At 45.0% G+C, this 113,405-nt stretch carries 118 protein-coding genes, 12 pseudogenes and 2 riboswitches (2 of these 132 cut by a window edge); of the genes and pseudogenes, 47 read left to right on the forward strand and 83 right to left on the reverse strand.

Going from position 1 to position 113,405, the window contains the following annotated elements:
* Positions 1-1,192, reverse strand: partial view of a M16 family metallopeptidase gene (locus DXE33_RS07105; protein ID WP_114639274.1) — the 5' portion only. The gene continues 146 nt to the left of window position 1, outside the view; the window shows 1,192 of its 1,338 coding nt (coding positions 1-1,192); its start codon is at positions 1,190-1,192; the stop codon falls past the left edge of the window.
* Positions 1,189-2,556, reverse strand: coding sequence for a M16 family metallopeptidase (locus tag DXE33_RS07110; RefSeq protein ID WP_114639275.1), 1,368 nt, complete (start codon positions 2,554-2,556; stop codon positions 1,189-1,191). Before DXE33_RS07110 ends, DXE33_RS07105 begins: the two co-directional genes overlap by 4 nt.
* Positions 2,557-2,619: 63 nt before the next feature.
* Between DXE33_RS07110 and ftsY the strand changes: the two genes are divergently transcribed.
* Together ftsY and rpoH are read left to right on the forward strand one after the other, a co-directional pair.
* Positions 2,620-3,510 carry a signal recognition particle-docking protein FtsY gene (gene ftsY / locus DXE33_RS07115; RefSeq protein WP_114639276.1) on the forward strand — a complete coding sequence of 297 codons (891 nt, stop codon included), beginning with the start codon at positions 2,620-2,622 and terminating at the stop codon, positions 3,508-3,510.
* Positions 3,511-3,603: 93 nt separating this feature from the next.
* Complete coding sequence (gene rpoH, locus DXE33_RS07120; protein WP_114639277.1) at positions 3,604-4,527, forward strand: RNA polymerase sigma factor RpoH; 924 nt, start codon at positions 3,604-3,606, stop codon at positions 4,525-4,527.
* Between the two features lie 10 nt (positions 4,528-4,537).
* Here the strand turns inward: rpoH and DXE33_RS07125 are convergent, their stop codons facing one another.
* From DXE33_RS07125 to DXE33_RS07145, 5 genes and pseudogenes are all read right to left on the reverse strand, one after another.
* Positions 4,538-5,128, reverse strand: a complete 591-nt coding sequence (locus tag DXE33_RS07125; RefSeq protein WP_114639278.1) for an SCO family protein — start codon at positions 5,126-5,128, stop codon at positions 4,538-4,540.
* A gap of 1 nt (position 5,129) precedes the next feature.
* A pseudogene (cyoE, locus tag DXE33_RS07130) lies at positions 5,130-6,027 on the reverse strand (heme o synthase).
* Positions 6,024-7,154, reverse strand: coding sequence for a COX15/CtaA family protein (locus DXE33_RS07135; protein ID WP_114639279.1), 1,131 nt, complete (start codon positions 7,152-7,154; stop codon positions 6,024-6,026). The pseudogene cyoE and the gene DXE33_RS07135 overlap by 4 nt, the downstream one beginning before the upstream one ends.
* The gene (locus DXE33_RS07140; RefSeq protein WP_114639280.1) at positions 7,154-7,810 is read right to left on the reverse strand and encodes a hypothetical protein; all 657 of its coding nucleotides are present in this window, start codon (positions 7,808-7,810) and stop codon (positions 7,154-7,156) included. Before DXE33_RS07140 ends, DXE33_RS07135 begins: the two co-directional genes overlap by 1 nt.
* On the reverse strand, positions 7,807-8,607 hold the full coding sequence (locus DXE33_RS07145; RefSeq protein ID WP_231970429.1) for an SURF1 family protein: 801 nt from the start codon (positions 8,605-8,607) through the stop codon (positions 7,807-7,809). Before DXE33_RS07145 ends, DXE33_RS07140 begins: the two co-directional genes overlap by 4 nt.
* Before the next feature lie 14 nt (positions 8,608-8,621).
* On the opposite strand from DXE33_RS07145, the gene DXE33_RS07150 reads away from it, so the two are divergent.
* The gene (locus DXE33_RS07150; RefSeq protein WP_114639281.1) at positions 8,622-8,834 is read left to right on the forward strand and encodes a twin transmembrane helix small protein; all 213 of its coding nucleotides are present in this window, start codon (positions 8,622-8,624) and stop codon (positions 8,832-8,834) included.
* Positions 8,835-8,898: 64 nt separating this feature from the next.
* On the opposite strand, the gene DXE33_RS07155 is transcribed toward DXE33_RS07150, so the two are convergent.
* The 7 genes and pseudogenes from DXE33_RS07155 to DXE33_RS07180 all read right to left on the reverse strand — a co-directional run bounded on the left by DXE33_RS07155 (position 8,899) and on the right by DXE33_RS07180 (position 14,419).
* The gene (locus DXE33_RS07155; protein WP_114639282.1) at positions 8,899-9,732 is read right to left on the reverse strand and encodes a cytochrome c oxidase subunit 3; all 834 of its coding nucleotides are present in this window, start codon (positions 9,730-9,732) and stop codon (positions 8,899-8,901) included.
* A gap of 29 nt (positions 9,733-9,761) precedes the next feature.
* Positions 9,762-9,896 carry a DUF2970 domain-containing protein gene (locus DXE33_RS07160; protein WP_331851817.1) on the reverse strand — a complete coding sequence of 45 codons (135 nt, stop codon included), beginning with the start codon at positions 9,894-9,896 and terminating at the stop codon, positions 9,762-9,764.
* A 64-nt stretch (positions 9,897-9,960) separates the two neighbouring features.
* Positions 9,961-10,452, reverse strand: a pseudogene (locus DXE33_RS07165) (cytochrome c oxidase assembly protein); the annotation flags it as partial.
* A 48-nt stretch (positions 10,453-10,500) separates the two neighbouring features.
* The gene (locus DXE33_RS10235; protein ID WP_231970430.1) at positions 10,501-10,632 is read right to left on the reverse strand and encodes a cytochrome oxidase small assembly protein; all 132 of its coding nucleotides are present in this window, start codon (positions 10,630-10,632) and stop codon (positions 10,501-10,503) included.
* Positions 10,616-12,239: pseudogene (gene ctaD, locus DXE33_RS07170) on the reverse strand (cytochrome c oxidase subunit I). Before ctaD ends, DXE33_RS10235 begins: the two are co-directional and overlap by 17 nt.
* Positions 12,240-12,279: 40 nt before the next feature.
* Positions 12,280-13,439, reverse strand: a pseudogene (coxB, locus tag DXE33_RS07175) (cytochrome c oxidase subunit II).
* Positions 13,440-13,618: 179 nt separating this feature from the next.
* The gene (locus DXE33_RS07180) at positions 13,619-14,419 is read right to left on the reverse strand and encodes a methyltransferase domain-containing protein (RefSeq protein WP_114639284.1); all 801 of its coding nucleotides are present in this window, start codon (positions 14,417-14,419) and stop codon (positions 13,619-13,621) included.
* Positions 14,420-14,610: 191 nt separating this feature from the next.
* Here DXE33_RS07180 and DXE33_RS09850 point away from each other — a divergent pair, with 191 nt between their 5' ends.
* The 3 genes from DXE33_RS09850 to trmL are packed head-to-tail and all read left to right on the forward strand — an operon-like array spanning position 14,611 to position 15,674.
* Entirely contained in the window at positions 14,611-14,988 is a 378-nt protein-coding gene (locus tag DXE33_RS09850; RefSeq protein ID WP_197712056.1) for a hypothetical protein, read from the forward strand.
* A 23-nt stretch (positions 14,989-15,011) separates the two neighbouring features.
* Positions 15,012-15,200, forward strand: a complete 189-nt coding sequence (locus tag DXE33_RS10715; RefSeq protein WP_408634203.1) for a ComF family protein — start codon at positions 15,012-15,014, stop codon at positions 15,198-15,200.
* A gap of 3 nt (positions 15,201-15,203) precedes the next feature.
* Positions 15,204-15,674 carry a tRNA (uridine(34)/cytosine(34)/5-carboxymethylaminomethyluridine(34)-2'-O)-methyltransferase TrmL gene (trmL, locus tag DXE33_RS07190; RefSeq protein WP_114639285.1) on the forward strand — a complete coding sequence of 157 codons (471 nt, stop codon included), beginning with the start codon at positions 15,204-15,206 and terminating at the stop codon, positions 15,672-15,674.
* A 23-nt stretch (positions 15,675-15,697) separates the two neighbouring features.
* Here the strand turns inward: trmL and DXE33_RS07195 are convergent, their stop codons facing one another.
* The 4 genes and pseudogenes from DXE33_RS07195 to DXE33_RS07210 form a co-directional block, all read right to left on the reverse strand.
* Positions 15,698-16,720, reverse strand: coding sequence for an NAD(P)H-dependent glycerol-3-phosphate dehydrogenase (locus DXE33_RS07195; RefSeq protein WP_114639286.1), 1,023 nt, complete (start codon positions 16,718-16,720; stop codon positions 15,698-15,700).
* A 24-nt stretch (positions 16,721-16,744) separates the two neighbouring features.
* Positions 16,745-17,239, reverse strand: coding sequence for a protein-export chaperone SecB (gene secB / locus DXE33_RS07200; protein ID WP_114639761.1), 495 nt, complete (start codon positions 17,237-17,239; stop codon positions 16,745-16,747).
* A gap of 57 nt (positions 17,240-17,296) precedes the next feature.
* A pseudogene (gene grxC / locus DXE33_RS07205) lies at positions 17,297-17,550 on the reverse strand (glutaredoxin 3).
* 10 nt (positions 17,551-17,560) lie between these two features.
* Positions 17,561-17,974: a rhodanese-like domain-containing protein gene (locus tag DXE33_RS07210; protein ID WP_114639287.1), complete on the reverse strand. Its 414-nt coding sequence runs from the start codon at positions 17,972-17,974 to the stop codon at positions 17,561-17,563.
* A gap of 22 nt (positions 17,975-17,996) precedes the next feature.
* Here DXE33_RS07210 and gpmA point away from each other — a divergent pair, with 22 nt between their 5' ends.
* The 3 genes from gpmA to DXE33_RS07225 are packed head-to-tail and all read left to right on the forward strand — an operon-like array spanning position 17,997 to position 20,916.
* Positions 17,997-18,686: a 2,3-diphosphoglycerate-dependent phosphoglycerate mutase gene (gene gpmA / locus DXE33_RS07215; RefSeq protein WP_114639288.1), complete on the forward strand. Its 690-nt coding sequence runs from the start codon at positions 17,997-17,999 to the stop codon at positions 18,684-18,686.
* Positions 18,687-18,697: 11 nt separating this feature from the next.
* Positions 18,698-20,131, forward strand: coding sequence for a S41 family peptidase (locus DXE33_RS07220; protein WP_114639289.1), 1,434 nt, complete (start codon positions 18,698-18,700; stop codon positions 20,129-20,131).
* A 26-nt stretch (positions 20,132-20,157) separates the two neighbouring features.
* Complete coding sequence (locus DXE33_RS07225) at positions 20,158-20,916, forward strand: HesA/MoeB/ThiF family protein (protein ID WP_114639290.1); 759 nt, start codon at positions 20,158-20,160, stop codon at positions 20,914-20,916.
* Here DXE33_RS07225 and ptsP read toward each other — a convergent pair.
* The 8 genes and pseudogenes from ptsP to DXE33_RS07265 all read right to left on the reverse strand — a co-directional run bounded on the left by ptsP (position 20,913) and on the right by DXE33_RS07265 (position 28,489).
* Positions 20,913-22,667 carry a phosphoenolpyruvate--protein phosphotransferase gene (gene ptsP, locus DXE33_RS07230; RefSeq protein WP_114639291.1) on the reverse strand — a complete coding sequence of 585 codons (1,755 nt, stop codon included), beginning with the start codon at positions 22,665-22,667 and terminating at the stop codon, positions 20,913-20,915. The two genes, DXE33_RS07225 and ptsP, sit on opposite strands and share 4 nt — an antisense overlap.
* 1 nt (position 22,668) lies before the next feature.
* Positions 22,669-22,938 carry an HPr family phosphocarrier protein gene (locus DXE33_RS07235; RefSeq protein WP_114639292.1) on the reverse strand — a complete coding sequence of 90 codons (270 nt, stop codon included), beginning with the start codon at positions 22,936-22,938 and terminating at the stop codon, positions 22,669-22,671.
* Between the two features lie 20 nt (positions 22,939-22,958).
* Positions 22,959-23,381 carry a PTS sugar transporter subunit IIA gene (locus DXE33_RS07240; RefSeq protein WP_114639293.1) on the reverse strand — a complete coding sequence of 141 codons (423 nt, stop codon included), beginning with the start codon at positions 23,379-23,381 and terminating at the stop codon, positions 22,959-22,961.
* A gap of 1 nt (position 23,382) precedes the next feature.
* On the reverse strand, positions 23,383-24,324 hold the full coding sequence (gene gshB / locus DXE33_RS07245) for a glutathione synthase (protein WP_114639294.1): 942 nt from the start codon (positions 24,322-24,324) through the stop codon (positions 23,383-23,385).
* Positions 24,325-24,354: 30 nt separating this feature from the next.
* A pseudogene (gshA, locus tag DXE33_RS07250) lies at positions 24,355-25,649 on the reverse strand (glutamate--cysteine ligase).
* 105 nt (positions 25,650-25,754) lie between these two features.
* The gene (locus DXE33_RS07255; protein WP_114639295.1) at positions 25,755-27,239 is read right to left on the reverse strand and encodes an ammonium transporter; all 1,485 of its coding nucleotides are present in this window, start codon (positions 27,237-27,239) and stop codon (positions 25,755-25,757) included.
* Between the two features lie 13 nt (positions 27,240-27,252).
* A complete protein-coding gene (locus tag DXE33_RS07260) occupies positions 27,253-27,591 on the reverse strand; it encodes a P-II family nitrogen regulator (protein WP_114639296.1) in 339 nt (112 codons plus the stop codon).
* 25 nt (positions 27,592-27,616) lie between these two features.
* A complete protein-coding gene (locus DXE33_RS07265) occupies positions 27,617-28,489 on the reverse strand; it encodes a TorF family putative porin (protein ID WP_114639297.1) in 873 nt (290 codons plus the stop codon).
* A 262-nt stretch (positions 28,490-28,751) separates the two neighbouring features.
* Between DXE33_RS07265 and DXE33_RS07270 the strand changes: the two genes are divergently transcribed.
* Positions 28,752-29,009 carry an accessory factor UbiK family protein gene (locus DXE33_RS07270; protein ID WP_114639762.1) on the forward strand — a complete coding sequence of 86 codons (258 nt, stop codon included), beginning with the start codon at positions 28,752-28,754 and terminating at the stop codon, positions 29,007-29,009.
* A 12-nt stretch (positions 29,010-29,021) separates the two neighbouring features.
* Here the strand turns inward: DXE33_RS07270 and DXE33_RS07275 are convergent, their stop codons facing one another.
* Genes DXE33_RS07275 through DXE33_RS07305 form a run of 7 tightly spaced genes read right to left on the reverse strand, consistent with a single transcriptional unit; the run spans position 29,022 to position 33,710 of the window.
* Complete coding sequence (locus DXE33_RS07275; protein WP_231970493.1) at positions 29,022-29,597, reverse strand: hypothetical protein; 576 nt, start codon at positions 29,595-29,597, stop codon at positions 29,022-29,024.
* Between the two features lies 1 nt (position 29,598).
* Entirely contained in the window at positions 29,599-30,609 is a 1,011-nt protein-coding gene (gene lipA / locus DXE33_RS07280; protein ID WP_114639299.1) for a lipoyl synthase, read from the reverse strand.
* Complete coding sequence (lipB, locus tag DXE33_RS07285; protein ID WP_114639300.1) at positions 30,606-31,250, reverse strand: lipoyl(octanoyl) transferase LipB; 645 nt, start codon at positions 31,248-31,250, stop codon at positions 30,606-30,608. Before lipB ends, lipA begins: the two co-directional genes overlap by 4 nt.
* A 9-nt stretch (positions 31,251-31,259) precedes the next feature.
* Complete coding sequence (locus DXE33_RS07290) at positions 31,260-31,526, reverse strand: YbeD family protein (protein ID WP_114639301.1); 267 nt, start codon at positions 31,524-31,526, stop codon at positions 31,260-31,262.
* 17 nt (positions 31,527-31,543) lie between these two features.
* Complete coding sequence (locus DXE33_RS07295) at positions 31,544-32,260, reverse strand: alpha/beta hydrolase (RefSeq protein WP_114639302.1); 717 nt, start codon at positions 32,258-32,260, stop codon at positions 31,544-31,546.
* 30 nt (positions 32,261-32,290) lie between these two features.
* The gene (locus DXE33_RS07300) at positions 32,291-32,599 is read right to left on the reverse strand and encodes a (2Fe-2S) ferredoxin domain-containing protein (protein WP_114639303.1); all 309 of its coding nucleotides are present in this window, start codon (positions 32,597-32,599) and stop codon (positions 32,291-32,293) included.
* Positions 32,600-32,627: 28 nt separating this feature from the next.
* Positions 32,628-33,710, reverse strand: a complete 1,083-nt coding sequence (locus DXE33_RS07305) for a VanZ family protein (protein WP_114639304.1) — start codon at positions 33,708-33,710, stop codon at positions 32,628-32,630.
* A gap of 37 nt (positions 33,711-33,747) precedes the next feature.
* Between DXE33_RS07305 and DXE33_RS07310 the strand changes: the two genes are divergently transcribed.
* A complete protein-coding gene (locus tag DXE33_RS07310) occupies positions 33,748-34,545 on the forward strand; it encodes a biotin--[acetyl-CoA-carboxylase] ligase (protein WP_114639305.1) in 798 nt (265 codons plus the stop codon).
* On the forward strand, positions 34,542-35,351 hold the full coding sequence (locus DXE33_RS07315) for a type III pantothenate kinase (RefSeq protein ID WP_114639306.1): 810 nt from the start codon (positions 34,542-34,544) through the stop codon (positions 35,349-35,351). The genes DXE33_RS07310 and DXE33_RS07315 overlap by 4 nt, the downstream gene beginning before the upstream one ends.
* Before the next feature lie 11 nt (positions 35,352-35,362).
* Here DXE33_RS07315 and rfaE2 read toward each other — a convergent pair whose 3' ends face one another.
* Positions 35,363-35,851 (reverse strand): D-glycero-beta-D-manno-heptose 1-phosphate adenylyltransferase, encoded by a 489-nt coding sequence (gene rfaE2, locus DXE33_RS07320; RefSeq protein ID WP_114639307.1) that lies wholly within the window; start codon positions 35,849-35,851, stop codon positions 35,363-35,365.
* An 89-nt stretch (positions 35,852-35,940) separates the two neighbouring features.
* Between rfaE2 and DXE33_RS07325 the strand changes: the two genes are divergently transcribed.
* The 6 genes from DXE33_RS07325 to DXE33_RS07345 all read left to right on the forward strand — a co-directional run bounded on the left by DXE33_RS07325 (position 35,941) and on the right by DXE33_RS07345 (position 40,755).
* The gene (locus tag DXE33_RS07325) at positions 35,941-36,522 is read left to right on the forward strand and encodes a glutathione peroxidase (protein WP_174222300.1); all 582 of its coding nucleotides are present in this window, start codon (positions 35,941-35,943) and stop codon (positions 36,520-36,522) included.
* On the forward strand, positions 36,519-37,907 hold the full coding sequence (locus DXE33_RS07330) for an NAD(P)/FAD-dependent oxidoreductase (RefSeq protein WP_114639309.1): 1,389 nt from the start codon (positions 36,519-36,521) through the stop codon (positions 37,905-37,907). The genes DXE33_RS07325 and DXE33_RS07330 overlap by 4 nt, the downstream gene beginning before the upstream one ends.
* Entirely contained in the window at positions 37,908-38,693 is a 786-nt protein-coding gene (locus DXE33_RS07335; RefSeq protein WP_114639310.1) for a DUF1365 domain-containing protein, read from the forward strand.
* An 86-nt stretch (positions 38,694-38,779) separates the two neighbouring features.
* Positions 38,780-39,175 (forward strand): hypothetical protein, encoded by a 396-nt coding sequence (locus DXE33_RS10585; RefSeq protein WP_331851807.1) that lies wholly within the window; start codon positions 38,780-38,782, stop codon positions 39,173-39,175.
* A 12-nt stretch (positions 39,176-39,187) separates the two neighbouring features.
* Positions 39,188-39,982: a cyclopropane-fatty-acyl-phospholipid synthase family protein gene (locus DXE33_RS10590; protein WP_331851808.1), complete on the forward strand. Its 795-nt coding sequence runs from the start codon at positions 39,188-39,190 to the stop codon at positions 39,980-39,982.
* Positions 39,979-40,755 (forward strand): SDR family NAD(P)-dependent oxidoreductase, encoded by a 777-nt coding sequence (locus tag DXE33_RS07345; RefSeq protein ID WP_114639311.1) that lies wholly within the window; start codon positions 39,979-39,981, stop codon positions 40,753-40,755. The genes DXE33_RS10590 and DXE33_RS07345 overlap by 4 nt, the downstream gene beginning before the upstream one ends.
* Positions 40,756-40,782: 27 nt before the next feature.
* Here DXE33_RS07345 and DXE33_RS07350 read toward each other — a convergent pair whose 3' ends face one another.
* The 3 genes from DXE33_RS07350 to argS are packed head-to-tail and all read right to left on the reverse strand — an operon-like array spanning position 40,783 to position 43,783.
* Complete coding sequence (locus DXE33_RS07350; RefSeq protein WP_114639312.1) at positions 40,783-41,427, reverse strand: thiol:disulfide interchange protein DsbA/DsbL; 645 nt, start codon at positions 41,425-41,427, stop codon at positions 40,783-40,785.
* Between the two features lie 5 nt (positions 41,428-41,432).
* On the reverse strand, positions 41,433-42,053 hold the full coding sequence (locus tag DXE33_RS07355) for an SPOR domain-containing protein (protein WP_231970431.1): 621 nt from the start codon (positions 42,051-42,053) through the stop codon (positions 41,433-41,435).
* Positions 42,054-42,088: 35 nt separating this feature from the next.
* A complete protein-coding gene (gene argS / locus DXE33_RS07360; RefSeq protein ID WP_408634204.1) occupies positions 42,089-43,783 on the reverse strand; it encodes an arginine--tRNA ligase in 1,695 nt (564 codons plus the stop codon).
* A 68-nt stretch (positions 43,784-43,851) separates the two neighbouring features.
* Here argS and DXE33_RS07365 point away from each other — a divergent pair, with 68 nt between their 5' ends.
* Positions 43,852-44,169 (forward strand): DUF1840 domain-containing protein, encoded by a 318-nt coding sequence (locus tag DXE33_RS07365; RefSeq protein WP_114639314.1) that lies wholly within the window; start codon positions 43,852-43,854, stop codon positions 44,167-44,169.
* Here DXE33_RS07365 and metH read toward each other — a convergent pair.
* Positions 44,166-46,916, reverse strand: coding sequence for a methionine synthase (gene metH, locus DXE33_RS07370; RefSeq protein ID WP_114639315.1), 2,751 nt, complete (start codon positions 46,914-46,916; stop codon positions 44,166-44,168). The genes DXE33_RS07365 and metH overlap by 4 nt on opposite strands.
* Positions 46,913-47,977 (reverse strand): homocysteine S-methyltransferase family protein, encoded by a 1,065-nt coding sequence (locus DXE33_RS07375; RefSeq protein WP_114639316.1) that lies wholly within the window; start codon positions 47,975-47,977, stop codon positions 46,913-46,915. The genes metH and DXE33_RS07375 overlap by 4 nt, the downstream gene beginning before the upstream one ends.
* Before the next feature lie 70 nt (positions 47,978-48,047).
* Between DXE33_RS07375 and DXE33_RS07380 the strand changes: the two genes are divergently transcribed.
* Positions 48,048-48,503: a PhaM family polyhydroxyalkanoate granule multifunctional regulatory protein gene (locus DXE33_RS07380; protein WP_114639317.1), complete on the forward strand. Its 456-nt coding sequence runs from the start codon at positions 48,048-48,050 to the stop codon at positions 48,501-48,503.
* Here the strand turns inward: DXE33_RS07380 and DXE33_RS07385 are convergent.
* Positions 48,409-49,495, reverse strand: a pseudogene (locus tag DXE33_RS07385) (MBL fold metallo-hydrolase). The gene DXE33_RS07380 and the pseudogene DXE33_RS07385 overlap by 95 nt on opposite strands.
* Positions 49,496-49,573: 78 nt before the next feature.
* On the opposite strand from DXE33_RS07385, the gene DXE33_RS10480 reads away from it, so the two are divergent.
* Positions 49,574-49,717 (forward strand): DUF1289 domain-containing protein, encoded by a 144-nt coding sequence (locus DXE33_RS10480; protein ID WP_269460043.1) that lies wholly within the window; start codon positions 49,574-49,576, stop codon positions 49,715-49,717.
* A gap of 27 nt (positions 49,718-49,744) precedes the next feature.
* Here the strand turns inward: DXE33_RS10480 and acuI are convergent, their stop codons facing one another.
* On the reverse strand, positions 49,745-50,728 hold the full coding sequence (gene acuI, locus DXE33_RS07395) for an acrylyl-CoA reductase (NADPH) (RefSeq protein WP_114639318.1): 984 nt from the start codon (positions 50,726-50,728) through the stop codon (positions 49,745-49,747).
* Between the two features lie 94 nt (positions 50,729-50,822).
* Between acuI and DXE33_RS07400 the strand changes: the two genes are divergently transcribed.
* From DXE33_RS07400 to DXE33_RS07410, 3 genes are read left to right on the forward strand one after another with little or no spacing between them, the layout of a single operon-like run.
* Positions 50,823-51,119: a hypothetical protein gene (locus DXE33_RS07400; RefSeq protein WP_114639319.1), complete on the forward strand. Its 297-nt coding sequence runs from the start codon at positions 50,823-50,825 to the stop codon at positions 51,117-51,119.
* A gap of 7 nt (positions 51,120-51,126) precedes the next feature.
* Entirely contained in the window at positions 51,127-51,627 is a 501-nt protein-coding gene (locus tag DXE33_RS07405) for a flavin reductase family protein (protein ID WP_114639320.1), read from the forward strand.
* A gap of 19 nt (positions 51,628-51,646) precedes the next feature.
* On the forward strand, positions 51,647-52,309 hold the full coding sequence (locus DXE33_RS07410; protein ID WP_114639321.1) for a glutathione S-transferase family protein: 663 nt from the start codon (positions 51,647-51,649) through the stop codon (positions 52,307-52,309).
* 14 nt (positions 52,310-52,323) lie between these two features.
* Here DXE33_RS07410 and DXE33_RS07415 read toward each other — a convergent pair whose 3' ends face one another.
* The 8 genes from DXE33_RS07415 to DXE33_RS07450 form a co-directional block, all read right to left on the reverse strand.
* Positions 52,324-55,359, reverse strand: a complete 3,036-nt coding sequence (locus DXE33_RS07415) for an efflux RND transporter permease subunit (protein WP_114639322.1) — start codon at positions 55,357-55,359, stop codon at positions 52,324-52,326.
* Positions 55,360-55,366: 7 nt separating this feature from the next.
* Entirely contained in the window at positions 55,367-56,506 is a 1,140-nt protein-coding gene (locus DXE33_RS07420; RefSeq protein ID WP_231970495.1) for an efflux RND transporter periplasmic adaptor subunit, read from the reverse strand.
* Between the two features lie 169 nt (positions 56,507-56,675).
* Positions 56,676-58,217: an efflux transporter outer membrane subunit gene (locus DXE33_RS07425; protein ID WP_114639323.1), complete on the reverse strand. Its 1,542-nt coding sequence runs from the start codon at positions 58,215-58,217 to the stop codon at positions 56,676-56,678.
* Positions 58,218-58,345: 128 nt separating this feature from the next.
* A complete protein-coding gene (glmS, locus tag DXE33_RS07430) occupies positions 58,346-60,178 on the reverse strand; it encodes a glutamine--fructose-6-phosphate transaminase (isomerizing) (RefSeq protein ID WP_114639324.1) in 1,833 nt (610 codons plus the stop codon).
* On the reverse strand, positions 60,178-61,692 hold the full coding sequence (glmU, locus tag DXE33_RS07435; protein WP_114639325.1) for a bifunctional UDP-N-acetylglucosamine diphosphorylase/glucosamine-1-phosphate N-acetyltransferase GlmU: 1,515 nt from the start codon (positions 61,690-61,692) through the stop codon (positions 60,178-60,180). The genes glmS and glmU overlap by 1 nt, the downstream gene beginning before the upstream one ends.
* A complete protein-coding gene (gene ttcA, locus DXE33_RS07440) occupies positions 61,689-62,597 on the reverse strand; it encodes a tRNA 2-thiocytidine(32) synthetase TtcA (protein WP_114639326.1) in 909 nt (302 codons plus the stop codon). The genes glmU and ttcA overlap by 4 nt, the downstream gene beginning before the upstream one ends.
* Positions 62,598-62,632: 35 nt before the next feature.
* Positions 62,633-63,028, reverse strand: a complete 396-nt coding sequence (locus tag DXE33_RS07445; RefSeq protein WP_114639327.1) for a dihydroneopterin aldolase — start codon at positions 63,026-63,028, stop codon at positions 62,633-62,635.
* A 21-nt stretch (positions 63,029-63,049) separates the two neighbouring features.
* Positions 63,050-63,871 carry an SDR family oxidoreductase gene (locus DXE33_RS07450; RefSeq protein WP_114639328.1) on the reverse strand — a complete coding sequence of 274 codons (822 nt, stop codon included), beginning with the start codon at positions 63,869-63,871 and terminating at the stop codon, positions 63,050-63,052.
* A 25-nt stretch (positions 63,872-63,896) separates the two neighbouring features.
* Here DXE33_RS07450 and DXE33_RS07455 point away from each other — a divergent pair, with 25 nt between their 5' ends.
* Entirely contained in the window at positions 63,897-65,084 is a 1,188-nt protein-coding gene (locus tag DXE33_RS07455) for a class I SAM-dependent methyltransferase (protein ID WP_114639329.1), read from the forward strand.
* A gap of 2 nt (positions 65,085-65,086) precedes the next feature.
* Here the strand turns inward: DXE33_RS07455 and DXE33_RS07460 are convergent, their stop codons facing one another.
* From DXE33_RS07460 to DXE33_RS07470, 3 genes are read right to left on the reverse strand one after another with little or no spacing between them, the layout of a single operon-like run.
* Positions 65,087-66,214, reverse strand: a complete 1,128-nt coding sequence (locus tag DXE33_RS07460) for a polynucleotide adenylyltransferase (RefSeq protein WP_114639330.1) — start codon at positions 66,212-66,214, stop codon at positions 65,087-65,089.
* Positions 66,214-67,122: a complex I NDUFA9 subunit family protein gene (locus DXE33_RS07465; protein ID WP_114639331.1), complete on the reverse strand. Its 909-nt coding sequence runs from the start codon at positions 67,120-67,122 to the stop codon at positions 66,214-66,216. The genes DXE33_RS07460 and DXE33_RS07465 overlap by 1 nt, the downstream gene beginning before the upstream one ends.
* A gap of 28 nt (positions 67,123-67,150) precedes the next feature.
* A complete protein-coding gene (locus DXE33_RS07470; protein WP_231970432.1) occupies positions 67,151-69,115 on the reverse strand; it encodes a lytic transglycosylase domain-containing protein in 1,965 nt (654 codons plus the stop codon).
* 76 nt (positions 69,116-69,191) lie between these two features.
* Between DXE33_RS07470 and DXE33_RS07475 the strand changes: the two genes are divergently transcribed.
* Positions 69,192-69,809: a 5-formyltetrahydrofolate cyclo-ligase gene (locus DXE33_RS07475; RefSeq protein ID WP_231970433.1), complete on the forward strand. Its 618-nt coding sequence runs from the start codon at positions 69,192-69,194 to the stop codon at positions 69,807-69,809.
* 12 nt (positions 69,810-69,821) lie between these two features.
* Here the strand turns inward: DXE33_RS07475 and metF are convergent, their stop codons facing one another.
* The 3 genes from metF to metK all read right to left on the reverse strand — a co-directional run bounded on the left by metF (position 69,822) and on the right by metK (position 73,539).
* Positions 69,822-70,652 carry a methylenetetrahydrofolate reductase [NAD(P)H] gene (metF, locus tag DXE33_RS07480; RefSeq protein ID WP_114639333.1) on the reverse strand — a complete coding sequence of 277 codons (831 nt, stop codon included), beginning with the start codon at positions 70,650-70,652 and terminating at the stop codon, positions 69,822-69,824.
* A 34-nt stretch (positions 70,653-70,686) separates the two neighbouring features.
* Positions 70,687-72,132, reverse strand: a complete 1,446-nt coding sequence (gene ahcY, locus DXE33_RS07485; protein ID WP_114639334.1) for an adenosylhomocysteinase — start codon at positions 72,130-72,132, stop codon at positions 70,687-70,689.
* Between the two features lie 61 nt (positions 72,133-72,193).
* A riboswitch (S-adenosyl-L-homocysteine riboswitch) is annotated at positions 72,194-72,306 on the reverse strand.
* A gap of 66 nt (positions 72,307-72,372) precedes the next feature.
* Entirely contained in the window at positions 72,373-73,539 is a 1,167-nt protein-coding gene (gene metK, locus DXE33_RS07490; RefSeq protein WP_114639335.1) for a methionine adenosyltransferase, read from the reverse strand.
* A 221-nt stretch (positions 73,540-73,760) separates the two neighbouring features.
* Between metK and DXE33_RS10485 the strand changes: the two genes are divergently transcribed.
* From DXE33_RS10485 to dapF, 3 genes are read left to right on the forward strand one after another with little or no spacing between them, the layout of a single operon-like run.
* Entirely contained in the window at positions 73,761-74,579 is an 819-nt protein-coding gene (locus tag DXE33_RS10485; RefSeq protein ID WP_269460032.1) for an LpxL/LpxP family acyltransferase, read from the forward strand.
* A 35-nt stretch (positions 74,580-74,614) separates the two neighbouring features.
* Positions 74,615-75,136: an LpxL/LpxP family acyltransferase gene (locus DXE33_RS10490; RefSeq protein WP_162785375.1), complete on the forward strand. Its 522-nt coding sequence runs from the start codon at positions 74,615-74,617 to the stop codon at positions 75,134-75,136.
* A 10-nt stretch (positions 75,137-75,146) separates the two neighbouring features.
* Complete coding sequence (dapF, locus tag DXE33_RS07500) at positions 75,147-76,052, forward strand: diaminopimelate epimerase (protein WP_269460033.1); 906 nt, start codon at positions 75,147-75,149, stop codon at positions 76,050-76,052.
* A 10-nt stretch (positions 76,053-76,062) separates the two neighbouring features.
* Here the strand turns inward: dapF and pyrE are convergent, their stop codons facing one another.
* Entirely contained in the window at positions 76,063-76,731 is a 669-nt protein-coding gene (gene pyrE / locus DXE33_RS07505; protein ID WP_114639337.1) for an orotate phosphoribosyltransferase, read from the reverse strand.
* An 8-nt stretch (positions 76,732-76,739) separates the two neighbouring features.
* On the opposite strand from pyrE, the gene DXE33_RS07510 reads away from it, so the two are divergent.
* On the forward strand, positions 76,740-77,525 hold the full coding sequence (locus tag DXE33_RS07510; RefSeq protein WP_114639338.1) for an exodeoxyribonuclease III: 786 nt from the start codon (positions 76,740-76,742) through the stop codon (positions 77,523-77,525).
* Positions 77,526-77,550: 25 nt separating this feature from the next.
* Here DXE33_RS07510 and DXE33_RS07515 read toward each other — a convergent pair.
* From DXE33_RS07515 to gatC, 12 genes and pseudogenes are all read right to left on the reverse strand, one after another.
* Positions 77,551-78,626 (reverse strand): annotated as a pseudogene (locus tag DXE33_RS07515) (AmpG family muropeptide MFS transporter).
* A 4-nt stretch (positions 78,627-78,630) separates the two neighbouring features.
* Positions 78,631-79,224, reverse strand: a complete 594-nt coding sequence (gene metW, locus DXE33_RS07520; protein WP_114639339.1) for a methionine biosynthesis protein MetW — start codon at positions 79,222-79,224, stop codon at positions 78,631-78,633.
* Positions 79,221-80,360, reverse strand: a pseudogene (gene metX, locus DXE33_RS07525) (homoserine O-succinyltransferase MetX). The gene metW and the pseudogene metX overlap by 4 nt, the downstream one beginning before the upstream one ends.
* A complete protein-coding gene (slmA, locus tag DXE33_RS07530) occupies positions 80,357-81,007 on the reverse strand; it encodes a nucleoid occlusion factor SlmA (protein WP_114639340.1) in 651 nt (216 codons plus the stop codon). Before slmA ends, metX begins: the two are co-directional and overlap by 4 nt.
* Positions 81,008-81,017: 10 nt before the next feature.
* On the reverse strand, positions 81,018-81,920 hold the full coding sequence (gene argB, locus DXE33_RS07535; protein ID WP_114639341.1) for an acetylglutamate kinase: 903 nt from the start codon (positions 81,918-81,920) through the stop codon (positions 81,018-81,020).
* A gap of 12 nt (positions 81,921-81,932) precedes the next feature.
* Positions 81,933-82,310, reverse strand: coding sequence for an RNA polymerase-binding protein DksA (dksA, locus tag DXE33_RS07540; protein ID WP_114639766.1), 378 nt, complete (start codon positions 82,308-82,310; stop codon positions 81,933-81,935).
* 216 nt (positions 82,311-82,526) lie between these two features.
* Positions 82,527-83,571: pseudogene (locus DXE33_RS07545) on the reverse strand (CobW family GTP-binding protein).
* A gap of 111 nt (positions 83,572-83,682) precedes the next feature.
* Entirely contained in the window at positions 83,683-84,684 is a 1,002-nt protein-coding gene (locus DXE33_RS07550) for a tyrosine recombinase XerC (protein WP_114639342.1), read from the reverse strand.
* Positions 84,665-85,339, reverse strand: coding sequence for a DUF484 family protein (locus DXE33_RS07555; protein ID WP_114639343.1), 675 nt, complete (start codon positions 85,337-85,339; stop codon positions 84,665-84,667). The genes DXE33_RS07550 and DXE33_RS07555 overlap by 20 nt, the downstream gene beginning before the upstream one ends.
* A gap of 34 nt (positions 85,340-85,373) precedes the next feature.
* Entirely contained in the window at positions 85,374-86,843 is a 1,470-nt protein-coding gene (gene gatB / locus DXE33_RS07560) for an Asp-tRNA(Asn)/Glu-tRNA(Gln) amidotransferase subunit GatB (RefSeq protein WP_114639344.1), read from the reverse strand.
* Positions 86,843-88,360, reverse strand: coding sequence for an Asp-tRNA(Asn)/Glu-tRNA(Gln) amidotransferase subunit GatA (gene gatA / locus DXE33_RS07565; RefSeq protein ID WP_114639345.1), 1,518 nt, complete (start codon positions 88,358-88,360; stop codon positions 86,843-86,845). Before gatA ends, gatB begins: the two co-directional genes overlap by 1 nt.
* Entirely contained in the window at positions 88,357-88,650 is a 294-nt protein-coding gene (gene gatC, locus DXE33_RS07570) for an Asp-tRNA(Asn)/Glu-tRNA(Gln) amidotransferase subunit GatC (protein WP_114639346.1), read from the reverse strand. The genes gatA and gatC overlap by 4 nt, the downstream gene beginning before the upstream one ends.
* 52 nt (positions 88,651-88,702) lie before the next feature.
* On the opposite strand from gatC, the gene DXE33_RS07575 reads away from it, so the two are divergent.
* Genes DXE33_RS07575 through rodA form a run of 5 tightly spaced genes read left to right on the forward strand, consistent with a single transcriptional unit; the run spans position 88,703 to position 94,273 of the window.
* The gene (locus DXE33_RS07575) at positions 88,703-89,746 is read left to right on the forward strand and encodes a rod shape-determining protein (RefSeq protein ID WP_114639347.1); all 1,044 of its coding nucleotides are present in this window, start codon (positions 88,703-88,705) and stop codon (positions 89,744-89,746) included.
* Between the two features lie 24 nt (positions 89,747-89,770).
* Positions 89,771-90,703: a rod shape-determining protein MreC gene (gene mreC / locus DXE33_RS07580; protein WP_114639348.1), complete on the forward strand. Its 933-nt coding sequence runs from the start codon at positions 89,771-89,773 to the stop codon at positions 90,701-90,703.
* A complete protein-coding gene (mreD, locus tag DXE33_RS07585) occupies positions 90,700-91,224 on the forward strand; it encodes a rod shape-determining protein MreD (RefSeq protein WP_114639349.1) in 525 nt (174 codons plus the stop codon). Before mreC ends, mreD begins: the two co-directional genes overlap by 4 nt.
* 8 nt (positions 91,225-91,232) lie before the next feature.
* Positions 91,233-93,140, forward strand: coding sequence for a penicillin-binding protein 2 (gene mrdA, locus DXE33_RS07590; protein ID WP_114639350.1), 1,908 nt, complete (start codon positions 91,233-91,235; stop codon positions 93,138-93,140).
* Positions 93,122-94,273, forward strand: coding sequence for a rod shape-determining protein RodA (rodA, locus tag DXE33_RS07595; RefSeq protein WP_114639351.1), 1,152 nt, complete (start codon positions 93,122-93,124; stop codon positions 94,271-94,273). Before mrdA ends, rodA begins: the two co-directional genes overlap by 19 nt.
* 96 nt (positions 94,274-94,369) lie before the next feature.
* On the opposite strand, the gene DXE33_RS07600 is transcribed toward rodA, so the two are convergent.
* A complete protein-coding gene (locus DXE33_RS07600) occupies positions 94,370-94,654 on the reverse strand; it encodes an HU family DNA-binding protein (RefSeq protein WP_114639352.1) in 285 nt (94 codons plus the stop codon).
* Between the two features lie 188 nt (positions 94,655-94,842).
* Positions 94,843-95,133, reverse strand: coding sequence for a hypothetical protein (locus DXE33_RS07605; RefSeq protein WP_231970434.1), 291 nt, complete (start codon positions 95,131-95,133; stop codon positions 94,843-94,845).
* A 162-nt stretch (positions 95,134-95,295) separates the two neighbouring features.
* Here DXE33_RS07605 and DXE33_RS07610 point away from each other — a divergent pair, with 162 nt between their 5' ends.
* A complete protein-coding gene (locus DXE33_RS07610; RefSeq protein ID WP_197712050.1) occupies positions 95,296-96,192 on the forward strand; it encodes an aspartyl/asparaginyl beta-hydroxylase domain-containing protein in 897 nt (298 codons plus the stop codon).
* A gap of 10 nt (positions 96,193-96,202) precedes the next feature.
* Here DXE33_RS07610 and DXE33_RS07615 read toward each other — a convergent pair whose 3' ends face one another.
* Positions 96,203-96,499: a DUF167 domain-containing protein gene (locus tag DXE33_RS07615; protein ID WP_114639354.1), complete on the reverse strand. Its 297-nt coding sequence runs from the start codon at positions 96,497-96,499 to the stop codon at positions 96,203-96,205.
* A 22-nt stretch (positions 96,500-96,521) separates the two neighbouring features.
* On the opposite strand from DXE33_RS07615, the gene can reads away from it, so the two are divergent.
* From can to DXE33_RS07635, 4 genes are read left to right on the forward strand one after another with little or no spacing between them, the layout of a single operon-like run.
* Positions 96,522-97,187 (forward strand): carbonate dehydratase, encoded by a 666-nt coding sequence (gene can / locus DXE33_RS07620; protein WP_114639355.1) that lies wholly within the window; start codon positions 96,522-96,524, stop codon positions 97,185-97,187.
* Positions 97,144-98,094: an LpxL/LpxP family acyltransferase gene (locus DXE33_RS07625; RefSeq protein WP_231970435.1), complete on the forward strand. Its 951-nt coding sequence runs from the start codon at positions 97,144-97,146 to the stop codon at positions 98,092-98,094. The genes can and DXE33_RS07625 overlap by 44 nt, the downstream gene beginning before the upstream one ends.
* Before the next feature lie 7 nt (positions 98,095-98,101).
* Positions 98,102-98,872 carry a metallophosphoesterase family protein gene (locus DXE33_RS07630; protein ID WP_114639357.1) on the forward strand — a complete coding sequence of 257 codons (771 nt, stop codon included), beginning with the start codon at positions 98,102-98,104 and terminating at the stop codon, positions 98,870-98,872.
* A 7-nt stretch (positions 98,873-98,879) separates the two neighbouring features.
* A complete protein-coding gene (locus DXE33_RS07635; RefSeq protein ID WP_114639358.1) occupies positions 98,880-100,298 on the forward strand; it encodes a serine/threonine-protein kinase in 1,419 nt (472 codons plus the stop codon).
* A 3-nt stretch (positions 100,299-100,301) separates the two neighbouring features.
* Here DXE33_RS07635 and DXE33_RS07640 read toward each other — a convergent pair whose 3' ends face one another.
* The 3 genes from DXE33_RS07640 to DXE33_RS07645 are packed head-to-tail and all read right to left on the reverse strand — an operon-like array spanning position 100,302 to position 102,272.
* Positions 100,302-100,727, reverse strand: a complete 426-nt coding sequence (locus DXE33_RS07640) for a carboxymuconolactone decarboxylase family protein (RefSeq protein WP_231970436.1) — start codon at positions 100,725-100,727, stop codon at positions 100,302-100,304.
* A 10-nt stretch (positions 100,728-100,737) separates the two neighbouring features.
* Positions 100,738-100,923, reverse strand: a complete 186-nt coding sequence (locus DXE33_RS10245; protein WP_231970437.1) for a hypothetical protein — start codon at positions 100,921-100,923, stop codon at positions 100,738-100,740.
* A gap of 20 nt (positions 100,924-100,943) precedes the next feature.
* Positions 100,944-102,272: a dicarboxylate/amino acid:cation symporter gene (locus DXE33_RS07645; RefSeq protein ID WP_114639359.1), complete on the reverse strand. Its 1,329-nt coding sequence runs from the start codon at positions 102,270-102,272 to the stop codon at positions 100,944-100,946.
* Between the two features lie 104 nt (positions 102,273-102,376).
* Here DXE33_RS07645 and DXE33_RS07650 point away from each other — a divergent pair, with 104 nt between their 5' ends.
* Complete coding sequence (locus DXE33_RS07650) at positions 102,377-103,114, forward strand: pseudouridine synthase (RefSeq protein WP_114639360.1); 738 nt, start codon at positions 102,377-102,379, stop codon at positions 103,112-103,114.
* Between the two features lie 56 nt (positions 103,115-103,170).
* Positions 103,171-104,800: pseudogene (locus tag DXE33_RS07655) on the forward strand (peptide chain release factor 3).
* Between the two features lie 286 nt (positions 104,801-105,086).
* On the opposite strand, the gene DXE33_RS07660 reads toward DXE33_RS07655, so the two are convergent.
* On the reverse strand, positions 105,087-105,320 hold the full coding sequence (locus DXE33_RS07660) for a DUF2798 domain-containing protein (RefSeq protein ID WP_114639361.1): 234 nt from the start codon (positions 105,318-105,320) through the stop codon (positions 105,087-105,089).
* A 56-nt stretch (positions 105,321-105,376) separates the two neighbouring features.
* On the opposite strand from DXE33_RS07660, the gene DXE33_RS07665 reads away from it, so the two are divergent.
* Genes DXE33_RS07665 through DXE33_RS07675 form a run of 3 tightly spaced genes read left to right on the forward strand, consistent with a single transcriptional unit; the run spans position 105,377 to position 107,243 of the window.
* Complete coding sequence (locus DXE33_RS07665) at positions 105,377-105,772, forward strand: GNAT family N-acetyltransferase (protein ID WP_114639362.1); 396 nt, start codon at positions 105,377-105,379, stop codon at positions 105,770-105,772.
* Positions 105,773-105,793: 21 nt separating this feature from the next.
* Entirely contained in the window at positions 105,794-106,438 is a 645-nt protein-coding gene (locus DXE33_RS07670) for a histidine phosphatase family protein (protein WP_114639363.1), read from the forward strand.
* Positions 106,439-106,469: 31 nt separating this feature from the next.
* Complete coding sequence (locus tag DXE33_RS07675) at positions 106,470-107,243, forward strand: MipA/OmpV family protein (RefSeq protein WP_114639364.1); 774 nt, start codon at positions 106,470-106,472, stop codon at positions 107,241-107,243.
* 43 nt (positions 107,244-107,286) lie between these two features.
* Here the strand turns inward: DXE33_RS07675 and DXE33_RS07680 are convergent, their stop codons facing one another.
* The 4 genes from DXE33_RS07680 to DXE33_RS07695 all read right to left on the reverse strand — a co-directional run bounded on the left by DXE33_RS07680 (position 107,287) and on the right by DXE33_RS07695 (position 109,756).
* Complete coding sequence (locus tag DXE33_RS07680) at positions 107,287-107,478, reverse strand: hypothetical protein (protein ID WP_114639365.1); 192 nt, start codon at positions 107,476-107,478, stop codon at positions 107,287-107,289.
* A gap of 136 nt (positions 107,479-107,614) precedes the next feature.
* Positions 107,615-107,718, reverse strand: a riboswitch (glycine riboswitch).
* 173 nt (positions 107,719-107,891) lie between these two features.
* On the reverse strand, positions 107,892-108,686 hold the full coding sequence (locus DXE33_RS07685) for a substrate-binding domain-containing protein (protein ID WP_114639366.1): 795 nt from the start codon (positions 108,684-108,686) through the stop codon (positions 107,892-107,894).
* Between the two features lie 11 nt (positions 108,687-108,697).
* A complete protein-coding gene (locus tag DXE33_RS07690) occupies positions 108,698-109,381 on the reverse strand; it encodes a haloacid dehalogenase type II (RefSeq protein ID WP_114639367.1) in 684 nt (227 codons plus the stop codon).
* A gap of 21 nt (positions 109,382-109,402) precedes the next feature.
* Positions 109,403-109,756, reverse strand: coding sequence for a MarR family transcriptional regulator (locus DXE33_RS07695; protein ID WP_114639368.1), 354 nt, complete (start codon positions 109,754-109,756; stop codon positions 109,403-109,405).
* Positions 109,757-109,836: 80 nt separating this feature from the next.
* On the opposite strand from DXE33_RS07695, the gene DXE33_RS07700 reads away from it, so the two are divergent.
* Complete coding sequence (locus DXE33_RS07700; RefSeq protein ID WP_231970438.1) at positions 109,837-110,409, forward strand: hypothetical protein; 573 nt, start codon at positions 109,837-109,839, stop codon at positions 110,407-110,409.
* Between the two features lie 118 nt (positions 110,410-110,527).
* Positions 110,528-110,986 carry a cytochrome c gene (locus DXE33_RS07705; protein WP_162785432.1) on the forward strand — a complete coding sequence of 153 codons (459 nt, stop codon included), beginning with the start codon at positions 110,528-110,530 and terminating at the stop codon, positions 110,984-110,986.
* A gap of 55 nt (positions 110,987-111,041) precedes the next feature.
* Here DXE33_RS07705 and DXE33_RS07710 read toward each other — a convergent pair whose 3' ends face one another.
* The 4 genes and pseudogenes from DXE33_RS07710 to DXE33_RS07725 all read right to left on the reverse strand — a co-directional run.
* A complete protein-coding gene (locus DXE33_RS07710) occupies positions 111,042-111,431 on the reverse strand; it encodes a tautomerase family protein (RefSeq protein WP_114639370.1) in 390 nt (129 codons plus the stop codon).
* Between the two features lie 36 nt (positions 111,432-111,467).
* The gene (locus DXE33_RS07715; protein ID WP_114639371.1) at positions 111,468-112,424 is read right to left on the reverse strand and encodes a sodium-dependent bicarbonate transport family permease; all 957 of its coding nucleotides are present in this window, start codon (positions 112,422-112,424) and stop codon (positions 111,468-111,470) included.
* Between the two features lie 111 nt (positions 112,425-112,535).
* The gene (locus DXE33_RS07720) at positions 112,536-112,937 is read right to left on the reverse strand and encodes an MAPEG family protein (protein ID WP_114639372.1); all 402 of its coding nucleotides are present in this window, start codon (positions 112,935-112,937) and stop codon (positions 112,536-112,538) included.
* A 34-nt stretch (positions 112,938-112,971) separates the two neighbouring features.
* A pseudogene (locus DXE33_RS07725) lies at positions 112,972-113,405 on the reverse strand (DUF2461 domain-containing protein); it runs 250 nt beyond the window's last position.

Here is a 113,405-nt window from a genome sequence, read left to right on the forward strand (position 1 = left end):
CAATTGAAGAGACGTTATCTAATAATTTACGATTGTTATCTATTCTCAATGCATAGCCGTTAATCAAGTTCGCTTTTGCTGCAAGTAATTCAGAATCTGTAGGTCCATCAGCAATAAATTTTGCGATACTGTTATTCATCACCTCAAGAGCCAGCGCAGCCTGATCATTCTTAGTCTGTAGGCCTGCCTGAAAAATTCCAACATCTTTGCCTGGTGAGAAATAACTAAATACACTATAGGCTAAGCCGCGCTTCTCACGAACCTCAGCCATCAAGCGTGAAACAAATCCGCCGCCGCCAAGAACATAGTTACCCACCATCAGCGAAAAGTAATCAGGATTATTTCGAGCTACTGCTGTCATACCGGTTGCAATATGAGCTTGCTGAGAGTCAAAAGGAATTTGCACCTCACGCTGTGCTAGCGGCTCAATGGGTGAACGCTGCAAGCTTGGCAATACTGGAACGACCGAACCGGTTGATGGGATTTTTTTGAGTAATGTCTGAACTATCTCATTAGCACTAGCCACATCTACGTCACCGACAATACTCACAATCATGCGGTCACCGCGATAGAACTGTTTATGAAACTGGTTTAAGTCAGATACTTGAATAGCGCCAATGGATTTCACCGAAGGACTATCAGCAAGTGGATAGTTGCCATAAACCATTTTCTTAAAACGACGATCTAAAACATACTCTGGCTTCGTTTCTGCCTCAAGCAAACTTGTAATAGTTCTCTGTTTTTCGCGCGCAAGAACATTGGCATCGTAAGTAGGCTCACCGATCATCATTGCTGCTAGTTGTACCGCCCTATCTCGCAAATCTTTTCTACTTAGCGTTCTGATGCGCAAAATAGCGCGTTCACCACTTGCTGAAAGACTAATATTAGCGCCCAAGTCTGCAATTTCATCAGCAATTTGAGCCTCGTTTAACATGCCACGATCACCCCGAACGCCAAACATCATCAAGCCTACAGTCATATCAGCTAAACCGCTTTTTCCAGCGGGATCATAACGATCACCAGCATCAATACTCACCTCAATATCCACCATCGGCAGCGCTTTAGTTTGAACTAGATAGGCCTTTGCACCCTTATGGGGTTCTAATTTTTCAATGGGAAGAATCGCTTGCGCACTTGTAAAGAGGCCCAAGGTCAGCAAACAAATGACAACACTCCGTTGAAGCAATCTCATTGCTTGCCCTCCTTAGCAGTTACCTTTCTTGCCTGAGGATCTAAAACAGCAATTGTCAAACCTTCATCCGTCAGATACTTATTTGCCACTGCTTGGACTTGTTGCGGAGTAATGGTTTGCATTTTCTCGAGCATATAGTCGATATCCCTCCAAGAAAATCCTGCCATTTCGGTGCTACCGATTTCCATTGCTTGCCCAAAGATGGAATCACGCTTGTAGATTTGCTCAGAAAGAATTCGAACCTGGATTCGCTTTAACTCAGACTCTAAGATTCCTTTCTGCTTGAGCTCATCTAAGGCTTTGCGAATACTCGCCTGTGCTTGTGCAACCGTTTTTCCCTTGGCCATGCTTGCGCTAATTAAAAATAACTCAGGACCTCTCGAAACCATGTCGTAACTAACGCCAACCTCATTAACCACTTTTTCTTGCTTAACTAATACGCGGTTCAAGCGTGCATTGTCATAGCCATTCAAGACAGAGGCTAAGAGCTCTAAAGCGTAAGGCTCAGGATCATCAAGCTTGCCAGGCTCTAGGCGCGGTACTTTCCAGGCCATCGATAATTGCGCACTATCTGCTGGTGCCTTCACCTGAACTTGTTTTATACCCTTTTGCGGTGGTTCAATTTGGGGCTTACGAACTGGTAATTCTCGGGTAGTTACGGCGCCATAATATTTTTTTACGCTTGCTAAAACTTGCTTGGCATCAACATCACCGGCAATCACAACGGTTGCATTGTTGGGGGTATACCAGCTGCGATACCAATCCCTGGCATCGCTAGCTTTCATATTTTGCAAATCATTCATCCACCCAACAACTGGATGACGATAAGGGGAACTCATATAAGCAGTAGCCATTAGGGATTCATTTAACAGACTGCTGGGGTTATCTTCTGTACGAAGGCGACGCTCTTCCATTACCACCTGAATTTCTTTCAAGAACTCTGCATCATCAAAGTTCAAATTAGACATTCGGTCTGCTTCAAGCTTGATGACTTCATCTAACCTTGACTTTTCTACCTGCTGGAAATACGCGGTGTAATCACGCGATGTAAATGCATTCTCACGCCCACCGACAGCAGCAACTAAACGTGAGAACTCTCCAGCCTTCACCTTATCAGTACCCTTAAACATCATGTGCTCCAACACATGAGCCACGCCCGTCTTACCATTTACCTCATCCATTGAGCCCGCACGATACCAAACCATGTGCGCTACCGTAGGTGCGCGATGATCCTCGCGCACTATCAGCTTTAAGCCATTACTCAGAAAAAATTCATGGGTATTAGCCTGATCAGCGCCTGCAGCCCATAATGACTGAATCAGCACCCAAAAGAGAATAAAAATTCGAAGTAAATTGGAAGGCATCTGCTAAATCACCATATTCAGAGAATTAAATTGATAAGATGCAAGGATTAAATTGTATCGATTATGTTTGGCCTACGTAAAACCCTCGGATCCCTATTCAAATCTAGTAAGACAGATGAAGCTTGGTTTGATAGCTTAGAAGAATCGCTGATTCAAAGCGATGTGGGCTTACCCACAACTGAACAATTGATTACGAAGTTGCGTAAAGCAGCCAAATCAGAAAAAGCCTCAAGCCCCGAAGAATTACAAAATCTGCTGATTCAAGAAGTAGCCAGCCTACTTCAAACGCTTGAACCTACTCCAAACCCCTTGTTTACCAGCCTTAAAGAGGCTATACCAGAGGTTTGGCTTGTGGTTGGAGTCAATGGTGCTGGCAAAACGACCACGATTGGCAAGCTTTGTAGGCTTTTTCAGTCGCAGGGAAAGTCAGTATTACTGGCTGCAGGAGATACCTTTAGAGCAGCAGCACGTAATCAACTTCAAGAGTGGGGTGGGCGCAATCAAGTCGACGTTATTACCCAAGAAGGTGGGGATGCCGCAGCCGTTGCCCATGATGCTATTCATGCTGCCGTATCTCGCAAAAGCGATATTTTGATCATTGATACTGCCGGTAGACTTGCTACCCAAGATCATTTGATGGAAGAGCTCAAGAAAGTAAAACGCGTTATTGGCAAGGCATTACCCGGGGCTCCACACCATACCTTGCTGGTGCTAGATGGTAATACTGGCCAAAATGGTTTGAGCCAAGTCAAAGCCTTTCATACAGCACTAGGGCTTACTGGAATCATCGTCACCAAGCTGGATGGGACTGCCAAAGGCGGCGTGATCTGCGCCCTCGCTCACACCCTCAAAGATGGTCCAAAACCAGCAATTTTTGCCCTAGGCAAAGGCGAAGGAATTGAGGATTTAGTCCCATTCACATCAGGGCAATATTCTGCAGAATTATTTAATTAAATCAATGACTTATATATTTAATAAAGCATTAGCACTCTCTTGACAAGAGTGCTAAAATAGAAGCCTATTTACACCTCATACTGATAATAAAAAATGGTTCAAAAGAAATCTGACACACCGAATATGCAAAGGCTGCCCGTAGCGCAGGCTGCAACGGCGTCTGCATTTCCAATGCTGCCTGCCCTTGGGGTTGGCACACTCGATTCCTACATTGCGTACGTTAATCGCGTACCTATGCTCAGCGCTGCGGAAGAGTTACATCTTGCGCAGGAGTTTCGTCGCACCGAAAATGTGGATGCTGCAAAGACCTTGGTTCTCTCGCATCTGCGCTTAGCAGTTTCTATCGCACGCCAATATCTTGGCTATGGCATCCCTCATGCGGACTTAATTCAAGAAGGCAATATTGGGTTAATAAAAGCAGTCAAACGCTATGACCCTAGTAATGGCGCACGTTTAGTGTCCTATGCAATCCATTGGATTAAAGCGGAAATTCATGAGTACATTCTCAAGAATTGGCGCTTAGTCAAAACAGCGACCACTAAGGCGCAGCGCAAACTATTCTTTAACTTACGCAGCAACAAACCTAGCCTTAGCGCCCTCACCCCAGGTGAAGTAGATGCCTTGGCAAAAGCATTGGACGTAAAAGGCTCCGATGTAAAAGAGATGGAAATGCGCCTGGCAGGTGGAGATATTGCACTCGAGGGCGATGACAGTAACGATGATTCTGCTTATGCGCCAATTCAATGGCTTGCTGATAGCTCTCAAGAGCCTACAGAACGGATTGCCAGCGCAGAAGCTGACGCACTCCAGGGTCCTAAGCTAGATCAAGCTCTGGTGGCCTTAGATGAGCGTAGCCGCAATATTGTTCAGTCACGCTGGTTAGCAATGGATGCTGATGGCAACGGCACAAAAACATTGCATGATCTTGCTGATGAATATGGCATTTCTGCTGAACGTGTACGTCAAATTGAAACTGCAGCCCTCAAAAAAATGCGCAGCCTATTGCAAGTACACTAAACAAACCGATTTACTTTAGAAGCTCTTTCAAGTCATGTGCCAAGGTCTCCGGACCTTGCGCATGCTTGATATACAGGCGTAAACGACCCTCTGGGTCAAACGCATAACTGCCAGCAGTATGGTCTATCGTATAAGTTCCAGGCTTTGATCCAGGAACTTGTTTGTAATAAATCTTGAAGTCTTTTGTGACCTTTTCTAAGGCAGCCTCATCGGCGGGACGCAAACCCAAGAAACGCGAATCAAAAGAGGGCACATATTGCTTCAGGATTTGAGCAGTATCGCGCTGCGGATCTACCGTCACAAAAAGCACCTGCACCTTATCAGCCTGTGGCCCCATCAAACTCATTACTTGCTGCATTTCAGTCAGAGTAGTTGGGCAAATATCAGGGCACTGCGTATAACCAAAGAACATCACTACGACTTTACCTTTAAAGTCTGCAAGCGTTTTGACATGCCCATCGGGATCGAGCAAACTAAAGTCCTTGCCAAAGGAAGTGCTGCCAGTAATGTCGATGTTTTTAAACTCAGGTTTAGGACTGCATGCTGCTAGCAATACCAAAAAGACAGCAAGGCAGATACTACGCAAGAAAGTAATTTTCATTTCAGAGGAAATAATGATCTATCAGCAATGCTGCAAACAGTAAAGACAAATAGGTAATTGAAAAACGGAAAGTCTTCTTAGCCAAAGCATCGCTGTAAGAGATAAATAGGGCGATTACATAGGCTAAGAACATTAAACCCAAAATCACTGCAGACACCAAATACACCATACCGCTCATTCCATAAATGTAAGGCAATAAGGTAGCGGCAATCAAAATCAAGGTGTACAGCAAAATATTGAGTAAGGTAAAGCGTTCACCATGCGTTACTGGCAGCATCGGCAATCCTGATTGAACATAATCATCCCGACGATACAAGGCTAAGGCCCAAAAATGAGGTGGCGTCCAAACAAATATAATCAATACCAACAGCCATGCTTCGGCAGAGAGTGTGTTGGTCACTGCTGCCCAACCCAACCAAGGCAGGAGGCATTGCACCTGACAAACCACCGATCACAATATTCTGGGGAGTAGCAGGCTTTAATAGCCACGTATAGATCACTGCATAACCCACAAAAGTAGCTAGGGTGAGCCACATCGTTAAAGGATTACAAAAGTTCCAAAGAATAATCATCCCTAAAGAGCCAAGGATGATAGAGAAAATAATGATATGAAATGGAGTTACTTCACCCGTGGCAGATGGGCGCCACGCAGTGCGCTTCATCTTGGCATCTACTGCCTGCTCTATTAAACAGTTAACAGCAAACGCTGCTCCAGCTAACAACCAGATACCAACAATTCCACCAAACAAAACAGTGTAGGGAACCATTCCAGGTGTAGCCAAGAACATACCAATGACGGCACAGAAAACCGCAAGCTGTGTCACCCTGGGCTTTGTTAGCACCCAGTACTGGCGCCAACGCGGCATCGTCTCTGACGCAGTTGATTTGGGTGTATTCATAAAGGTTTTACTGTCTTTAAACGCATTGGAGACTTCCAGGAAGCCCAGTAACTCATTCTGACCAAACAGAATACTAATGCAGCTGAACCTGCAGTGTGCAATAAGGCTACTGCTAAAGGCCACTGAAAAACCACATTCGATATTCCTGTTACCACCTGAAGCGCTAGCAAACCTAATAATAGTTTTGCAAACTTTCCTAAGCTAGCTATTGCTGGAGTACTGACTTGCAGCGCTCTCCAAGCTAAGGCACCCAAAACAACAATCAAGACAATCGCAAACAATCGATGTGCCCAGTGAATCGTTTGCAATGCTACTGGAGAAATATACTCACCTTGAGCATTCAGACCTAATTGGCGCCAGAGGGTATAGCCTTCGGACCAATTTGTTTGAGGCCAAACCTCGCCCAAGCAGGTTGGAAAATCTGGGCAAGCTAGCACTGCGTAATTGGTGCTGACCCAGGCGCCTAAAAAGACTTGGGTAAACAAGACCAGGGCCGCAATCAATAACAAGGGCGCTGGCAAAGGCTTGATGCGAATGGTGCGTACTGTAGATGTTTTTTCTTGCCAAGATTGCTGAGCATAAGCAGTTAGACAAGCTAACAATCCTAGGGCCAACATCAAGTGGATCATCACGATAATGGGTTGCAGCTTTAAAGTCACGGTCCATGCTCCAAATGCACCTTGAAGAAAGACCAATAAAAACAAGGCAATACTCCCAAATAATGGCTCTCTTCCAAGAGACTTCACTTTGCTGGCTGCCAAAGACAACTGAACCACAATTAAGGCCCCTACTGTCATCGCTAAATAGCGATGAATCATTTCGATCCATGCCTTCATCACAGTTACTGGGCCTGATGGCAGAGTATTTTCAGCCTGCACAATTACATTGATCGCATGCAGAGGATTGGAGGCGCCATAACAACCAGGCCAATCAGGGCAACCCAGACCGGAATCAGTAAGGCGCGTAAATGCCCCAAACACAATTAAGTCAAAAGTCATAAAGACCAACACCCAATTGAGTTTCTGGAAAAAACTATAACCAGGTTTTTTCCAAAGGTACCCCAAAGGTAACCCCGCAAATACGATAGCAATGAGCCCCAGCTCTAAAATTAAACCAATGCTTGGCATTACAAATTCTCACCCTTGTGATTGAGGCGTAAGAGTTTTTCTAAATCCTTTTTGATGGAAGCAAATTCTTTAGGTGAATTCGTGACGGGGATATACATCATTTTTGCAGGACTAGGATCGATTAACTGGATTTGCTCTCCAGCCCCTTCTTTATTTAGCCACTCCAAAAACTCTGTGCGCTGCTTAGAATCGGTTGGCAAAGAGACCACCTTAAAGCCTGCAACCTTCTCGTCGTAAGCCTTAGCGACCTCTAGATCAACTGGCTTACCGTCCATATTCACCCATAAAAGTTGTACGCGGCTACTTTCTCTTCCCACTGCAACCTTAACTTGGCGCATTAAAAATAAAGCCTCAATACACTTTTCATCTTTAATTTGGCACTCAGCTGCTGGGCGTGCAATTAACAACGTCCACTTTCCTTGCAAGGGGACACCAAACCACGCGGGATTCGCAGATTGAACTGGATGTACCAAGGTACCAAAATTTGTTTTTCCGCCCTCAGGCTTAATCACGTAATAAGCAAAGTAAGAGGCGATCACAGGCGCAGCACAAGCGAGCAGCAACAACAGCATTTGTAAGCGACCACGACGAGTCTGTGCATTGATTGCTGAGGAATCCGTCTGCGATGCTGGAATTAATAATTCTTTATCACTCACCCTAAATCCTTATTTACTGAACTTTGTCGCCAATATTGGCGCAATCCGCTAATGAGCCAAAATAGGAAGCCCGCAAAGGCTAAGGCAAACCACTGGAATGCATAAGCATAATGGCGATCGACCCCGGTTGTCAGAGGCGCCCACTCTCGCAGTAGGCCATCAGAAATGCCAGACTCCTCTAAACGCAAAATAAATGGGTCTTGCTTCCAATGATGTAAGGCCGCCTCTCGTTCCAAATCAAAATTCTGGGCGATTCGGGGCTTATTGGGATCAACAACTACATCCTCAGACCCTAGGGCGTAAACCTTGCCAGGACTAGCAAATACCAAACCTTCAATATTGACTATGCCGACAGGAGTCTCTATCGGGGGCAAAGATTCGCGTTGCTCATTATTTCTGGGAACCCATCCCCGATTGATCCAGAGCACCTCGTCCCTGCCCTCAAGTCTAAAAGGCATCATCAAATAGAAACCCGCTTGAGCCGTATTACCCGCTCCACCTGCAGGAATGGGCCTTGGGCGGTTATCAAGCCAGATGGCAGCCTCAGGGATATAGTGGCCACGCGCAATCATACGACGCTCAGCAGCCTCTTCTAAAGTCCACGGCCCAGCGTTTGCACTCAAGATTGGCATTTGTTGGCGAGCTAATAAATTTGCCGCGAGAGCAATTTTGGTTTGAGCCCTCCCAAGCTGCCAAATACCGGCTGTGGAGCCGATCACAATTACTAGCAAGGCTGATACAGTAGCAACTATGCGCTTTGCTACTAGGGCGTCAAAAAGACTATTTATACGTTTCAAAATAAGGGTTTGAGATGAAGTGGATTATTCCGGTTGTACTGCTGATGATTGTTGCCAGTCTAGGGTCTGCTCTCTTCTACATGATGAGAGGTCGTGGCAACAGCTCTAAGATGGTTCATTCCTTAATGCTACGTATTGGTCTATCTTTAGTGTTGTTTTTGGGCATTCTTGCCGCACATTACTTTGGATTAATTGAAGCTAGCGGAATCAAGGTTGGATCAAACTAAAAAGCAGTTATTGACCTTGCAATACAAAACAAATCGGGGCTTGACGCCCCGATTTTTATCTTGCTTACATCCAGTAAACAGCGATGTACAAACCGAGCCAGACAACGTCAACAAAGTGCCAATACCAAGCGGCACCCTCAAAAGCGAAGTGATGCTCTGCAGTAAAGTCACCGCGAATCATACGGCGCAAAACAATCGCTAACATCGTACCACCCAAGAATACGTGGAAACCATGGAAGCCAGTCAACATGAAGAAAGTGGATCCGTAAATGCCAGATGTCAGCTTCAAGTTCAACTCATGGTAAACATGGTAGTACTCATACCCTTGGAAGCATAAGAACACAAAGCCCAATGCAACTGTGGCCGCCAGGCCAACAATCGCTTTTTTCATGTGATTTTCCACTAAAGCATGGTGAGCATAAGTAATGGTCACACCAGAGCTAAGCAGCAAGAAAGTGTTGAGTGTTGGAATTGGCCATGGACCCATAGTGGTAAATTTCTCAACCAAACCAGCGGGACCATCATTAGGCCAAAGCAATTTGCTCTCAACATCACCCATCCAAGGCATTGCAATATTACGCGCATAGAACAAGGCCGCAAAGAATGCACCGAAGAACATAATCTCAGAAAAGATGAACCATGCCATTGACCAGCGGTAGGAGATATCAACGTTTACGCCATTTTTGCCTGAATTAGACTCAGCAATCGTGTCACCAAACCAGTTGTAGAGCACAAAAAGAATCCAAGCCACACCTATCAAGGCAAGAGTTCCACCCCAGGATGTGTGGTTAACCCAACCAGTCATGCCATAACCAAAGGCAATTAAGCCAGCGGCAGCCATGGCTGGATGTCTAGATAGTCCAGGGACGAAATAGTAAGGGGTTGAATTGGATGACATCTTATTCTCTCTATTCAATCAAAAAATAATCAATGGGATACAACTGCTTTCACTACCAAGAGTAGGATTGCCATAAAAATCAAGGCACCAACAACACCCGCAATGATAATGTGCACAAAACTTAATGTTGCTATATCTTCCTGCAAACCTGACTTTTTACGCACCCCCAAAAAAAACCCCACAACACGGCTTTCATAGACTGCATAAAAGTACTTTTTTTCTTTTCCATCACACGCCCTTGGATTTAGGGGTGGTTGACCCAGCAGGCGGGACGCCAACACCTAACTCAAAAAAGGTATATGACAACGTGATTGTTTTTACATCCTCAGGCAAACCCGCATCAATGACAAAAACAACCGGCATCTTCTTTACCTCATGAGCAGATAAAGTTTGCTGCTGAAAACAAAAACACTCTAATTTAGTAAAAAACTCGGTAGCACTTTTTGGGGCATAACTAGGTATAGCCTGCGCTTCTACTGAGCGACCTAAATTATTAGTAACTTCATACACAATCTCAGTCATCTCACCAGGATGAACTTCTAAAAAATTCTTCACTGGCTTAAAGCTAAATGGTCCACGACTATTGGAGTCAAACTCAATCGTTACCTTACGAGAGTAATCAACCTGAGTATTACCAACCTTATTGGGACTAAAAGCCCTAATGCCGTAATCATTCTTACTGGTAACCACGTTAATACCCGTTACCTTACACAAAGCTTGAGCATGATTTGACGATTGGTGGAATGCATTGCTGTCATATTCAAATACTTAGCCGAGTAAGCTCCACTTCATCACAATGCCAATAAAAAATACAACAGCAATGCTCAGAAGAATCCATCCAAGGCGGCGGTTATTAGCCACCTGGATTTCTTTAGAGGGCGTATTAAATTCCTGCTTCACGCAACTGCTCTGCATCTGGAGGAGTCTCAAAAGTATAGTGTGGGGCTGGAGATGGAACAGTCCACTCTAAACCTTTAGCGCCATCCCATGGCTTGGCTGGAGCTTTTTCGCCACTACCGCGATAAGCAGGCAATGCTACGCAGAACAAGAAGTAAACCTGAGCCAAACCAAAACCGAGTGCTCCAATAGAAGCAATCATGTTGAAGTCAGCAAATTGGGTTGGATAGTCAGCATAGCGACGTGGCATGCCTGCAAGACCCAAGAAGTGCATTGGGAAGAAGGTGATGTTAAAGAAAATCATGGAAGCCCAGAAGTGGATCTTGCCGCGAGTTTCACTAGCCATACGACCAGTCCACTTTGGACACCAGTAATAAAAGCCAGCAAACATAGCAAACAGCGAGCCAGCCACCAACACATAGTGGAAGTGAGCTACAACGTAGTAAGTATCTTGAACGCCAATATCAATTGGAGCCATAGCCAAGATCAAGCCAGTGAAGCCACTCATCGTAAATACGAAGATGAAACCAACAGCCCACAACATTGGGGTTTCAAAGGTCATAGAACCTTTCCACATTGTTGCAACCCAGTTGAAAATTTTCACGCCAGTTGGAACAGCAATCAACATCGTTGCATACATGAAGAATAACTGACCAGTTACTGGCATACCAGTTGCAAACATGTGGTGAGCCCAAACGATAAATGACAAGATCGCGATTGACGATGTTGCATAAACCATAGAGCTGTAACCAAACAAAGTCTTTCTGGAGAAAGATGGAACGATTTCACTGATGATTCCGAATGCTGGAAGAATCATAATGTAAACCTCTGGATGACCAAAGAACCAGAAAATATGCTGGAACATGATTGGGTCGCCACCGCCAACAGCAGAGAAGAATGATGTGCCAAAGTGACGATCAGTCAACACCATAGTGATTGCACCTGCCAATACAGGCATCACAGCAATCAACAAGTAAGCGGTGATCAACCAAGTCCAACAGAACATTGGCATCTTCATCAATGTCATGCCAGGAGCACGCATATTCAAGATGGTCACGATGATATTGATCGAACCCATAATTGAAGAGGCGCCCAACAAGTGGAGGGCAAAAATACCCATATCTAAACCAGGACCCATTTGCGAAGTCAATGGAGCATAGATAGTCCAACCGCCTGATGGAGCACCGCCAGGAGCCAAGAAAGAGCTTAAGAGCAAGGTAGCAGCAACTGGAAGAATCCAGAAGCTGAAGTTATTCATACGAGCAAAGGCCATACCAGATGCGCCAATTTGCAAAGGAACCATCCAGTTCGCAAAACCAACGAATGCCGGCATGATCGCACCGAACACCATTACCAAACCATGCATAGTGGTGAGCTGGTTAAAGAATTCTGGGCGGAAGAATTGCAAGCCAGCCAGGCTGGAACAATTCCAAACGAATTCCCAAGGCCATAATGCCACCAGCCAACAAGCTGACAAACGAGAAGATCAAATACATCGTACCGATGTCTTTGTGGTTAGTTGCGAACAACCAACGACGCCAACCATGTGGCGTGTGATCATCATGCGCGTGATCGTGTGCGTGATCTTGGGTAGTAGAGACTGTGCTCATGAATTACTCCGGTTTCGTTTATCTATTATTCGTTAATAGGTTACTGGCCGCCACGTGCAGTAATAATTTCTTGGGTCTGAATGACTTCACCCGTCTTATTACCCCATGAGTTACGGGTGTAGGTAATCACTGCGGCAATATCGCCATCGGAAAGTACACCAGCCCATTTCGGCATTGCGTTTTTACCGTTCAGCAAAATATTGAATTGACCTGCTTTAGGACCATTCACTACTTTGCTGCCATCCAATGCTGGAAAAGCGCCTGCGCCTTTGCCGTTTGGTTGATGGCAAGCAGCACAGTTTGCTGCATACACTTTTGCACCACGCTCTTTTTGCTCTTCCAAGGTGTAAACCTTAGAAGGGTCATCAGAAGATGCAGACATCTCTTTTTTCTTCTGAGCAACCCAGGCGCTGTAATCGTCTTGTGACACTACTTTCACCACGATTGGCATAAAAGCATGTTCTGCACCGCACAACTCTGAACACTGACCACGGAATGTGCCGATAGTGTCAGCTTTAAACCAAGTATCACGAACAAATCCTGGGATCGCATCTTGCTTCACACCAAATGCCGGGATAGTCCAAGTGTGAATCACGTCATTGGCGGTAGTGATCAAGCGAATCTTTTTGCCAACGGGAACAACTAGTTCGTTATCCACTTCCATCAAATAGGTGTTTGATTTTGGTGCCAAGTTATTAATTGCTTCACGCGATGTAGTCAGAGTGGACAAGAAGCTAATGCCTTCGCCTTCACCCTTGATGTAGTCATAACCCCACTTCCACTGATAGCCAGTGGTCTTAATAGTAATGTCAGAGTTAGTTGTGTCTTTCATTGCAACAACAGTCTTAGTTGCTGGCAATGCCATGCCGATCACGATCAGCAATGGAATTACAGTCCAAATAATTTCAACCAAAGTGCTCTCATGGAATGAGGCTGACTTATGGCCCAGTGACTTGCGGTGTTTCAAAATGGAGTAGAACATCACTCCAAAAACACCGATAAAAATCAATGAACAGATACCGAGCATCATCCAATGCAACCAATGGATTTCTTGCATGATTTTGGTCGCGGGAGCGGCAAAATTCAACTGATTAACAGAGCTGGACCGCCAGGCATATTTTCGCTTGCGTGTGCAAAAGCGGTGCCAAAAGCTGCTACTAAATAGAGCGAAGCCCTAGTGACTTTTCCAAATAAATTCATCTTATTCTCTGTTCATTGTCGCGAGCAAAGCAGCTAAAAAGCCACAAAATGCCCAAAATGCGGTCTCAAGCCAATACATCCAGCGGTGATTATAGGGTTAATTAGGCGCAACAACAAACAGGGATAACCCACGCACATCCAATCTTAGTCTAGCTTAAAATGATAGTAAACGCTTACACTTAAGCAGAATCTGGCCTAGTCTTGCGTCCAATTTGATTTATATCAATATAAGCAACTTGGTCCTTAGCTTTTGCAAGGTGTTTTCCAATAGCCCAAGCATGGCCATACACCACTTCTAAAGTTAGTTTTTGAGGTAAATCTGCCATTTCAGATGTTTCTGAGGGGGTTGAATGCGCCAGCTTCAAACCATTGATATCGGCCATCAAAAGTGCTGGCTTCTCATATTCAATGGTCAAATATTCCATATCCATCACAGGGTCAGAAAAACGCTCCCCCACAAGCGCATCCCCCATATCGTGCATGTCCCAAGGGCTTAATAGAGTTTTTAAGCGAAGATTTTCAATCTCTAATGGGCGCAATTCTTTTCCGGTGTCTGGCCCAAGATAGCTAAAAGAGATTAAGCCACCCTCTTTTAAAACCCGCCAACATTCCTGTAAAAAATGTTTCGGGTCAGCAAGATCTTGTAACAAGAGATCGCTCAATATCAAATCAACAGAATTGTCAGGGAGATTAAATTTGCCAGTTTTAAGGTAAGCGCCAATATGAAAAACCTTCCCAGGAAAAATCAGCGCCCTCCAATGCGACTTAATCCTGGCAATCAATAGATCAAGACCCGACATTCCCCCTTCAATAATGCTGTGTATACGAGCGTTTGGGAAACGTCTTGTTAAGAGAGATCTATGCTTTCCAGAAAAATCTGGAATGAGCAGAATATCTTTTGCATCGAGTTTGACGATATCGAGTTTTTGCAACATGCGAACTGCAATTTCATCGTGTAACCATCTAATTGGCTGGGTCATTAGCTCAGTATACTCAGCGCCCCATGCAAATTCTAGAGAATATTGTTCAGGTTATTTGTGCAAAAATTTTGCCTACTCCCTGTATCGTTTGCAATCAGATTCAGTCAAACCCCCTCTGCCATAGATGCTTGTCAGCCCTCCATGATGAAAGCCTGATCCACTACGAATGCTGCAAGCAGTGTGCGCTACCTTTGACAGCAAAAGAAGTGCTCGTAAAACGCTGCATACAATGCACAAATCACTCTCCATATTTTGATAAAACTGTTTGCCTTCATCGCTACGATGGAATGCTACAAGAAGCATTACACCAACTGAAGTATCAAAAACGAATTGCCTTTGCATATGGACTTGCTAGAGCCTGGAACCATGTGATGTCGGTTTACCCGAGAGAGCAAGACGCGTTCTGTCTTTTACCAGTGCCTCTGAGTATTAAAAATTACATACACGCGGCTTTAATCAAAGCTGGGAATTGGCTCGCCGAATTGAATGTGCCAGATCAATTCAAAAACTGCCTTTTGCCCTCAAGCGACATCATCATCCAGAGCACCAAGCAGGAAATTCTGTCCTAGCCCGACAGAATGCAATTAGGGAGATGTTTTATATTGATAATGTTTACCGAAAATTGCTCAGAAATAAAACTGTTATTGTGTTTGACGACGTCATGACAAGTGGAGCCACCTTAAATGAAATTGCACGCGTACTAAAAAACAATGGCGTCGAACGCGTAATCAATTGGGTATTACTTAGAACAACAAGAGTCAGTTCAGTACTGAAAGAATGATGCATGTTTAATATTGTTTTATTTGAACCAGAAATCCCACCCAATACCGGAAACATCATTCGCTTGTGTGCCAACACCGGCACCAGTCTCCATCTCATTGAACCCCTGGGATTTCCGATGGAAGACGCTAAGCTAAGAAGGGCTGGCCTTGACTATCACGAATTTGCCAGCGTCAAAGTCCATGCGAATTGGGTGCAATTTCTTCAAAATGAAAAACCCCATCCCAGACATCTGTTTGCCTTGACTGCCAAAGGTGGTACTAGCTTTCATGCTGGGAAATATGAACCAAATGACTACTTTGTATTTGGTTCAGAAACTAAAGGTATCACCGATGAAGTGCGAAACTCAATTCCGCGTGAAAATCAAATGCGACTAGCAATGCAAAATAACAGTCGCAGCCTCAATCTTTCTAACACCGTTGCGATAGTAACTTATGAAGCCTGGCGCCAAAATGGATTGATCGGGGGCAAGTAAAGTCGATCTTGAATCTTGAAGATTCAAGATTCAATTTTAGGATCGCGGCCCATCAATTTTTTGAGCGCTTCTTTTGGCGTAAGCTTGCCAGAAAGCACTTCGCCCATCATGGTTGTGATCGGCATATCGACACCCAAACGCTTAGCCAAATCACTAACGGCAGCAGCACATAAAACGCCTTCGGCAACATGTCCAAGGCTTGCCAGGATCTCCGGCAAGGATTTACCTGCGGCTAATTCAAGGCCTACACGGCGGTTGCGTGACAGGTCGCCAGTAGCCGTCAAAATGAGATCACCTACTCCAGTTAAGCCCATGCAGGTTTCCGATTTGCCGCCTGCTGCTTTGACTAAGCGCATCATTTCAGCTAAGCCGCGCGTTAATACGGCCGCACGTGCATTCAAACCCAAACTTAAGCCATCGCCAATACCAGCTGCAATGGCAAGAACATTTTTGACTGCGCCACCCAACTCAACACCAATAAGATCATCGTTTGAGTAAATACGCATATTCCCATGATGAAATGCCGCCTGAACAATTTCACACAAAGTTGTTGAAGAACTTGCTATCGTTAAGGCGCACGGCATGCCTGCACCGACTTCGTGCGCAAAACTAGGGCCCGATAAAGCGCCATAAGTATGTTTTAAGCCACGTCCATGCAAGCGATGCTCACGTTCAACCACCTGATGAGGCAAAAGCGCGGTAGCTGGCTCCAAACCTTTGCATAGCCAAATAATATTAAGGGAATGCTCTGCAGCTTGAAGAACTCGGGCTATCGTTTCAGATAACCCAGACATGGGTGTTGCTATCACTAAAAGATCATCCGAAGATAGCCTTTTAACTGCGGCTGAAAAATCTGTTGCAAGATGTAAATTTTTTGGAAGAGTAATACCCGGCAGGTACTCCGCATTCTCACCAGTTTGAGTAATTGCTTGAATCTGCCCTAGGCTGCGAGACCATAAACAAACATCTTCCTCACGCAACTGACGTGCTGCTTGGGAGGCCATCGCAGTCCCCCAAGCGCCCGCACCCAATAATGTCACTTTCATATTCCGTGACCTCAGCGCTAGCGTTTAATTAGGAAGAATAATTTTGCTCTCATCTACATTACTGCCAGCTTTGGTTGCAGCAGCTTGTTGCGCCTGCATCATTCTGTGCTTGTACATTCCATGGAAGTTAATTTCATTTAAATGAATTGGCTGGAAGCCAGCACGCCCGATGATGTCGGCCATATTAGAGCGCAAATAGGGGTACAAAATAGTCGGGCAAGAAATACCTAACATCATATCTACTTGCTCTGGGGGAATGTTCGAAAATTCAAAGATACCAGCTTGGCCGGCCTCTACCAGAAAAAGTACCTTGCCCTCAACACGGGCCGTCATGGTTGAAATCAAGGCAACCTCAAAAATTCCCTCACTCAAGGGCTTGACGGCAGTATCAACTTCCACTTGCACTTGTGGCTCAGCAATAACTAGAAAAATTTCTGGGGCATTGGGTTGCTCCAAAGATAAATCTTTGAGATAAATACGCTGAATCCGAAATCCAGGTTCGTTGGGTTCATTCGCCATCTCTTGTGGTATGGAAGACTGTTCTGTCATTACAAACTCTCTTTATAGGAATCGCTATCAAACCAGCAATGGATCAAGCTTTCCAGCGCGATCCAAGGCAACTAAATCATCATACCCACCAACATGGTCTCACCAATATATATTTGCGGGACCGTGCGTCTACCAGTGCGAGTCATCATTGCTTCACGCTGAGCAGGATCGCGATCAATTAATATCTTTTCCAAATTGCTAACGCCCTTCTTGAGCAAGAGCTTTTCAGCCATCACACAGTATGGGCAGACTTGAGTACTGTACATCGTTACTTGAGGCATATTAATTACCCTATTTAACTAGTGGCAGAGCAGCGGCCTTCCAGGCCTGTACGCCGCCATCCAAAACACCAACCTCTGCAAACCCAAGCTTTTGAATCTCGCCCAGCGCCTTACGCGACTGCGCGCCGGTTTCGCATACCAAGACCAATGGGCGCTTGCGATCTAATTTAAGCGACTCGATCGTTGCAGTCAGACTGACCGCAGACGCCAACTTTGCGCCTGGCAAATGGCCTGCTTTGAACGCTTCTTCAGAGCGCAGATCTAATATGTGGGACTTGCGGCGGTTAATCCAAATCGTCGCCTCGGTCGGGGATAAGCCCTTTCCGCTAATAAGCGTAGATAATGTGGGTAGGAAAAGCGCTAGACCTGAAACTACTAGTAGGGCGATAAGCGCTAAATTATCAATTTGCGTGAGAAAGTTCATCACCGGATTATAGAATGGCTCTATGAAACAACTTGTCCTTATTCGTCACGGCGAATCCGCCTGGAACCTTGAAAACCGCTTCACTGGCTGGGCTGACGTCGACTTAACACCCAAAGGGACCAAACAAGCCCTGGCAGCAGGCGAAAATCTGCGAAAAGCAGGATACGAATTTGATGTCGCCTATACCTCTGTCCTGAGGCGCGCTATTCGCACTCTTTGGCATGTTCAAGACACCATGGATCTGATGTGGATCCCTGTAGTGCATAGCTGGCGCTTAAATGAGCGTCACTATGGCGCATTAACTGGCTTGAACAAAGCAGAAACTGCCGCTAAGTATGGTGATGAGCAAGTTCACATCTGGCGTCGCTCTTATGATGTTCGTCCGCCACTTTTAGAAATGGGCGATGAAAGAAATCCAAAAAACGACAGCCGCTATGCCAAATTAAATCCTGCTGATATTCCTCTTGGTGAATGCTTGAAGGATAATGTCGAACGCGTTCTACCGCTATGGAACGAATCTATCGCTCCAGCACTTAAGGCGAATAAACGTGTTTTGCTAGTAGCTCATGGAAACAGCATTCGCTCCCTCATTAAGTTCCTTGATCAAATGTCTGATGAAGCCATCATGGAAGTAAACGTACCCAATGGCGTCCCTTTGGTGTATGAGCTAGATGACAACCTCAAGCCAATTCAACATTTTTACTTGGATTAAGACAAAACAACATGCGTCAATTTCTTAAGAATTTTGCTCTCATCACAATTGGCTTAGTTGCAGGCGTTGCTGCCACGATTCAGTTTTCAGCCACAGCACAGCAAGGCTCACAACTTCCACTTGATGAGCTACGCACACTATCAAATGTTTTTGCGCAAATTAAACGCGAGTATGTAGAGCCTGTTGAAGACAAGCAACTTTTAACTGATGCTGTTAAGGGAATGGTGAGCGGTCTTGATCCTCACTCTACCTTCTTGGATAAAAGAGATTTTTCTGAAATGCAAGAGCAAACATCGGGGAAATTTGCCGGCCTTGGAATAGAAATTACCCCCGAGGATGGTGTTGTTAAGATTCTCAACCCCATTGAAGATAGTCCTGCTGCTCGAGCCGGTTTACAAGCTGAGGATTTAATTACACGCTTAGATGACAAGCCCGTACGTGGCATGTCGCTCGATAAAGCAGTACGTACAATGCGCGGTACTCCAGACACCAAAATTACATTAACCATCTTCCGCAAAAGCGAAGAACGCAGCTTTCCTGTAACGATTACTCGCGCAGAAATCAAAGTGCAATCTGTTAAAGCAAAAATTCTCGATAACGATATCGCTTGGGTTCGCATTACGAGCTTTCAAGAGCGCACTGTTCCAGATCTGGCCAAGAAGCTTACCGAACTCGCCAATCAAGATCCTAAGCTCAAAGGGGTTATTCTGGATTTAAGAAATAATGGAGGTGGCTTGTTGCAAGGTGCGGTTGGTGTTGCAGCAGCATTTCTTCCAACAGATGCGGTCATCGTGTCAACCAAAGGTCAGGCACCCGATTCAAAACAAGTGTTTAATGCTTCTCCGGCAATGTATCGCCTGAGCGAACCTGGAGACCCATTAGCTGGCGTTCCCGAGATCTACAAAAAACTCCCGATGGTTGTGCTGGTGAATGCCTATTCAGCCTCAGCCTCAGAAATTGTGGCCGGCACTCTACAAGATTACAAACGAGCAACCATCATTGGAAAAACCACTTTTGGCAAGGGATCTGTTCAGACAGTACGCCCCCTAACCAATGACTCAGCACTGAAAATTACTACTGCCTACTACTACACGCCAAGTGGAAAATCAATCCAGGCATTTGGCATCAAGCCCGACATTCCCGTGGATCAAAATAAAGATGGTGACCCCGATGATGTCTTGGTCACACGCGAAGTTGACAGTGAAAAACATTTGCGCAACAAGCAGTCTGCAGAAGATAAATTAATTAAGGATCGCGAACAACGTCGTCTAGAAGAGTTACAGCGTATTAAAGAAAAGAACGCTAAAAAAACTCCCGAGGAAAAAGAGAAGGATAAAAACAAGAAGCCTGTGGAACTTGGTAGCGCTGATGACTTTATGCTTTCTCAGGCAGTAGCCTTTATTAATGGTCAACCAGTAAAACGTTCATCATCCAAGCTTGAGTAATTTGCTGATATTGATATGTTGCCCAAATGAATGATGAGCAGTTACTTCGCTACTCACGACACCTCCTTCTTGAGGACATTGATGTTGAAGGCCAAGAGACACTTCTTAATTCACATGTCTTAGTCATTGGGGCTGGTGGCTTAGGTTCATCAGCCGCCCCATACCTTGCAGCTTCAGGCGTTGGCTATATTACCCTTGTAGATCATGATGATGTAGAGCTAACCAATCTTCAGCGTCAGATCATGCATACTCAAGCTCAAATTGGATCAAGCAAAGTTTCTTCAGGAAAACAGTTTTTGCAACGACTCAACCCCAGCATCAAAATTGAAACGATTAAAGCCAAGGCAACAGCTGTACTTTTAGATGAAATGCTGCCAGGAATAGATATCGTTCTTGACTGCACGGATAATTTCTCAACACGACATTTGATTAATGCTAGCTGCGTAAAACACCAAGTGCCTTTAGTTTCTGGAACAGCACTACGCTTTGATGGGCAAGTCTCGGTGTTTGATCCTCGCAACACAGAGTCGCCTTGCTATGCCTGTATTTTTTCTCCAAATGAAGAATTTGAGGAGGTTAGCTGTTCAACAATGGGCGTCTTTTCACCACTAGTTGGAATAATAGGGTCAATTCAAGCGGCACAGGCGTTGCAAGTTTTAATTGGGTTTGGAGATCCTTTAGTGGGCCGGATGTTACTCTGGAATGCACGAAAAACTCAAGTCGAGCAAATTCATATTAGCCGCAATCCAGATTGCCTAGTGTGTGGCAAAGCCAATCAAGCTTAAGAAAACAAGCGCTCTAGCGCTTTAGCTTGAGCCTGCGGCTCATATGCCTTGAGTACTCTTGGGAACCGTGCTTTTAGCAATCCAACGTTTGCTTGGAGAATCTCTCGCTTAACCAGCAGTAACTGACTGAAGTGCATCGAGAAATCCGTTAAGCCCATTGCGAGCAATAACTTGGTCAAAGCAGGGTCTCCAGCCATCTCACCACACACCGCAACTGGTACATTGGCACGCTTTGCTTGGTCAATAATGCTTGCAATTAAATACAGAACTGCAGGATGTAAAGGGTCATACAGATGAGCAACTGCATGATCTGCCCGATCAATAGCCAAGGTGTACTGAATTAAATCATTTGTACCGATCGATAAGAAATCGAATCGATTAATAAGTAAAGGTAGCACCAAAGCAGCCGCAGGAATTTCAATCATCGCACCCACTTGAATATTAGGATTGAAAGATAGCCCACGCTGCAGTAACTGCTGTTTGGCTTTCTCAATCAAACGAAATGTTTCATCTATTTCCTTGGCATGCGCCAACATAGGAATCATGATGCGGGCTTGACCATGCGCTGAAGCACGCAAAATAGCGCGCAACTGAGTCAGGAAAATTTCTGGCTCTGTCAGGGACCAACGAATAGCGCGCAAACCCAAAGGCGAAGTACCGGTTTGAGATACATCTGTGCCTCCTGCGCCCAATGCCTTATCGGCACCAACATCAATGGTGCGGATGTTCACAGGTAAGCCATGCATCAAATCGACGACACGACGATATTCTTGGTATTGTTGCTCTTCATCAGGCAATGCCTGCTGTCGATCCATGAATAAAAATTCAGATCGAAATAAGCCAACACCAACAGCGCCAAGCTTCACTGCTTGAATTGCGTCTTCAGGTAATTCAATATTGGCAAACAGTTCAATATCAACACGATCGAGTGTTTCTGTTTTTGCATGTTTTATCTGTTGAAGCTTGCGTGCCTCTTTTAAAGCTTGGGTCTGTAACTTCCGATACTCGGCTAGTAAATTTTCTTCGGGAGCAACCACCACCACACCTTGCTCGCCATCCAAAATTAACCAGTCGCCATGGCGAATCATTTCACTGGCATGACGAACGCCAACAACCGCTGGAATCTCCATGCTACGAGCCACAATAGCGGTATGCGATGTTTTACCACCTAGGTCTGTTACAAAACCAGTAAATGAATGCTCCTTAAAACGCAACATGTCATGCGGCGCAATATCGTGAGCAACAATGATCGAGTCGATTCCTACATCACCGGGTGATAACAAATCAGAGTCATTAAACGCATCTTTCTTTTGCGCATTTAGAGCTTTAATAACGCGCTCAGCTACCTGGCGAATATCGTTTGCACGCTCCTTAAGATAAGGATCCTCTATCTCAGCAAACTGCTCCAGCAGATCGTTTAACTCTGTAGTTAGAGCCCATGCTGCATTCATGCGCTGGGAGCGGATGAGTTTGATTGGCTTCTCAGCTAAAGCTGGGTCAGCCAAAATCATTCCGTGCACATCCAAGAATGCCGCCATCTCTTGGGGAGCATCTTTTGGCAAGCCTTGACGCAACTGGTCTAACTCTAAACGAACCTGATCAAAAGCATCTAATAATCTTTGAGCCTCAGCCTCTTCTTTGCCAGGCTCAATTAAATAGTGACTAACCTCTAGGGCTGCACGAGAAATCAGTACCGCCTTGCCAATGGCAATGCCTTTGGATACTGGAATTCCGTGAAGCGCAAAAGTCATGCTATTCGCCTTCTCCAAAACGATCATTAATTAATGCTGTAATGGCTTGCATAGCCTCGTCAGCCCTCTCGCCAACCGTCTCTAAGGTAACAGTGCTACCGATACCCGCAGCAAGCATCATCACACCCATAATGCTCTTGGCGTTGATTTGACGCCCATTGCGTGACAACAATATTTCACAAGGAAACTGGGCGGCAAGTTGAGATAACTTAGCCGATGCTCTGGCATGAAGACCTAACTTATTAATAATTTCAATTTCAGCGATTGGCATTGCGAACCTTGCTCCTATTTTTAAGCTTGATCTACTTTTGCACCTAAGCGCAGAATTCCATTTTGCCCGCCTGCGAGCGCTTTCTTTGCCAACTCTTCTAAGCCCTCACCCCGGTGAGAGATACAGCGCATCAACATGGGTAAATTGAGTCCAGCTAGAACAATGACGGGGGCATTTAATCCCGAAAGGGGGCCCAAGCTTTCCAGCTTGCTTGCCACATTGGCCGGTGTTGCGCCCATAACATCAGTGAGAATGAGCACACCATTACCAGTATTAACACCATAGGCAGCTTTCAAAACGCGATCGAAGCTAGCTTTGATATCTTCATGTGGTGGTATATCAACCGCTCTGACGCGCTCTGGCAAAGAACCAAAGGTGTGTTCAACAAATCCCAACATTACACTTGCAACTGGGGTGTGAGCAACAATTACTATTCCAGCCATATTATGACAATGCCTTTTCAAGCGCCTTCAACCAAAATTGCGGAACATCAAATCCACTTTGATCGGTAATTTCAACAAAACACGTTGGGCTAGTGACATTAATTTCAGTCAAGTGGCCTCCAATTAAATCGAGCCCAACTAGGAATAAACCGCGCTGATACAAAATTGGCGCAAACAACCTAGCAATCTTATTTTCTGCATCAGTTAATGGCATGGCAACCCCCTTGCCGCCAGCGGCTAAGTTGCCGCGAATTTCGTTACCCTGCGGGATGCGAGCCAAGGCAAACGGGACTACTTCACCTCCAATTAATAAGACACGCTTATCGCCCTGAGTGATTTCTGGCAAGAAACGCTGAACCATAAGCGTTCTAGCTCCATTCTCACCCAAAGTTTCAACAATGCTGGCAAGGTTAAGTCCGTCTGCACCAACCCGAAATACACCCATGCCGCCCATGCCATCGAGGGGCTTAATCACGATATCGCGATGGATCTGGTGAAATGACTCCACCGCACTGAGCTCACGTGTCACCAAGGTTGGTGGAATGAGCTCTGGAAATTCAGTGATAGACAACTTTTCAGAGTGATCTCGAACTGCAGCAGGATCATTTAATACTTTGGCGCCCTGCTTTACCGCAGCAGACAGCAGCCAAGTAGTATTGAGATACTCAATATCGAATGGGGGGTCTGTTCTCATCAATATCGCCGAGAAAGATTTAAGTGACCGCAACTCTAGCCCGCCTAATTCAAACCAAGATGATGAACTTGGCTTAATGGCTAAGATTTGGCAGTCAGCAACAACTAAATCATCTTTCCACAAGACATTGCGGCTCTGACAAAACCATAGATGATGACCGGCTTCTTGAGCAACGCGCATCATCGCTAAAGTGGAATCTTTTTTTATCTTGAATGATTCAAGTGGGTCAGCAATAAATAAAAGATCCATATTCTTTTAGCAGATTAAATACGTCTGAACTTATGCCACTTCCATATCTGGGTCAGTTCGCTCAAGCTCTAGCGAAGAAGCTAACAGAGCCAAACGCGCAACCACACCATACAAATAAAAACGATTAGGGGCTGCACTTCCTGGCTTCGCCCCAAAATCTGGCATTGAGTTTTGCTCAAACGCCAAAGGTACAAAATGCATACCAGGGGCATTTAGGTTTTCATCTGGCCCACGGTCTGTATGAACGCGATAGAAACCCCCAATGACGTAACGATCAATCATGTAGACCACTGGCTCTGCAACTGCTTCATTGACTTTTTCAAAGGTATAAACACCCTCTTGAATCAGCACATCGCTAACCTCAAGACCTTCTTTAACAACACTCATTTTGTTGCGGTCTTTGCGGTTCAATCCCTTTAGCTGCAAGGGATCGTTCACTACCATGACACCCATGCCATAAGTACCAGCATCTGCTTTCACAACCACATATGGCTTTTCTTTGATGCCGTATTCACGATATTTTTTGGCAGTCTTTTTAAGAACTTGCTCTACAGCAGTTTGCAATTCATCCTCGCCTTTGCGCTCATGGAAATTAATACTTGAGCAGCTAGCAAAATAAGGATTAATCATCCAAGAATCAATATCGACAACCTTAGCAAACTTCTTGGCAACCTCTTCATAGGCAGCGAAGTGGTTTGATTTACGACGCACATGCCAGCCAGCATGCAGGCCGGGCAGCAAATATTGCTCATGTATGTTTTCTAAGATCGGCGGAATGCCAGCTGAAAGATCATTATTGAGCAAGATGGAGCAGGGATCAAAATCCTTAAGACCCAAACGCTGCTTTTTTAAACCCAAGCGAGATAGAGGCTCCATCAGCAAACGATTGCCATCGGGCAGCTCAATCCACGTGGGCTTTTTAATTTCTTCAGAAAAGGTTCCTAAGCGAACATTGAGTCCAGCTTGACGAAGTATCGAAGAAAGTCTTACAATGTTTTGCAAATAAAAAGGCGTGTGTGACGCTCAGGGATCAGCAATAAATTTTTTGCCTCTGGGCAAATTTTTTCGATTGCAGCCATTGCGGCCTGAACAGCCAACGGCAACATTTGGGGAGAAAGATTATTAAACCCGCCTGGAAATAGATTGGTGTCGACAGGTGCGAGCTTAAATCCAGAGTTACGCAAATCTACTGAGCAATAAAACGGCGGAGTATGCTCCTGCCATTCAAGCCTAAACCAGCGCTCAATAGTTGGGGTAGCTTCAAGAACCTTGGACTCTAATTCGAGCAAAGGTCCGCTAAGGGCAGTAATGAGATGTGGAACCATTCCACCATTGTAAGATTTTTAAAAGAAAGACGCGGGATCCTAGGATCCCGCGCTTAAAAACTGGGCAGTTTTGTAAAACTGCCCAGTGAGGGGTAAATCTACTAATTAAGACTCGTATGCAGACTCACCATGTGAGCTGATATCCAAGCCTTCGCGCTCTTCTTCTTCCTTCACACGCAAACCGATCACGATATCGATCAATTTGAAGGCAATGAAAGAAACTACGCCGGACCAAATTATGGTAGTAATCACGCCTTGAGCTTGAATCCATAATTGGCTAGCAATTGAGTAATCAGGGGCAACGGCATTAGCTACGTAATCCCAGATACCTGTGCCACCCAAAGCTGGATCAGCAAATACGCCAGTCAACAATGCACCAGAGATACCGCCAACGCCGTGAACACCGAAAACGTCCAAGCTGTCATCTGAACCCAAAATCTTCTTAAGACCAGTAACACCCCAGAGGCAAATGACACCAGCGAACAAGCCGATTGCGATAGAGCCCATTGGGCCAGCAAATCCAGCAGCAGGAGTAATGGCAACCAAACCAGCTACGCAACCAGAAGCGGCGCCTAACATTGAAGGCTTGCCTTTGCGAACCCACTCAGCTACAGACCAGCCCAATACAGCAGCGGCAGTTGCTAAATAAGTATTTACGAAAGCCAATGCAGCGCTACCGTTTGCTTCTAGGGCTGAACCAGCATTGAAACCAAACCAGCCAAACCACAAGAGTGCAGCACCAGTCATCACATAAACGAGGTTATGCGGCTTCATTGCTTCTTTGCCATAACCAATACGCTTGCCGATCACGAATGAACCAACCAAGCCAGCGATCGCCGCATTGATATGAACAACAGTACCACCAGCAAAGTCGAGAACACCTTTTTGCCACAACCAACCAGCACGAGCAGTAATTGCCTCAAGCGATGCAGCATCCTTGATGTCATCTGGACCAGGCCAGAACCAAACCATGTGAGCGATTGGCAAGTAACTAAATGTGAACCAGATCACCATGAATACCAAGATTGCAGAGAACTTAGCGCGCTCAGCAAAAGAGCCGATGATCAAGCAGCAAGTAATCGTCGCAAACACTGCTTGGAAAGCCATAAATACGTACTCAGGAATTACAACACCCTTACTAAAGGTTGCTGCTACTGAGTCAGGATTCATGCCGCCCAAGAACAGACGATCAAGTCCGCCAACAAATGCACCGCCTTCCGTGAATGCAAAGCTATAGCCATAAATAGACCAAAGCACCGTAATCAAAGAGAAGACCATGAAACATTGCATGCAAATGGACAGGATATTTTTGCTACGTGTCAAACCGCCGTAGAACAAAGCCAATCCAGGAAGAGTCATCAACAACACTAAAGCTGTTGAAACCATCATCCATGCTGTATCTGCTTTATTGCACTTTTCAGAGCAAAGAACAGGTGCAGGTTCCGCAGCAGCTGGTGTTGCAGCTGGAGCAGTAACTGCTGGTTTTTTTACTTCATCAACATGCGCTGGTGAAGTAACCATCACACCAGTAGCGCCGATAGCCAAGGCCATTGCACCACCAGCTACGAGTCGTTTCATCCAAGCTAACATTTTGAACCTCTCTTTAAAGTGCTGACGCGCCGGTTTCACCGGTGCGAATACGAATGACGTGCTCAACTGGAGAGACAAAAATCTTGCCGTCACCAATCTTGCCAGTACGCGCTGATTTTTCAATTGCTTCAATTGCGCGCTCCAAGATGCCATCTTCAACAGCAGCTTCAATTTTTACTTTAGGTAAAAAATCCACAACATACTCAGCACCGCGATACAGCTCGGTGTGACCTTTTTGACGACCAAAGCCTTTAACCTCAGTGATAGTAATGCCCGAAACTCCCACTTCTGAGAGAGCTTCGCGCACTTCGTCAAGCTTGAAAGGCTTGATGATTGCGGTAATTAATTTCATGTGTTTCTCCGTTCAGAGGTGGAAATTAGAAAGTTTTGGTTAAGGAAATTAATCCTGTTGATTTACCTAGGTTTTTACCCTGTGGACTGACATAGGAATAGGCGCCTTGCACTGTTACCGCATTAGTTCCAACATAAGCGATTGCAGCTGATAAACCACCCCCCCCCAAAAAATCTTTAGTCACACCCAATTTCCAGTCTGTATAGCTGAAGAGGGTATTGTTACTCAAGATAGAGCTGTAGCTACCCTGAGAGGCTTGATTGCCAGCAACATATTGATAACCAATGTGTCCATTTAGAGCTAAGCTCCAAACACCAGTGTCATAGTTCAACGTCAAATCAGGGTAGTAAAACCCTGAAGAATTCACATTGCCGAATAGTGTGCTGATGGCATATGAAATCTTACCGAAACCTGTTACTGGCCCAAAGGTAAAGTTCTGAGCAACATAAAGCTCTGTAGTATTTGGATTGACCATATTTGCAGTAGTTGTCAAACCGCTAGTTGGATAGTAGTACTGCAAAATACCCAAATCTGAAGCAAAACCTTCGCCAAGCCATTCTTTCTTAACGCCAGCATAGAAATCCATTTCGATTGGCGCAGAAACAGATTTACCAGTATTGATATAAGCGTTATCTCCAACCCAGCTAATTGAACTATTCCAGTTACCGATGTAGAAACCGCTCTCATGAGCATAATCAAAACCACCTTGAATAGCAGGCTTAAAGTTAGATTGACTGATACCGCGATAACGATAGTCATTTACAACGGTTACGTTCGCTGTGATTGGGCTAGCCTCTGGCGCTTCAGCAGCCTCTTCAGCAAATACTGAAGAGCAAGCCAAGCCGCTTAGCAATGCAACTGCGGCAGCAGAGATTGCTTTCTTGTGCAAAGTTTTCATACTTAACTCCTTACGGTTGTAATAAAAAAATGGGTTGAATGCTTATTGCATGGAGTGATATTGAAGGGGTGCGCCAATTGGCAACGGCCCCCATTCCCCGAATTAATGCCTATGCACTTATTTGGTGCAATTAAGTGCACTACTTTTGTGAATTGTGGGGATATTTTCCATTTTTCAGCCATTGGAACAGTTTTTAATGGCTCAACATAAAATAGCAATGTGTATCTTTTATGCAACTTTAATTAGGCCTAAAAACCCCATCATGCAAAAACCAAGCGAAATTCTGGAGCAAGTACAACGGATTGCTAGCGATATGCAAAGCAAAGTAAGCGATGTCATTCGCAACTCTCCAGCACATGAAATTGAAAAGAATGTGCGGACAATGATGAATCAAGGTTTTCAGAAAATGGATTTAGTCACTCGTGAAGAATTTGAACTACAAAATAAAGTACTTGCCAAAACTAGAGAGAAATTAGAGGCGCTTGAGGCAAAAGTTGCTGCGCTAGAAAAAACGCAGTAATTTTTCAGAGTTTCACTCTGGGTAAAACTCATTGAAGAAGTTTGCATATTCTTCTTTGGTTAGCAATAGCTTTGCATCGATCGAATCTCGATTGGTATGTAATACTGAAATCTGATACACAAACATAGCACCACTATCAGACAGTCGAGTGATCCAGCGTACTCGCATTGTTTGCTGAACCTTGCCATTTTCAACAAAGCTAATTAAATGGTCTTTGATAGGAAGAAGCTGATGATTGGTGGTTTGATATACCCCGTCTTCAGCAACAACCAAACCACCTTCAGCTTTCGCTCTTTCTAGTAAGTTAGCCTGCAATTGAGCAACAATGCTCGGGGTCAAAGCGGCTTGTTTATTTGTTAGCTTAATCGTACTGATGGAGTAAATATCATCATCAATTTTGAGGGCTTCAAGCGTCTGTGCGAGCCCTTGATCTTGATAAGTAGTTTGGCGATTAATCTTCTCAGGCTTTCCCGGAAAGAGTGCTGTGTAATGTTGATCCGGAGACTGTACGGTTCGCCAATTTAGCTTGGGACTGCAAGCTGCGAGTAAAACAAAAGTTAGCGCCAGAGCACCAGCCTTTACAACCATCTTAGACAACGCCTGCTCCATGCGCTTGTTGATCTGCGTGATAGCTAGATCGCACCATAGCACCCACAGCGGCGTGCGAGAAGCCCATTTCATAGGCCTTTTTTTCAAACATTTTGAATACATCAGGATGAACATAACGCTGAACTGGCAAGTGGTGGCCAGAGGGCGCCAGGTATTGGCCGATAGTTAACATATCAATATTGTGTTCACGCATATCGCGCATCACTTCCAAAATTTCTTCATCTGTTTCCCCTAGGCCCACCATCAAACCACTCTTCGTTGGAATATGGGGAAAGCGCTCCTTAAATTCTTTTAGCAACTTCAAAGAATGTAGGTAATCAGCCCCTGGCCTTGCTTGCTTGTATAAACGAGGCACTGTTTCCAAATTATGATTCATGACATCTGGCAAACCGCTTGGGGCATGCTCGGCAAAGATGTCTAAAGCCTTATCTAAACGCCCTCGAAAATCAGGAACCAGAACTTCAATGCGAGTGCTTGGCGATAGGCTTCTGGATTGAGAAATGCAATCAACATAATGCAGTGCGCCACCATCACGCAGATCATCACGATCCACGCTGGTAATCACTACATAATTGAGTTTGAGCGCAGCAATTGTTCTCGCTAAGTTAGCGGGCTCTTTAACATCGAGCGGATCAGGCCTTCCATGCCCAACATCACAGAAAGGGCAACGACGCGTACATTTATCACCCATGATCATGAATGTCGCAGTACCTTTACCAAAGCACTCACCGATATTTGGGCAACTGGCCTCTTCGCAAACAGTGACTAATTCATTTTCACGCAAAATCTTTTTGATTTCATTAAAACGAGAATTGCCAGATGCAGCTTTTACTCGAATCCAATCGGGCTTCTTCAAAACTTCTTCAAGCGGGACAATTTTGATTGGAATGCGCGCAGTCTTCTCGCTTGATTTTTGCTTGCGAGTGGCGTCGTACTCAAGATCTTGGCGGTCTTGAATTGACTCCTTGATGTCAGTTTTATTTATGGTCATGTTGGCATGATTTGCTTTTGCAAATACTGCAAAAGCTTTTGGCTAATAGTGTCTATATTGTCCCTGATCCCAAGGGTTTGCATATCCACCGTCTTTAAGCCCTCATAACCACAAGGGTGGATGCGTGCAAAAGCCTCCAAATCAGTGCCTACATTCAATGCTAAACCATGATAGGAGCAACTTTTGGAAACCTTGAGCCCTAGGGCGGCAATTTTTGCCCCAACCCATTCGGAGGAGATCCCCGCTTGTTCGGAGACATAAATTCCTGGGGCCCCCGGTTTTCTCTCAGCCTGAATTTCAAAATCTGCCAGAGTATCAATGACCGATTGCTCAATCCGAGACACCAGCTCTTTGACAAAAATTCTGAGGCGCTTTAGATCAAGCAAGAGATAAACCACAATCTGACCTGGACCGTGATAAGTAATTTCGCCTCCGCGATCTACTTGCACCATTGGGATTTGATTACTGGGCGAGTGAAGATTACTCGCATCTCCAGCCAATCCTAGAGTGAAGACCGGAGGGTGCTCTAATACCCATATTTCATCTGGCGTATCACTATTTCGTTCTTTGGTAAAAACGCGCATGGCCTCATACGTAGATTCATAATCAGCCAATCCAAGGTGCTTTATTAAAACCGTCATGAAATCAAATTACAAAACAACACTAACTAATGGATGCGTAGATAGGGTGCGATAGAGCTCATCTAATTGTTCACGGCTAGTTGCGGTAATAGGCAAGGTAATTCCCAAATAATTTCCATCCTTAGATGGTCTTTGCTCAACCTTGCTCTCATCAAACGTTGGATCAAACTGCTTAGCAATGTGAATAATTGCGGGCAAATATTCCGGATTGCTTTTTCCCATAACCTTAATAGGAAAAAGAGATGGGTACTCAATCAGTGATTTTTCTTCAGCCATAATTTTTGATCGCTCTCTTAATTTTTACGAAGGTCTGGCATGCCTAACCAAGCACCAGAAATAATATTGCGAATGCAATGCAAACGACGATGGAAGAAGTGATCTGCACCGGGAACCACCTGGACCGTTAGTTCCTGTGGGCGCGCCCAATCTAAGACATCAATAAGTGGAATGGTTTCATCTAACTCACCATGGATCAAAATCGTATCAGCAGGCACTTGGGCAAGCGTCCACTTCCCAGCTGCGCTTCCAACCATTACCAGGCGCTCAGCTGGTCGGCCAAGCTCTGCAAGCCTTTGAACTAAATGACTTCCGACAAAACTGCCAAATGAGAAACCAGAAACTACCAAGGGTAAAGTGTTCGCTGCAGCCGTCCAAGATTGGTTGGCTGTTGCCTCAAACTGCAACCAACTTGATGGTGTTTGCATCCACTCAGTCACGTAAAGCAAGTCTTCTAATTCACCGATACCATCGTCATGAACACCAGCAGTCCCTCCAACGCCACGAAAATTGGGTCGCACACTAACATAACCCAACTGATTAAATGCGCGTGCCATCGTTTGGGCAACTTTGTTGTCCATCGTACCACCCATCAGGGGATGAGGATGTGCAACCAAGGCTAGCCCACGAACTGCAAATGCTGGATCATTTTTTAATTCATCTGGAAAATCAATGGACATCTCCATTGGCCCGACTAAACCATCAATGTGAATAATTTTGTTACGGCTATTCATGAAGGAAGCTTTCAACAATAACTAAAGTTATTACGATAATTGCAGACGCTCAACAGGATGTCCATGAATGAGATGGGATTGAATAATTTCTTCCACATCCCCTGTATCAACTAATGTGTACCAAATGCCTTGGGGATAGACCACCATGACTGGACCATCAGCACAGCGGTCTAAGCAACCCGCTTTGTTAACGCGAATCTTTCCAGGGCCAGATAAGCCCAGTTCTTTGACTCTATTCTTAGCGTACTCAAATAACGCAAACGCGTTGTGCCGATCACAACAATCTTCGCCATTACTACGCTGATTTAAACAAAAAAATAGGTGGTATGAAAAGCTCATAGAAAAATTATATTCATCAATACTTCGATTACAGATCTCTTGTATTTCGCAACATCCAAATAAACGCCATTGGCAACCACATCACAGATACCCACTGCATCAGATCATTAAAATGCAGTAGTCTTCCCTGATGCCAATGTCTTAACGTAAGGATGAAATAGGGATTATCGGGCAATAAATTAATCAGGATGGTTGCGGTTAGCAAACAGATAAATGCCAAACCGTATTTGACCTTGATCGAGAAACGTAAGACCCAACGCAAAATCAGTGTTGCTAAAAGCATCCCCCAACATGCGCCTGTAGTAAGCCAAATCAAGCTAAATTCCCCACCAAACTGAAGCGCAGTGAATAAAATTTTTAACAATACGGTGATACCCAATAGCCCGTTAAGAATTTGCCATTGAGGAGCCTTTGCACGCATGCCCAAGGATAGTAAAAGAGCCACGCCCACCCAACAAAGGCCAGTAATTAGGGTTTCTTGAACCATTTGATTAATCACCGTTGTGCCCCAGTCGATTGAACCAAATGCAACGTGACCCCAAACCCCCACTCCCAGCCATGAACTTTGCGGATAAATCTGCGACCAAGGAAACAATAAACAAAGCGCGCAGGTTGCCCAATTCAAACCAAACCATTGGTCAAAACGTCTACGAAGCGCACTTCCTGAAAGCCATTGAGGCCCCAGTGGAATTGCGAGCAAGCCACCCAATAAGCCACCAAAACCATTGGCCCACCAATCCATCAAGCTTGGGATGCGAGTTGGCAACCAAGTTTGCAATGACTCCACACTAAATGCCAAAAGCGCACTCAATCCAAAGGCAATGGCTAATGCGACGAAATTACGCCATCGTGGATAGGCAGCAAAGACCACTAAAAATCCAAATGGAATATAGGCCAAGATATTTACTGATACATCAAAAAGAGTGATGAAGCGTGGCAAAGGGGCATCTAACCAAGCCATAGGTGAGATGCCATTTTGAAAATCAAAGTCAAATGGATTGAGGCTTACATACACAATCAGTAAGGCATACATTAAGCCAGTTGCCCTAGCCAAAGGCATGGCCTGCAGGGGCCATGTCAATTTACGCGGACGCTGATGTTTTTGGTGCATTCCACAATTCTAGGTCAGACCTTTCTACAATGGCTAAATGACTGCCAATTGCACACTTGAACGTGTTGCTGAAACTAGATCTACCAATGACGATCTATTGGAGCGCTGGCGCTCGGGACAGCTAATTGACCCAGTAGCCCGTATTGCCCATAAGCAGACTGCTGGTAAGGGCCGTGCGGGTCGCGTATGGCTTGCAAATCCCGAGGATTCCATCTGTTTTTCCTTAGCCTTTCCATTTCGTAGAAGCCCGGCCGAGCTTAGCGGCCTCAGTCTGCTGGCAGGAATTGCCGTTATCGCAGGAATTGCAAAAGCTTGTAGTCTCAGCCAAGCTCAGCTGCATGACTTGGGCCTACGCCTGAAATGGCCCAATGATTTACTACTTAATAATGCAAAACTGGGTGGGATATTGATTGAAGGGGGTCAATCCAAAGTAGGAGATCCTACGTGGATGATTATCGGGATTGGGCTCAACTTGCGTAACGCGCGTGCGATCGAAATGAATTTAAATCAAGGCGACCTCAAAGTTAGCTCACTAGAGACCCTTCTTCAAGGCCATGCAACACTGCCTGAGGGGGACTATTTGTGGCTGACGCTTTTAGATTCATTAGAGCAGCACCTCAAACTATTTGATGAGCAAGGGTTTGGTTTTTATCAAGCTGAGTGGATGAAATGGGATGCTTTTGCAAATGAAAAAGTATGCATCTTTGGATCAGGAAAGGAATCTATCCATGGAATTGCAAAAGGCGTTGATTCCACTGGCGCCCTACTAATCGAGCGAGAAAATAAAACGATCGTAATTTATGCTGGTGATGTATCCCTGAGGAATCAATCGTGAGTATTTATTTAATATTTGATGTGGGCAATACACGCCTGAAGTGGGCCTCCGTTGAATCCACTCAACAACCAGCAGATCAACAAAAAAAGTTGTGGGCCTACTCGGGATCTATCGGCAGCAAATCTTTAACGTCTGCCGAGCATCGAGCCGAGTTGGCAAACTATATTGCAAAGACATTGCCAAAACCCAGTCTAATTGGGTTTAGTTGTGTTGCTGGAAGTGAGGCGATTACTAACCTCAAATTACTTTTTCCGCAGTGGTCAGATGTCCCTTGGAAGCAACTGAGCGGTGATAGCGCCTATGATGGCATTCGCACTCTTTACCAAGACCCTAGCAAGCTAGGAGCGGATCGCTGGGCTGCCATTATTGGAGCGCGTGCGTTATCCAAAACCACCACTCTCATAGTTAATGCTGGCACAGCGACGACCATTGATTTACTGGGCTCAAATGGTGTGCACTACGGCGGTTGGATTTTGCCTGGCCTAGGATTGATGCAAAAAAGTCTAGAGGATAACACCGCACAACTGCCTTTAGCGGTTCGAGAAAATGAACGCCATGGCTTTGGTAAATCAACCAATGATGCCATTATTGGCGGATGTGATGCCGCGCAAATAGGCGCCATTCAATATGCACTCGAGATTGCAAAAGAAATGCATCAACCAGTAGAAAAAATTTGGCTCGATGGCGGCAATGCAAAAATTTTGGCCGCGCAATTAAAACAATCAGGCATATTAAATGCAATTACCTTTGAACCAATCGAGGGTTTAGTTCTGCGTGGTGTATGGGCTTGGCTAATTCAGAGCTAGCCAAAAACCCCTTAAGAACGAATTTTTCCCAAGAGCTTAGTAGTAGACCGCTCATATATAAATGGGATTGCAATGGCTTTGCCACCCCATGTTTTTACTAACTGCGTCTCTGCGAGCGCATCGATCTCATAATCTCCACCCTTAACATAGATATCTGGCCGAATTTTTTCAATCAGATTGACTGGGGTCTTCTCAGCAAATAGAACTACCATATCAACACTCTCAAGAGCCGCCAATAGAGCCTGACGATCTGCCTCAGAATTAATCGGTCGATCATCACCTTTACCCAGCATCTTGACTGAAGCGTCTGAGTTCACGCCCACCATAAGGCTCGCTCCTAAAGCACGCGCCTGAGCCAAATAACTTGCATGTCCTCGATGCAAGATATCAAAGACCCCATTTGTAAAAACTAGGGGGCGCGGCAATTGAGCGACACGAGCCTCCAGCTGCTCTAAAAGGCAAACCTTAGACTCAAAAGAGGGTGATGACAATGAGCTCATATTGCAATATTAATGGCTTTCGCTAATGCCCTGCGATATTACCCAGAATGTCTTAGACTTGGCACTCCAAACCCATTAAAAGGCGCAGTATGTTCCGCTTAATGTCTTTATGCTTATCTGGCTGGCTTTTTGTCTTTTTACTACTAGCGCCCAGTATCCAGGCTGCTAATGCAGCGCCCAACTGCAGTCCACTGCTTTCACATACTTTTCCGCGCCTGCAAGATGAGGCCCCCCAAAATCTATGTCAATACCAAGGCAAGGTGATTTTGGTAGTCAATACAGCTAGCTTTTGCAGTTTTACAAGCCAATACGAAGGCCTTGAAAAGATTTATGCCAAATACAAAGATAAGGGCTTCGTAGTGCTCGGCTTTCCTTCCAACGATTTTGGACAACAAGAGCCTGGTAGCAATAAAGAAATTGCAGACTTTTGCAAAAACACTTATGACGTCAAGTTCCCCATGTTTGCGAAGAGCACTGTTTCTGGAAACAATCCAAATCCGCTCTTCAAAATGTTGATTGGCAAAACAGGAACTACTCCAAAATGGAACTTTTATAAATACTTAATCGACCGGAACGGCAACGTTATTGATTCTTTTGGAAGCATGACTAAACCAACCAGTAGCAGTATTACTGAAGCAATTGAGAAGCTCTTAGGAGAAAAAGCGCAGTGAGCAAAAATAGAATTGCCATAATTGGCGCCGGAATTTCTGGCCTAGGCTGTGCATATGCATTACGGCAACACCAGGAAATTGATGTGACAGTATATGAAGGCGGCGACCATATTGGTGGCCACAGTAATACCGTTGATTTCAATTGCAAGATCGGAAATAAAGAAATCACTCATGGTGTTGATACTGGCTTTCTCGTATTCAATCGCAAAACTTATCCGCGCTTAGTCAGACTATTTGAAGAAATTGGCGCGCCAGTTGCCCCATCTGAAATGTCGTTTTCTGTATCGATTGATGTTTCTGAAAAAAATCCAGCTCATCCAAAAATTGAATGGGCCGGAAACGATCTCAATTCATTCTTTGGGCAAAGATCTAATCTACTCTCAGGCTCTTTTTGGCGCATGGCGTATGACATCTTGCGCTTTAATCGCTCAGCTACCAAGCTTGCACAGGAACAAATTGATGCAGGCCATCATTACAAGCAACCGGATGAAACCATTGCTAAGTTCTTAGATCGAAATCGTTTTAGTCAAAGCTTTAGAGAGAATTACTTTCTACCAATGATTGGGGCTATTTGGTCATGCTCAGTCGAGCAGATGTTGGAATTTCCGATTCAGACCATGATTCGCTTTTGCCACAATCATGGTTTATTACAAATCCAAAACCGGCCACAGTGGCTCACCATTCAAGGTGGCTCCAGAGAGTATGTCAAACGCATTGTGAGCGAACTCACCAAGCACCACGTCGCCATCAAACGAGAATCTGTACTTCGTGTAAATGCGGCTCAAGATGAAAGTTCACAAATGGAAGTAATTACACCCTCAGGGTCTGTATGGTTTGATGAAGTGGTGATGGCGTGCCATAGCGATCAGTCCCTAGATCTTGTGCATGGCATCAATCAAGAGGCCAGAAATATATTGGCAGCAATTCCTTACCAAAAGAATCGTGCCATTTTGCATACTGATACGCGCTTTTTGCCAGCAGCAAAACGTTGTTGGGCGGCCTGGAACTACACTGCCAAGTCTGGAACTGCGCCTTCCTCTAAGCAACATGTGAGCGTAAATTACCTTATCAACCGCTTACAACCATTACCAAATGAGCTGGCAAATACCCAAATTATTGTTAGCCTAAATCCATCAACTGATCCTGATCCACGTTTAGTGCATCAAGAAATTCATTACTCTCACCCAGTATTTGATATGAGCGCTATTCAGGCGCAACAGGAATTGCCACTCATCCAGGGAAGCTCTTCTATGTGGTACTGCGGCGCCTGGACTGGCTTTGGATTTCATGAGGACGGCTTACGATCTGGCGAATTAGTAGCAGAAGCATTAATTGAGAGCATTCGCTCCCCACTCAAATCGACGCCAGCACAAGATACGCAGTAAATGAATCAGGCAAAGATTAACTTTGGGGTGGTAAAACATCGGCGGATAAGGCCTGCTGATAATTCATTTGGGTATGGCGTATTTACCGTATCCATCCCAATGCGCTCTCGCAAAGAAAATCCAAACCTCTTAAGCAATTTCGGGCTCAAAGATAATCGATTGGGTCTCTTTTCATTCTTTGACAAAGATCATGGTCAAGGAGGAGTTGGTAGCCTCGCATGGATTGAAAATATTTTGCGCGAACATCGCCTTGGAAATATTGATGGTGAGATTTGGCTACAGACCTTCCCCAGAGTCTTGGGTTATGTCTTTAATCCTGTGAGCTTTTGGATTTGCACGAGAGCAGACGGCAAGGTTCAAGCTGTCCTAGCCGAAGTCAATAACACCTTTGGTGAGCGACACTGCTATTTATTACACAAGGACTCTGGTGAACCGCTCCAGTCTGGTGAGACACTTTCGAGCAATAAAGTATTTCATGTATCGCCTTTTTGCGAGGTACGCGGGGAGTATCACTTTCGCTTTTTATTTACCCAAGATAGCCAATCTAAAAAAAATTCTGTTGCCCGTATTGAGTTACACGAAGATGGGCAACCCTTAATCAATACCAGCGTTAGCGGGCTTAGTCGTCCACTGACACATTCGGCACTGTATTTAGCCTTTCTTCGCTACCCGCTCATGAGTCTTGGTGTTATCTTTAGAATTCACTGGCAAGCATTAAAATTATGGCTAAAAGGTGTACCCTTTCACTCAAAGCCCAAACCACCAGAATTCGAAATCAGCCGATGAATCGCCCTGGACAAACGCTGCTCTCGCGACTTAATTTCTCGAGACCACAAGTATTAACTCAGCAATCGCCTCAATATAAGCTTAGCGTGCAATCGCTATTGGGTATTTTGTCAAAACTTCAGAGTGGACATCTCACACTCACACTACCTAATGGTGAGCTTAAAGAGTTTGGCAAACGCACAGATTCTTTAAATGCAGATATTCAAATCTTGGATTGGTCTGTCTTCAAGCAAGTCATGTCTCATGGTGATATTGGTTTTGCAGAAAGTTATATTCGCGGTCAGTGGAATACTTCGGATTTAAAAGCCCTCTTAGAGCTTGCGATACGCAATCGCACGACTCTTGAAAAAGCGATTTATGGTAACTGGCTTGGATCTACCGTCTATCGTATTAAGCACTGGCTTAGAGATAACTCCAAAGCTGGCAGCCGCAAGAATATCCATGCCCACTATGACCTTGGCAATGCCTTCTACAGCCTCTGATTAGATCCGACTATGAGCTATTCCAGTGCCTGGTTCTCGGAAGGCGATAAACAAAGTCTGAGAGATGCCCAGCGCGCCAAAATTAGACGTATTTTGCAATCCCTACAAACCAAGCCTGGAGACCATATTCTGGAAATAGGTTGTGGCTGGGGTGGAGTGATGGAAGAGGCTCTCCTAAGTGAACGAGCGATTACCGGTCTTACTCTTTCCACTGAACAAAAGGCTTTTGCAGAGGAACGACTGAGCAAAATTAACCAACAATTAAGCAATCCAAAACGATTTGAACTTCGCCTTCAAGACTATCGGGATTGTAAAGAGCAGTTTTCTGGAATCGCTTCTGTAGAAATGTTCGAAGCTGTTGGTGAAAAGCATTGGCCTGAGTATTTCCGAACCATTGCCAAATGTTTAAAGTCAGGCGGTAAGGCATGCATCCAAACCATTGTGATTGCTGAAGAGTTGTTTGATCGTTATCGTCACAATACAGACTTTATCCAGCAATATGTTTTCCCTGGAGGAATGCTCCCTTCGCGCGCTAGCTTTAAAGCGTGTGCAGCTAAAGCAGGCTTACAAATTGAAGATGAATTTGCATTTGGTAAAGACTACGCCAAGACCTTGTGCCTCTGGCGCGATAGCTTTAACCAGAAATTAGAGGAAGTTCGCCAACTGGGTTTTGATGAGGCGTTTATCAGACTTTGGAACTTCTATCTCATGTACTGTGCGGCTGGATTTTCAGAGCACAATATTGACGTGGTGCAGTTCACTCTGAGCCATCAAACTACATCATCCCCGGACATGTCAACACCATGAAACAAAGCGGCATCAGCACTTATTCAGGAAAACGTGTTTGGCTAATTGGCGCATCAAGTGGCATCGGTGAGGCCTGTGCCAAATCCCTGATTGGGCAAGGCGCTAAAGTTGCCCTCTCGAGCAGAAGAATTGAGCGTTTAAATAGCATTGCCCAGCAAGCTGACGTCAATCAAACCATGGTTATTCCGCTAGATGTAACGAATCATGAACAGCTAAGCAATGCATATCAAGCGATTATCAATACTTGGGATGGCATCGATATATTACTCTTTGTATCTGGAGTCTATGTACCCTTACGTGCGGATCACTTTGATTACAAGATTGCTGAACAGACCATCAATGCCAACTTGCTTGGACCAATGCGCGCCACAGCAATAGTATTACCCGACATGCTCTCAAAGCATAGCGGTCATATTGCGATTGTTGGAAGTGTTGCAGGATACAGCGGCTTGCCTAAGGCACTGGCTTATGGCCCAAGTAAAGCGGCTATCATCAATTTTTGTGAAACGCTGTACTATGATTTGCTCCCCACTGGGGTTAGCGTACATATGATTTCACCAGGGTTTGTTGCGACCGAAGCGACCGCCCAAAATGACTTTGAGATGCCTGCACTGATTAGCGCGAGCCAAGCAGCTACTGAAATTTTGAAGGGCATGCAAAAGGGAGAATTTGATATTCACTTTCCTAAACGATTCTCAGGGTTCTTAAAGTTCCTCAGAATCCTGCCCTATCCAATCTACTTCTGGATTGTGCGTCGTTTCGTTCGAATCTAATCAGCAACGCGCAGTAGAGTAAATTTGCTATTTGTATTTATCTTTGCGAATTTTTTCTTCGAGATAATCCATAACCGTAATTGCTTTAGCTTTAGTGCCTGCAATGGAAGGTGAAGTGACGTATTTACCCTGCATCACAATTGTTGGAACACCATCAATACGATAAGCTTCGGATAACTGACGGGCATTTCTGGCTTTAGATACCACTGCAAAAGAACGATAGGTCGCCAAGAATGTGTTTCGATCGATACCTTGAGAAGCTGCCCAATCCGCAATTTCTGACTCGGCAAGGAGGCGCTTATTTTCTTTATGCATGGCGTACATCACCTTCTCATTTAAGGCGTCACCTTTGCCCATTGCTTCCAGCGTATAAAACAATTGGCTATGCGGTAAAAAGTCATCACGAAACGCCACTGGTACCCTTTTAAATACCACGTCTTTAGGCTGGCGCTTTACCCAGCTGCTGAGCTCTGGCTCAAAGTCGTAGCAATGCGGGCAGCCGTACCAAAAGAATTCGATCACTTCGACTTTGCCCTTAGTTTCTACTGGCTGAGGAACAGGCAGGATGCGATAGTCAAAACCTTCTTTTATTTTTTGTGCCTGTGCACTAGTAATGCCACATAAAATTGTGAATACGAATAAGGTAAATACTCTTTTGCTCAATGAGATCATGATGTTTATTTGCTAGATTTAATGAGAGCAGCTTTAATGCCCATGCCATTTAATTTATCGCGCGCAGGATTGCTTTCTTCTACGCTGCTATATGGACCAGAACGAACACGCCACAGTGTATTGCCGTCACTGGTCACTTCGCTTAATTGCGTTTGAATCCCCTGAATAGCTAAGGCGGCCTTTTGTGCATCGGCATCTGTGCGTTTATTAAATGCCCCTACTTGTAAAAAATAGACGATCTCTCCCTTGGGTGATGTTGGAGCAGTCGTATCGGCAGACTTCTTACCATTGACTAAATCACCAATTGGGTCTGATGTTGCAGGCTCAAGTGCCTTACCCTGCAAAGGCTTATTTAAATCAGGCTGCTCAGCTGAAGCTGCGGAATCGCCCTCAGTTGGGGTGGCAGAAGGCTTAATCGTTAAAGGTAAATTTGGTGCACGAACTCCCGGCCTTTCTTGAGGAGTATTTTTGGAAAGGTAAAACGCAATCATGAATGCAATACCCAAACCGACACCCAGGCCAACAATAAAACCCAAGATAGTGCCGCCCCGTTGCGAATTGCTCTGCACAAGGCTATGGTCATCGCGCTTCATGAAGCCAGCTTGTTGATTCGGTTTTGTCATCATTTCCTCATCTTACCTATTCACTTCATACTTTGCTACTACATCTTCGCCGGTGACGACACCCCTAATACTCTAAGGCCATTTTGCAAGACTTGACGGGTAGCTGAGAGCAAGGCCAGACGCGCCAATTTGAGATCTTGATCGTCGACCAACACACGATCAGCGTTATAGAAAGTATGGAAATCACCGGCTAAATCACGCAAATAAAATGCTAGTGCATGCGGTGCCAATTCTGCTGCTGCATCAGTCAGCACTTCTGGATATTCAGCCAAACGTCTGAGTAAATGATCGGAAGCTATACTTTGCAATAAAGAAAGATTTGCAATAGCAAGCTCGGATGTTTGACCACCCCATTGCTGCAAGATAGAGCAAATACGAGCATGTGCATACTGAACATAGAAAACTGGATTTTCATCGTTTTGCTGCAAAGCTAAATCAACATCAAATACGAACTCGGTATCTGCTTTACGAGAGATCAAGAAAAAGCGCACAGCATCACGGCCGCGCTGTAAAGCCAATTCTCTTTCTGCCGTTGTCATCTCAGGAGTAACGCCACCTGACCACTCCACCAAATCACGCACAGTGACATAAGAGCCAGCGCGCTTAGAAATTTTGACTTCCTCGCCATGACGCATGACAGTCACCATCTTATGCAGAACGTAATCTGGATAAGTTTTCGGGATATCCCAACCACGCTTTTGGGCTACCCCCTGCAGACCTGAGCGGACACGAGCAATCGTTCCATGGTGATCACTACCTTGTACGTTAATAACTTTTTGAAAGCCACGATTCCATTTGCTGGTGTGATATGCCACATCAGGAACAAAGTAGGTAAAACTACCATCCGACTTACGCATCACACGATCTTTATCATCACCATCGTCAGTAGTCTTAAGCCATAAAGCACCCTCAGACTCATAGGTCTTGCCAATGCTCTGAAGCTCATCAACAATTTTGGCAACACTACCATCGGTATATAAAGAGGACTCAAGGTAATAGCAATCAAATTTGACGCCAAATGTTTTAAGGTCAATATCCTGCTCATTACGCAGGTACGCAACTGCAAACCGGCGAATCGCTTCTAGGTCATCGCTAAACTGAGGAGAGGACTTAAATGCTGCAGCAATCTCAGCAATGTACTCACCGTTATAAGCCTGCTCTGGCCAGCTAGCATCACCAGGTTTAAAGCCATGCAAACGCGCTTGGACCGAGAGTGCTAAATTGGCAATTTGCACTCCAGCATCGTTGTAATAAAACTCACGATGTACTTTGATGCCTTGGGTAGCTAATAAATTGGCTAATGCATCACCCAGTGCAGCCTGTCTGCCATGCCCTACATGTAAGGGACCAGTAGGATTAGCTGAAACAAACTCAATCATGGCGCTAGCAACTGGGCCACTGCCTTGGGCGAATTCACCAAAGCGCGATCCTTGAACCAAAATCTCTCCAACTACTGCCGTTTTTGCAGCGTTAGTTAAACGGAAATTAATAAATCCAGGACCGGCAATTTCACAAGATGCAATCAACTGCTCAAAGCCCGCTTGCTGTTGTAAACGCTCAACTAGAGCTTGGGCTAATTCGCGAGGATTTAACTTCCAAGCCTTGGAAAGTTGCAGCGCAATATTGCAGGCGACATCGCCATGATCAACGGCCTTAGGACGCTCTAGACGGGGCGTTGGCGCCTTAATAAGCCCACGCTCCTGGGCAAGACTCAGGAGGGCAGCGCCCAGCATTTCAATTAAACGATTTTTATTATTCAGCAACATAGATAAGTGAGTTTATCAGGTGGTAAGCTATTGAAATGATCTATCAATTCCGCTCAAAAGCTGGTCCGGACGTCATCATGTTGGCCGACCTGACCCAGAGAATCTTTGATATTTTGGGGCGAACTTTGGAACCGAGGGGCATCCTCACCGAAGAGCAGCTACCCGCTCTCATTACAGCGCTAGAAACAGCGATCCTACAAGACTTGGAAGAACGCTCCAAAGCAAAAAATGAAGCAGATGAAGCAACGGAAAAGCCCAAACTGGCAGACCGACTCGGTCAAAGAGCTTATCCATTCCTTGAGCTGATGAAGCAAGCTAAAGCCAAAAATGAACCTGTAATGTGGGGTGTTTAATCAATCAAGCTGGCTAATTGACAGCGAACCTCTTCTACAGATTGACCGCGGCGCTTAGCCAAATCCTTAACCTGGTCATCCGACAATTTACCGACATTGAAATATCGTGCATCAGGATGCGCTAAATAAAAGCCGCTCACGCTAGAAGCAGGATTCATCGCCATTGACTCTGTCAGAGTCATGCCAATATCTTCCGAACCAATCACCCTGAGTAAGTCTACTTTTACTTCATGTGCTGGACAAGCTGGGTAACCAGGAGCAGGACGAATACCGCGATACTCCTCGTTAATCATTTGGTCGTTCGTCAAAATCTCATCAGATGCATAACCCCATAAATCAGTGCGAACACGATGATGCATCAGCTCTGCAAATGCTTCGGCCAGACGATCAGCTAAAGCCTTCAACATAATGGCGCTGTAGTCATCATGCTTAGCCTGAAATTCAGCAACCTTCTTTTCAACGCCGTGACCAGTCGTTACAGCAAAGCAACCTAAATAATCTGCTACTCCAGAATCTTTTGGTGCAACGTAATCTGCCAAGCATCGGTTTGGTCTACGTAGACCATCCACTACCGGACGCTCTGCTTGTTGGCGCAAGTTATGCCAGACAAAGAGCGGGCGCTCACGCGCTTCATCGCTGTAAAGCACAATGTCGTCACCAATTGCATTAGCTGGGTAAAAAGCCACCACTGCATCAGCTTGTAACCATTGGCCTTTGATCAGCTTATCCAATAAGACCTGAGCATCAGCATAGAGTTTGCGAGCCTCAACGCCAATGATCTCATCATCTAATATCGCTGGAAACTTACCTGCCAAGTCCCAAGTTTGGAAGAATGGCGTCCAGTCGATGTACTTGGCAATATCGCTTAATGCAAAATTTTTAAAGACGCGTCGCCCAATAAATTTTGGCTTCTCAGGAACGTAAGCAGACCAATCGATCATCTCGCGATTTTTGCGAGCAGCTTCTAATGAAATAATTGGTGCAGCCTTCTTATTAGCGTGCTGTTCACGAATGCGCACATAGTCATCGCGCAAGTCTTGAATAAATTTTTTAGCACTCTCATCAGAGAGCAAGCTTGAAGCTACCGATACAGAGCGGGAAGCATCAGGCACATAGACCACCGGACCATCATAGTGGGGCGCAATCTTGACTGCAGTATGAACCCGCGAGGTAGTAGCTCCGCCAATCATAAGTGGAATCTGACGTTCACGGAAATAATCGTCGCGTTGCATTTCTTGGGCAACATACGTCATCTCTTCAAGCGATGGCGTGATTAAGCCAGATAACCCAACGATATCAGCCTTTTCTTCCTTGGCGCGCTTCAGGATTTCTGCGCAAGGAACCATGACCCCCATATTAGCTACTTCAAAGTTATTACATTGCAGCACAACAGTAACAATATTTTTACCAATGTCATGCACGTCGCCTTTGACCGTAGCCATGACAATCTTGCCTTTAGCCTTAGCCTCACCGCCTGCCGCAATATGTTGGCGCTTTTCTTCTTCAATATAGGGAATCAGAATGGCAACCGCCTGCTTCATGACTCGCGCACTCTTGACGACCTGCGGCAAGAACATTTTTCCAGCGCCGAATAAATCGCCGACGACATTCATCCCGTCCATGAGTGGGCCCTCAATCACTTCAATCGGTCTACCACCCGAGCCCATGATTTCTGAGCGCAACTCTTCAGTATCTTCTTCAATGAATGTAGTTATGCCATGAACCAATGCATGCGCTAAACGCTCACGGACAGGCGCATCACGCCATGCTAAATTTTCTACTTGCTTAATACCGTCACCCTTAAATTGATCAGCAATAGCTAATAAACGCTCAGTAGGCGTTTGCCCATCTTTTTCTCTAAAGCGATTAAGCACCACATCTTCTACGCGTTCGCGCAACTCTGGATCAAGATCTGCATAAACACCTAACTGACCGGCATTGACGATACCCATATCCATGCCCGCTTGAATGGCGTGATACAAAAATACTGTATGAATCGCCTCACGTACTCGATCATTACCCCGGAATGAGAAGCTGACGTTGGAAACGCCACCGCTTACTTTGGCACCAGGAAGGTTCTCTTTAATCCAGCGAGTAGCGTTAATGAAATCAACAGCGTAGTTATCGTGCTCTTCAATACCAGTTGCGATGGCAAAGATATTGGGATCAAAAATAATGTCCTCAGCAGGAAAGCCGATTTCATTTACCAAAATCTCATAACAACGCTGACAAATTTCTATCTTGCGCTGAAAGGTATCTGCTTGACCAAGCTCATCAAAGGCCATCACTACGGAAGCTGCGCCATAACGGCGAATTAGGCGAGCCTGCTTGCGAAAAGGCTCTTCACCCTCTTTTAAAGAAATCGAATTGACAATCGGTTTACCTTGAATGCATTTCAAGCCAGCTTCAATGACACTCCATTTTGAGGAATCGATCATGATTGGAACGCGAGCAATATCAGGCTCGGAGGCGATGAGATTAAGAAAGCGAGTCATAGCCGCCTCAGAATCCAGCATCGCCTCATCCATGTTGATATCAATTACCTGGGCACCGTTTTCAACTTGTTGACGAGCAACTGCCAGCGCCTCATCAAATTGATTATTTAAAATCATGCGGGCAAATGCTTTAGAGCCAGTGACATTAGTACGCTCACCAATATTGACAAAGCCAATATCGGCAGTAACGTTAAATGGCTCAAGACCAGAAAGCTTCATCGCTGGCATCGCCTTTTTATCTGCCTTGCTCATGATGTAACCTCTGGGTTTTCACGATAGAAAGCACGTGGCTGACGTTTAGCAACCGCATTGGCGATTGCACGAATATGGATTGGTGTAGTGCCGCAGCAACCGCCAACCAAATTGACTAAACCATCTTTTGCAAAACCATCCACTAGACTTGAAGTAATTTCTGGAGTCTCGTCAAAGCCGGTATCACTCATTGGGTTAGGCAAGCCAGCATTAGGATAGCAAGAAACTGCCGTATCGCAGATACGTGCCAACTCAGCAATATAAGGACGCATTAAGGCGGCACCTAATGCACAGTTCAAACCAAAGGTGAGCGGCTTAATATGACGCAAGCTGTTCCAAAATGCTTCAACTGTTTGGCCAGACAAAATACGCCCAGAGGCATCAGTAACTGTTCCAGAAATCATTACTGGCAAACGCTCACCAGTCTCTTCAAAAAATTCATCAAGGGCAAACAACGCCGCTTTTGCATTAAGCGTATCGAAAATGGTTTCAACAAGAAATAAATCGACACCCCCTGCAAATAGGCCTTCAATTTGCTCGCGATAAGAGGCACGTAATGCATCAAAAGTCACATTGCGGGCACCTGGATCATTTACATCTGGGGAAATACTGGCAGTCTTTGGTGTTGGTCCAATTGCGCCAGCAGCAAAGCGAGGTTTGTCCGGCGTGGCGTACTTATCACAGGCAGCACGAGCTAATTTTGCAGAGACTTCGTTCATCTCACGCGCCAAGCCTGCCATTTTGTAATCTTCTTGGGCAACTGAAGTGGCGCCAAAAGTATTAGTCTCAATAATGTCTGCACCTGCATCCAAATATTGCTCGTGAATCTTGCTAATAATTTGTGGCTGCGTCAAAACGAGCAACTCGTTGTTACCTTTTACGTCCCCAGGATGATCAGCAAAACGAGAATTGCCGGGTAAGCCGCGGTAGTCAGCCTCAGTTAGCTTGTGCTGTTGGATCATGGTTCCCATGGCGCCATCCAGAATGAGGATACGCCGCTTTAACAACTCGGGAAGCGCCTGACCGCGGGTATAAGGCTGGGATAAACCATTAAATTGCATCGCAGAACCGGTATTAATCTCTAGAATCCCTTATTCTATTGGAAATAGCCACTTTTACGCGGAGCCTTCTATGTTTGGAACCATTCCAGAATTCAATCAAAGCCTTGAGATGTTCAAAACAATGTGGGGCCAAGGAGCGGCGGCTCAAGCAGGACAATTTCCCTTCACTACAGACGCTTCTAAGGCCGCTGGGGGCTTTAGCTCAGCTTTCCCTGGCATGGATATAGAAGAATTAGAAAAACGCATTAAAGACCTAAAAAGCGTTGAGAATTGGCTAAATCTCAATCTCAATATCCTCAAATCAACTATTCAGGGTCTTGAGGTACAGCACGCTACGATGATGGCGCTCAAATCTTTCGGCGACGCCGTATCAGCAGCGAACGCAGCCGCTACTGCACCTCAGGAAAAATCGGAAACCAAATCCAGCAGCGTCAAAGCGACGCCACGGAAAACCGCAAAACGCCGTCCTCGCAAAGTCGGCGATCCAACTTTCCTCGACGAAGTAGGTAATTCAGATGGGCAATAGCTTCGCCCATGGCAAAAGTCAGTTGGTGAATATCTAATTCTCGCTTAAATAGAACCGGCACTATTTCACGCGCAGTTGCTGGTTCTTTACATGCGCCAAGCGCTTCTGCCAAGCGCTCCTCATGGTGCGCATTGAGCTGGGCAATTCGCGGCTTCATCCCAGTAAAAGGTTTGCCATGCGAAGGCAAGACCAGAGTGCCATCAGGTAAAGGTAAATATTTTTCAAGTGATTGCAAATACAAACCTAAAGGGTCTGCATCCGGATCAGCATCATAGACACTGACATTGGTAGAGATGCGAGGCAACAGCATATCTCCCGAAATTAAAACGCCTAGATTCTTACAATACAAGGAGGCATGCTCAGGCGCATGGCCAAAGCCCATGATGACTGTCCAAGTGTTTGCACCAATCAAAATGTTTTCACCATCCAGAATACGTCGATACTGCCGTGGCACTCCTGGCACCATATTGCTGTAGTAATTTGAGCGCGCCCGTATTTTTTCTAGATCCTCTGGTGCGGTTAAGCCATGTCTTTGAAAGTGATCTGCAGAACCTCCACTACCGGCACGGGCACCAACGGCAATGCCACCCTCTTTGCAACTGAGCCACTGAGCGGTTAAATAATCTGTCATCGAAATCCAAAGTGGCACATTCCATTTTTCACAAAGCCACTGAGTCAAACCTATGTGATCCGAATGCATGTGGGTCACAATCACACGCAATACTGGCAGGCCCTGCAGCTGACTTGCAAACACTTGCTCCCAAGAGGCTTTGGTGTCTTCATTCGCAATACCGCAATCCACAATAGTCCAACCAGAAACCCCATCAATCTCATCACGCAGGAGCCAAAGATTGGTCTAGAGCAAATGGTTGGCGCATTCTGAGCCAGCGAACTCCTGGAGCCACTTCAATGCTACTTCCTGCAGACGGAAGCGAGTCACCTAAGGGATAATGAATAGCGCTTTCACCAGCGTAGAATTTTTGAGTGCTCATGATCTAGGTTTATATTTTTTTATTGCAACTAAGTTTACTTTGGCTATAGTTCCATCACCTTGCATTAACTGATGCGACATCAACCCTGAAAATGGTTATTGTCGAGGGTGCTATCGCACGCTAGATGAAATCGCTTGCTGGTCTGAACTTACTAATTATGAGAAGGTTGAGATTTGGAAACTGCTCAAAACTCGCAAACCACAAACCCCCCAATCATCGTAAGCTCAGTTTTACACTCGGTTGCTCCGGCTATTTATTAACGTCCACAATCAAACGTCCGCGGACGTTACCTGCCATTAATTCTTGCGCGTATTTCAAAGATTCTTCTAAAGTTATTTCTTGAGAGATCTCATCTAAGGTTTTTAAGTCAACCAATTTGGTTAATTGCTCATAAGCAGCAATACGCTTTTCACGTGGCACAGTAACACTGTTAACTCCATACAAAGTCACCCCGCGCAAAATAAATGGCGCAACAGTAGATGGGAAGTCCATCCCTTGTGCAAGACCACAAGCCGCTACCGCGCCATTGCTCTTGATTTGTGCGCAAGCGTTTGCAAGCGTGTGACTCCCAACGCTGTCTAACACCGCGGCCCAACGCTCTTTAGCCAAGGGCTTTCCAGGCGCAGATAAAGTAGAACGATCAATCACTTCTGTGGCACCCAGTTTCTTGAGGTAATCGGCCTCAGCCATTCGCCCAGTGCTCGCTACCACCGTAAAACCCAATTGACTGAGCAAGGTAATAGCAAAACTACCAACTCCGCCTGCAGCACCAGTTACCAATACTTCGCCATCACTTGGTTTGAGACCATGCTTTTGTAAAGCCATAACGCAGAGCATGGCGGTATAACCAGCAGTTCCTATGGCAAGGGCTTGTTTGGCGCTGAGTCCTTTAGGCAAAGGAATCAGCCAATCCGCCTTCACACGAGCTTGCTGAGCCAATCCACCCCAGTGACCCTCACCGACCCCCCAGCCGTTTAATAAAACCATGTCGCCAGCCTTAAAGTCTGGGCTAGAACTCTCAATTACCTCTCCAGCGAAATCAATCCCGGGAACCATCGGGAAGCTCCGTACTACCGGTCCTTTGCCAGTGATAGCCAACCCGTCCTTGTAATTGAGGGTGGAATACAGCACCTTTACCCTTACATCGCCCTCTGGAAGGCTTGCCTCATCGGATTGGGCCAGTTTCGCGTGATAGCCCTGGTCATCTTTATTGATCAAGATTGCTTTAAACATGTCTCTTCCTCTTTCTTCTGGGTGGGGGTATTTTCCCCGCAACAATTGCCTAATAGGTTTATCCTAACGAGCATTGTTGATTATGGAGGTTTCCATGAAAAAAATTCTACTATTAACCGCAGTTTCTGGCTCATTGCTCGTTGGCTGCTATTCCACTGAAGTAAATATGTCTATGGGCAATATGCGCTTAATTCGCTCAAGTGCAGCACCTCAAGATGTCATGAACTTTGCCACCAAGACTTGTAAGAATGATTTCTACGAAGGTGCCAGCTTCCTATCTAAAGCTGGTTCGGAATATCGCTTCAAATGCGTAAAAGCTGAAGAAAATGAAGTGTTAACCCCAATTCCTGGCACTTCAATCGACCCAACTACAACACCAGCAGCAAAGTAAGCAAGCAATGGCCCCATTTACTTCGCAAGAACTGCGTAAGGGATTTGCCTCTTTTGCAACAGGGGTCACTGTCATAACTTGCATTGATGAGGAACAAAATCCTCATGGCATCACCATTAGCTCATTTAATACTGTTTCTCTTGAACCACCGCTGATTTTGTGGAGCCTAAAGAAACAATCTCGCCTGATGCCATGGGTTGAGGTTGGCAAAAAACATCTGATTCATGTTTTAGAGCGCTCTCAAGAAGACTTGGCGATGCACTTTGCTACTGTTAAGCAAAATCAATTCGTCAATATTAGTCACCAACTAGCTACAAGTGGCTTAACGCAAATTAATCATTGCGTTGCTTACTATGAGTGCGAGACCATCTCTGTTCATGCAGGCGGCGATCACAACATTATTGTGGCTAAAGTCATCAACTTAAAAAATCATCCAGAAAAAGCACCTCTGATATTTGCACGTAGCAAATTCATAGGCCTTGATTTGGGCGAAGCTCAGCCCAACTAAAAACTCGTAAGGAAAAATCATGCTGCGTTTATGGGGTCGCAAAACTTCCATTAATGTTCAAAAGGTATTGTGGTGCTTGGCCGAGCTCGGACTTCAAGAGGGCAAGGACTTTGAGCGCATCGATGCAGGGCTTCATTTTGGAAAAAACAACACACCTGATTTTCTCAAAATGAACCCTAACGGCCTTGTGCCCCTCTTAGAAGATGGCGATCTAGTGCTTTGGGAATCGAACACCATCCTGCGCTATTTGGCATCCCAATACGACAAAAACGGTCGCTTTCCAAAAGGTGTAGAAGCTCAGTACGGCTCCGAAAAAATGATGGACTGGCAACTAGCTACTCTTTGGCCTCCATTACGAACTGCTTTTTTGGGTTTAACCAGAACACCTGAAAAAGATAGAGATTACGATGCCATCTATAAAGGCTATCAAAACACAAACCAAACGCTAGGTTTGCTAGATAGGATCTTGACATCGCAAGATTACTGCTCAGGCAATCAATTTAATATCGGCGACATTGTGGTGGCTTTAGGAGTGCATCGTTGGGTTTTACTTAACGACGCCTTTGCGGAGAAGACTGGACCGCGCGCTGTACTCAAAAATGTCGATCGTTGGTTAGAACAGTTGAGATCTGACACCTGTTTTAGTGAGTTTGCTGACAAGGAACTCAACATCGTTAAATAAACGAAGTTGAGCGATTACTCTTGTTTGAATTTCTTCTGGTGGTGATCCGCACCCATGAAGAGATACATAGCAGGCACCACAAATAAAGTAAACAAAGTACCAATTGATAAGCCCGTGAAAATCACAATCCCCATTGACTGACGGCCAGCTGCACCAGCCCCTGAAGCAATCACCAAAGGTAATACCCCCAAGACCATCGCTGCAGTAGTCATCAAAATAGGTCCTAAACGCACACTAGCAGCTTCAACAATGGCATCAAGTTTACTGCGGCCAGCCTCTTGTAATTCATTGGCAAATTCCACAATCAAAATTCCGTGCTTACTAATCAGACCCATCAGAGTAACCAGACCCACCTGCGTATACACGTTCAAGGTAGTAAAGCCTAAATTAATAAAGATGAGTGCCCCAAAGAGTGCAAGTGGTACTGATACCAAAATCACAATCGGATCTCGGAAGCTTTCAAACTGAGCAGCCAGCACCAAAAAGACGATCAAAATCGCAAAGAACATGGTTACCAAGAATCCACCTGACTCAGCCATAAACTGACGCGACGGTCCCGCGTAATCCATAGTGTAGCCATTGGGCGCGACTTCTTTTAAGGTTTGACGCATGTACTCAAGCAAATCTGCCTGAGAAATAAATGGCGTACTCACGCCTGAGATGGTGGCGGAATTTAATTGCTGAAAGTGATTAATCGATTGCGGCACTACCTTTTGCTTAATGCTGGCAATCGTGCGCGCCTGAATCATTGCACCACTTGGGGTGCGAATGTAGTAATCCAATATCTGATCTGGATTGAGTCGGTCAACTTGCTTAACTTGAGGAATCACTTTATAGGAGCGTCCCGCAACAGAGAAATAATTGACGTAACCGCCACCTAATGCGGCGGAGAGAGCTGCACCAACTTGTTGTTGCGTCATTCCCAAAGCCGCTACTTTCTCACGATCAATAACCAATACATCTTGTGGCTTATCAATCTTCAAATCAGAATCAACGAAAAAAAAGTTTCCACTACGGCGAGCTTTATCCAGCACCGCTTGAGAAACTTCATTGAGTTGATCGTAAGGCTCAGTAGTATTGATCACTACTTGAACTGGCAAGCCTTGTGCACCCGGCAGGGCCGGGAACTGAAACGCTGCAACACGAGCGCCCGCAATCGTATTCCACTTTTGCTGCATATCCTCTTGGAACTTCGTAGCATTGCGACTTCGAGAGCTCCAGTCTTTCAACAAGATACCGCCAAAACTAGAGGTTGGGCTCGTTATCTGGAAAGCCTGCTCATACTCGGGTTCAGCAGCAGCAATCGCATAAATTTGGTCGGCATACGTTTGCATTTGATTCACAGTACTGTTGGGTGGACCAGATGCCTGCATCAAGACGATTCCTTGGTCTTCAGTTGGGGCAAGTTCTGCACGCGCTGTTGCATAAAGGTATGCAACACCACCTAACAAGATCACGCCCATCACAATAATGACCTGCCAAGTGCTCAACAAATCACGTAATGTACTTTGGTAGCTGTGATGAACCTTATCAAAGATTCGATCAATCTTTTGCACAAATGATGATGCTTCTTGCTCTTCAGTAAAGATACGCGAGCACATCATCGGCGATAGAGTCAGCGCGATTAAGCCCGAGACTGCAACCGCACTAGCTAGGGTGAAAGCAAATTCGGTAAATAAAGCGCCAGTTAAGCCACCCTGAAATCCGATCGGAATATAAACCGCAATCAAGACTACGGTCATTGCCAAAATAGGGCCGCCTAACTCGCGTGCAGCAATCAAAGAGGCTTCCAATGGAGACTTGCCTTCTTTCATGTGTCGATCGACGTTTTCCACCACGATGATGGCGTCGTCTACCACCAAGCCAATAGCTAGAACCAGGGCCAAGAGGGTTAGCAAATTAATGGAGTAACCCAAAATCTGCATCAAGAAGAAGGTGCCGATCAGGGATAGAGGCATTGCAATCACTGGCACCGCAACAGCGCGTACGCTTCCCAAGAAGAGGTAAATTACCACCGTCACAATAACCAAGGCTTCAAGCAAAGTAGAAACTACTTCGTCAATCGAGCTGGTAATAAATTCTGTAGAGTCGTAAACCACTTTGCCGTTCATACCAATAGGCAGTTGCTTCTGAATATCAGGAACAATATCTCTTACGCGCTGAGCAACATCTAATAAGTTTGCTTGTGGCGCTACCTTGATACCAATAAATACTGACTGCTTACCGCTAAATGCCACATTGGTATTGTAATCTTCAGAACCCAAAGTAACGTTGGCAACTTGATCTAAATAAACAATATTGACGCCATCTTTTTTGACAACAAGCTTGCGGAACTCATCTAACGTATGCAAATCAGTACCCGCAACCAAGTCAACTGAGACCATGTCTCCTTTGGTACTGCCCACAGCTGAAAGATAGTTATTGGCCGACATTGCGCTATAGACATCGTCTGCGCCAACCCCTAAGCCAGCCATCTTTTCTCGATCCAACCAAGCACGCAAAGCAAATTTACGACCGCCAATAATTTCTGCGTTTTGTACACCTTCAACTGAGTCTAGTTTTGGTTTTACAACGCGCAGCAAATAGTCCGTGATGGCATTGTTTGGCAGCTGATCACTATAAAAACCCATATACATCGCTGCGGTAGACTGTCCGACTTGAACAGTGAGTACTGATTGTTGTGCTTGAGGAGGTAGCTGATTCTTAACGGCGCTGATTTGCGTTTGAATCTGAGTTAAGGCTGCGTTGGAGTCATAGTTCAACTTCAAAGTAACAATAATGGTGGAGACACCGCTGACACTAGTAGAGGATAAATAATCAATACCTTGGGCCTGCGCAACAGAGGCCTCTAATGGCTGCGTTATGAATCCAGCAATCGTTTCTGGATCAGCGCCATAGTAAGCAGTGGTGATCGTCACAATCGCATTTTGTGTCTGCGGATATTGATTTACCGGCAAAGAGCCGATCGCCTTTAAACCAAAGACCAATACGAGCGCACTCACCACCAGTGAGAGCACTGGTCTGCGGATGAATATGTCAGTCCAATTCATCAGCTATTTATTCCTGCGGCTTTGGATTAGGTGAATTTGCGGGCAGCACCTTATTGTTAATCATCAGCGGGGTACCGTTCTTCAACTTGAGCTGGCCACTTGTCACTACCTGGTCACCCTCGTTCACCCCCTTGAGAATTGCGACCTGATCGCCACGGGTGTAACCGGTCGTAACAAATACTTGCTGAGCTTCAAGAGCAGGATTACCTTGCTTATCTCTCTTACCAGTTGGCTTGGCAATAAACACTGTCGATCCGTATGGGTTATAAGTCACAGCAGTTTGTGGCAAGGTGAGTAACTTCACTTGATCACCTAGCTTAATGTTGACGTTGGCAAACATACCAGGAAGAATTTTCTTATCTGGATTAGCGATTTGCGCCTCAACCTGAATATTACGAGTATTGGTATCAACTTTGGGGCTTACCGCAGTAATCTTGCCTGTAAAGCTTGCGTCCTTAAAAGCATCCGTTGTAACCACCACTTCTTGACCAACAGCAATTTGCTCAGCATTATTCTGTGGCAAATTGAAATCAACGAGAATAGGATCCAAAGTTTGTAAAGTCAGCAACTTGTCTCCGGGGTTCACAAACTGACCCGGATTAATAGACACAATACCTACTCGACCGCTAAACGGAGCCTTTAAATTCTTTTTGGCGACCAATGCAATTTGAGCCTCTACTTGTGCCTGCTTAGACTTTGCATCGGCTTTGGTGGTATCAAAAACGTTCTTGCTGATTGCCTGAATATCCAGTTGTTGCCTATCTCTCTCATTAATGACCTTAGCCAAATCAGCTAAAGCTTTTAAAGAATTGAGTTGCGCAACGTCAGAAGCATCATTTAATTTGATGAGTAATTCACCTTCTTTAACGTCTTGACCAGATTTGATTGGAACGGTTTGTACTAGACCACCAATTTCAGTACTCAGGTCCACACCTCTGAAGGCGCGCACATTACCAACGCTAGATAACTTAGGCTGCCATTCAGATGTCTCAATCACCATGGTTGATACAGTGGCGGGCGGTAAACCCATGCCGGAGATGAAATGCTTAATCATAAAAGTCTTGAATTGATTAAACGCAAAAATCAGACCAAGCAATAAAAACACTCCACACAACATGATGGTCATACGACGTTGCAATGGCTCCATGGCCATCAGTTTTGAGTAGGCTTTAGTGCCATGCCATTTGGCAACCATGCGCGCGTAAAATGCCTTGGCTTTTTCCCAAAGGGCAATTGCTTTATCGCGCAATTTCCATTGTTCGGCCTTTAACTTCGTCCAGGCCCACACAGCGAGGACGGCAGCAATAAGCTTGCTCTTAATTGTTTCCAGAAGTTTCATTTTGATCTTTATTCGCTATGTCTTTTGGTTTAAAGGCAGGGCCTTCACGATTCCACCAGCCACCACCCAATGCTGCAAATAGTGCTGCTGTGTCAGAGAAACGGGTTGCTTGTGCTGCTACAGACTTTACTTTCGCTTGCTGATACTGATTTTGGTAATACAGTACCGCTAAATAACTTGCAGTACCTAATTTGTATTGTTGCTGAACAAGATCAAGCGTCTCGTAGGCATATCGTTCTGCATCGGATGCCGCCTTCAATGCTTGGGCACCCGTTTCTAGTGCACGCAGCGCGTTAGCTACTTCTTGAAATGCATTGAGTACTGTTGCTTGATATTGAAAAGCGGCTTGCTCGTAGTTAGCTATGGCACCACGGCGTTGAGCTAATAACTGTCCACCCTGAAACAACGGTTGCAAAATACCGCCGCCGATTGACCATAGAGAAGAGTTAGGACCAAATAAAGCTGCTGATGTCAGCGCAGCAGAACCGATAGATCCAGTGATATTAAATTGCGGTAAGAGATTGGCTGTAGCCACCCCCACAAAAGCATTCTGAGCTTTAAGTTGCGCCTCAGCAGCACGCACATCTGGACGTTGACGCACTAAGCTAGAGGGTACTGAGAGCGGTAGCTTCTCGGGCAAATGCAAATTGGCTAGATCAAACTTTGCGATATTGGCATTACTTGGCAACTCCCCAACTAAAACTGCCAATTGATTACGCGCAAAAGCCAAGTTTCTCTCATAGTTAAATAAATCTACTTGCGAATTGGAAACCAAAGTTCTTTGTGAGGTCACATCTACTTTAGAAACCGTACCAATCAATAACTGCTTCTCGGTTACTTCAGCCAGGTTAGTTTGTGCCTTCAAAATTTCTTCGGTGGCTTGCATCTGCGCTCGCAAGGCCGCTTCTTTCACAGCACTCGTAACTACGTTAGCAGTCAAAGATAGATAAGCACCCTCCAATTGGAACTGTGCAACTTCTGCTTGTGCTCTAGCGCCTTCCACCGCACGGCGTGCGCCACCAAATACATCTAACTTATAAGTAACATTTACAGAGGTGTTATAGAGATTGTAGGTATCAGAACCATATGGCAAGCCATAGATGGCCGATGGCTGAAGTTGTCTAGTGGCTGCACCACCTAAGCCAACTGCAGGAAAGTACTGCTCACCTATTTGTGCGTTGACATTTTCTTGTGCTGCACGCAAAGCCGCATCTGCTGCACCTAAATTTGGATTTTGTTCTAGCGCTTTTTTAATTAAGGCATCTAGCTCAGGAGATTTATAAAGCTCCCACCATCCTGATTCAATATCAGCACCTTCAAAAATTTCTTGCTCGGAACCACCAGGCACACCTGGTGATGTCACTAATTTTTTTGAAAGAGGGCCTTCAGTAAAGGAACTGGTCTTTGGCGCTTCGGGTTGCTTGAAATCAGGCCCAACAGCGCACGCAGAAAGAACTCCTGCGCAAATTGGCAGAAGCAAATACAAACGGAATACACAGAGCGCTTTTGGGGGAAACATGGGTTGCAACAAATATCCTCTTTATCAGGAGATATTTGAACACAAAAATGCAAAGGAGGCTCTGTAAAGCCATGATTTGTCTCATGAATTTTGTTCACAACTTGAAATGAAAGTCAAATCAGAAAAAATTATTCCACTGTGACGCTTTTAGCCAGATTCCTAGGCTTGTCTACGTCAGTGCCACGTGCACATGCAGTGTGATACGCCAATAGCTGAAGTGGCACTACGTGCAAGATAGGTGAGAGATCGCCATAGTGCTCTGGTAAACGGATGACATTAATGCCTTCACTACTAACAATCTCGGTATCGTGATCAGCAAAAACATATAACTTGCCACCGCGTGCCTTAACTTCTTGCATGTTCGACTTGAGCTTTTCTAGTAGAGCATCATTTGGAGCAACAGTGATCACTGGCATCTTGTCAGTTACCAGGGCTAATGGCCCATGCTTTAACTCGCCCGCTGGATAGGCTTCTGCATGAATGTACGAAATCTCTTTTAACTTGAGGGCGCCCTCAAGTGCAATTGGGTAGTGCAGCCCACGGCCCAAGAAAAGCGCATTCTCGCATTTAGCAAAAGCGTCGCTCCAAGCAATAATCTGTGGCTCTAAAGCCAATACAGAATGCAAGGCTTTAGGTAAATGGCGTAATTCACGCAATAATTTCTTCTCTTGCTCTGGAGAAATTTTTCCTGCGCGTTTGGCCAGAGAAACTGCCAATAAATACAGTGCAAGAAGTTGCGTAGTAAAAGCTTTAGTTGAAGCAACACCAATTTCAGCTCCGGCCTTGGTTAAGAAATGCCAATCGGTTTCACGAACCATAGCGCTACTAGCCACATTGCAAATTGCCAAAGTATGTGAATGCCCCAAGGACTTAGCGTGACGCAAGGCTGCCAAAGTATCAGCAGTCTCACCGGACTGTGAGACCACCACAATCAATATCTTTGGATTAGGGACGGTGATTCGATAGCGGTATTCACTCGCAATCTCAACCTGAGTTGGTATGCCGGCAATCGCTTCTAGCCAATATTTCGCGACACAAGCAGAATAATAGCTAGTGCCACAAGCCAGAATTAAGATTTGATCAAAAGCATTCCACTCTTGTTCATTGGCACCAAATAATTCAGGGCCAAAAGCTGCAATATTGGTGAGCGTATTCCCAATGGCGCTAGGTTGCTCAAAAATCTCTTTTTGCATGTAATGCTGATAAGGTCCAAGATCCACCGAATCAGCTTGAGCGGGCATAGGCTTACAGTCACGCTCTACTGATTTACCAGACTGATCAACGATCTCAATACCATCAGCCGTCAATATTGCTACATCGCCTTCATCCAAATACATCATGGAATGAGCGCGACCTGCTAGAGCTAAAGCATCAGACGCTAAGAAATTTTCCTTATCGCCAAGTGCCACTACTAGCGGAGATCCGGCTCTGGCGCCCACCAAAATATTGGGCTGATTTTGCGCAATCACGCCAATAGCATATGCACCAAATAGACGCGGTAATACCACTCTGACTGATTCTGCAATATCTTTTTGACCGCTAGCCACATATTGCTGATGAATCAAGTGCGCAATAACTTCCGTATCAGTCTCAGAAGTAAAAACGTAATCAGCCGCCTGTAATTCTGCACGAAGCGACTCATAGTTTTCAATAATTCCATTATGGACAACTGCAATTAATCCATTTGAAATATGGGGATGGGCATTCTGCGTGTCTGGTTTACCGTGAGTAGCCCAACGGGTATGAGCGATCCCTAAGGTGCCATAAAAATCTTTCCCTTGCTCTGCTAGCTCAGACACTCGTGCTGTCGTACGCGCTCTCTCGATGGGATGTTGTGCATCATCTCCATTGATCACCGCAAAACCACAAGAGTCATAACCTCGATATTCCAGACGCCGCAAACCCTCAACTAGAACATCAACGATATTTTTATGAGAAGCCGCACCAACAATGCCGCACATTATTTTTTACCCCTTGTGGTTTTCTTCCCTACTTGTTTTGCCAAGGTTTTCTTGATTAGTAATTTTTTGGAAGCGGACTTTTTAGGCATCACTTTTTTAGCGACTGCCTTTTCTTTTTTAACTGGCCTTTGCCATTGCAAAGAAATTTGCTTTGCTCTTGAGATAGTCAATTGATTTGCTGGCGCATCTTTTGTAAGCGTAGTGCCAGCCCCCAATGTAGCTCCGCGCCCAACACGCACAGGAGCCACTAGCTGCGTGTCTGAGCCAATGAAAACATCATCCTCAATGATAGTTTGATGTTTATTCGCGCCATCGTAGTTGCAGGTAATAGTTCCCGCCCCAATGTTCACTCGTGAGCCAACAATAGAGTCACCGACATAGGCCAAATGATTGGCTTTGCTACTCGCAGCGATCTTGCTATTTTTCACTTCGACAAAGTTGCCGATGTGAACGTCATTCGATAGGTCTGCGCCTGGACGTAACCTTGCATATGGACCAATGATGGATTGATTGCCTACCTTTGCACCATCCAAATGACTATAAGCATGAATCACAACATTTTTACCCACTACGCTATTACGAATAATGCAATATGGACCAACCTTTGCTCCTGCCGCCAAAGTCACGCAACCTTCAAACACGCAACCCACATCAATAAAGACATCAGTTCCGCACTCTAAAGTGCCGCGCACATCAATACGAGCAGGATCGGCCAGTGAAACGCCGTTATCCATTAATTGATTGGCAATATTGAGTTGATGTACACGTTCAAGGCCGGCTAATTGATCACGACTATTCACGCCAATCGTTTCATACTCGGCATCAGCCTGAGTAGTACGAATTGGCACACCATCTTTGACTGCCATCGCAATCACATCAGTTAAATAGTATTCACCTTGTGCATTGCTTGCACTTAATGACTTAAGCCATTTTTTGAGTGAGCCAGTTGGCAACACCATGATGCCGGTGTTAATTTCCTGAATCACTTTTTGCGCTGGTGAAGCATCTTTTTCCTCAACAATCGCTTCGACTGAGCCATCTTTGCCACGCACAATACGACCATACCCCGTCGGATTACTGAGGTTCTGTGTCAGCAGAGCCAGAGCAGAATCTTGACCACGAACACCATCAGCTAATTTAGCCAACTTGGACAATGTTTTTTGAGTTGTTAAGGGAACGTCGCCATATAAAACTAATGTGGGCACTTGAGTATCTAATTTGGGTAGCGCTTGCAGTAATGCATGGCCCGTGCCCTTTTGTTCTGCCTGAAGAGCAGTGATGACGTTAGTAAAACGAGCATCTTCTTTGGCAGCAGAAGCTAAGAATTCTTTTACGTCAGCAGCACCATGTCCAACTACAACCACTGGACCAGTTTTAGGGGATTTACCTTGTAGCGATAAAGCGGTATTTAGGACGTGCTGTAAGAGAGGCTTTCCTGCCAAAGTTTGTAGAACTTTGGGCAGAGCAGATTTCATCCGCTTCCCTTGGCCAGCCGCCAATATGACAATATTCATGAAGAGGAATTATAAGCCCCCTGAATGAGAGTTCCGCAGGCCAATTCATCCAGTTCATTCTCATCGATTGCCTTATCCCCAGCGGATCTAGCAGCGATTCTGGTGAGCTCAGTCGAAATTTCGAGATTTTTGAAATCAAAAGCCTCTGAATCCATCAAGTGGGAAGGCACAATGTGGTGCATTGAGCGAAAGAGATTCTCCACGCGTCCTGGGTGCTTTTTCTCCCAATCGCACAACATTTCCTTCATCACCTGCCGCTGCAGGTTGGGCTGGCTGCCACATAAGTCACATGGAATGATCGGGAAATTCATATCGCCGGCATAACGCTCAAGTAATTTTTCTGGCACATAAGCCAAGGGGCGAATTACGATATGCTTGCCATCATCAGAACGTAACTTGGGCGGCATGCCTTTTAACTTACCAGCGTAAAACATATTGAGCATCAAGGTTTCCAAAATGTCATCACGGTGATGTCCAAGTGCAATTTTGGTAGCGCCCAACTCATCTGCTACGCGATACAAAATGCCACGACGCAAGCGTGAACATAGGCCACAAGTTGTCTTACCTTCCGGGATAACCCGCTTCACAATACTGTAGGTATCTTGCTCTTCAATATGAAAAGGAACATCTAAGCTCTTTAGATAATTGGGCAAAATTTCAGCAGGAAAGTTTGGCTGCTTTTGATCGAGGTTCACTGCCACAATTTGAAAATTGATTGGGGCGCGCTCACGCAACTTCATCAAGATATCGAGCATGGCATAACTATCTTTGCCACCCGATACGCATACCATCACCTTGTCGCCATCTTCAATCATGCCAAAGTCACCAATAGCCTGACCCACCAAGCGACAGAGTTTTTTCTCTAACTTGTTTTCTTCGAAGACAATTTTGCGAATATCACCCATAACAATTGTTCTTTGAAATCTTCAAGAGTACTAAATTAAGACTGCTTCATCCGAAATACCTCAACCCCCACCGAATGACAGTCAGGATAAACATCAGGCTTGGCTGTGCTCACACGAGCCGCAAGAACCTTAGGATGTAACAGCATAGCAGTAACGATGTCATCACAAAATGTTTCTTGCAACTGAATATGGCCCTTAGACGCAAGCTCCTTAATCGTCTCACGCATGAAGTCATAGTCGACTACTTCATCAAGCTGATCATGAGTGGGCGTATTCATCTCCAGAGGGATGTGCAAATCCACATTCAAGATAACGCGCTGTTCTGCTCTTTTTTCAAAATCGTGAACACCAATATTGATATAGATTTCATAGTCACGCAAAAATAAACGGCGACAATCAACTAATGCGGGATGAGACAAAATAGCATGCATAAATAATTACTTTTTCGATACTTAATTGGTTTTAAACATCACATCACGTGATGAAGGCAGAAGATGTTGACCACCATCTACATATAAAGTGGTCCCAGTAATTGCGCTAGACTCTGCTAAGAATACTGCTGCTTTAGCAATATCATCTGGTGTCGAAGATTTGCCTAGTGGAGTCATTTGATGAGCTTTGCTAAAACCATCATTGGTTTGATCGCCTGACGGTAATGAAATACCAGGAGCTAAACCAACTACTCGCAGATAGGGAGCAAAATCCATTGCTAACAATTCAACTGAACTGGCTAATGCGGCTTTAGATAAGGTGTAAGACAAATAATCGGGATTAGGATTAATCAGCTTTTGATCTAATAACTGAATCACTGAAGGAACAATCTCCAAACCATCTTTAGCGGTGACATTACGTTTATTTTTCAGATACGTAAACATGAGTTGCGACAACAACATAGGCGCAGTTAAATTGACCTGCATATGCTTTTGCAAATTTGTTGCGATCAAAGGGTCTTGAGAGCTTGCACGGTCGTACTCAAAAATAGAAGCGCTGTTGACCAAGCATTCCAAATTAAATTCTTTAGTGACAGCAGAAAATAATTCCTGGACCGCTTCCTCATCAGCTAAATTAGCCCGAAAAGCTTGGGAGCGGACTCCAAGCGCCTGTATTTGAGCCAGCGTTTCTAAGGCGGCCTCTTCTGATCGCCCATAATGAATAGCCACATTCCACCCCTGACGGGCAAACTGCAAAGCCATGTCCCGACCTAGGCGCTTAGCAGCTCCGGTAACTAAAACGGCTTTTTCTTGCAGGGATGGATTGTTTGAACTCGGGTTCAATTAAATTCTCTTAGACTAGTGAGCTATGGATATTACCTTGACCAGCCTAGAAACGGAGCATAGCGCGCTTCTGAAAGCTAAAATAGCCTCCCAAATCGCATCTCAGGGCGGCTGGATACCTTTTTCCAGGTATATGGAGATGGCGCTCTATGAGCCTGGCATGGGTTATTACAGTGCTGGAGCCCATAAATTAGGGTCTGGAGGTGATTTCACAACCGCCCCAGAACTTACCCCCCTATTTGGGGCTGCGATTTGCTCCACCCTCATTCCTGTTCTTGAAGGTCTTCAGTCAAAGGGGCTTCCCACTCGTATCCTGGAATTCGGCGCTGGCACCGGCAAATTAGCAACATCCATTTTGAGTAGATTGCAGGATTTGGAGTTCCCCTTAGATCACTACGACATTGTGGAGATCTCACCAGATTTAGCAGAACACCAACAAGAGAGTATTAATAAAACTATCTCTGAGTTAGAAAGCAAAACTCAAACTCAATGGCTGTCTCAATTGCCAAAAGATTTCAAGGGCGTCATTCTGGCAAATGAAGTTATTGATGCCATCCCTTGTGATGCCATCATTTATCAAAATGGATTTTGGTATTGGCGCGGCGTCTCTTTTGAAGACAATCAATTTATTTGGAAAGTAGGCTCCCCAGTTAAACAAGAGCTCTTGCCTGAGAGCCTCCTAAGTGGCGACTTTTCAGAAGGATATATCACCGAATTACATACCCCTGCGAATGCCTGGATGCACCAGCTTTCCCTACATCTACACAGTGGCTTCTTTCTCACCTTTGACTATGGATTCCCAGAGAGAGAGTATTACCACCCACAAAGACTAGAAGGTACATTGATGGCACATCACCGTCATCACGCTATTCAAGATCCTTTTTATTTACCAGGCCTTTGCGATCTCACCACTCACGTAGATTGGTCACAAATTGCACGCAGTGCTCTTACAGACAATGTTGATGATGTTTATCTCACCAATCAAGCATCCTACTTATTAGATGCTGGTATCGGTGATATCGCTCTTGAAATAGGCGACCCTAGCAATCCAGAAACTTTTTTACCTATTTCTAATTCTCTTCAGAAATTGTTATCAGAAGCAGAGATGGGTGAGTTATTCAAAGCCTTTGCTTTTTCAAAGAACTTAGATCAACTAGTGCCCACTTGCTCGCTAGAGGACTTGCCTGGGTTGCGCGGTAGAAATCGCTTATAGATTTATTGCAGTAATGCAGTAGCAATGGCAGCCAAGCGCGCCGCTTCAAACGCACTTCCAATTCGCTCGCCATTCGAGCGATCTCCCACAGCCATGCCAGCAATAATCTCAGCTGTATTAATGGCTAGCGCGTTACGCATCGCTCTAATGAGTGGAGCAACTGGTAAGCCCAGCTTTTGTGCAAGCATAAGCAATGCTTGAGCGCGATCAGTTTTACGCCAAACATCGGCTCGATTAAACCAAGCTAAGATATCAAGCGCTTGATAGTTGGCATTGCTCTGATTCACAAGGGCAACTAGTTCACTGAAAATTTCACTGAAGTCACGCACCTCTATTGGCATACGCACACAATCTGCCCATGACCGAATTTCACTAGCTGATAAATGCATCAAAGTTAGTGCGCAGCGCTCTTCAAGACTATTGTCTACCAAATCATAGTGAGCAATTAAAGACTCTCTAAACACCTCATCAGTCAACTGATTAACTAAAGAAGCGGGAAGAATCGTTTTAGCAGCATCACTATCGAGCAATACTTGGAACATATGCATAGGCTTGCTTGCGACCAATCCTCTAGCTAGCTCTTGCCAAATACGCTCTGCAGAGAGTACCTGAAGTTCACCAGCCTTCACAATGGCTTGTAAAGCTGCCATAGTTTCTGTTGCAACACTAAATTGCGGAAAGCGTGCAGCAAAGCGAGCAATGCGCAATAAACGCAATGGATCATCAGCAAATGCATCAGATACATGCCGAAATACTTTTGCTGCTAAATCTTCTTGGCCGTTATAGGGGTCCAAAATGGGGCCGAACCACTTTCCATCTTCACCCACCTCTTGAGCCATGGCATTAATTGTTAAATCTCGACGCTGTAAATCCTGCTTAAGAGTAACGGTAGGATCGGCATAAAAATGAAAGCCTTTATAGCCTTGACCTGTTTTACGCTCAGTACGCGCTAATGCATATTCAGCTTGAGTTTGTGGATGCAAAAATACAGGGAAGTCTTTGCCGACTGGACGAAAACCCTTAGCTATCATTTCATCAACGCTTGATCCCACCACCACATAATCAATGTCGTGGACAGGCAAACCTATCAAGGTATCTCGAATGGCGCCGCCAACGGCATAAATCTTCATTACTGCATACCCTCTAGGCTGCGGCGATTGATTTGGAACACTTTCGTTAATGCATCCTTACCATTGGCCGGCAAGATGTTTGGCAATCTCATTGAAGCAATGTTATCGCGCGACATTAAAGTGGGTCCTGGCAAAAATTCAAATGCGAGCGCTTGCACATATCCGACTATTGCAGGTAATGGAATAATGGCGCAAGAAGTATTGGCTTTGCATGCAGCAAACTCTACGATCTCCTTCATGGTGTAGACAGTCGGCCCAACCAAATCATAGGACTGATGAATAGTTTTTGGCATAGCCAAAGATTTCACAAACGCAGTAGCCACATCATCCACACTCACTGGCTGGAACTGAGCCTGGCAATATGCTAAAGGCATTACCGGGAATAACTTTGTTAGCTTGCTAAATAAATTAATAAACTGATCTTGGGCCCCAAAAATCACAGATGGCCTAAAAATAGTCCAATCCAAATTACTTGCTTTTACTGCAGCTTCGCCATCACCTTTGCTACGCTGATACATCGACGGGCCTTGGGAGTCAGCCCCTAGAGCGCTCATGTGTAAATAGCGTTTGAGGCCATGTAACTGCATTGCTGTAATGATATTTTTTGGCAAATCAACGTGAGCGGCTTTGAAGACTCTGCCATACGGTGTTGCTGGTTTGTCATGCAACACACCGACTAAATTAATGACAGCGCCATGAGGCTGGATACGAGCACAGAGATTTTGCAAATCATCAAACTCATGAACATCAGCTTCCTCTACATAGACTTTAGGTAGCATGCGCAACTCACGCCCCGCAGCGGGATGGCTCGAAGGAATTAATACGGAATATCCAGCCAACTGCAATTGGGCCGCAATTACGCGCCCTACAAATCCATTACCACCAATTAGCAAGATGTCATATTTCATAGAAAATCTTCTCTTATAAGGACTAGAGTTACGGTAACTCTGATTGGGTTGCCGCCTTTGGAGTAATCACACCCAAGCGCTGCTTTAAAGATTGGTACTGGCCATTCATTACTGATGAATAATAGTTTGCATTCGACAAAACGTTTTTCACGTAAGTACGCGTCTCATTAAATGGAATAGTTTCAGCAAAAATAGCACCCTCTGTTGGGCCGGTTAATTTTTCACGCCAAACCTTCGAGCGCGAAGGGCCTGCGTTATAAGCTGCAGAGGCCAATACCCAGGAACCATCCAAATCAATCAAAACCATATTCAGATAATTACTGCCTAAAGTAAGGTTGGTATTGGTATCACTCAACTTGTCATTAGTGTAATTAGTCATACCAATCCTTTTAGCAACATACTTGGCGGTATTTGGCATCACTTGCATTAAGCCAGATGCGCCAACTGAAGAGGAGGCATTCATAATGAAGCGCGACTCTTGGCGAATCAACCCATATGCCCAAGCCAGATTCAAATCAATCTGTCTGGCTATAGGAGATAGCTCCTCGCGATATGGCGTGGGATAACGCAAGCTAAAATCATGCTCTTGTTTAGTACGATCAGCAGTATTAACTACACGGTCATACAAATTAATGCGCTTTGCATATTCAGCGGCGGCAAGCAATTGCTTGTCTGTCATATTGCGCAATTCCCAATTCCACTCGCGATTACCTTCAAAACGTAAGTTCATCGCATACAAGCGCTCCGCGCGAATAAAACCTTTGCGACTGGCCATGGCATCAATTTCTTGCTCACTTACTTTTGTGCGAGCCGGAGCATGATTTGACTTACCTAACTCTTCGCGAGCTAACTGGCCATAAAAGTTGTACTGATCAGCAATTAACTCATAGCTTTCACGAGCTTTGGTGTCCTGGCCTTCAGCTTTTAATGCACGGCCATACCAATAGGTCCAAGCAGGATCTTTATTGCGTACGGCAGGATTCATACCGTCAATCGCATTCTTGACTAAGACCCAATCTTTAGCACGTAATCCAGCACGAACTTTCCACTCTTGTGATTCAACTGAAATTAAATCGTTATATCCCAGCTCTTGCTGTAAGCGATAAGCATCATCAGCATTGGGATCTAATTTCTTTGCGAGAAACTGGCCAATCACGCCATAAGCTACGGCTTGATTCTCTTTGCTATAGCGTGATGCATTTTGGGAGAAATCACGATACGCTTTTGCTGGATCGGCTTTAGCGGCTTTGACAACATCTGCAATGGGATCTTCGCCACCGAGACGACGTGCCATGGTGTCATAGCCCTTCTCACTGGCAGCACGACCAATTGCCCTTGCTTCATTCGGCATCATACCGCCAGCTGCAACCAAAGCAGGGACTAACTCCTGACAGGCTTGGCCAAAATAACTTGGGTCTAGCAATACTGCGCGAGAATCAATTGCCAACTTGGTTGGGTTCTCACCTTGGGATAACTTCGATAGAAGTGAATAACACTTCACTTGAGTATCGTCATCTAAAACAAACTTAGCGTACTCAACATCAAAGCGCGCCCAATCTTTTCGCTTACCCAAAACCAATAGCCAATCATTACGCATACGATCAGCCAGAGCAGTGCCCTGATATTGATTTAAAAAAGCAACCACTTGCGAATCAGCGCTGTAATCTCCGCGCGGCACACCTGCACTATCAAACAATTGTGGCTTGATACGGAAATATGCCACATAGTCATCGAATGGATAGTTCGCCAAATTGGATGAAAGTTGCTGCGTACGAAATACATCATTCTTTTTGGCAGCTTCACGCAAGTCAATAAACATTCGATCTGTATCGGTAATTTCAGCGGGAGCTGCTTTGCTCTCATAAGACTTAGGTAAGACTGGCTTTTTGGACTTTTCTGCAAATGCATTTGGCAAGGCTAATATAAGCCCCAAAATCAGCGCTGTAGTCCATGCAAGAAATTGCCTTTGGTAAATAGAAAACTGCTTCTTCACTGTCTAACCTTATCCGTAATTACTGAGTATTAACTTATTTACTATATCTTTTAATTTTCGCCAGATAATGATCGATATGCACGAGAATTCGCCGAAATCTCTTCGTCAACATTTACTGAAGCAGCGTAGCGCATTTGCTGCTGAGCAAAATTACGCTCAAATTCAAGCAAACCTCATCGAGCACTTAAATCAGTTGCTAGCCGATCAAGGTGACTATTGGGAGTCTCTTGCGCTCTATTGGCCGATTCAGGACGAAATTGATTTACGCTCCACTCTACTGAGCTGGGCTAAGAATAATCCCGACCGAAGCCTCACATTGCCTTTTGCCCGCCCCGATAAACACCTCAATTTTTATCAATGGCGCCAAGGGGACAAATTGCTGCCCAGCAAGCATGGCGTCCCAGAGCCTGATCCAAACAATGCTGCCAGACCACCCATCAATCCCGACTGTATATTGATTCCCTGTGTCGGATGGTCTAGCTCAGTTGTCGATGGAAAAACTCGCTACTGGCGACTGGGTTATGGAGGCGGCTACTTTGACCGCACATTAGCTGAGCTGAGAAAGAAAAACCCCAAGCTTGTCTGCATTGGGGTTGGTTTTGATTGGCAAAAGTTAGATGATGCTCAATGGTCAGCCCAGACACATGATGAGCCGCTAGATATGCTGCTCACCGAGTCAGAGTTGCTACGCTAGGACAAACTGAACTTACTTCCCAAGGTCTAAATTATCAGCGATTGTTAAAACTGCATCAGCCTGATTGAGGGAATAAAAGTGCAGACCTGGCGAACCGGCAGTTAATAACTGATCACACAAATCCGTTACTACTTCTTCGCCAAATGCACGAATAGAGGCAACATCATCGCCATAGGACTGCAGGCGTAAACGTATCCAACGTGGAATCTCGGCGCCACAAGCATCAGAAAAACGCAATAACTGTGTACTGTTTGTAATTGGCATGATGCCAGCAATAATCGGCTGGGTAACCCCCAGATCGTATGCTTCATCAACAAACCGGAAATATGCATCGCTGTTATAGAAATACTGAGTTACAGCAGAATTAGCGCCTGCTTTCATTTTCTGCACAAAGAAATCAACATCGCTCGCAGGTGACTTTGCTTGCGGATGCGTTTCTGGATAGGCAGCAACATCAATATGAAACCAATCGCCAGTTTCAGCGCGAATAAATTCCACTAACTCATTGGCATGATGAAATTCACCATACTGACCCATGCCAGAAGGTAAGTCGCCACGAAGCGCAACAATGCGCTTAACACCTAAGGCTTGATATTGCTTGAGCATCTCACGCACACTTTCACGCGAGCTGCCAACACAAGATAAGTGGGGAGCAACGGCTGCGCCAGCAGCATGAATATCACTCACCACTTTTAAGGTGCCAGACTGAGTAGATCCACCGGCACCAAAAGTTACGGAATAAAACGCTGGCTTGAGTGTTTGGGTAAAACGCTCGAGCACGAGATGAAGCTTACTCTCGCCCTCAGGTGTTTTTGGAGGGAAGAATTCGACGCTTAATTTCATAATTTTGTGCCTAGTTATCTTTTAAAAAATTGGATTAATAACGATAGTGGTCAGCCTTATATGGGCCTTCTTTCGTTACACCAATGTAAGCAGCTTGTTGATCAGTTAATTCAGTCAACTGGGCATTGAGCTTCTTGAGCTGCAAACGCGCAACTTTCTCGTCCAAATGCTTAGGCAATGTGTAAACGCCGATTGGGTATTTATTGGTACCAACTGCATTCCATAATTCGATTTGTGCGATTACTTGATTGGCAAATGAGGAACTCATTACATAAGAAGGGTGCCCTGTGCCGCAACCCAAATTCACCAAACGGCCCTTAGCCAAAATAATGATGCGCTTTTCAGGCTGACCATTGGCGGCTGGGAAAATCACGTGATCTACTTGTGGCTTGATTTCTTCCCACTTGTATTTCTCGATACCAGCAACATCGATCTCATTATCAAAGTGGCCAATGTTACAAACGATGGCTTGATCTTTCATCTTCACCATATGGTCATGCGTGATTACATGGTAGTTACCAGTTGCTGAAACAAAGATGTCTGCTTTATCAGCAGCGTAATCCATAGTCACAACACGATAGCCTTCCATCGCCGCTTGCAATGCACAAATTGGGTCTACTTCAGTCACCCAAACTTGAGCAGACAAAGCACGCAATGCTTGAGCTGAACCCTTACCTACGTCACCGTAACCGCAAACAACTGCAACCTTACCTGCGATCATGACATCTGTAGCGCGCTTGATCGCATCTACCAGGGATTCACGACATCCATAGAGGTTATCGAATTTGCTTTTGGTTACAGAATCATTAACGTTGATTGCAGGAAACTTCAATTCGCCTTTAGCAAACATTTGATACAGGCGATGTACGCCAGTAGTAGTTTCTTCGGTAACGCCTTTTACTTTTTCCAAACGCGTTGAGTACCAGGTTGGATCTTGTGCCAATTTTTTCTTAATGGCGCCGAATAAGATAGTTTCCTCTTCGCTCGTTGGATGATTCAAGCATGCTTGATCTTTTTCAGCGCGCGCACCAAGGTGTAATAACAAAGTAGCGTCGCCACCGTCATCCAAAATCATATTGGTGTAACCGCCATCAGCCCACTCAAAAATGCGGTGCGTAAAGTCCCAATATTGCTCAAGGGTTTCGCCTTTGATCGCAAAAACTGGGGTGCCATTGGCAGCAATTGCAGCAGCGGCATGGTCCTGTGTTGAAAAAATATTACATGAAGCCCACTGTACTTCAGCGCCGAGCGCCTCAAGAGTCTCAATCAATACTGCAGTTTGAATGGTCATATGCAATGAACCAGTAATGCGTGCACCACGTAATGGCTGCTGTGCAGCAAACTCATCACGAATGGCAATCAAGCCGGGCATCTCAGTTTCAGCAATAGCAATTTCTTTGCGGCCAAAGTCAGCCAAAGAAATATCAGCAATAGCACAACGGGTTGCTACAAAATTATTTAAATCAGAAACGGTATTCATTCTTGCTCCAGCTAAATACGATCCAATGCTGGAGTAGATACTCGCTAGCCATTGAATCATGGGTTAGCGAGCGCGGTTGCATTCAGCAAACTCCGCAGATATCCAGAGAGTTCACTCCCTTCAAGCCTGGGGAAGTGCCGGATTTCAGCATTCCTTGCAACGCTCCTTGAAAGTATGGCGTAATTGTAAACAATTACGCCATATTTCGTCTCAATACTACTAAAACTGCTTTTTTACCGCTTACAGACCTGCTGCTGCACGTAAGGCTGCTGCTTTGTCTGTTTGCTCCCAGGTAAATTCTGGCTCTTCACGACCAAAGTGGCCATAAGCAGCAGTCTTACGATAGATTGGGCGCAAGAGGTTAAGCATCTTCACGATTCCTTTTGGACGGAGATCAAAGTGCTCAGATACCAATTGAGCGATCTTCTCATCAGAAATCTTGCCAGTACCGAAGGTGCTGACCATGACTGAAGTTGGCTTAGCAACACCAATCGCATAGGAGATCTGAATCAAGCACTTGCTTGCTAAACCAGCAGCCACGATATTCTTCGCGACATAACGACCGGCGTAAGCAGCAGAACGGTCAACCTTAGACGGGTCTTTACCTGAGAATGCACCGCCACCATGAGGCGCTGCGCCACCATAGGTATCCACAATAATTTTGCGACCAGTTAAACCGCAATCGCCTTGTGGGCCACCAATCACGAAACGACCTGTTGGATTTACCAAGAAGTTAATTGCCCCTTTGATCAAATGCTTAGGCAATACTGGCTTGATGATTTCTTCGATTACTGCTTCGCGCAATTTTTCAAGAGAAATATCTTCATCATGCTGAGTGGAGAGGACAACGGTATCGATGGAATCAGGCTTGCCATCAACATAACGCAATGTCACTTGTGACTTTGCGTCCGGACGCAACCAATTGAGACGACCATCGCGACGCAATTGTGATTGACGCTCTACCAAGCGATGTGACAAATGAATTGGCAAAGGCATGAGCTCTGCAGTTTCATCACAAGCGTAACCAAACATCAAGCCTTGGTCACCAGCCCCTTGATCCAAACCATCATCATGAGCCTTATCAACACCTTGAGCGATATCTGGACTTTGCTTATCGTAAGCAACCAATACTGCACAACCTTTGTAGTCAATACCGTAGGCAGTGTTGTCGTAACCAATTTCACGCAAGGTATTGCGTGCTACTTGAATGTAGTCAACGTTTGCATTCGTAGTAATTTCACCTGCGAGAACCACCAAACCGGTGTTGCATAAAGTTTCTGCTGCAACACGTGCAGTTGGATCTTGAGCCATAATGGCATCAAGGATCGAATCAGAAATTTGGTCTGCTACTTTATCGGGGTGACCTTCAGAGACTGACTCTGAGGTGAAGAAATAATCATTTGCCATTGCACATTCCTTAAAAATTAACACGATCTATGGGACAACTCGACGTGCCAGGAACCACAATGGCGACGCTTTAGCAGAATTTTTGAATCGCCCTGCAAGTTGTCTTAACTTGTCTTAACTCAGCGATGGCTAGATTTTATCCGAAAACCACTAAATTCAGCAAGGTAGGCGCACATCTTCACTTTCTGCCACTCTTTGACAGCATTGAATATCATTAGGGGGTGCGAAAACTCTTACTGAAAGCTAGCCTTCATCTCATTGCCGCTCTACCCCTTGCTGTAGTACAGGTATTGGGATCATTGCTGGGCATGCTCGCTTACGTGGGCTCAAAACAATATCGCTCGCTTTTCAGACCTCAATATGAATCTGTAGTGAATGCTCGCAAACTTCCACTGAAGCTATGGAGTGCAATCAGAGCATCAGGCATGTTGTTCTCGGACAGTCTTTGGATTTGGCGTAATCCCCAAAAAGCATTAAAGCGAGTAGAGGTCCAAAATTGGGATGTAGTAGAGACCGCAATTCATGAGGACCACGGTCTTGTCATGCTCACCCCACACCTTGGCGGCTTTGAAATTATTCCTCGGGTATTGGCGCAGCATTTTCCTGCCACTATCCTCTATCGCCCTTCACGCCAAGAATGGCTTAACGAAGTAGTTGAAGAAGGTCGCGCCTACCCAAACATACATTTTGTTCCCACCAATCTCAACGGAGTTCGCCAAATGACTAGAGCCCTGACTCGTGGCGAAGCGATTGGCATTCTTCCATACAGCATTACAGTGAGTGTTGGTTATGGCTTAGGCTGGCTTGCTGCTCACATCCCCAATAGTCGCGCCCGAGTAGTTAAAACTAATTTGCGACTGTGCTTTCCCCATCTCACAGAAATAGAAATTGATAATCTCGCTCTAGAGCACTGGAAATTATTTGGTCGTAGCGTAGAGTCGAACGCAGCAGGGTTTGGCTTGGAACTAGGAACCAAATTCTTTCTTTCGTTTCCATCAGCTCTGAGATTGATCTTGGCGATGGAAAACCCCGCATCTTAGTGAACCCTCATTTTGTTGGGCTAGAGGGTGGCTTCATGGCATTTTCAGCCTTAAGCGCATGCAATCATTGGCCTAATAGTGTGGGCTTGTACCAAAAAATGAAAAACCCACTTTTCAACCAGAAGATGGTGCAGTGGCGCGACCGTTTTGGGGGCAAATCGATTGAAAGACAAAGCCGCTTACGGGATTTGCTCCGTGAGCTCAAACGAGGCAACGTGGCTATCATTGCGCCAGATATAGACCTCGGACCTCAAAATTCTATCTTCGCGCCATTCTTTGGCATTCAAACAAGCACCGTGGACTCCGTTTCACGCTTGGCAAAGCTTGCAAATGCAGAGGTCAATCTCATGACCACAACCCTAAACAAAGATCGAAAGGGTTATACCTGTCACATTAGCAAGCCACTTCCAAATTTTCCTAGCGATGACCCAAAGGAAGATACAGTGCGTTTAAACCAATATATCGAAGGGCTTGTTCGAGAAAGACCAACAGAGTACTATTGGGTTCATAAACGCTTTAAACATCGGCCTGCTGGCGAGCCAAGCCTTTACGATTAACGAGATAGCTTTGAACACACCCCTGAGTAATGTTGGACGCAAAATACGCTTCACCAAAATGCATGGTGCGGGCAATGATTTCATTGTGCTTAATGGTATCGAGCAAGACCTGAGCAATATCTCACAAACTCAATGGCAATCATTAGCACATCGTCAATTTGGTGTTGGCGCAGATCAAATCCTATTAGTTGAAAAAGCGACGCGGCCCGATGCAGATTTTCGTTATCGTATTTTTAATGCTGACGGTGGCGAAGTAGAGCAATGTGGCAATGGCTCACGCTGTTTTGTACGTTACGTTCTTGATCATGGTTTATCAACGAAGAACCCCCTTCGAGTTGAAGTAGCCCACACTGTATTAACTCTTCACTCTCGTCCAGACGGACAGGTTGAGGTAAATATGGGCGCACCTATTTTTGAACACAGCCACATTCCATTTAATGCAGCCGGCTTAGCGAGCGTTCAAGAATTTCAAGAAACTCTTTATGCGCTGCCCTTAAATTACCCAGCCATGCACGATAGTTTTGTTGGTGTTTTATCCATGGGCAATCCTCATGCCGTACAAGTAGTTGGGAATTTAGAGAGTGCGCCAGTGCTGCAAGAGGGTCCTGAAATTGAAGAACATCCTGCCTTTCCAAAAAGAGTCAATGCAGGCTATATGCAGATCATGAATCGCAATGAAATCGAACTCCGCGTGTATGAACGCGGTGCAGGCGAGACTTTGGCTTGCGGCACCGGCGCTTGTGCGGCGGTCGTTTCGGGAATTAGAAGAGACTTATTGGATTCGCCAGTAAAAGTGCATACCCGTGGCGGCGATCTTCAAATTGCTTGGGATGGCATTGCTAACAATGTTGCCAAGCCTGTCATCATGACTGGACCAGCAGTGACGGTATTTGAGGGTGAAACTGAAATCAAGTAGCTACTTTTTCTTAGATTCCGTACTTATCACGATACGCTTTTACTGCAGGCAAATAATTGCTGAGCTGAGCATCGCTGGAGGCTGTTAAGAAAGACATTAATCCTGTGAGATTGGCAATCGCAATCACTGGTAAACCAAATTCTTGCTCAACCGCTTGCACAGCAGACTTCTCTCCGATTTCTGTTGCGCTTCCAGATCTTTCCATGCGATCGAGCGCAATTAAGACTGCAGCTGGCTCTGCCCCTGCATTGCGAATCAAATCCACTGACTCTCTGACTGATGTCCCTGCAGAAATCACGTCATCAACAATGACTACCTTACCCTTAACTGGCGCACCAACTAATACGCCGCCCTCACCATGATCCTTGGCTTCTTTTCGGTTATAGGCATATGGCACGTTAACGCCATCATTTGCTAAAGCAATCGCCGTAGCAGCAGCCAAGGTAATGCCCTTGTATGCGGGGCCATACAACATATCAAATGCAATCTTTGACTCTTGTAAAGCCTTGGCATAGTAACGACCTAGGGCACTTAAGCGTGCGCCATCACTAAATTCTCCAGCATTAAAAAAATAAGGCGAGATTCTTCCTGCTTTAGTTTTAAACTCCCCGAAAGACAAAACCTTTGCCTCTAAGGCAAAACGAATAAAGTTATCTTGATTTGAATTATTTGAGCTCATAGGCCTCCATGTTACGCATCATTTCAGCGAACCTCAACGGTATTCGTTCAGCAATCAAAAAAGGGTTTCTATCTTGGGCCCTGAAACAAAATGCCGACTTCATCTGCATGCAAGAGATCAAAGCTCAGCGCGACGACTTAGAGGATGCCATTCTCAATCCTGACGGTTTATATGGCTTTTTTCATCATGCCGAGAAAAAAGGCTATAGCGGTTGCGGAATCTATACTCCTCACAAGCCAGATGAAGTTCTCTATGGCTACGGTAATGAAGAGTTTGATGCCGAGGGGAGGTACGTTGAGGCTCGCTTCAAAGGGTTGTCAGTCATTTCGGTATATATGCCCTCAGGCTCAAGCTCACCAGAACGTCAAGAGGCCAAATATCGCTATCTTGATAGTTTTCTACCTCACCTAGTAAAGCTTAAAAAATCCGGTCGTGAAATCGTCCTTTGTGGTGACGTGAATATTGCCCACCAAGAAATTGACCTAAAAAAAAACTGGAAAGGTAATCTGAAAAATTCAGGCTTCTTACCAGAGGAGCGTGCATGGCTAACTAATCTCTTCGATAAAGAGGGTTATGTTGATGTATTTCGAAAACTTGAACCAGAGGCAAGTGAGTCTTGTTATACCTGGTGGAGTAATCGTGGCCAAGCGTATGCTAAAAATGTTGGGTGGCGCATCGACTATCACATCAGTACCCCAGGAATTGCTGCTACCGCAAAAATGACTGCTGTTTATAAGGATGAGCGCTTTTCTGATCATGCACCACTGACCGTAGATTACGACTGGAAGCTTTAAGAAAGAATTTTCTCTTGTATTCGATTTAGTCTTTTTGAATTTGGACGATCTTAAAGTGTATCGTCGCCCAAATTAAGAGAAAGACCGGCACGCCAATAATCGCGGTCCCGTAGAAGAATGCTGGATAGCCAAAGTGGTCTACAAAAACGCCAGAAAAGCCCGCTAGCCATTTCGGTAGCAGCAGCATCATTGAACTAAATAAGGCGTACTGCGTAGCTGAATACCGAATATCGGTAAGCGAAGATAAAAACGCAATGTAAGTACGCCACCAACAAACGCGCCCACCAAAGTCATCACTACGCCGAAAACTTTGCTGACTGCAGCTACCTCGTCTTTGGTGTAACCCATATCGACATAAAAGGGATTGGCCATAATACCCATCACCACATCGCTAATGCGATAGATGGCAATCAAAGACAAAATCAAAATAGCATGCCAACGATAACGAGCAATAAATTCTGCGAAAGGCTCAATCAAGGTTTGAAAGAGCCATTCTTTTGCGTTGCGCACTTTTACCAATTCATAACGTACTGGCTCTTGACTAAACAAAGTGGTTAAAACACCAACGCTAATTGAACCAGCCATGCACAAATAAGCAAATTGCCAGACTCCAGCATCATAACCGTCACCCGTCTGAGCTCGAGCAGCTAGCCATAACACCCCTGCGCCAGCCCAAATCAAGGCAAGACGATATCCCGTCTGATAAGTGGCCGCCAATGCAGCCTGATGATCGCTATTGGCTGACTCAATTCTGAAGGCATCTAATGCGATATCTTGAGTGGCTGAACCAAATGCCACCAACAATGCACACCATACAATGGAATTCAAAGCTAGCTTGGGATCGAGCGTTGACATTCCCACCAGACCCAAAATGATGAGCGCCTGAGCAAACAAAAGCCAACTTCTTCTGCGACCCAAGAGCTTTGTCAGAATAGGAATTTGTACGCGATCAATGCCTGCCTCACGCAGCCAAAAACTTAAAGTTCCCAGTATGAGCAAGAGTGGCAAACCTGCAGAGAAGCCTAAAAATAGCATACGCAAGCAGGGCCACTCGAGATATACCCGAAAGTCTTTTAACCAAGACTGAATGGTATTGAGCACAAGATTAAGCGCGACTAACGCGGAATAAGGCCAAGCTACCAAATAAATTTGGCATTAAGGTCACCTGTCGACCATCATGCAAGATGTATTGATCTAACACTTTCAGACCCAGACTAGAGGCGAGCTTTTCAAAATCAGCAACGGTCAAGACGCGCACGTTAGGTGTGTTGTACCACTGATAAGGCAAACTTTTTGATACTGGCATACGACCAAGACCAACTGCTAGACGATGAGACCAATGTCCAAAATTTGGAAAAGAAACAATTGACTCTTTGCCGACTCGCACGACTTCACGCAAAATCTTTTCAGTTTGATGAATCGTTTGTACGGTTTGAGATAGAACAACCGTATCAAAACTATTGTCTTCAAACAAAGCCAGGCCGCCCTCTAAGTCTTGCTGGATAACGTTCAAACCTTTTTGTACACAAGAGAGCACGCGTGCATCATCAATCTCAACACCATAGGTATGCACCGGCTTTTGCTTTTGCAAGAACTCTAAAAAACTTCCGTCACCACAACCCAAATCAAGTACCTGACTATTAGGCACAATCCATTGTGCGATGGCCGCAAAATCGGCGCGATTGTTCACTAAGCTCATGATTGAACCTCGCGCATTTGTTTGAAATAAGCCCGCACTAAATTGTGATAACGCTCATCATCTAAAAGAAAAGCATCATGACCATAGGGTGCATCGATCTCTGCATAAGTCACCTCGCTCTTATTACTCAGCAATGACTGAACAATCTCGCGGCTACGATAAGGCAGGAAGCGCCAATCGGTTGAGAAACTCACCACTAAGAATTTAGCACGTACCTCAGCTAGCGCACGATTCAGACTGCCACCATAACGGCGAGAGGGGTCAAAGTAATCCAGTGCACGGGTGATTAACAAATAGGTGTTGGCATCAAAGTAATTAGAAAACTTATCACCTTAATGACGCAAATAACTTTCGACTTCGAACTCTACGTCAAAACTAAAACGATAGTCATTGGGCTCACCATTGGGGCGTTGTAATTCGCGCCCAAATTTTTCAGCCATATCGTCATCCGATAAATAGGTGATATGACCAACCATTCTCGCCAATCTCAGACCACGTTTTGGCACTACACCATGCTCGTAGTAATTGCCGCCATAAAATTCGGGGTCAGACAAAATGGCATTACGAGCCACTTCATTGAAAGCAATATTCTGTGCGCTTAACTTTGGTGTCGATGCAATCACAACACAATGATCAAGGCGCTTAGGAAACTGAATAGACCAAGCCATAGCTTGCATACCACCTAAACTACCACCCATCACCGCTGCAAATTTACGAATGCCTAACTTATCAGCCAAGCGTGCTTGTGTATTGACCCAGTCTTCAACCGTGACTACAGGAAAATCTGCGCCATAAGGCTTACTGGTTGCTGGATTAATACTCATAGGCCCAGTTGAACCAAAGCAAGAGCCCAAATTATTCACGCCGATGACAAAGAAGTGATTGGTGTCGACCGGCTTGCCTGGTCCAATCATGTTGTCCCACCAACCAATATCCTCCGGGTCTTCTGGACTAGGGCCAGCGACATGATGAGACGCATTGAGTGCATGGCAAATTAATACGGCATTACTTTTATCAGAATTAAGTTTGCCGTATGTCTCAATGACTAAATCGTAACCAGAGAGAATGGCGCCGCTCTGCAAAGGCAAGGGCTCAACAAAATGGATAGTGTTTCTAGAGAGATTGAGCTCGCTCATTCTGAAAGAAGAAGGCGCAAACTAGCATCAGAGGCCTCGGTTGGCATTTTTTTAAAGCCGCTACGCGCAAAGCGATGCCAACGGCCCAATACAAAACTCATTAACATTGCCGCACGAACGCTGACCTCTTCTTGCCCGAGTTGAGCCCATGCGCCTCCCTGAGTTTGGGCAATACGCAACGCTTGTTTCAACGATGCCTCTACGCGATCTAATACCTGAGTAATGCGTTCTTGCAAACGATCATCTTCTTGCAATAAAGCATCGCCCAGTAAAACTCGAGTCATACCAGGATTTTTTTCCGCGAAGACTAACAGCATCTGCAAAATACCGCGCGCCTGAGCAAGCCCCAACTCTTCTTTTTGATTGATCTGGTTAATCAAACCAAAAACAGTTTGTTCAATAAAAGAAATAAGACCTTCAAACATCTGCGCTTTACTAGCAAAGTGGCGATATAAAGCCGCCTCAGAAACTTCAATCTTTGCAGCTAGGGCAGCCGTTGTAATACGCTCACCCTTTGGGTTTTGCAGCATCTCTACCAGCACCTGCAAAATTTGTAGGCGACGCTCTCCCGGACGAGGACGTTTGCGTGCTTTACCAGCGTCAGCGTTGCTGCTGTCGATACCTGCCGGTTCTATAGATTCACGCATAGTTATTAATTTATCTGGAACGAATCATCGTACCGAACGCTTGTTCAGTCAGAATTTCTAACAATAAGGAATGCTCAATACGGCCATCGATGATGTGAACTGAATTTACCCCGCTCTTAGCTGCATCTAAAGCAGAAGAGATCTTAGGTAACATACCACCCGAAATCGTGCCATCAGCAAATAAAGCTTCAATTTCTCGAGCCGTTAAATCAGTTAACAACTTGCCATCTTTATCCATCACGCCAGGAATATTAGTCATCATGACTAACTTCTCAGCATGCAAAATTTCCGCCATTTTGCCAGCTACTAAGTCAGCATTAATGTTGTAAGCCTGACCTTCTTCGCTAAATCCAATTGGGGAGATCACTGGAATAAACGCATCATCCTGCAAGGCTTTCACCACAGCAGGATTAATCGCTTCAATTTCACCAACGAACCCAATATCCACTTTTTTACCTGGTTCAGAATCGCTAGGAATCATCATTTTCTTCGCGTGAATCAAGCCACCGTCTTTACCGGTTAAACCGACTGCTTGACCGCCAAAATGGTTAATTAGCATGACTATGTCTTGCTGGACCTCACCGCCCAAGACCCACTCTACTACTTCCATTGTTTCGTCGTCGGTAACGCGCATACCTTGAATAAAGGTACCGGTCTTGCCAATCTTTTTCAGAGCTTCATCAATTTGAGGGCCGCCACCATGAACCACTACTGGGTTCATGCCAACTAGTTTGAGCAAAATCACATCGCGTGCAAAGCCCTCTTTAAGGCGCTCTTCAACCATGGCGTTTCCGCCGTACTTAATCACAATAGTCTTACCGTGATACGCACGTATATAGGGCAACGCTTCAGCAAGAATTTCTGCCTTTAATAAAGGTGAGATATCGCTCAGAGTAGGTAGATGCTTAGTCATTGCAGGTTCGACTTATTCGCCAAATAATTTTTGACGAAGCTCACGACGTTCTTGAGCTTCGAGAGATAAATTGGCTGTAGGCCTTGCAATTAAACGATTCAAGCCGATTGGTTCGCCAGTTTCTTCACACCAACCATAGTCACCAGACTCAATTCGGCTGAGCGCTTGTTCAACTTTTTTCAAGAGCTTGCGCTCGCGATCGCGCGTCCGTAATTCCAATGCATATTCTTCTTCAATCGTTGCACGATCTGCAGGATCAGGCACTAAAATATTTTCACGAAGATGTTCTGTGGTTTCGGATGCATTTTTTAAAATGTCATCTTTAAGTGTAAGTAGTTTTTGACGGAAAAAGTCCAGCTGTGCAGCGTTCATGTAGTCCTTGTCGGACATCTTGAGCAGTTCGGCCTCGGTTAAAGGCGCGCCTTTCACTGCTTTTGCACTACTAGCTTTGCTACTGGTTTTTGTAGCCGCTGGTTTTGTTGCTGTTTTTACCGTCATTTCATTCTTTCCTGGTTTGAAGCATTATTGCCTCATTCTGCCAAACTCAAACTTATTTATCAATATTATTGAATCTAGGCCGTGGCGGCGGATTGTACCCGAAACTGTCTAGGCCAAACACCCCTCAAGCCCTGCTAATAGGGCGTCCTTAGGCAAATCAATGCCAATAAAGACCATTCTGGTTTGCTTGGGTTCTGTACCCCATGGACCAGCCAAATCGCTACCCATCATCTGATGAACCCCCTGAAACACCACTTTTCGGTTGCTACCCTTCACATAAAGCACGCCTTTGTAGCGCAACATCTTCTCTCCAAAGACCTCCAAAATGCCGCCCAGGAAGTCTTCCAGTTTTTTATGATCAAAGGGTTTATCACTACGAAAAACAAAGGATTGAATACGATCCGTGTGCCCTTCATGACCATGGTGATGATGGTCATGGCTGTGGTCGTGGCCACAGGTGCTGTGATCATGGTCATGAGAATGGTCGTGACCACAATGCTCGTGATCATGGTCATCCTGCTCCAAAAAGTGCGGGTCCATATCTAACTTAGCGTTGAGGTTGAAGCCTTTGAGATCTAAAACCGCATTTAAAGGAACTATACCTTTTGAAATGCCAGTAATAGGCGCCCTTGGGTTCATATGCATCAGGCGGGTGCGTAAGGCTTCCACCTCAGCCAGGGAAGACTAAATCAGTCTTAGTAATAAAAATTTGATCGGCAAAGCCAACCTGACGTTGCGCTTCTTCATGCTCGTTGAGCTGTTGTTGACCATGTTTCGCATCAACCAGGGTCACCACGGCATCTAATACATAGTGATCGGCAACATCATCATCCATAAAGAAGGTTTGAGCAACAGGGCCTGGATTAGCAACACCAGTAGTTTCAATCACCACGCGATCAAAGCTGATCTTCTTATCTCTGCGCTGTTCCCACAGTTCGCTCAGAGCCTCAACGAGATCTCCCCGAATCGTGCAGCAAATGCAACCATTGCTCATCTGCACAATATTTTCTTCATGGTCCTGAACCAGGATATCGTTATCAATATTCTCTTCACCAAACTCGTTCTCAATTACTGCGATTTTTTTACCGTGATCTTCAGTGAGAATATGTTTTAGTAAAGTGGTTTTTCCACTGCCTAAAAAGCCGGTCAACACTGCCTAAAAAGCCGATCAAAATTGTTACTGGAATTAAAGTCATGTGCGATCCAATCAAATTCAATAATCGTGCATTCCCAAAATCGAGAACCTTCTATATTACCGAGTTCTTTAGTCTTTGCCAGCCTTTGCTCTAGGATGCGCTTTATCGTATGCCTGGGCTAGATGTTGAAAATCTAAGGACGTATAAATCTGGGTACTAGCGATACTGGCGTGACCCAACATTTCTTGTACTGCTCGCAAATCTTGTGAAGATTGCAAAACATGACTAGCAAAACTGTGCCGCATCATATGGGGGTGTACATGGGTAGGCAAACCTGCACGTATTGCTAAGGATCTTAATCTGGCTTGAACCGTTCTTGGCGATAGTCTTTTTCCGCTGGTCGACAAAAACAGGGCGTTCGATTGCTCTGCATAATTACTGGCATCTCGGATCTGTCGCCACTCTTTGAGAGATTGCATTGCAGGAACCCCGACGGGCACTGAACGTCTCTTGCCCCCCTTGCCCAAGACTGTAACCTCAGCAGCATCCCAATCTAGCCAACCCGCTGACTCCTGTTGGCGATCTTTACTCTGAACTACATCAATTCCCAAGAGCTCGGAAAGACGCAAGCCTGATGAGTACAGCAAATCAATAATTGCGGCATCTCGGATTGACTCAAGATCTTTTTGTTCTTGGGACTCTTTCACTGCCTGCTGAACTAAGGCTAAAGCCTGCTCAACCGATAAAGCTTTAGGCAAAGACTTCAAGCGCTTTGGCGCTTTGACATCATCAACAGGATTAGCAACGAGATTAACGAGAGTCTTGCCTGTGCCGGCATTGCGTCTAGCATCTTTTTCAGTAAGCCAGTCATACCAACCTCGCCATGCTGAAAGGGCTCTGGCAATGCTGCGTGAAGATTTTCCTTGTGAGTGCAAGCGACCAGCCCAGCGACGTACATGACCATTGCTTACCTTTAATAAGTCAATTGCATCTTCTTGAGCAAAATTTTGTAGATCACTCAGATCCATTCCATACGCTTTTAGCGTGTGGGCAGAGAGCTGGCGCAAAACATGCAACTCTTGTAAATACTCCTGCAAGAGAGGATGAAGTTCAGCTAGCTTTAGTTTCATAAGCTTGGACACGATCCAAGGCTGCCGCAGTTAACTCTGCGATTTGACGCAGGTAAAACGCGCCCATATCAGCAGTAAATCGACTTTCGTCTTTACTTACCAACAAAAGCACGCCAGGCGATTGAGATGCGCCAAGGCTTCTACCCAGCGGCAAGCCAATTGCCACCATGCTCTGCCACTCTGGATCAAGAGTAGTTTGAGTAGCCAAAAGATTTAAGCTAGCGGCTGCTAGCTCCTTAATGGAACCACACAAGGGCGTATCCACCCAGGGACCAAAAGCAGAATTTGGGCCGATCAATTGCGCAGACTCTACTTCAAACACCTCAGCCAAACCTGTTGTGATTGCAGTTTCTACTTCGGCCTTTGTATTTGCTTTCATCAAGCGCAACAACCAAGCCACTAGACTTTGCTGAGTTTTGTCGTTACGACTACCAAAATGCAGCATTTCACTTAAACGACGATTGAGCTCTTGATTTTGAGTTCGCAGCACTGTCATCTGACGCTCTTGCAGGGAGATAGCGCGATCCTCGTGTGGATGTTTAATGCGAATCTCATTAAACAAATTAGCGTAACGCTCAAAAAAGCCTGGCATTACACGCAACCACTCTGCAACCAACTCTTCTTGTTCTGCCTGCTTAGGATCAATAGCACTCATCTATCACTTTCTTCGCTTACTTTGATGCACTTAGTTAACTCAATTTCTTACGCAATAGCTCGTTCACTTGGCCAGGATTAGCTTTGCCTTGAGAGGCCTTCATAATTTGGCCCACTAAGGCATTGAACGCTTTTTCTTTGCCAGAGCGGAACTCTTCAACAGACTTCTGATTAGCCGCCAAAACTTGATCAATGATTGTCTCTATTGCCCCGCTATCACTAATTTGTTTTAAACCTTTGGCATCAATAATCTGATCCACAGTGCTGATAGCCTTGCCGTTGAAAGCCTCTTCCCAAAGAATCGCAAAAATATCTTTAGCAATCTTATTGGAGATCGTGCCATCTGCAGCGCGCGTAAGCAATGGCGCTAAGTGCGCTGCCTGTATCGGAGCATTGGCTGTTGTGATGCCAGCCCGATTTAGTGAGGAAGCAAATTCACCAGCAATTAAATTAGCCGCTGCTTTAGCGAGTGGCTTACCAACAATTGCTACAAGCTCTTCAAAAAATTTTGCTGTATCGCGATCTTGTGTAAGCAACTGCGCATCGTATGCACTCAAGCCATATTCGCTTTGCCATTGCTGACAGAGCTGGGCCGGCAGGGCTGGCATAGTAGCGCGCACCTGAGTAATCCATGCATCACCAATCACCACTGGTAATAGGTCTGGGTCAGGGAAATAGCGATAGTCATTCGCATCCTCTTTGCTGCGCATGCTACGCGTTTCCTGACGATCAGGATCGTAAAGTCTTGTTTCTTGTACGACTGTGCCCCCGTCTTCAATTAACTCGATTTGGCGCCGTACTTCGTACTGAATAGCCTCTTCTAAAAAGCGGAAGGAGTTTAAGTTTTTGATTTCACAACGAGTACCAAACTCAGTCTGACCTTTAGGGCGAACTGAAACGTTCGCATCGCAACGGAAAGATCCTTCTTGCATATTGCCGTCGCATACACCAAGCCAAACGACTAGGGCATGCAAAGCCTTGGCATAAGCCACTGCTTCGGCAGCACTACGCATCACCGGTTCAGTGACAATTTCTAATAAAGGGGTGCCAGCACGATTGAGGTCAATGCCGCTCGATGGCTCGCCATGCGGGCCTATAAAGCCCTCTTCGTGCACCGACTTGCCAGCGTCCTCTTCCATGTGGGCACGAGTGAGCTGCACGGTCTTTACTTCATCGCCAACCAAAATCTCCACTTGCCCACCAACAACAACCGGGATATCCATCTGACTAATTTGATAGCCCTTAGGCAAGTCAGGATAGAAATAATTCTTACGCGCAAAAATACTCGCTGGAGAAATCTTCGCGCCCACTGCTAGACCAAAACAAATCGCATGCTCAACCGCTTGACGATTAAGCACAGGCAGAACGCCTGGTAAAGCTAAATCAACCGCACAGGCTTGCGTGTTAGGCTGCGCACCAAATCGCGTACTTGCACCACTAAATATTTTAGATTGCGTTTGTAGTTGTGCGTGGGTCTCTAGACCAATAACGACCTCCCATTCCATCATGCCACCTCACTTGCTTGTCGCAAATGCCAATCTGTGACTTGCTGATATTGATGAGCCACTTGCAACAAACGTGCCTCAGAAAAGTAATTGCCGATCAATTGCATACCGATTGGTAAATTGCCACTATTAAATCCGCAAGGAGCACTCATTGCTGGCAAGCCTGCCAAATTAGTGGAGAGAGTGTAAATATCCTCAAGATACATCTGCACTGGATCCTTTGATTTTTCATCTAAGCGCCAAGCCACATCAGGTGCCACAGGGCCAAGAATGACATCACACTCTTGAAATGCTGCCTGAAAATCAGAAGCAATAATGCGACGAATTTTTTGTGCCTGTAGATAGTAGGCATCGTAATAGCCATGACACAGCACATACGTACCAATCAGAATGCGGCGACGCACTTCGGCACCAAAACCTTCAGTGCGCGATTTTTGATACATATCGCCAAGATCTTTATATTCACTTGCGCGATGACCATAGCGGACACCATCAAAGCGACTCAAATTACTCGAAGCCTCTGCCGGCGCTAATACGTAATAAACAGGGATGGAGAGTTTGGTTTTAGGCAGGCTCACTTCAACCAACTTTGCACCTAAGCCTTCCAAAACTTTTGCAGCATCATTGACGGAGTGAGCAACATCTGCTGATAAACCATCGGCAAAAAATTCTTTTGGCAAACCCACTCGTAAACCTTCTAAAGGTTTTGCAGCATTGGAGTTACTTTCTTGCCATGCTTGATTGAGATAACGACCATAGTCTTCACCTGAATCTGCAAGAGAGGTGGAATCGCGTGGATCATGAGAAGACATTGCCGTGAGCAACATAGCGCAATCTTCTGCGGTTTTACCCATTGGTCCCGCCTGGTCCAAGGAAGAGGCGTAAGCAATCATGCCGTAGCGAGATACTCGGCCGTAGGTCGGCTTAATACCGGTCAAGCCACAAAATGCCGCTGGCTGACGAATTGAGCCGCCAGTATCCGTTCCGGTAGCAATGGGAGCTAAACCTGCCGCGACTGCTGCAGCCGATCCCCCAGAAGATCCGCCAGCTACATACTTCCCATTCCATGGGTTTAAAACGGGTCCAAAAGCAGAGTTTTCATTAGAGGAGCCCATGGCGAACTCATCCATATTGGTTTTACCCAAGCAAACCATTCCTGCACCGTGGGGATTGCTTTCATCAGGAATTCCCAAATTGGCCACTACAGTTGCATCGAATGGGCTCTGATAGTTAGCCAGGATTTTGGAGGCTGCAGTGGATTTCCAGCCCTTGGTCACAAAGACATCTTTGTGCGCCACGGGAATGCCAGTCAATTTTCCGGAATTTCCAGATGCAATGAGGGAGTCTGCTTTATTTGCTAGCTCTAAACTTAAGTGAGCATTCACATCAATAAATGCATTCCAGCGTTTCCCAGCTTCAATCCGATCCAAAAAGTATTGGGTTAACTCTTTGCTAGAGACCTTTTTCTCGGCCAAAGCTTTGGCCATTAAAGCAATGGAGGTGTTGTGCCAGCTCATTCGATCACCTTAGGAACAAGAAAGTATCCGTCCTGCTGCGCAGGAGTTGATTGCATATTTTCGGACCGATGATCCATCTCTGAGACCTCATCGACACGCATAGGCTGGGCCAAATCACGCAAAAAGAGGATTGGGTGAGCTAATGGCTCTAGCCCAGTGGTATCGACGGACTTCATTTCTTCAACCAGTGAAAAAATAGCCTGCAACTGAGGCAAAACTGCCTCGGCTTCTACCTGACTTAACTCAAGCCTGGAAAGGTGCGCAATGCGCTGGACATCATCAAGTTTCATGGGGCGCTAGAGTATCATTCCTTATTAACACTTTCTATTTTCCCACTACATCATGTTTGGTTTTTTCCGCAGCTACTTTTCCAATGACCTAGCCATCGACCTAGGAACCGCTAACACGTTAATTTATATGCGTGAGCGGGGTATTGTCCTCGATGAACCATCTGTTGTGGCAATTCGCCAAGAAGGTGGTCCAAACGGCAAAAAGACCATTTTGGCGGTAGGAAAAGAGGCAAAAGCGATGTTGGGTCGCGTTCCAGGCAACATTGAGGCCATTCGCCCAATGAAAGATGGCGTGATTGCTGATTTCACTATCACTGAACAAATGCTCAAGCAATTTATCAAGCTTGTGCACGAAAGCAAACTTTTAAAACCAAGCCCACGCATCATTATTTGCGTTCCTTGTGGATCTACTCAAGTTGAGCGTCGCGCTATTCGCGAATCCGCATTGGGCGCTGGTGCATCACAAGTATTTTTGATTGAAGAACCCATGGCTGCTGCAATTGGCTCTGGCTTGCCAGTTTCTGAGGCTGCTGGATCGATGGTTGTTGATATTGGCGGCGGCACCACCGAAGTTGGTGTCATGTCACTAGGCGGCATGGTTTACGAAGGATCTGTTCGCGTTGGTGGCGACAAGTTTGACGAAGCCATTACCAATTACATCCGTCGCAACTACGGCATGTTGATTGGCGAACAAACGGCAGAACAAATTAAGAAGACCATTGGCTCAGCTTTCCCGGGCGCAGAAGTTCGCGAAATGGAAGTGAAGGGACGCAATCTTTCTGAAGGCATTCCACGCAGCTTCACGGTAACAAGCAATGAGATTTTGGAAGCATTGACTGATCCATTAAATCAAATCGTGACCGCTGTCAAAGCTGCGCTTGAACAAATTCCACCAGAGTTGGCATCTGATATTGCTGAACGCGGCATGATGCTAACCGGCGGCGGTGCTTTACTGCGTGACTTAGACCGCTTGTTGCTCGAAGAGACGGGACTGCCAATTCATGTTGCAGAAGATCCGCTAACTTGTGTTGCTCGAGGCTGCGGTATCGCACTTGAGCGCATGGATAAGTTGGGCGGAGTGTTCTCGCAAGAGTAAGCGACATACACGTCGATCAGGGAATTGCAACATAGCGCTCCACCACTTTTCAGACAGGGCATTCCAGCCTTACTCAAACTGATTGTCTGTCTGTCGATCAGCATCGCACTGATGCTGATCGATTTTCGCTTTAAAGCACTTGATCCAATTCGCAATAATGTGAATTGGATTTTGCGTCCTCTTGAATATGTGATGATGGCGCCGCGCAATGCCTTTGAAGCGACATCTGAATACTTCGCCACTCGCTCTACGCTTGATCAAGAAAATCAAGTAATGAAAGCTCGTCAAGCAGAGTTGTCTTTACTAGCAAATCAATCTGAGTTCTTGATGGTTGAAAATCAAAATCTGCGCGAATTAATGGTCCTGCAAAAACAAGTTCCATTCAAGACTCTGCCAGTAGAAATTCTGTTTAATCCCCCCAATCCCATTTCACAACGTATTGTGATCAATCGTGGTAGCAACGATGGCTTAAAACTGGGCAATCCAATCGCCAATGACTCAGGCATTCTCGGGCAAGTGGTTCGCCTCTATGAACGCTCTGCTGAGGTCTCTCTATTAGAAGATCGTGACTTTGCCGTTCCCGTTCAAGTGGCTCGTAACGGCCTGAGAGCAGCAGTTTTCGGAGCCGGCAGGGGTAATCCACTCGAATTACGCTACCTACCAGTAGCAAGTGACTTAGAAGTAGGGGATATATTGCTCACTTCTGGCATTGATGGCGTCTACCCCCCAGGATTTGCTGTGGCAGTTATTAGCAAGATAGAGCGCAATGCAGATAAGAATTCTTCCAATGTATTTTGTGTTCCCGTGGCAGCAGTCAATCGCTATAGACAGGCACTGGCTTTTTTATACGATCCACAGTTTGACGCTAAACCACCAACAATGAGTAAGTCTGCATCAGATTCGCCACAAGCCAATACTCCAGGACGCCGCCAAACTCGAGCACGAGGAATGCAATGATCGACTTTCAGAGCGGCTACATTCTGCGCCCAGTTAATCCAGCTTTCATTTACTTCAGCCTGTTTTGTGCATTGCTACTCAATCTATTGCCAATTGGTAACTATGGATGGGTGCCTGACTGGCTAATCATTTGCATCGTATTTTGGAATATTCATCAACATCGTTACGTCAGCGTAATTTGGGCATTTGTGCTCGGGCTCATGATGGATGTTCATAACTCAGATCTACTTGGTTTACATGCTTTTAGTTACTCGCTGGTTTCTTACCTGGCAATCTCTTGGCATCGCAGAATTGTTGCGCTCACTGTGCCATCTCAGGCACTACACCTCATTCCGATCTTTCTAATGGTCTCTTTGTTTCCGATATTAGTCCATTGGTTACTCAGTGGAGACCTATATTGGTGGGCCTTAACAGGAGCCACACAAGCGTTGATCGAAGCAATGCTATGGCCGATCGCAACTCGCATATTGCTAGCACCCCAACGTCGCCCAATCGATGTTGATCATAATCGCCCACTCTAAGAAGCTGTATGATTTCTTTTAAAAAGCCTAATCTCGATTCATTTCAAGAGCGCGTTCATATTGCGACCTTGTTTGTTACGTTCTGCTTTTTATTGCTGGTCTCGCGCTTAGTATGGCTTCAATTAGTCAGCCATAGCAAATATGCTTTGCTGGCCGAAAGCAATCGCATTGCATTAGTGCCAGCGCCCGCCAATCGCGGACTCATCATTGACCGCAATGGCATCGTGATTGGCAGAAATTATTCTGCGCTCACCCTGGATGTCAATGCCGAGGAAGTCAAAGGTAATGTAAATCAACTCATCAATGAGCTATCTGAAATTATTGATATTTCTCCTAGGGACCGTCGTAACTTCAAGCGCTCCCTCGAGGATTCCCGCAATATGGGCACCTTTCCCCTGCGGTCAATGCTCAATGAGACTGAAACTGCCCGCTTTATGGCCAATCGCTACCGCTTTCCTGGGGTAGAGATCCGAGCCAGAAGCTTTCGTGAGTACCCCTATAACGAATTAGCATCCCATTTAATTGGCTATATCGGACGCGTTTCGCAGCGAGATAAAGAGCGCATGCAAGCTGAAATTGAGAACTCCAAGGCAGATGATCCGGACGCTCTTCAGACCTCTTTCTTGCCTGGTATTCAGTACGTAGGAAAAATTGGTTTAGAGCAGAGCTATGAGACTGTTTTACGTGGAGTGCCCGGATACGACCAAGTAGAAATTACCGCGGGCGGCAAACCCGTGCGAACACTATCAAGCTCACCATCGGTGCCAGGCAAGAACGTAGTTCTCTCTATTGATATTAAATTGCAGTATTTAGTTGAACAACTATACGGAAACTTTCGCGGAGCGTTCGTTGCAATAGAACCAGAGACCGGTGATGTCCTAGCATTTGTCTCAAAACCAAACTTTAATCCAAATGACTTTGTTGAGGGCATTGATTCGGTAACGTGGAAAGAGTTAAACGATTCCCCACAAAAACCGCTGTACAACCGTCCACTAAAAGGGATTTACCCCCCCGGCTCCACCTATAAACCTTTCATGGCACTTGCTGCGCTTGAAAATAAAAAACGCACTCCAAGTCAAACCATATTTGATCCTGGCTATTTTGATTTTGGCAATCACACCTTCCGCGATGATAAAAAAGGTGGACATGGCACTGTAGACATGCAGAAGTCAATTGTCGAATCCTGCGATACCTATTACTACATGTTGGCCCGTGACATGGGTGTGAACATGATGCATGACTTCATGAAGCCGTTTGGTTTCGGTCAAATTACTGGAATTGATTTGCAAGGCGAGGCAAGAGGTGTTCTGCCATCAACTCAATGGAAGCAAAACACCTTTAAAAAACCAGAGCAGCAAAAATGGTATGAAGGCGAAACAATTTCATTGGGTATTGGTCAGGGCTATAACTCGTTCACCATCTTACAGCTTGCCCATGCCATGGCAAATCTAGCAAATAACGGCGTTGTAATGAAGCCGCACCTTGTTAAAGCGATTGAAGATCCATTTACACGTAATCGCGTTTTAACCACACCTAAAGAAAGCTACCGAATTGACATCAACCCCGAAAATATTGAGGTCATTAAAAAAGCAATGGTTGAGGTAAACCGCTCAGGCACATCTGCTGCCGCTTTTCAAGGGGCGGGGTATGTCGCTGGTGGAAAAACCGGAACAGCTCAAGTATTTAGTCTAAATTCGAAAGACTACAAACATGGGGCAACAGCAGAATTTTTGCGTGACCATGCTTTATATATTGCGTTTGCTCCGGCCGACAAGCCGACTATCGTGATTGCAATGGTTGTTGAAAACGCTGGTTTTGGAGCGCAGTATGCAGCCCCGATTGCACGCAAGGCACTGGATTACTACATTGAAGGCAAATGGCCCAAGGAGGTTCCAGAATGGAAAAGAGCCCCATAGTCAAAATTAAATCTGCCTTCTTTAGTTTTTTTACAGGACTAGATCGCCAGCTTGGCCTGATATTACTTGGCTTAGCGGCTGTTGGTTTTTTAACATTCTTATCTGCAAGCCAAAATACGCCAGTACAAGTATTAGATGAGTTGCGCAATCTCGCTCTCTCATTTGTAGTGATGTGGATTGTTTCACGCATTCCACCAAAATGGCTTGAGATTAGCGCTACTTGGATTTATGGATTTGGTGTTGCACTTCTCGTTGCTGTGGCTGCTTTTGGACTCATTAAAAAAGGTGCCCGACGCTGGCTCAATATTGGCGTGGTCATTCAACCATCTGAAATTATGAAAATTGCGATGCCTCTCATGCTTTCTTGGTATTTCCAAAAGCGCGAAGGTGTTCAAAAAACATGGGATTATGCTGTCGCTCTCGTGATCTTGGCTATTCCAGTCTTTCTCATTGCCAGACAACCTGACCTTGGTACTGCCCTCCTAGTATTTGCAGCTGGCTTGTATGTGATCATTTTGGCCGGTCTACCATGGAAATGGATCTTGCCTTTTGTAGGTGTTGCAGTAGTTGGAATTTTGCTTATCATCATCTTTGGCGGCACGATTTGTGCACACGATGTTGCATGGCCATTTGTCCACGACTATCAAAAGCATCGCATCTGCACATTGCTAGACCCTAGTAGCGATCCCTTAGGAAAAGGCTTTCACACAATTCAATCAATGATCGCAATTGGTTCAGGCGGTCTTTTTGGCAAGGGTTGGTTTCAGGGAACTCAAGCACACCTTGAATTTATCCCTGAAAAACACACTGATTTCGTGTTCGCAGTTTTTTCAGAAGAATTTGGCCTAATCGGAAATCTAGTATTACTTGCGCTATTTTTTGCACTCATCAAACGAGGCTTGACTATCTCTGCTGGCGCTCCAAATTTATTCACCCGCTTACTGGGTGCCGCAGTCACACTCATTTTCTTTACTTATGCATTTGTCAATATCGGCATGGTCAGCGGATTATTGCCGGTGGTAGGCGTTCCCCTTCCATTTATTAGTTATGGCGGCACTGCTCTTGTGACATTGGGCTTTGGGGCCGGCATCTTAATGAGCATTCAAGATCATCGTCGATTGGTTCAGAGCTAGATAAGTCGCTGCGGTTGTGGCACTGTGACTGTTGCTTGCGGATTTCGACAATTAAAAAAGCCCGGCATGCCGGGCTGTTTATCAACAGAGGAAGAATTACTTCTTACGTTTGTTAACTGAATCTTTAAATGCTTTACCAGCAGAAAACTTAACAGTTTTAGCAGCAGCAATTTTGAGTGGCTCGCCAGTTTTTGGATTACGGCCCATACGTGCAGCGCGCTTACCAGATGCAAATGTACCAAAGCCAATCAGTTGTACTGAATCACCTTTAGTAACGGCTTTGATAATGTTCTCAATTGCAGAATTCAATGCGAATCCAGCTTTGGCTTTAGAGATCTCCGCGTCGTCAGCAATCGCTGCGATTAGTTCGGCTTTGTTCAAGTGAAGCTCCTTATAGATATTGATGTCGGCGCATTATGCGCTTACATGATTTTAACCACAAAAAATTACAAAAATAAAGGTGAAGTAAAGTAATTTTTTACAAGGCTCACACATTACTCATCCAAAACTTCGATGCCGGAAACAAAATATTCGGTATCTCCAAAACAACTTGTTGGCAAGCCAATATGCTATTCATATTTTAGGGCTACTTTTTTTCCTAAGTTAGCATTAATTTTTTGCGCCACAGCATCTTCACGCACCGTAAAGAGGAATTTTTCAGACATAGTGCCTGGCATAGAAACCATAGCCAACTCACCTTCCCAAGTTTTGCAGATATAGCCACGCTTAGAGAATTTCTGCACATATCCAGCCCGCTCACCACTGCCATAACTCCAATTCAGCATGAACCAGGTATATGCTGAAATACCCACTAAGCCAATTAAAACAAAGCTTAAGAGCCATTTTGTAAAGCTATTCATACGATCTTCTCCGATCTATATCCACACAAACCCTAGGGAGAACCCAGGCTAACCGACTCAAGTATATGAGGAAGCGCAAGCAAGAAATAGTCTTTATTCACCTGCTGACAATGCTGACAAATTAAAATGAATGGCTACATTAGATCGACAGGTTCCATGCAAATTCGTCACATCATCTTCCTCATTTTTATTGCATCGGCAATTTATGTCTACTTCAGAGGTAAGGTGCGTTTTGGCGTGATGAGGTCGCTCCTGGATTACCAGGTTTTATTGGCACCAATCAATACTTTGCTGTATTTGTTCTCAAAAGTGAAGGCTGGGGCATTCATATCCATTAATCAATTTCCTGAACTGCAACCCCTAACAGATCATTGGGAAATTATTCGTGATGAAGCCCTCTCTCTGAATGCAGATGGGGCTATTACAGTTGCAACTGGTTATAACGATATTGGCTTTAATTCTTTTTTTCGGACAGGATGGAAGCGTTTTTATCTCTACTGGTATGGCAAAGAGATACCTTCGGCTCGAGCAAGCTGCCCTAAGACGGTTGCCCTTCTCAAGTCGATCCCCTCAATCAAGGCTGCTATGTTTGCCTCACTTCCCCCAGGCGCCACATTGGTGCGCCATCGCGATCCTTATGCCGGGTCATTGCGCTACCACATAGGCCTGGTCACCCCCAATGACCCAAAGTGCTTCATTGAAGTCGATGGCGAGCGTTATTTCTGGAAAGATGGCGAACCCGTCATGTTTGATGAAACCTACATCCATTACGCCGCAAATGAAACCGAGCAACAACGCATTGTGTTGTTTTGTGATGTAGAGCGCCCCTTACATACCAAAGTAATGCAATTGTTCAACCGATGGTTTGGCCGCTATGTCATGAGCGCAGCCGCATCTCAAAATGTAGAGGGCGAAAAAGTAGGTTTTGTAAATGTCCTTTTTACTTACTTCTATCATTTGCGGGCTCAAGCAAAAAAACTCAAAGCCAAGCACCGAACTATTTACTATGTCAGTAAGTGGATATTGATTCTGGGTCTTTTGTGGGCAGTTTTTTGGTAGGTAGATATTTCTAGGGTTGCAATATTTGAACTATTTGCTCGGGGCTGATTGAGCCCCAAATTTCAACCCGCTTCTTGCGGCTATTTTGACCAGAGAGAAATTGAATCTGCTTTTGTGGCACCTTTAATTGTTTTGCAAGCCATGCCAATAAAAGCTCATTAGCTTTGTTTTCTAGGGCTGGCGCTTGGAGAGAAATCTTTAAACAGCCATCATGCAGGCCAACCACTTTTGTCTGTTTTGCGCCAGGCTGGCAGTGGAGATTTAATGCAATTCCAGTAGGGGTTTGTTTTAACCAAATAGGCGTCATTAAAGTACTTTAAACTCAAACCATGCCATACAAAAATTCTCAAGCATTAGAGCACCTCTTCACAAGTAATCGCCAATGGGCCGAGAGCATGGTTGCCAACGACCCCGATTTCTTTAAACGGCTTGTCAATCAACAGGCTCCAGAATATCTATGGATTGGTTGTGCCGATAGTCGCGTTCCAGCCAATGAAATTGTCGATCTATTACCAGGCGAACTCTTTGTCCATCGTAATGTAGCAAACGTGGTTGTACATACCGATCTTAACTGTTTGTCTGTGATTCAATTTGCCATCGACCTATTGAAAGTCAAGCATATTTTAGTAGTGGGCCATTATGGTTGCGCGGGTGTACATGCAGCATTGAGTGATACACGCGTTGGTCTTGCCGATAATTGGTTGCGGCATGTTAAGGATGTTCACCAAAAGCATGGGCGCTACTTAGGCGAAGTCCTCTCAACTCCAAAACGACAAGATAGACTTTGCGAACTCAACGTCATTGAACAAGTCGTTAACGTATGCGAAACCACCATTGTTCAGGATGCTTGGGCGCGTGGTCAGAATCTAACGGTACATGGCTGGGCTTATCGCTTGGATACCGGCTTAGTCAATGACTTAGGCATGTCAAGTAGCTCCACAGAAGAAATGCTTGAGCGCTATAGCAAATCTATTGCACGTTACGATACAGAATAAAAATAGTTTGCTAAAAACTTTTACTAATTATGCTGGGGTTGGCTTGCTCAAGCTCCTGGCGAGCCTCCCCTATCCATTGTTAATTTCGATTGGCTATGGTCTGGGCTTCATAGCTGCGAGAATTCAAAGCGATCGCAATCGAGTTGTCAAAACCAATTTACAGATGTGCTTTCCTAATCTTGACGCAACCCAAATTGATCAACTGAGTAAAAAGCATTGGCGCCTACTGGGCCGCAGCCTTGTAGAGAAAAGCATTATTTGGCTTGGCACTCAGCAGCAATTAAGCAACATGATTGAAGTGAAATCTGCTGTTGATCTATCTAGCCAAAAACCGCGCATTCTAGTAAACATGCATTTTGTAGGCATTGAAGGCAGCATTATATTGAGCGCCCTTGCTAAGAGTATGGGCTGGCCGAGAACCTCTGGGTTTTTTCAAAGGATGAAAAGTCCTTTTTATAACAAGCGGATTGTGGAATGGCGAAATCAATTTGGAGGTAATTCAATTGATCGCCAAGGCAACGTCAAAGCCATCATTCGTGAAATTCGAAATGGCGACTTTATTATCATCGCGCCCGATATTGATCTTGGCCTGAAAGACTCGGAATTTGTTCCGTTCTTTGGTATCGAAACAAATACTATTACAACCATTTCTCGCTTGGCCACCATTACGGGCGCTGAAGTCTGCATGATGACAACAACATTAAAAGAAGATCAGTCGGGGTATATTTGCGAAATTAGCGCACCCTTAGAAAACTTTCCAGGAATAAGTCCAAAATCAGACACTGCTTGGCTAAACCAATATTTTGAGAATGAAATTCGTTTACGCCCTGCCGAATATTATTGGGTTCACAAGCGCTTTAAAAATCGCCCCCCTCACGAAGCAAGTCCCTATAACTACTCCCACTAATTAAGTTTTGTCCTATCATTGGGGGACGACGGAACGTATTGGGCTATTTGCCGACCTCCACAGCAATTTAGAAGCCTTTGAAGCTTGCCTCGCTAAAGCTGAGGAGCTGGGGATTACTCGTATGGTTTTTTTGGGCGATCTAGTGGGTTATAACGCTGATCCAGTAGCAGTCATCGAAAGAATCGCTGATTTAATTGAAACAAAAAAAGCGATTGCCGTTTTAGGAAATCATGATGAGGCAGTGTTTAAAGACTCTCATGACAAAATGAATGCGAGCGCCAACGCCGCTATTCAATGGACTAAATCTCAACTAAATGAACAACATGTCCAGTTCCTGAAAAATCTTCCTCTCCTCGTAAACGAAGAAAATACATGTTTTGTTCACGCATCAGCCTACAACCCATCTGAATGGAATTACGTTACCGATAGCATGAGCGCCTGGCGCTGTGCACAAAGCTCAGAAAAAAGTTACACCTTTGTAGGTCACGCACACGAGCAAGCCCTCTTTTATCAAAGCGCCGTTGGAAAGTTAATTCGTTTTGCGCCTCATCCAGGCGATGAAATTCCTGTTTTACCTCATCGACAATGGGTCGGCGTTGTAGGCTCTTTAGGCCAACCAAGAGATGGCAACCCAGAAGCCTGCTTTGCAATTTTCGAGCCCGAGTCTAGCTTGCTAACATTCCATAGAACGCCCTATGATCACTTTATGACTGCCGAAAAAGTGAGGCAGGCTGGGCTCCCAGAAGATCTGGCCACACGGCTCATTACCGGTAAATAACTCAACGATGTCGATTAAGCCTGACATTCAAGCAGTTGATGATATCTTTCAAGAAGGTAAAGTAGTAGATGGATTTTTAATTGGTAAAGAGGTTCATCGTGGCGGTATGGCCAGCCTATTTTCTGCCACCAAAGATGGTATTGATATCCCCATCCTGCTAAAGGTTCCTAGAGTTGGAAGAGATCAGCCGGTTGAGAGTTTAATTGGCTTTGAGACCGAGCTGACAATCTTGCGCTCACTTAATAGCCCTCATGTTCCAAAATATTTAGGCTCAGGCAATATGGCTGTACACCCATATATTGCGATGGAGAGAGTCGAAGGGCGTCCGCTAGAAAACTTCATCAAAGAAGGCAAAGAGTTTTCTATTGATGAGGTAGTCAAAATTGGAATTGATCTTGCTCAAGCAGTGCAGTCCTTGCACTCACAAGATGCTATTCACTTAGACATCAAGCCAGAAAATATTTTGATAGATAACAAAGGAAAGTTAACACTCATTGATTTTGGCTTATCGCATCACGCACGTTATCCCGATTTGCTAGCCGAAGAGATGCGCAAAGGCATTGGCTCCGCCCCTTACATTTCCCCCGAACAAGTAGCGGGCATTCGATCAGATTCTCGTAGTGATATTTTTTCTATCGGCGTAATCATGTACGAGCTACTTGCTGGAGAGTTGCCTTTTGGCAACCCACAGACCATGAGTGGCCTACGTAAACGCATGTGGGCCGAGCCATTTCCCCCGCGCGCTATTCGCAAAGAAATACCGCGCTGGCTACAAGAAGTTGTTTTACGTTGCCTAGAGCCTCGGGCTGCAGATCGCTATCAAAGCGCGGCGCAGTTACGTCAAGTATTGCAAGATCCTGATGGGGTCCGAATCACTGAGCGCGGAGAGCGGGTTGAGCCTCCCAGCGTTTGGGAAAGCATGAAAAAATGGTTTAGGGCTGCCGGCTACGAGCCCTCGCCTAGCCCGCGTCCCAGTATGGGCAATCAAGATGCCCCACTAATGATTGCAGCGATTGATACACGACAATCTGATGAAGATTTACGTGAGCGCATGCAAAAAACTACCAAAAATTTATTACAGGCCTATCCGGAGAGCCGTCTTGTTTGTATCAGCACAATTGCCAATACTCCAACTTACGAAGGCAATCACGAAAGCGAAACTGCAAGCGGTATTGTGCGAGGCCATTTAGTTCAACTCATGGAATGGGCTAAACCACTCAAACTACCCCCAGAGCGCATCTCGTATCATGTCTTAGAGGCAATGGACCCCGCATCTCGTATCGTTGAATTTGCAAAAGACAATGATGCCTCTCTTATTTTGATTGGCGCATCACACAAACTTCCAAATAAGGTGACGCCTTGGAGGACTTCAATGACCAAAATTGTTGAGGAAGCACCCTGTAGCGTTCACATTGTTAGAACCTGATTTTTACTCTGGAAAACGCGGCAAGCGTTCCTTGCCTACCGGCTCTGGGCGCCTAGCCATATTCATTTCCATTGCTAATAAAGTGTAGTAACCGGCAATTCCTGCTAAATCAATCACGCCTTTCTTTCCGAAACGTTTTTCTGTTTTATCAAAGCTTGCATCAGAGACCCGCTTGTAACGCTGGAGTTCGATTGTGAAATTATAGATGATCGTTTGATCTGAACTCATTCCATCCGGTCTTCTACCTTCTTTAATTGCTTGCGCTATCTCCGGATTTAGGCCCTCTTTAATAGCAATGGGATAGTGAACCGACCATTCATAATCCTGACTCCACTCACGCGCCGTAATCAAAATTGCAAACTCACTCAGTGCACTGTCAAAGGCTGATTTATAGCGGAGATAGTCGCCCATGGCACGGGCATTATTCATTAGCTGTGGGCTATACATCAGCATAGCAAAAAGGCCCCCAGGGGGCCTTTTTGCGTACCGCTTCAAATTCTTGAGCAGCCTGTTTTTGTTCTGAGGTGTATTGCTCAATGGGAATTTCTGGGAGGCGATCTTGCGCAATTGCGAAGTTACACACAATTACTAACGCAACCAGTACAAGCCTAAAATATTTGAGCATCAAACGTCTCCCAAAAATGTTTACTTCATTCTCTCTTGTTTCTGATCCAAAATAAACTCTGGATCTTGAGATTCCAGCCAACCGTCACGGTTGAGCGCACTAGTTAATTGTTTTTGATCTAACTCACCGGTCCACTTCGCAACCACAATAGTTGCCACACCATTACCAACCAGATTGGTTAATGCGCGTGCTTCTGACATGAATCGATCAATTCCTAAAATAATTGCCAGGCCGGCAACCGGAACATTGCCAACTGCAGACAGTGTTGCAGCCAAAACAATAAAACCACTACCGGTAATGCCAGCTGCCCCCTTAGAGGTGAGCAACAACACCAGCAGGAGTGTAATTTGTTGAGTGATTGTCATTGGGGTATCAGTTGCTTGCGCAATAAATACTGCAGCCATCGTTAAGTAGATTGAAGTACCATCTAAGTTAAACGAATAGCCGGTTGGAATAACCAATCCCACACAGCTCTTTTTGGCACCCAGCAATTCCATCTTCTCCATCATCTGCGGCAATACTGATTCAGAAGAAGATGTACCCAAAACAATCAATAACTCTTCTTTGATATATCGCACAAACTTAAAGATGCTAAAGCCATTGAGTCGCGCAATAATGCCCAAAACAATGAAGACAAATAACAAGCAGGTGATATAAAACGCACCCATCAATTTGCCTAAAGAAAATAAAGAGGCAATTCCATACTTACCAATGGTGAAGGCCATCGCACCAAATGCACCGATTGGTGCAAATTTCATGATGATGCCGATGATATCGAAAAGAACATGTGATGTTTTTTCAATCATATCGAACACGAGGGTGCCGCGGCCACCAAAACGATGCAAGGCAAATCCAAACAACACCGCTATAAACAACACTTGTAAAATTTCACCCTTCGCAAATGCATCAACTGCAGTGCTCGGGATAATATTCATCAAGAATTCAGTAGTGGTCCCCATTTTTCCTAGGCCCGTATACGCTGCAATCCCTTTGGTGTCCAAGCTTGCAGGATCGATATTCATACCAGCCCCTGGCTGCAGTACATTCACCACGACTAAACCAACTATTAGGGCAATAGTGCTGACAATCTCAAAGTACAACAGAGCAAGGCCGCCTGTTTTACCAACCTTCTTCATGTCTTCCATACCGGCGATGCCAACCACTACGGTACAGAAAATAATTGGGGCGATTAACATCTTGATACCCTTAATGAAGGCATCCCCGAAAGGCTTCATTTCTGTACCAAGACTTGGATAGAAATGACCCAACAAAACCCCAATTACTACCGCTGTAAGCACTTGAAAATAAAGGATTTTATAGAATGGTGGCTTCTTTAATGGGGCAGTCATTTTGTCTTCCTTTATGCGGTGGATTATGTAATTTGGGAGCTTTAGTGAATACGACATATTACCTCGAACCTTTTTAGGCAAGATCTTTGCTCGATAATGCATAGATGGAAGAAAAAATTCGCGTATCAAAGTTGCTATCTGAATTGGGCTTATGCTCACGTCGGGAAGCAGACTCTTATATTGAGCAAGGCTTAGTAACAGTTGATGGTGAGGTAGTGAATGAACTTGGTGTTCGAGCCTTTCGCCACCAAAAAATTGAGTTGCAATCTGGCGCCAAAGCACAGCAAGCCTCTCGAATTACGGTTCTTCTTAATAAGCCTGTTGGTTACATCTCTCATTATGATGATGAGCAAGAGTACCAACCAGCGGCATCATTGATAACACCTGATCACTACTTTCCTAGCCCACAGGATAAAGGTCGTAACCCGCGCTTTAACACTAAGGGGCTAGCTCCTGCGGGCCGATTAGATATAGATTCGACCGGTCTATTAGTGTTAACTCAAGATGGGCGAATTGCTAAATTGCTGATTGGTGAAAACAGTCCGATTGAAAAAGAATATTTAGTGAGGGTGGAAGGCAAGCTTTCATTTGAAGACTTGGATAGACTGAGACATGGCCTCAGCCTTGATGGTGTTGCCTTAAAAACAGCTCAAGTAAGTTGGCAAAATGAAGATCAGTTACGTTTTGTTTTGCGCGAGGGTCGCAAACGGCAAATTCGTCGCATGTGCGAAATGGTTGGACTTAAAGTGCTTGGCTTAAAGCGCGTGCGAATGGGTCGCGTCTCTTTAGGTCCGCTGCCCCCTGGACAATGGCGATTTCTAGGTCCTCATGAGCAATTCTAGATAGAGGTACCCGCTTATAATGGCGTCCAAACTAGATTAATCAGCGCAGAATTACCATCGATACCACCAACTCCAGCACTCCGGCCGCAGAAGTTCTCAGACGTCGCAGCTTTGCCATCCATCTCCCACCCAGATGCTGGTAAAACTACGCTGACAGAAAAGCTATTACTCTACGCGGGTGCTATTCAGATTGCTGGAAGTGTCAAAGCACGCAAGGCTAGCAGACATGCTACATCCGACTGGATGGAGATTGAAAAGCAGCGCGGGATTTCAGTTGCCAGCTCTGTAATGCAGATGAAATATCGTGATTGCATCATTAATCTGCTGGATACTCCTGGCCACCAGGATTTCTCGGAAGATACTTATCGAGTATTAACTGCTGTTGACTCTGCCTTGATGGTCATTGATGCCGCAAATGGCGTGGAATCACAAACTCTCCGCCTGTTAGAAGTTTGTCGCGCTCGTAATACGCCTATCGTTACCTTCATCAATAAGATGGATCGCGAAGTAAAGCCTCCCATGGAGTTGATGGATGAGATTGAGACAGCGCTTGGAATTGAAGTAGTGCCTTTTACCTGGCCAGTAGGTATGGGCAAATCATTTGCCGGAGTGATTGATATTGCTAACTCCAGAATGCGCATGTTCAAAGCGGGCGAGGATCGAGTAACTGAGGATTCCCATGCTGTGGTCGATATCAATGACCCAGCCCTCAAAGAAAGACTTGGTTCTGATCTAGAAAATGCTTTGGCTGAAGTTGATCTCATTAAAGAAGCGATGCCTGCTTTTGATCGCGAAGCATTTTTAGCGGGTCGCCAATCGCCAGTATTTTTTGGCTCAGCTATTAACAACTTTGGCGTAAGAGAAATCTTGAATACGCTAGTCGAGCTTGCGCCATCTCCGGGCTCTCGGAAAGCTCTGCAGCGAGAATTTAGCCCTGCTGAAAATAAATTCTCTGCGGTAGTCTTTAAAATCCAAGCAAACATGGATCCGGCTCATCGCGATCGAGTAGCATTTTTACGCATTTGCTCAGGCCATTTTCAGCGTGGCATGAAGCTCAAGATTTGCTGCAATGGAAAAGAAGTGCGCACTAATAATGCACTTTCATTTCTCTCTCAACGGCGCGACATTCTCGACGAGGCTTTTCCAGGCGACATTATTGGCTTACCAAATCATGGTCTACTGCGACTTGGTGACACGCTCACTGAAGGCGAGCAACTTCAATTTACTGGTCTACCCTTTTTTGCCCCAGAAATATTTCGGATGGTTGAGTCAGCTGACCCCTTGCGCTCAAAACAATTACGTACTGGTCTAATGCAGCTTGGGGAAGAGGGCGCCATTCAAGTCTTTCGACCAATGGCGGGCGGCACAATGTTATTGGGCGCATTTGGTCAATTGCAATTTGAAGTAGTCAGCCATCGCCTTCAAACTGAATATGGCGCAGAAGTCCGACTGCTGCCAGCGCGTTATAACTTAGCCCGCTGGGTGAGCTCAGATGATCCTGTTGCGCTGAAAAAATTTATCCAAGAAAACATTCATCGCATGGCCGAAGACGTGGTTGGCGCCTCCGTTTTTTTGGCTTCTCATAAATCTGAGCTTGATGTTGCTCAGCAACGCTGGGAGTCCATTCAATTCCATGCGCTTAGAGAGCATGCCGGCTTAATCTATCAATCTGATTTAGCCAGTTAATTGACTTAATTCCCTAACGGGGCGAATTGCAATCAAAAACAGCGACTAATTGAGTATCAGACTTTCTGAATGAGGCCATTTTTCCATATTGCTGACAATAGGCGTTTGCTTTCTGAGTAAGCTGCTGCATTGACTCGTCACTGCTATTTAAGAAAGTAACATGGTTGGAGTCTGAGGCATCTGTATAGACAGCAGCACATGCTGAAATGAATAGCGTTATACAAAGTAGCGTTAGAAATATAAGTTGTCTCATCAATACCTTTTACGCATCAATAGGGCTCTAATATTAATGAGTTAAATTCAATTTATGCAAAATTGCGGTGGTAATTTTGGTCGCTAAAGGTCTGTAGATCAAGATACAAACAATGGTTACAGGATATGCCACGAGCCACACCTCTAGCCACACCCAAAAAAAGTTTTCTACGGGGCCCACTCGCACAAAGGTAGTGGCCAAGGTAATGCTTGCAGACATTAGCATGCCCATTACTAAGGAAAAAATGATGTTTGGAGAATTAATCATTCTCTAATCATAGCGCCTGATCTATTAAGCTGTTATTCTGAATTAAGAAGGTTTCTATGATTAGTTATCGCGATAACGCAAATATCATCGCCGAACAAGCGATTGACCTCTACAAACGATCTACACTTGGCGAGCGCCGCCCCATCGATAATCACAACACCTTTGAGGCGATGCTCAAGAACGCCAATTTGACCATTACCGCCTGGGATGGAGACAAGCTAGTCGGCATATCCAGAACGCTCACTGATTTTGCTTATGTTGCTTATCTGGCCGATCTAGCAGTGAATGAACAATATCAACGTACTGACATAGGCAAACGTCTCATTGCTGAAACTCAGTTGCGCTTGGAGCCTAATTGTATGATTGTTCTTTTAGCTGCACCCAAAGCGAATGAATACTATGAGCATATTGGCTTTGAACATAATCCACGCGCATGGATGTTAAAGAAATAATTACCCTTTGATGATTGCACAATGACCAATACTCAATTCTGTTTAGTGCGCCACGGTGAAACCGATTGGAATATCGCGCGTCGCTTACAAGGCCATACTGATATTGACCTCAATGCACGAGGTATAAAGCAAGCAAAACAACTAGCAAACTCCTTAAAGGCAATAGAACTTCAGTTCGATGTTTTATACACAAGCGATCTCCTGCGGGCAGCAAAAACAGCGCAAGCAATTGAAGATCAATTTGGTGTTAAGGCCTTGATTGATCCCAACTTAAGAGAGCGTCACCTTGGCGCCCTGCAGGGACTGAGCATCGCTGAGGCGCCCCAAGCAGAATCAGAACTATGGGATATTCATACAAGTAGAGACTTAAGCCATGATCTTCGTGGCGGCGAGAGTATTAGAGACTTTGCAGAGCGGATTCATCAAGCCCTAGAACAAATCCGCAAGCGGCATCTTGGAAAAACAATTCTCCTAGTAAGTCATGGTGGCGCCCTAGACATGATGTATCGACTAGCAAGTGGGCAAACTTTAGATTCTGAAAAAGTAGTGTCGGTACCAAATGCCTCTTTAAGCTGGATTAGTCATAACGGCGTAACTTGGAATGTTGATCGCTGGGCTGATACTAGTCACTTAGAGGGTCTTGCTCTGGATAACCTAGATCTCTAATGCATTTTCCAAAATCTTCTATGATTCTTGTATGAAAATATTCTCAAAAGCATGGCTCTGCCTAGTTCTTGGATTTATCTCTTTGCCAGTGCATGCAATGGACAATATGCCAGACGATGGTTTACCAGATCACATCGTTGGCGATATTGGCGCAGCTGTTTATGGCTCTAATATGCATATTGGCTCAGAAGGAGCTCAATCTTTAGTCCTTCCATATGCTTTTTTTGACTACCAGCGTTTCTTTGCTCGCATTGATGAAGTTGGCATTAAAACTTTCAAAATGGGCTATGGTTATTTTGAAATCATCGGCAAGATAGCCCTCAACTCATACAAGGTGAAGTCGCCTATTAATGGGGCAACCATTAATAAAAGTGATCCCATTCCCTTGGGCGTAGGCACTTATCAAGAAACCCCTATTGGGGGCTTCTTTGCAAATGCATATCATGATTTTGGAAAATCAAATGGGGCGCTTTATGAGCTGCTCTATTTTGCCGAAGTTGAAACGTTTAAAAAGGTGGTAGTGTATCCAGAGATCGGCATCGAAAGACAGTCTAGTCAATACGCCAATTATTACTATGGATTGAGCTCTGGGGAGTCTAATGCAACGGGATATAGCCCTTATACAGCCCCAGCCACTAATAATCTCTTAGCAGGTTTCATGATAGAAATTCCTGTTGTCGACAACTGGTATATCAATCTATATGGTCGGCGCAAATGGATGGGTAATGGGATTAATAACAGTCCAGTCATGAATAAATCCTTTCAGGACAATGTATTTGCTGCTTTAGCCTATCGCTTTAAGTAATGCCGATTAATAAGCCGCATGAGCGGCTTATTTTTTAGAGCATTTACTTTGCTGGATGCATCCGATTGTGATCAGAAATACAAAAATCAACGATAGTTTCTGCAAAACTTAAATATCGTGAGTTGATTTTTCTAAAGCGATCTAACTCAGCTGTAACGCTAGAAGTTTCTCCCTTAAAGCCAACATCCTCATATCCGGGATGGTAAGGGGCTTCTTCAACCAATTTGTTTGTCATACATTTCTTTCATTAATAGATGGTCAAGGTTGGCCAATATCAAAAGGCCAAAACATTACACTGCTGAATGACCCAAAAAGAAATTTGCATAGGTTCTCCCAAAAGCAGCCCATCAAACACCCAAGCGTGGATAGATGCCGCTCCCCCTGTCCTTGATACCTGAGAGATTCACACTAAGCCCAACTTAGTGCTTGCTCCTTCGGTGCACCATCAAAATGGCGACTCTCCAGACGGCTATTTAGGATAAGCAGTACCTTCCTGCTGGATACCTGAGCGTTCATGGGAGTTTGCGCCTTCGGTGGAGAAATTCATCTCACTCTCCTGCTTGAAAAAATTATATCTTGATATAGAGGGTCAGTCGAATTCCATGCATCCTGAAAAACCCCGAGACATTTCAATAAATTAAGTTTTAGTTACCATGGCAATGCCGGAAGAATAGGCTTGAGACCAGCCTTTTGAATCACTGGTGACGCAGCTGGGGATGCCAGGTATGCAATTAGATCTCTTGCTGCTACAAGATTACTAACATTAGAGGTGATACCCGCAGAAAAGAAAACGGTTTGTTGAACTTCTGGAGGAATTTCTCCTATAAAGTCAATTCCAGGAATGGGAATGAGTTCGCTGACCTGCTGAAAACCTAACTCTGCCTCCCCCCTTGCAACAACAGTGCCCACACGCTCACTATAGATTTTTTTAGCAGTCTTGTTCATCTGCTCCGCAATGCCCATTCTCGGAAAAACTTCTGTGGATAAATAGGTACCGCTTGCACTTGCTGAGTAAGCTACTGACTTTGCATTTAATAAGGCATCCTTAAATGCGGGCATTGTTGAAATATCCGGCCTAGGAGCACCAGCTTTTACCGCTGCTCCAATTACCGAGGCCACTAAATTCACTTTACTACCGGGTTGCACTGTGCCACTTTTAATAAAACCATCCAAGGCAGGGCCAGCAAGAATTAATACATCGAACTTTTCATCTCTAGCCAATCGCGATGGTATTGAATCTGGCGCACCCCCCATTGAAGAGCCATAGGAAATAATGACTTTGTTTAACGATTGTTTTTCATATTCAGGGGCAAGCGTTTTTAGCGCTTCTGCAAACGCCCCGGAAGTTATAACCTGAATCTCTGCGGCTGTAGCAGAAGATGAAAGAATTAATAGAACTAATAGGCTGATTGCAATATTTTCAATCGTACGATTAATGCGCATTTTTCACCCATTTAAATAAATTGTAAAACTTGAGATAGTGAACTACCTTCATAGTCAGGCTGCACCCCGATTTCCTCGAATGGATGCCCCAATCGATTAACCCAGAACACATCAAATCCAAACCACTTTGCTGCTAATGCATCCCATGCATTACTAGATACAAAAAGGATTTCATCTTTGTTAACCGCAAATGCCTTAAGTAAAAGCTCATAAGCCTGTGGAGCAGTTTTAAACAAACGCACATCTTCGATAGTTACTACTTTATCCAAATAGGGACTAAGGCCATTGCTATCCACCACAGTAGACAACATCTCTCTACTGCCATTGGACAAAATAGCAGTAAGCACCCCTTTTTCTTTGATGGTTTTTAAAACTGTCAGGCTATCTTCAAATCCAGTGAGCTTGGCATACTGATCCATCAATCGCTTTTCATTTTGCTGGGAGAGGCTAAGCCCCATCCGCTTACATACATAGCGCAAGGATCGAGCCGTTAGATCCCAAAAGGGTAAATAGTGTTTACTTCCATTTGGACTGGGATCGCTCAAGGTCACTAAACGGGTGTATTCAATTTGACGATCCCGCCACATCAAAGAAAGCGCTTGGCCTTGTCCGGGGAAAATCTCTTCCGCAAGAGTACCCATGGAATAGACATCAAATAATGTGCCATAAGCGTCAAAGGCAATTAATTTATACATTACCAAAGACTCCGTTAGGTTTTAACTGCCTTTTAGCGCTTTTTCAAGACACTCAGAGAGCTTTTCGTAGTATTTATCCGCCTTTGAGGTTGGGATTACAAAGCGCTTACGGCCATCAGTCTTATCTTCTACAAGCTTGACATATCCCATTGCATGCAAACTTTTAATGCGACCATGCAGGGTAGCTTGAGAGCCCAATTCGCTTAGTGCAATTAAATCTCCTACCAACACTTGCTTGCCTTGCGCGGCGTTCAGGGTGATGTAATTTAGTAGCTGCTCTTCCTTGCTATCAAGCTGTTTGCCTGGGCTAATATGATCTAAGCTGTCTAAACAATTAAGAAAACGAATATAGGCGGAGGATTTAAGCAATTTCATCGTAATGTTTTACTCCTAGCCTGGTAAAGGTGACGATAAACCCTAAGAACCTAAGAGACTATATAACTTATCATCTTTTCATGCCCACGCCCAAAATAATTGCCCAAATTTGCTTTGAGGTTTTACTTAGCGCTTTGCTGTATGCGGCATTCTTTTACGTAAATCAATTCATTACCCTACCTCTCGAAATGGGTAGGGGGGTCAATTGGATTTTTATTCCAGCAGGGCTCAGAATTTTCTTAACCCTCATATTTAATTACTCTGGCGCAGTTGGGCTGTCTCTAGCCTCATTATTCATTAACTATTTTGATTATTATGAATTTGACTGGACGACCAAATTGGGCATTGCAATCATCTGCGCAATAGCTCCATTGCTTGGACGTCACTTTGTCATTCATAACCTCAGGGTAAATCCAGACTTAAGTAATATTTCTTTTCGACAACTAATAATCATCATTATTGCGTACTCTCTCTTGAGCTCGGGGCTGCATCAAATCTGGTTTGGTTTGCAAGGACTAGATTCCGGAAGCTTCAATCACTGGATCGCGATGTTCTCAGGAGATATTGCTGGATCAATTCTATTTGTGGCTGTTATCAAATATGGTATTGATATCTTTAAGGGGCGATTGGGTAGAAGCAAACTACTTGAATAAAGCGAACTAGTAGCAGATCAATATAAGGTCTTCTACCGTTTTTGATCCCAACAAAAAGTCGCGCAATGCTGTGTTCAATGATATAAATTGGGGAAAAATGGGGGTGGCTGGAGAAATCATGAAATTTAAAATATTTGCTTTACTCATTTGCGTTTCACCATTGTTGGGATGTGTGCCAAAAATACCCCAAACAAAAACCTCGCTAAGCCTAAAGCAGTTGATGGAATGGGTGATTGATCCCAATGCCGATGTATTGTGGGATTCCGTAAAAACCATCTCGAATGCTCAGGGAACAATAGAGATATATCCTAAAACGGATGCCCAATGGGAGTCCGTTAGAAACAGCGCCGCAGTATTAGCAGAATCTGGAAATCTACTTATGATTGAAGGGCGAGCCAAAGACAATCAACTTTGGGCCGCTTACGCTAAGCAGTTAAGCAAAGCAGCCGAGGAAGCATTAAAGGCCGCCCAAAATAAAAACAAAGATGATTTATTTGATGCCGGCGGCAATATCTACAATGCCTGTAAATCTTGTCATGACAAATATGCAGAATTCGATAAGCAAGCAGGCAAGTAAGAATTAGAGGGCTTCTAAATCTTTGGAGGGATAGGCTGAAGCCAAAATCGATTGATTAGTCTTTATCTGCGTATTGCATTTCACCATTACCAAAAGACCAATTTTCTTTATTTACTTCAATTAAATTAATAAAGATATCTTGAGGCCTGACTTGTAGTTGTTGCACCAGGGCATCGCAGACGCCTCTAAAGAGATTCTTTTTCAACTCTATCGATCGACCAAAACTAATGGTCGCCTGAATAAAAATGATGTTTTCCGAATATTCAATTCCTAAATAACTTTTTGGAATATTCAATTCAGATTGATCATGCCTGGTAATGATCTGAAACTTATCATCCTCGGGCACATTGATTTGCTCCCGCATAACTTGATAAACGATTTCTCCAGCCTGCTTAGCTAAGCTTGCTGAGTATTTATTGCTCAAATCAATTCTAACTAGCGGCATAGTGACTTCCTTATAGGTGATGTTTGTCGATGTGGGCTAAAAACTCAATTGAGCAATATAAGCATATAAAGGTATGCCGAAAATAATATTGAAGGGAAAAGTAATTCCTAGTGACATTCCCATATATAAGGCAGGATTTACTTCAGGGAGCGCATGTCTTAGGACCGCTGGCACAGCAATATATGAAGCGCTAGCAGCAAGCACCATTAGTAAAATTGTATCGCCTAACTGTAGAACTAAAAACTTACACAACACCAATGCAACAGACGCGTGGAGCAAAGGAGCTCCGATTGCATACAACAAAGTGATTGGGGGCTTTCCTTTTAATCCCTCAAAATTTTTGGCCGCCATGAGCCCCATATCTAACATAAAGAATGTAAGCATTCCTTTAAATAAATCAATGGAGAATGGCGCCATAATTTTTTGGCCGCCGTCACCACTCACTAAACCAACAATCATTGATCCTAGCAACAAGAGTTGTGCTCCATCGGTAAAAGATTCATGAAGAATCTTTGACATGCTGGTTGATTGCTTGACGTTGTTTGACGCTGCCCTAGCTTTATTCGCCAACAAGATTGCCAAGATAATTGCTGGCGACTCCATCAAAGCCATCGCCGCAGCCATATGCCCACCAAAGGCAATGCCATATTGATCAAGCGCTTGGGTTGCAGTAATAAAGGTCACAGCACTTACTGAACCATAGGTAGCAGCAATAGCGGCTGCATCATAGTTATTCAGCTTTGTTCTAAGGACTAAATAGCCCATCAGCGGTATGACGATAGCTAGAACTACCGCCAAACCAAGCGCCAAGCCAATCTCAAGAGTAAACCCTGATTTATGCAGAGCAAAACCACCCTTCAAGCCCAGGGCCATCAGGAGATACAAAGATAAGAATCGAGCTATGGGCTGAGGAATTTCAAGATTCGATTTAACAGCTCCGGCAAAAGCCCCAAAAACAAAAAAGAGGGTTGCTGGATCTAAGAAATTGCTCATACTGAGATCTTATGTAATTTTGGCAATTCTTGTATTAGCCCCACTTATCTTAAGGGCTAAATACAATACCATCTAAGGATCGATAGGCTGTATCAATAGCCACGCTTGATATTACAAGGCAATCAATCGATACAAGACCCACCCTATATTGATAACGACGAGTGCAATTAATGTATTGAATGTCAATTTCATACCTAATATGCGTTTACTAAAATCTGGTGGAGGGATGTTAATTCCCCTTGCGTGAATCAAACGGTCAATAATTAAAGTGACACCGGGAAGAGCAATAAGCCACCAAGGGGCTCCGTTTAGCTCAAGACAGGCAATCAAGATAATGCCAAAAGGGACGTATTCGGCAAAATTTCCTTGTGCACGAATCGCCCTCTCAAGATCTTCGTGGCCACCGCTCCCTAGGCCCACTTTATTTTTTCTTCTTAGCGCAATTACTGCGAAAGACAACTGAATGAAGATAATAGTTAAGACTGAGGCAATGATTGAGGTAAGCAGTAGCATGATGCACTCCAAATAATATTAATTTTTAACAACTCTAATCTGAAAACTTTTCCAATGCGTGCCAGCCAAAACTGAGCAAAGGCAGCATATCTTTAGCAAACTCCGTAACTTCTTTGATTAGATTATTAGAGCAAATGGTTGATCTAGAAATCTGCTTTCTAATAATCCATCCTTTTAATTTTATGGCTCGCTCAACTTCCTTAGGAACATCATTAAAACCTCTTGGTACTCGAGCTAAAGTATGCGAATAGTCCAGCTCATATCCTTTACGTTGAAGTGCACTCTCTATGGATAACCAAGTCTTAGGATCATCCAACACCCCCTGCCTCAATCGTTTAATAATATGTGCTTCAGGCTGCAAATAGCCTGCTGCACATCTGCTGCCCAGAGGGTCTAAGCGAAAGTACAAAACCCCAGGTGAATGCTTGTCCCCTGTTCTCGTAAATAAGCCGCTGGCATGCATGTTAT

The sequence above is a fragment of the Polynucleobacter necessarius genome (assembly GCF_900096765.1).
GTDB classification, from domain to species: Bacteria; Pseudomonadota; Gammaproteobacteria; order Burkholderiales; family Burkholderiaceae; genus Polynucleobacter; species Polynucleobacter necessarius_F.

What these genes read in the sequence shown, in the direction of transcription:
- DXE33_RS07475 (WP_231970433.1), top strand. Translation starts at nt 69,192, where the DNA reads ATGCACGAGAATTCGCCGAAATCTCTTCGTCAACATTTACTGAAGCAG.
- DXE33_RS07405 (WP_114639320.1), top strand. Translation starts at nt 51,127, where the DNA reads ATGGCCCCATTTACTTCGCAAGAACTGCGTAAGGGATTTGCCTCTTTT.
- DXE33_RS07155 (WP_114639282.1), bottom strand. Translation starts at nt 9,732, where the DNA reads ATGTCATCCAATTCAACCCCTTACTATTTCGTCCCTGGACTATCTAGA.
- DXE33_RS07400 (WP_114639319.1), top strand. Translation starts at nt 50,823, where the DNA reads ATGAAAAAAATTCTACTATTAACCGCAGTTTCTGGCTCATTGCTCGTT.
- metK (WP_114639335.1), bottom strand. Translation starts at nt 73,539, where the DNA reads ATGGCAAATGATTATTTCTTCACCTCAGAGTCAGTCTCTGAAGGTCAC.
- gatB (WP_114639344.1), bottom strand. Translation starts at nt 86,843, where the DNA reads ATGGAATGGGAGGTCGTTATTGGTCTAGAGACCCACGCACAACTACAA.
- DXE33_RS07705 (WP_162785432.1), top strand. Translation starts at nt 110,528, where the DNA reads ATGAAATTTAAAATATTTGCTTTACTCATTTGCGTTTCACCATTGTTG.
- dksA (WP_114639766.1), bottom strand. Translation starts at nt 82,310, where the DNA reads ATGTCCGACAAGGACTACATGAACGCTGCACAGCTGGACTTTTTCCGT.
- DXE33_RS07510 (WP_114639338.1), top strand. Translation starts at nt 76,740, where the DNA reads ATGTTACGCATCATTTCAGCGAACCTCAACGGTATTCGTTCAGCAATC.
- DXE33_RS07345 (WP_114639311.1), top strand. Translation starts at nt 39,979, where the DNA reads ATGAAACAAAGCGGCATCAGCACTTATTCAGGAAAACGTGTTTGGCTA.
- metF (WP_114639333.1), bottom strand. Translation starts at nt 70,652, where the DNA reads ATGAAATTAAGCGTCGAATTCTTCCCTCCAAAAACACCTGAGGGCGAG.
- DXE33_RS07335 (WP_114639310.1), top strand. Translation starts at nt 37,908, where the DNA reads ATGAATCAGGCAAAGATTAACTTTGGGGTGGTAAAACATCGGCGGATA.
- argS (WP_408634204.1), bottom strand. Translation starts at nt 43,783, where the DNA reads ATGCTGGGCGCTGCCCTCCTGAGTCTTGCCCAGGAGCGTGGGCTTATT.
- DXE33_RS07295 (WP_114639302.1), bottom strand. Translation starts at nt 32,260, where the DNA reads ATGAATAGCCGTAACAAAATTATTCACATTGATGGTTTAGTCGGGCCA.
- metW (WP_114639339.1), bottom strand. Translation starts at nt 79,224, where the DNA reads ATGAGCTTAGTGAACAATCGCGCCGATTTTGCGGCCATCGCACAATGG.
- DXE33_RS07455 (WP_114639329.1), top strand. Translation starts at nt 63,897, where the DNA reads ATGGATATTACCTTGACCAGCCTAGAAACGGAGCATAGCGCGCTTCTG.
- trmL (WP_114639285.1), top strand. Translation starts at nt 15,204, where the DNA reads ATGTTTAATATTGTTTTATTTGAACCAGAAATCCCACCCAATACCGGA.
- DXE33_RS07460 (WP_114639330.1), bottom strand. Translation starts at nt 66,214, where the DNA reads ATGAAGATTTATGCCGTTGGCGGCGCCATTCGAGATACCTTGATAGGT.
- DXE33_RS07375 (WP_114639316.1), bottom strand. Translation starts at nt 47,977, where the DNA reads ATGCAATTTAATGGTTTATCCCAGCCTTATACCCGCGGTCAGGCGCTT.
- DXE33_RS07305 (WP_114639304.1), bottom strand. Translation starts at nt 33,710, where the DNA reads ATGCACCAAAAACATCAGCGTCCGCGTAAATTGACATGGCCCCTGCAG.
- DXE33_RS07310 (WP_114639305.1), top strand. Translation starts at nt 33,748, where the DNA reads ATGACTGCCAATTGCACACTTGAACGTGTTGCTGAAACTAGATCTACC.
- DXE33_RS07425 (WP_114639323.1), bottom strand. Translation starts at nt 58,217, where the DNA reads ATGTTTCCCCCAAAAGCGCTCTGTGTATTCCGTTTGTATTTGCTTCTG.
- glmS (WP_114639324.1), bottom strand. Translation starts at nt 60,178, where the DNA reads ATGTGCGGCATTGTTGGTGCGGCTTCTCATAAAAATATCGTTGATGTT.
- rodA (WP_114639351.1), top strand. Translation starts at nt 93,122, where the DNA reads ATGGAAAAGAGCCCCATAGTCAAAATTAAATCTGCCTTCTTTAGTTTT.
- metH (WP_114639315.1), bottom strand. Translation starts at nt 46,916, where the DNA reads ATGAGCAAGGCAGATAAAAAGGCGATGCCAGCGATGAAGCTTTCTGGT.
- ttcA (WP_114639326.1), bottom strand. Translation starts at nt 62,597, where the DNA reads ATGGGTGATATTCGCAAAATTGTCTTCGAAGAAAACAAGTTAGAGAAA.
- DXE33_RS07550 (WP_114639342.1), bottom strand. Translation starts at nt 84,684, where the DNA reads ATGAAACTAAAGCTAGCTGAACTTCATCCTCTCTTGCAGGAGTATTTA.
- DXE33_RS07700 (WP_231970438.1), top strand. Translation starts at nt 109,837, where the DNA reads ATGCCCACGCCCAAAATAATTGCCCAAATTTGCTTTGAGGTTTTACTT.
- acuI (WP_114639318.1), bottom strand. Translation starts at nt 50,728, where the DNA reads ATGTTTAAAGCAATCTTGATCAATAAAGATGACCAGGGCTATCACGCG.
- pyrE (WP_114639337.1), bottom strand. Translation starts at nt 76,731, where the DNA reads ATGAGCTCAAATAATTCAAATCAAGATAACTTTATTCGTTTTGCCTTA.
- ahcY (WP_114639334.1), bottom strand. Translation starts at nt 72,132, where the DNA reads ATGAATACCGTTTCTGATTTAAATAATTTTGTAGCAACCCGTTGTGCT.
- DXE33_RS07640 (WP_231970436.1), bottom strand. Translation starts at nt 100,727, where the DNA reads ATGAATAATGCCCGTGCCATGGGCGACTATCTCCGCTATAAATCAGCC.
- DXE33_RS07210 (WP_114639287.1), bottom strand. Translation starts at nt 17,974, where the DNA reads ATGAACTTTCTCACGCAAATTGATAATTTAGCGCTTATCGCCCTACTA.
- DXE33_RS07300 (WP_114639303.1), bottom strand. Translation starts at nt 32,599, where the DNA reads ATGAGCTTTTCATACCACCTATTTTTTTGTTTAAATCAGCGTAGTAAT.
- DXE33_RS07270 (WP_114639762.1), top strand. Translation starts at nt 28,752, where the DNA reads ATGCAAAAACCAAGCGAAATTCTGGAGCAAGTACAACGGATTGCTAGC.
- DXE33_RS07350 (WP_114639312.1), bottom strand. Translation starts at nt 41,427, where the DNA reads ATGATCTCATTGAGCAAAAGAGTATTTACCTTATTCGTATTCACAATT.
- argB (WP_114639341.1), bottom strand. Translation starts at nt 81,920, where the DNA reads ATGACTAAGCATCTACCTACTCTGAGCGATATCTCACCTTTATTAAAG.
- DXE33_RS07720 (WP_114639372.1), bottom strand. Translation starts at nt 112,937, where the DNA reads ATGCTACTGCTTACCTCAATCATTGCCTCAGTCTTAACTATTATCTTC.
- ftsY (WP_114639276.1), top strand. Translation starts at nt 2,620, where the DNA reads ATGTTTGGCCTACGTAAAACCCTCGGATCCCTATTCAAATCTAGTAAG.
- DXE33_RS07670 (WP_114639363.1), top strand. Translation starts at nt 105,794, where the DNA reads ATGACCAATACTCAATTCTGTTTAGTGCGCCACGGTGAAACCGATTGG.
- DXE33_RS10715 (WP_408634203.1), top strand. Translation starts at nt 15,012, where the DNA reads ATGTTTTATATTGATAATGTTTACCGAAAATTGCTCAGAAATAAAACT.
- DXE33_RS07445 (WP_114639327.1), bottom strand. Translation starts at nt 63,028, where the DNA reads ATGCATGCTATTTTGTCTCATCCCGCATTAGTTGATTGTCGCCGTTTA.
- DXE33_RS07125 (WP_114639278.1), bottom strand. Translation starts at nt 5,128, where the DNA reads ATGAAAATTACTTTCTTGCGTAGTATCTGCCTTGCTGTCTTTTTGGTA.
- DXE33_RS07645 (WP_114639359.1), bottom strand. Translation starts at nt 102,272, where the DNA reads ATGACTGCCCCATTAAAGAAGCCACCATTCTATAAAATCCTTTATTTT.
- secB (WP_114639761.1), bottom strand. Translation starts at nt 17,239, where the DNA reads ATGGCGAATGAACCCAACGAACCTGGATTTCGGATTCAGCGTATTTAT.
- DXE33_RS07275 (WP_231970493.1), bottom strand. Translation starts at nt 29,597, where the DNA reads ATGGTTGTAAAGGCTGGTGCTCTGGCGCTAACTTTTGTTTTACTCGCA.
- rfaE2 (WP_114639307.1), bottom strand. Translation starts at nt 35,851, where the DNA reads ATGAGCTCATTGTCATCACCCTCTTTTGAGTCTAAGGTTTGCCTTTTA.
- DXE33_RS07690 (WP_114639367.1), bottom strand. Translation starts at nt 109,381, where the DNA reads ATGTATAAATTAATTGCCTTTGACGCTTATGGCACATTATTTGATGTC.
- DXE33_RS07135 (WP_114639279.1), bottom strand. Translation starts at nt 7,154, where the DNA reads ATGCCAAGCATTGGTTTAATTTTAGAGCTGGGGCTCATTGCTATCGTA.
- can (WP_114639355.1), top strand. Translation starts at nt 96,522, where the DNA reads ATGCCATACAAAAATTCTCAAGCATTAGAGCACCTCTTCACAAGTAAT.
- DXE33_RS07235 (WP_114639292.1), bottom strand. Translation starts at nt 22,938, where the DNA reads ATGCCAATCGCTGAAATTGAAATTATTAATAAGTTAGGTCTTCATGCC.
- lipB (WP_114639300.1), bottom strand. Translation starts at nt 31,250, where the DNA reads ATGACGGTTTTAATAAAGCACCTTGGATTGGCTGATTATGAATCTACG.
- DXE33_RS07240 (WP_114639293.1), bottom strand. Translation starts at nt 23,381, where the DNA reads ATGGCTGGAATAGTAATTGTTGCTCACACCCCAGTTGCAAGTGTAATG.
- rpoH (WP_114639277.1), top strand. Translation starts at nt 3,604, where the DNA reads ATGGTTCAAAAGAAATCTGACACACCGAATATGCAAAGGCTGCCCGTA.
- DXE33_RS07290 (WP_114639301.1), bottom strand. Translation starts at nt 31,526, where the DNA reads ATGGCTGAAGAAAAATCACTGATTGAGTACCCATCTCTTTTTCCTATT.
- DXE33_RS07180 (WP_114639284.1), bottom strand. Translation starts at nt 14,419, where the DNA reads ATGACCCAGCCAATTAGATGGTTACACGATGAAATTGCAGTTCGCATG.
- DXE33_RS07195 (WP_114639286.1), bottom strand. Translation starts at nt 16,720, where the DNA reads ATGAAAGTGACATTATTGGGTGCGGGCGCTTGGGGGACTGCGATGGCC.
- DXE33_RS10590 (WP_331851808.1), top strand. Translation starts at nt 39,188, where the DNA reads ATGAGCTATTCCAGTGCCTGGTTCTCGGAAGGCGATAAACAAAGTCTG.
- slmA (WP_114639340.1), bottom strand. Translation starts at nt 81,007, where the DNA reads ATGCGTGAATCTATAGAACCGGCAGGTATCGACAGCAGCAACGCTGAC.
- gpmA (WP_114639288.1), top strand. Translation starts at nt 17,997, where the DNA reads ATGAAACAACTTGTCCTTATTCGTCACGGCGAATCCGCCTGGAACCTT.
- mreD (WP_114639349.1), top strand. Translation starts at nt 90,700, where the DNA reads ATGATCGACTTTCAGAGCGGCTACATTCTGCGCCCAGTTAATCCAGCT.
- glmU (WP_114639325.1), bottom strand. Translation starts at nt 61,692, where the DNA reads ATGAATATTGTCATATTGGCGGCTGGCCAAGGGAAGCGGATGAAATCT.
- DXE33_RS07665 (WP_114639362.1), top strand. Translation starts at nt 105,377, where the DNA reads ATGATTAGTTATCGCGATAACGCAAATATCATCGCCGAACAAGCGATT.
- DXE33_RS07265 (WP_114639297.1), bottom strand. Translation starts at nt 28,489, where the DNA reads ATGAAAACTTTGCACAAGAAAGCAATCTCTGCTGCCGCAGTTGCATTG.
- DXE33_RS07380 (WP_114639317.1), top strand. Translation starts at nt 48,048, where the DNA reads ATGTTTGGAACCATTCCAGAATTCAATCAAAGCCTTGAGATGTTCAAA.
- DXE33_RS07635 (WP_114639358.1), top strand. Translation starts at nt 98,880, where the DNA reads ATGTCGATTAAGCCTGACATTCAAGCAGTTGATGATATCTTTCAAGAA.
- DXE33_RS07150 (WP_114639281.1), top strand. Translation starts at nt 8,622, where the DNA reads ATGAAGTGGATTATTCCGGTTGTACTGCTGATGATTGTTGCCAGTCTA.
- DXE33_RS07465 (WP_114639331.1), bottom strand. Translation starts at nt 67,122, where the DNA reads ATGAAATATGACATCTTGCTAATTGGTGGTAATGGATTTGTAGGGCGC.
- DXE33_RS07415 (WP_114639322.1), bottom strand. Translation starts at nt 55,359, where the DNA reads ATGAATTGGACTGACATATTCATCCGCAGACCAGTGCTCTCACTGGTG.
- mrdA (WP_114639350.1), top strand. Translation starts at nt 91,233, where the DNA reads ATGATTTCTTTTAAAAAGCCTAATCTCGATTCATTTCAAGAGCGCGTT.
- gatC (WP_114639346.1), bottom strand. Translation starts at nt 88,650, where the DNA reads ATGAAACTTGATGATGTCCAGCGCATTGCGCACCTTTCCAGGCTTGAG.
- ptsP (WP_114639291.1), bottom strand. Translation starts at nt 22,667, where the DNA reads ATGACTTTTGCGCTTCACGGAATTCCAGTATCCAAAGGCATTGCCATT.
- DXE33_RS07260 (WP_114639296.1), bottom strand. Translation starts at nt 27,591, where the DNA reads ATGAAATTAATTACCGCAATCATCAAGCCTTTCAAGCTTGACGAAGTG.
- DXE33_RS07715 (WP_114639371.1), bottom strand. Translation starts at nt 112,424, where the DNA reads ATGAGCAATTTCTTAGATCCAGCAACCCTCTTTTTTGTTTTTGGGGCT.
- DXE33_RS07650 (WP_114639360.1), top strand. Translation starts at nt 102,377, where the DNA reads ATGGAAGAAAAAATTCGCGTATCAAAGTTGCTATCTGAATTGGGCTTA.
- DXE33_RS07575 (WP_114639347.1), top strand. Translation starts at nt 88,703, where the DNA reads ATGTTTGGTTTTTTCCGCAGCTACTTTTCCAATGACCTAGCCATCGAC.
- DXE33_RS07660 (WP_114639361.1), bottom strand. Translation starts at nt 105,320, where the DNA reads ATGATTAATTCTCCAAACATCATTTTTTCCTTAGTAATGGGCATGCTA.
- DXE33_RS07615 (WP_114639354.1), bottom strand. Translation starts at nt 96,499, where the DNA reads ATGACGCCTATTTGGTTAAAACAAACCCCTACTGGAATTGCATTAAAT.
- DXE33_RS07325 (WP_174222300.1), top strand. Translation starts at nt 35,941, where the DNA reads ATGTTCCGCTTAATGTCTTTATGCTTATCTGGCTGGCTTTTTGTCTTT.
- DXE33_RS07355 (WP_231970431.1), bottom strand. Translation starts at nt 42,053, where the DNA reads ATGATGACAAAACCGAATCAACAAGCTGGCTTCATGAAGCGCGATGAC.
- DXE33_RS07365 (WP_114639314.1), top strand. Translation starts at nt 43,852, where the DNA reads ATGATCTATCAATTCCGCTCAAAAGCTGGTCCGGACGTCATCATGTTG.
- DXE33_RS07555 (WP_114639343.1), bottom strand. Translation starts at nt 85,339, where the DNA reads ATGAGTGCTATTGATCCTAAGCAGGCAGAACAAGAAGAGTTGGTTGCA.
- DXE33_RS07685 (WP_114639366.1), bottom strand. Translation starts at nt 108,686, where the DNA reads ATGCGCATTAATCGTACGATTGAAAATATTGCAATCAGCCTATTAGTT.
- lipA (WP_114639299.1), bottom strand. Translation starts at nt 30,609, where the DNA reads ATGACCATAAATAAAACTGACATCAAGGAGTCAATTCAAGACCGCCAA.
- DXE33_RS07110 (WP_114639275.1), bottom strand. Translation starts at nt 2,556, where the DNA reads ATGCCTTCCAATTTACTTCGAATTTTTATTCTCTTTTGGGTGCTGATT.
- DXE33_RS07220 (WP_114639289.1), top strand. Translation starts at nt 18,698, where the DNA reads ATGCGTCAATTTCTTAAGAATTTTGCTCTCATCACAATTGGCTTAGTT.
- DXE33_RS07410 (WP_114639321.1), top strand. Translation starts at nt 51,647, where the DNA reads ATGCTGCGTTTATGGGGTCGCAAAACTTCCATTAATGTTCAAAAGGTA.
- DXE33_RS07710 (WP_114639370.1), bottom strand. Translation starts at nt 111,431, where the DNA reads ATGCCGCTAGTTAGAATTGATTTGAGCAATAAATACTCAGCAAGCTTA.
- DXE33_RS07420 (WP_231970495.1), bottom strand. Translation starts at nt 56,506, where the DNA reads ATGGAGCCATTGCAACGTCGTATGACCATCATGTTGTGTGGAGTGTTT.
- DXE33_RS07605 (WP_231970434.1), bottom strand. Translation starts at nt 95,133, where the DNA reads ATGAATAGCTTTACAAAATGGCTCTTAAGCTTTGTTTTAATTGGCTTA.
- DXE33_RS07680 (WP_114639365.1), bottom strand. Translation starts at nt 107,478, where the DNA reads ATGACAAACAAATTGGTTGAAGAAGCCCCTTACCATCCCGGATATGAG.
- DXE33_RS07225 (WP_114639290.1), top strand. Translation starts at nt 20,158, where the DNA reads ATGAATGATGAGCAGTTACTTCGCTACTCACGACACCTCCTTCTTGAG.
- DXE33_RS07255 (WP_114639295.1), bottom strand. Translation starts at nt 27,239, where the DNA reads ATGTTAGCTTGGATGAAACGACTCGTAGCTGGTGGTGCAATGGCCTTG.
- gatA (WP_114639345.1), bottom strand. Translation starts at nt 88,360, where the DNA reads ATGAGCTGGCACAACACCTCCATTGCTTTAATGGCCAAAGCTTTGGCC.
- DXE33_RS10490 (WP_162785375.1), top strand. Translation starts at nt 74,615, where the DNA reads ATGGCATTTTCAGCCTTAAGCGCATGCAATCATTGGCCTAATAGTGTG.
- gshB (WP_114639294.1), bottom strand. Translation starts at nt 24,324, where the DNA reads ATGGATCTTTTATTTATTGCTGACCCACTTGAATCATTCAAGATAAAA.
- DXE33_RS10245 (WP_231970437.1), bottom strand. Translation starts at nt 100,923, where the DNA reads ATGCTCAAATATTTTAGGCTTGTACTGGTTGCGTTAGTAATTGTGTGT.
- DXE33_RS07675 (WP_114639364.1), top strand. Translation starts at nt 106,470, where the DNA reads ATGAAAATATTCTCAAAAGCATGGCTCTGCCTAGTTCTTGGATTTATC.
- DXE33_RS07695 (WP_114639368.1), bottom strand. Translation starts at nt 109,756, where the DNA reads ATGAAATTGCTTAAATCCTCCGCCTATATTCGTTTTCTTAATTGTTTA.